We start from the raw sequence: 80867 nt of genomic DNA, 5'->3' as shown, positions 1-80867 counted from the left end.
TCCTGGAGGGCGACCTTGACTTCGCCGTGTGCCTCTTCGACCATGCGGGCCGCGGCTTCGGGGTCGTCGGTGAGCTTCTCCTTCGCCAGGCCCAGGCCCATGGCGAGGGCGACGAGCCGTGCCTGTGCGCCGTCGTGGAGGTCGCGTTCGATGCGGCGCAGGTCGGCGGCGGCGGTGTCCACGACGACCCCCCGGTCCGACTCCAGCTCGGCGATCCTGCGTTCCAGCTCGTCGGAGGGGGAGAGCAGCGCCCGTGCCATCGCCCGGTCCGCGTTCGTCAGCCCGCGCGCGAGGTAAGGGAGCACGGGCCAGAGGACGAACAGGCTCACCAGCGTCACGGCGAACGTCGCCACGCCCCACGGCAGCCGGATGAACGAATACAGCAACGTCCGCCAGCCCACCGGATCCTTCAGTCCCGACCACAGCCAGGTGAAGAAGCCCTGGCCCCGACGGCTCAGCGCCATCGGGCTCGGCTCGTCGATCCGCAGCCCGAGCATCCGCCGGGCCCGGCCGCGCTCGGCCCGTCCGAGCCCGCGGGCGCCCTGAAGCCCCAGAGCGAGCAGCGGCAGTCCGATCACGGTGACGGAGAGCCCGGCGCCCACACCGATCAGGAAGACGGTGTAGACGAAGCCGCCGATCGCCATCGGCAGATTGGCCAGGAGATACGCGATCTCCTTCCACGTCCACCGGCCGAGGGCGAAGCGCGCGGGCGGCGGACGGTCGTTGTCCGGCGGGGAGGGGCTCATGGTCATACGACCAGCGTGCCGGGCCGGAGGCGCCCACGCCATGGGGTCCGTGGGTGATGCCGGGTAGGGATAACCCCACCTCGTGTCCTGTCTCCTGCCCCACCTTTTGTGCGACGGGGCTGCTTACCGTCCCTTTAACAGGGCCTAGACTCCCGTGCGTACAGACCGTCGAACAGGTTGAGGGAACGAGGGGCGGACGTGGCGGACGTGCCGGTACCGACCGTGCTCGCGTCGGACTACTTCCAGAGCTACTCAGTGGTCGGACTGCTCGCCCTGGTGGGCGTGCTGTTCGTGGCCGTCGCCTTCGGGGCCGGCCGACTGCTCAGGCCAGTGGTCCCGACGCCGGAGAAACTGCTCACGTACGAGTGCGGCGTGGACCCGGTGGGGGAGGGCTGGGCCCACACCCAGGTTCGCTATTACGTGTACGCCTTCCTGTACGTGATCTTCGCCGTCGACTCGATCTTCCTGTTCCCGTGGGCGACGGTGTTCGCGGCCCCCGGATACGGGGCGACGACGCTGGTGGAGATGTTCATCTTCCTCGGTTTCCTGGCCGTGGGACTGCTCTACGCATGGAAGAAGGGCGTCCTCGAATGGGCGTGACGAGCCGGCCGAACCCCGAACCCCCCGTGTCGCTTCCCGATCCGACGCCGCTGCCCGGGCCGAAGAAGCTGGGTGTGCTGTCCCGGCTCGCGCCCGAACCGATGAAGGTGGTCCTCAACTGGGGCCGCCGCTACAGCCTCTGGGTCTTCAACTTCGGACTCGCCTGCTGCGCCATCGAATTCATCGCCGCCTCCATGGCCCGTCACGACTTCATCCGGCTCGGCGTCATCCCGTTCGCCCCCGGCCCCCGGCAGGCCGACCTGATGGTCGTCTCCGGCACCGTCACGGACAAGATGGCCCCGGCCGTGAAGCGGCTCTACGAGCAGATGCCCGAGCCGAAGTACGTCATCTCCTTCGGTGCCTGCTCCAACTGCGGCGGGCCCTACTGGGATTCGTACTCCGTGACGAAGGGCGTCGACCAGATCATCCCCGTCGACGTGTACGTACCCGGCTGTCCGCCCCGGCCCGAGGCGCTCCTCCAGGGCATCCTCAAGCTCCAGGAGAAGATCGCCCGCGAATCGCTCGCCGAGCGGTACGCCACCGAGGACACGGCCCGTCCCTCGGCCGCCGCCCTGCGCAGCGGTCTCGTCGCGGCCCCGAAGGCGCCGGGGGAGGAGCGGCAGTGACGACCGCCTCGGACACCTACGACCGGCTGCCCGACGCCGTCACCGACGTCTTCGGCGCGGACGCCGCCGCCGCGTACGCCTACGACCTGCTGACCGTCGACGTCCCCGCCGCCTCCTGGACCGCCGCTCTCGAAACGGCTCGCGACGAGCTCGGCTGCACCTACTTCGACTGGCTGAGCGCCGTCGACGAACCGGGCACGGGTTTCCGGGTCTGCGCCCATGTCGCGGCCCTCGGCGGCGGCACGGTCCGCCGCCTGCTGATCCGCACGACCGTCCCGCACGAGGCCGCCACCCTGCCCACCGCCATCGGCGTCTACGCGGGTGCGGCCTGGCACGAGCGCGAGACGCACGAGATGTTCGGCGTCGCCTTCGAGGACCATCCGCACCTGGTCCCCCTGCTGCTGCCCGAGAGCTTCGAGGGGCACCCGTTGCGCAAGGACTTCGTCCTCGCGGCCCGGGTGGCCAAGGCATGGCCGGGCGCGAAGGAGCCGGGCGAGTCCGAACACGGCGGGCCCAAGCGGCGCACGATGCTGCCGCCGGGCGTGCCTGATCCCAATGAATGGGGCCCGCTCAAGGGGCAGCTCCCGGCCGCACCGGCCCGGCCGGCCCGAGGAGCGCGCGCGGCGGGTGACCGCCCGGTGCGCCGGTCCCGCAGCGCGAGCGAGGGTTCGGCGGCACAGCGGCCGGACGCGGCGGAGGCGAAGGGCGCCGACACCTCCCCGCAGGCCGCGCCGCCGCGTCGTTCCCGCAGCGCCTCCCAGGGCTCGGCGAGCCAGGCCACGGGCCCTGCGCCCACGTCTCCGAAGGGCACGCCGACGGCGGGCAGCGCGGACGCGCCCTGGCACGACGCGCGGCCGGCCTTCGACTACACCCCGGAGCAACGACCGGCGCCGGAACGCCCCGCGCCGTCGGACGCTCCCGCGTCTGAGCCGGAGCCTGCGGCCGAGCCCGCGCCTGCGGCTGAGCCAGCGCCTGAGCCGGAGCGCGCGCCGCGTGACGCCGACCGTGACCCCGACAGCGCTCCGGACCCGCACCGGACCCCGGGCCCCGACTCCTCGTCCCGAACCGAGCGTTCCGCCGGTCCCGACCGTCCCGCCGGAGGCGATACCGCGTGAACGACGTACTCGACGTCGCCCTCCGCCTCATCATCGTCTTTGCCGTGTTCATGGTCGTCCCGCTCGTCGTGGGGCAGGCCGAACACAAGGTGATGGCCCACATGCAGGGCCGCCTCGGCCCCATGTACGCGGGCGGGTTCCACGGCTGGGCCCAGCTCGTCGCGGACGGGGTGAAGTTCGCGCAGAAGGAAGACGTCGTCCCGGCCGAAGCGGACCGCCGCATCTTCCAACTGGCCCCAGCCGTCGCCCTGCTCCCGTACCTCCTGGTGCTCCTCGCCATTCCGATCGGCCCCGGCGAGGGAGCGGTCGGACAGGTCGTCGACGCCGGCATCTTCTTCGTACTGGCCGTCATGGGCGTCGGTGTGCTCGGCTCGCTGATGGCGGGCTGGGCCTCGGCCAACAAGTTCTCCCTGCTCGGCGGTCTCCGCACCGCAGCGCAGCTCCTCGCCTACGAACTGCCGATGCTGCTCGCCGCCGCGTCCGTGGCCATGGCGGCCGGTACCGTCTCGCTCCCCGGCATCCTGAACGCCTTCGAGTGGTGGTGGCTGCCCTGGCAGATCGTCGGTGCCCTGGTCTTCTTCGTGGCAGGGCTCGCCGAACTCCAGCGCCCGCCCTTCGACATGCCGGTCGCCGACTCGGAGATCATCTTCGGCGCGTACACCGAGTACACGGGTCTCCGCTTCGCGCTGTTCCTGCTCGCCGAGTACGCCGGCATCGTCGTCCTGTGCGGTCTGACGACCGTCCTCTTCCTCGGCGGATGGCACGGACCGCTCGGCGCCGACGGGCTCGGCTGGGTCTGGACCCTGCTCAAGACCGGCGTACTCGCGTTCGTCGTCATCTGGCTGCGGGTCACCTACCCCCGGCTGCGCGAGGACCAGCTGCAGAAACTCGCCTGGACCACACTCATCCCCCTCGCCCTCGCGCAGATCGCGCTCACCGGCATCGTGAAGGTGGCGATCAACTAGTGCCCCCGATCCCCGGCTCAGGTCTGGCCAAGGGCCTCGCCGTCACCCTGCGGACCATGACGAAGCGCACGGTCACCGCGCAGTACCCGGACGTCCAGCCCGAACTGCCGCCCCGTACCCGGGGCGTCATCGGGCTGTTCGAGGAGAACTGCACGGTCTGCATGCTCTGTGCCCGCGAATGCCCCGACTGGTGCATCTACATCGACTCCCACAAGGAGACGGTGCCCGCGTCCGCCCCCGGTGGCCGCGAGCGCAGCCGCAACGTCCTGGACCGCTTCGCCATCGACTTCGCCCTGTGCATGTACTGCGGCATCTGCATCGAGGTCTGTCCTTTCGACGCGCTGTTCTGGTCGCCGGAGTTCGAGTACGCGGAGACGGATATCCACGAGCTCACCCATGAGCGCGACAAGCTCCGCGAGTGGATGTGGACCGTTCCCGAGCCGCCCGCGCTCGACCCGGGAGCCGAGGAGCCCAAGGAGATCGCCGCCGCCCGTAAGACCGCCGACAAGCTCCGGGCCCAGGTGGCGAAGGACGCCCAGGCTGCGAAGGAGGCCCAGGCGGCGGACGACGCGGAGGCCGCCCGGCCGGCGCAGGCAGCGGAACAGGAGGGGCAGGAGTGACCCTCGCGGCCACCGCCGGCCACCCCGGCTTCCTCTCACCGACCGGCGTCGAGATCGCTTTCGTCCTGGTCGGACTCGCCACTCTCGGCGCAGCACTCATCACCGTCACGACCAAGCAGCTCGTGCACGCGGCCCTCTGGCTCGTCGTGGCGCTCGGCGGCATCGCGGTGGAGTACCTCCTGCTCACCGCCGAGTTCATCGCCTGGGTGCAGGTCCTCATCTACGTCGGTTCCGTCGTGGTCCTCCTCCTCTTCGGACTGATGCTCACCAGAGCCCCCATCGGCCGTTCCCCGGACGCCGACTCGGACAACCGGTGGATCGCCCTCGGCGTCGCCGTCGCCTCCGCAGCGGCTCTCGTCTGGGTCGTCGTGGACGCCTTCCGTACGACCTGGATCAATCTGGACGGTCCGGCCCAGGGCTCCACCAAGGCCTCCGGAGAATTCCTCTTCCGGCACTGGGTCCTCCCCTTCGAGGCCCTCTCCGTCCTGCTGCTCGCCGCCCTCGTCGGCGCGATCGTCCTGTCCCGCAAGGACCGCATGGATCGCAAGGACCGCAAGGACCGCAAGGACCGTAAAGCCGGGCAGACCGACCGCAAGGCCGGGCCGAGCGGCCGAGTGGACGGCCCCGCCGCGAACCGGGAGGACAAGCGCTGATGCACCTCGCCTATCCCGCCGTCCTGGCCGTCCTCCTCTTCTGCATCGGGCTGTACGGCGTGCTCGCCCGCCGCAACGTGATCCTCGTCCTCATGTCGGTCGAGCTCATGCTCAACGCCGTCAACCTCAACCTGGTCGCCTTCGACGTCTGGCTACGCGACGCACTCCACGCCGGCCAGGCGCTCACCCTCTTCACGATCGCCATCGCCGCAGCCGAGATCGGCATCGGCCTGGCGATCGTCCTGGCCGTCTACCGCAACCGTGGCAGCTCGGACGTCGACCGTCTGCGCGACACCGCGGAGACCGCCGAAGCCGAGACACTCCCCGGTGATCCCGACGCCGACGCCGACGCAGCCCAGGACACCACCGCAGACCAGGCCACTGCTCCGGCAGGGAAGGCAAAGAAGGCAGAGGCCACCGCGTGACCACCACGACCCTCGCCGTCCTCGTCCCCCTCCTCCTCTTCCTGGGCGCCGCCGCAGGACTGCTCCTGGGCCGGACCGCGCCCGGCTTCGTCCGTCCCCTCGCCGTCCTCCCGGCCCTCCTCGCCACCGTCCTCGCCGTCGTCGTCGCCGTACGCCAGGGCGGTGGCCGTCCCATCGACGCCGCGACCCAGCTGACGCCCACCGGCTCGGTCCCGATCGACCTGGCCCTGCACCTGGACGGCTTCGCCGTCCTCACAGCCGTCCTCGTCGGTCTCGTCGCCACGTGCGTCCAGATCTACTCGACGGCGTATCTCAAGGACGACGCCCGCTACCCCTCGTACGCGGCCCTCGTCTCCCTCTTCACCTCCGCGATGCTGCTCGTCGTCTACTCAGGCGACCTGATGGTGCTCCTGGTCGGCTGGGAGATCATGGGCATCTGCTCGTACTTCCTCGTCGGTCACTACTGGGAGACCCCCGAGGCGCGGGCGGCCTCCCTCAAGGCGTTCCTCGTCACCAAGCTCGGCGACGTGCCCTTCCTGATCGGGCTGTTCGCGCTCGCCGCGGACACCGGTACCTTCCGCATCACCGGCATCCTGGCCGCCGTGAACAACGGCGGTCTCGATCACCCCACACTCATCGCCCTGCTGCTCCTCGCCGGCGTCGCCGGCAAGTCCGCGCAGTTCCCCCTCCACACCTGGCTGCCCGACGCGATGGCCGGCCCCACCCCCGTCTCCGCGCTGATCCACGCCGCGACGATGGTCGCCGCCGGTATCTACTTCGTGGCCCGGCTCATCCCCGTCTTCGCCGCCTCGGGCGCCGCCCTCGTCGTCCTCGCGGTGATGGCGGCCGTCACGATGATCGGCTCCGGGCTCGCCGCACTCGCGCAGGACGACATCAAGCGCGTCCTCGCCTACTCGACGATCGGCCAGCTCGGCTACATGTCCGGAGCCCTGGCTGTAGGTGACCGCGGGGCAGCCGTCTTCCACCTCCTGTCACACGGTGCGTTCAAGGCCGTCCTCTTCCTCGCCGCGGGTGTCGTCATCCACGCGGCGGGAACCAACTCACTGGCCGCCATGTCCCGCATGGGCGGGCTGACCAGGCGCATCCCCGACGCCTACTGGACGATGACCGTCGCCCTCCTCGCGCTCGCCGCCATTCCTCCGTTCGCCGGCTTCTTCTCCAAGGAAGCCGTCCTCGTCGCCGCCGAGCACACCGCCCTCGGGGACCGCGGCGTCGCCCCGGCGGCTGCAGGCTGGACCGTCCTCGTCGCCGGACTCGCCGCAGCGGTCCTCACCGCCGCCTACGCCACCAGGCTGTGGCTCCTCGCCTTCCGCGGGCGTGGCCCCGAGGCCCCCGACCACGGCCGGCAGCCCGTCGCGATGACTTCCGTCCTCTGGGTCCTCGCCGTCCCCACGATCGCCTTCGGTCTCACCGCCGGGGTACTCACCGACTGGTTCGACGGACACAGCCTCGCCCCCTCCCTCACGACCGCCGTCCTCTCCACCGGCGTCGGCCTCGTCGGCGGACTCGTCACCTACGGCGCGTGGCGCCACACCACGGCGCTCGCCGGCCGCCCCCCGATCGGCGCGGTCGCCGCCCACCCCGGCGCCGAACCCGGACGCGTGGAGGCCGAGGCCACCGCCTCGCACACCGCGGCGTACGGCACCATCGCAGGCGCCCCCGACCCCTCGGACCCCGGCCGGCTCCTGCTGGGGCCGCTGCACCGTCACGCCGTCACGGGCTTCCACCTCGACGCCCTGTACACGGCGCTGTTCGTGCGCCCCGTCGTCGCTGCCGCACGGCTCGTCCGCTTCCTGGACCGTGAGGTCGTCGACACCTACGTGCGCGGCTCGGGCAGCATCGCCCGCGGACTCGGCACCGTGATCCGCCGCGCCCAGACCGGCAACGTGCAGACCTACCTCGGCGCGCTGCTCGCCGGAACCCTTGTCCTGGCGATCGCCGCCGTCGTCTTTGCCAACGTCTACGCCGGGGCGTGAACCGTGTTCGATATCAGCGCATCCGTGATGCAGCTCCTTCTGGCGTTCGTCGTCGTCGCCCCGCTCCTCGGCGCCGCCACCGCGCTCCTGCCCGCCCCGCCCGGACTCAAGGGCAGGAACCCCGACCAGGCCGTGCTCCGCCACGGTGTGACCGTCACCGGCGCCGTGCTCATCGCCACGCTCGTCCTGACCGCGGGCTTCGACCACGACCACCCGTCGAAGATGCAGGCCACCACGGACATCAGCTGGATCCCGGCACTGGACGTCCGGATCCATCTCGGTACCGACGGCATCTCGCTCCCCCTTCTCGTGCTGACCGCGCTGCTGACCTTCCTCTGCGCGCTCCACAGCTACTTCAAGCCCCCCGCAGGCCCCTCCCCGAAGGCCTTCGTCGCCCTGGTCCTCGTCCTCGAGTCCGGCACCCTGGCGACCTTCGCCGTCCTTGACCTGCTGCTGTTCTTCCTGGCCTTCGAGATGGTCCTCATCCCGATGTACTTCCTCATCGCCCGCTGGGGCGGTGACCGGAAGCAGCCCGCCGCCTGGAAGTTCATCCTCTACACGCTGCTCGGCTCCGTGATCATGCTGTTGGGGCTGCTCCTCATCGGACTGAAGAGCGGCACCTTCGACATGGTGGCACTCGCCACTGACAACGGCCGGGGCCTCACCACATCCGTGCAGGTCATCGCCGTACTGGCCGTCGGGATCGGCCTGGCGGTGAAGACCCCGATGTGGCCCCTGCACAGCTGGCTGCCGGACGCCCACACCGCGGCACCCACCGTCGGCTCCGTGCTCCTCGCCGGCGTACTGCTCAAGATGGGTACGTACGGATTCGTCCGCATCCTGCTCCCCGTCGCACCCGACGGGATGCAGACCTTCGCGCCGTACCTGGCGGCGTTCGCCGTCGTGGGGATCATCTACGGCTCCCTCGCCTGCCTCGCCCTCGCCCGCCCCGGAGCCAAGGGCGACCTCAAGCGTCTGATCGCCTACTCCTCCGTGGGGCACATGGGCTTCGTGCTCCTCGGCATCGCGACCATGACCCCCACCGGTGTGAACGGTGCGCTCTTCGCCAACATCGCCCACGGCCTCATCACCGGCCTGCTGTTCTTCCTGGTCGGTGCCGTCAAGGACCGCTACGGCACGGCCGACCTCGACACCCTCGCCGGCGCCACCGGCGCAGCCCTCTACGGCCGTGCGCCCCGGCTCGGCGGTCTCCTCGCCTTCGCCGCAGTCGCCTCGCTCGGGCTCCCCGGACTCGCCGGATTCTGGGGCGAGATGCTCACCCTGTTCGGTGCGTTCGACCCCGCCGAAGGGCTCAGCCGCCCCGCGTTCCTCACGTTCATGTCCATCGGAGCCCTCGGCACCCTGCTCACCGCCGCGTACATGCTGATCGTCGTACGCCGCGTCTGCATGGGCGAGCACCGTGAGCAGCCGCACCCGGTCGCCGACATCCAGCGCTACGAGTTCGCCGCCTGGACCCCGCTCGCCGCCCTGACCGTCCTCGCCGGACTCTGGCCCGCCGTCCTCCTCGGCCTCACCGACCCGGCCGTGCAGAAGCTCCTCGCAGGAGGCAAGTCGTGACCGTGGCAGCCGACAGCGCAACCGGGGCGGCAAGCCTCGTCCAGTCCGTCGACTGGCTCGCGATCGCACCGCCCGTCATCGCGGCGGCCGTCGCCCTGCTCGTCCTCGTCGCCGACCTCTTCGTCAGCGAACGGCGCAAGCCGTTCCTCGGCTACGGAGCCGTCGCCGGGCTCGTCGCCGCACTCGCCATGCTCGTCCCGCTGCGCGCCGGGGACCGTTCCACCTTCTGCCTCACCGGCGGGACCCAGGCATGCAGCTACACCGCGGACCACTTCGCTCTCGCCATCCAGGCCCTCGTGCTCGGCGGCGCCCTGCTCACCGCACTGCTGTCGATCGGCGACACCCGAAAGCTCCCCGCAGGCGAGTTCTGGTTCCTGCTGCTGTCCTCCGCCGCGGGCGCCGCACTGCTGCCCGCGGCCCGGGACCTGGCCACCCTCGTCGTCGCCCTCGAAGTCGCCTCGCTCCCCGCGTTCGCCCTCGTCGGCATCAAACGCGGCGACCGCCGCTCCTCCGAAGCCGCCCTGAAGTTCTTCCTCTCCTCCGTCGTCGCCACCGCCGTCACGCTCCTGGGCGTCAGCTTCGTCTACGCGACCACCGGCACCATGCACCTCACGGAGATCGCCGCCCGCCTCGACGACGTACCGGACAGGTTCTCGACCCTCGCCGAGACCGGCGTCGTCCTCACCCTCGTCGGCTTCGCCTTCAAGACGGCCGCCGCGCCGTTCCACTTCTGGGTCCCCGACACCTACGTAGGAGCCCCGCTCCCCGTCGCCGCCTACCTCTCGGTCGTCGGCAAGGCGGTCGGTTTCTCCGGCATCGTCCTCGTCACGGTGATCGGCTTCCCCTCCTACGCCGACGTCTGGGGGCCGGCCCTGGCCGTGCTCGCCGCGCTGACCATGACCATCGGCAACCTCGCCGCGCTCCGGCAGAACGCCACCCGCGCCCGGAGCGCCGTGCGCCTCCTCGCCTGGTCGTCCGTCGGCCAGGCGGGCTACCTCCTCGTCCCGATCGCCGCCGCCGCGTACTCCAGCGACGACCAGATCGGTTCCACGGTCGCCTACGCCCTGATGTACGCCGTGGTGAACCTCGGGGCCTTCGCGGTGGCCGCGCTCGTGGCCCGCAGCCACCCCGGCAACCGGATCAGCGACTACCGAGGCCTCTACGCCACCCGCCCCCTGGCCGCACTCGCCATGGGCTTCTTCCTGCTCTGCCTGGCAGGCCTGCCACCCGGCATCATCGGCCTCTTCGCCAAGGTCACGGTTTTCTCCTCGGCCGTCGACGCCGGTCTCGGCTGGCTCGCCGTCGTCATGGCCGTCAACGTGGTGATCGCGCTGTACTACTACCTTCAGTGGACGGCTGCCCTCTTCCGGGCCCCGGCGACGTCCCCGGGTTCCGAGGCAGCGCCCACCGCACCCGGACACCGGGTCCCTGCGTCGCTCACCTGGGCGATCACCCTCACCGCAGTAGCCGGAATCACACTGTCCGGTGCTCCCCAGCTCATCCTCAGGTTCGCAGCTGTCAACCTCTTCTGACCGCTCCGACCGGCTTGCCCCCGCAGCCGCGCACAGGGCATGGTCATGCGTGCACACGTCACGTAAAACACGCAAGAAGAGCAAAGAGGAGCCAGAGCGGTGCTGAACGGGTTCAAAGACTTCATCCTGCGCGGAAACGTCATCTCCATGGCCATCGGCCTCGCAGTGGGAGCAGCCTTCACCGCCGTCGTCACCGGCTTCAGCAACGCCTTCATCGTGCCGCTGATCGGTCTCTTCACACGCGGGACCGGTGACTTCAGCAAGGCCACCTTCACCGTCGACGGCGCGATCTTCCCCTACGGCCTCTTCATCAGCGCCGCCATCGCCTTCATCATCACCGCCGCCGTTCTCTACTTCCTGGTCGTCGTCCCCATGGCCAAGGTCCAGAACCGCTTCACGACGAAGGAGGAGGAGCAGCAGGCCGACATCAAGGCCGCCCTCCGCGACTGCCCGCGCTGCTACACCGAGATCCCCTCCATCGCCACCCGCTGCGCCCACTGCACCAGCGATGTCGAGCCGGACGCCGAAGCCCGCGAGCTCGCAGGGCTCCCCGCTCAGCGCTGACCGCGGCCACACCCGCGGAACACCCACCCGTACGGCCCAGGGGCGGATCCACCCGGATCCGCCCCTGCTGCCTGTGCGCCCGGTGCCCTCGCACAAGGGAACTAGCTCTCTTCGCCTCGCGTTGACCATTACGGGAAGTTCCACTGGGGAGTGGAGCACCACGAGCAAGGGTTCCCCTGCTGCACCATTTGGAGGGCGTACCGTGCACCGCCGGCACAACGGGCTGAAAACCGCTGTACTCCTCGGGGGTCTCTCGGCCCTCATCATCGTCATCGGCAGCTTCTTCGGACGGACCGGCCTGATCGTGGCCCTTCTCGTCGCGCTCGCCACCAACGCCTACGCGTACTGGAACAGCGACAAGCTCGCCCTGCGCGCCATGAGGGCACGCCCGGTCAGCGAATTCGAGGCGCCACAGCTCTACCGCATCGTGCGCGAGCTGTCCACGGCGGCACGCCAGCCCATGCCCCGGCTGTACATCTCCCCGACGCAGGCACCCAACGCCTTCGCCACCGGCCGCAACCCCCGCAACGCCGCCGTGTGCTGCACCGAAGGCATCCTCCAGATACTCGACGAGCACGAGCTGCGTGGTGTTCTCGGCCACGAGCTGAGTCATGTCTACAACCGCGACATCCTCATCTCGTCCGTCGCGGGCGCTCTCGCCTCGGTCGTCATGTTCCTGGTGAACTTCGCGTGGCTCATCCCCGTGGGCCGGTCCGACGACGACGACGGCCCCGGGCTCCTCGGGATGCTCCTGATCATGATCCTCGGCCCACTCGCCGCCTCCGTGATCCAGCTCGCCGTGAGCCGCTCCCGTGAGTACCAGGCAGACGCGTCCGGGGCTCAGCTCACCGGCGACCCGCTCGCCCTGGCGTCCGCCCTGCGCAAGCTCGACGCCGGGACCAAACAGCTTCCGCTCCCGCCCGAACCACGGATCGAGACCGCGAGCCACATGATGATCGCGAACCCGTTCCGGCCCGGCCAGGGCATGTCCAAGATGTTCTCCACCCACCCGCCCATGGCTGAACGCATCGCCCGACTCGAGCAGATGGCAGGGTATCGACCGTGAAGACAATCCTGAACGTCATATGGCTGGTCCTGTCCGGATTCTGGCTGTTCCTGGGCTACATGGCCGCAGGTCTCCTGCTCTGCGTCACGATCATCGGTATCCCCTTCGGCCTGGCCGCCTTCCGCATCGGCGTGTACGCCCTCTGGCCCTTCGGCCACACCGTCGTCGACCGTCGCGATGCCGGAGGCGCCTCCCTCATAGGCAACGTCCTCTGGGTGATCCTGGCCGGCTGGTGGCTCGCGCTCGGCCACGTCTTCACCGGCATCGCCCTGTGCGTCACGATCATCGGTATTCCGCTGGGCCTCGCGAACTTCAAGCTCATACCGGTCTCGCTGATGCCCTTCGGCAAGGAGATCGTCCGCACGGACCAGCCGTTCGCGGCCCGCTGAGGGTGTCAGGCAGGCAACCGCACCCGTCCCCGCAGACGTCCTGGCTTGCAGGAACGAGTGACGGGTAGGAACGCGAACATGAGCATCATCAGTTGGATCATCCTCGGGCTGCTGGCCGGAGCCATAGCCAAGTTTCTCCTGCCGGGCCGCGACCCCGGCGGGATCATCGGCACCACCCTCATCGGCATCGTGGGCGCCTTCCTCGGCGGCTGGCTGTCGTCCCGCTTCCTCGACCGCCCGATCAGCACGGACTTCTACGACACGGCCACCTGGATCGCGGCCATCGCCGGATCCCTCGTCCTGCTGATCGCCTACAGGCTGCTCTTCGGTAACTCCCGCGAACGCCGCTGACCCCGCCCGCACACGCCCCTTCCGCATAGCCCCCTTGCGAGCGGGCCCCTTGCGGGCAGGCCCCGGAAACGGCAACGGGGCGGGCCATGCCGACCGGCACGCCCCGCCCGCGACCCGCTGCACCCGGCAGCGAACCGCCTACCGGTAGTTCGCGAACTGCACCGCGAAGTCGAGGTCCTTGCCCTTGATCAGCGCCTGCACGGTCTGCAGGTCGTCCCGGCTCTTGGAGCTGACCCGCAGCTCGTCGCCCTGGACCAGCGCCTTGACGCCCTTAGGGCCCTCATCGCGGATGATCTTCGCCACCTTCTTGGCGTTCTCCTGGGAGATGCCCTCCTCGATCGTGGCGAAGATCTTGTACTCCTTGCCGGAAAGCTGCGGCTCGCCCGCGTCCAGCGACTTCAGGGAGATCCCCCGCTTGATCAGCTTGGACTGGAAGATGTCGAGGATCGCCTTGACCCGCTCCTCGCCGTTCGCCTCCATCAGGATCTTCTCGCCGGACCAGGAGATCGACGCGCCCGTCCCCTTGAAGTCGTAGCGCTGGGAGATCTCCTTGGCGGCCTGGTTGAGGGCGTTGTCGACCTCCTGCCGCTCGACCTTCGAGACGATGTCGAAACTGGAGTCGGCCATGACGTGTGGCTCCTTGCGTCGTATGCGTTGGGGTACGGGCCAAAGCCTAGCCACACCCGCGCGTGCCCGGTGCTGATCAAACAGGTGGCGGAGCACCCCTGAGCATCAGGTATCGTTTACGTCGTCGCCAAGGAGCCCCCACAGGGATCCGACGCGTCGTTCCAGGCGGTGTGCCCGAGTGGCCAAAGGGAGCAGACTGTAAATCTGCCGGCTCAGCCTACCCAGGTTCGAACCCTGGCGCCGCCACAGGACGGGAAACCCCGTCCGACCTGCTTAACACCAGGTCGGGCGGGGTTTCTGCGTGTGTGCAAGTGTCGCTGCGGAGCGCGCCTGACGGCCCCGAATCCCATGGTGGCTCCCCGGCCCTGGTCTCCGGGACCAGCTTGCGGTGTTCGTGCACCTACGAGGGCTGGGGCCACGGCACGTACAACAGCAGCCCGTGCGTGCAGGAGTCGGTCGATGCCTATCTGATCTCGCTGAAGGTCCCCCCGCGCCACGCCAGTTGCCCCGCCGTCGAGCCGACCGGGTGAGGGAGGGCCGAGACAGGGCCTCTCGGCCGTACGACGACCCTTCGACCGTACGACGACCTCTTGGCCTGTCTGCCGTGGTCAGGACCTCTCCCCGGCAGGACGCCGCCGGGCCAGGTGCACGCCGGCGTACGTCACCAGGGCGGCCATGCAGGCGATGAAGACCAGGCCCGCGTCCTGGAGGCCGATGTGATCCGTGAGGACGCCCACTCCGATCACCGGCAGTGAGATGCCCGCGTACGCGACCACGAACAGCGTCGAGATCACCGCCGCCCGCCGGTCCTCGGGGGATGCCCCGGCCACTTGGGACAGGGCTGCCCGGAAGGCGAGCCCCTGGCCCCCGCCGCCGAGGAGCGCGCTCAGCACGACCAGGGGCAGCAGGTGCCACCACAGGGCGCCGGCGAGCAGGGCCAGTCCGCCGAGGAGGCATGCGCAGCCCAGCGGCAGCGACCACTGCTCGCCGATCCTGCCCACCACCGACTGCCCGGCGATCGAGGCGAAGAAGGCCAACGCGACGACCAGCCCGCTCACGGCGTGGTTCTCCACGTCCAGGAACTGGGAGAGGAAAGCAGGGCTGACCGAGGTGAACACCCCGAACAGCGCGAACCCCACGAAGGAGGCGAGTGCCGCCGGCCGGAACACCGCCCGGACCTCGGGTGGCAGACCGGGCCGCCGCGGGCGGACGGTGTTCAGCGGTCGCCGCTCGGTCACGGTGTCCCTCAGGCCGAGCAGCAGAACCGCAGAGGCGGCCAGCAGCACCAGGTGTACGACGAACGGCAGATGCAGTGGCCAGGGCGCGTACTGCGCGAGGACCCCGGCGAGCAGTGGACCGCAGCCCAGGCCGCCCATGTTGGCCGCCGTCGCCACGAACGAGGCCCGGGGGGAGTGCCTACCGGGCGCGAGCTCCATGACGTACGCGGTGGCCGCCCCGGTGAACAGCCCCGCCGAGAGGCCTGAGAGCAGCCGCCCCGCGTACAGCCAGCCCAGTGCCGTGGCGCACAGGAAGCAGGCGGCGCTCGCCGCCGCGCAGCCCAGCCCCCACAGCAGCACGGGGCGCCGGCCCACCGCGTCGGAGGCGTTGCCCGCGAGCAGGAGCACCCCGATGACGCCGAAGGCGTACACGGCGTACACCACGGTGACCGTCAGCTCGGAGAACCCGAGCTCGTCCTGGTAGAGGCTGTAGAGCGGGGTGGGCAGGGTGGTTCCCGCCATGCACACGGCGAAGATCGCCCCGCCGAGGTAGCAGGGGATCCAGCCCCGGCGATCAGGGACACCGTCCATGCGGCTGACGCTATCCCCCGGAGGCCCTCGCATGCCTGAACGCCTCGCGTCCGCGGCGGAGGACGGAAGGCGGGCCTCAGTTCCCCGCGATGTCCTTCACCGCGACCGTCACCGGCTTGGAGCCGCTGATCAGCTCCAGGGTCAGGCCCGCCGTGGCCGGGGTGTCCAGCAGCTCCAGCAGCACTGCCGCCACGTCGTCGCGGGGCACCGGGCCGCGGCCCGTCGAGGCGGCGAGCAGGACCTGACCGGTACCGGCGTCGTTCGTCAGCATCCCGGGGCGCAGGATCGTCCAGTCCAGGCCGCTCCTCGCGCGTACGTTCGCGTCAGCCTCGCCCTTGGCCCTCTGGTACACGTCGAAGACCTCGTCGCCCCGGTGGTCGGGGTCGGCGCCCATCGAGGAGACCACGACGTAGCGCCGCACGCCCGCCTGTTCCGCCGCGTCCGCGAAGAGCACGGCCGCCCCGCGGTCCACCGTGTCCTTGCGCGCCGAACCGCTGTTCGGCCCGGCGCCCGCTGCGAAGACCGCCGCGTCAGCCCCTCGCAGAACCGCCGCCGCCTCCTCGACTGACGCCGATTCGAGGTCGAGCACGACGGCCTCGGCCCCTGCCGCCCTCAGGTCCTCACCCTGCTGCGGGTTGCGGATGACGCCCACCGCTTCGTCACCGCGCGCGGCGAGCAGCCGCTCGAGCCGCAGCGCGATCTGACCATGTCCACCTGCAATGACAATGCGCATGCCTCCGACCGTACGCCGTGGGCCGCCCTCGCGCTCAAGGCCCGCCGCCGGACCCGGAATCGGCGCGTCCCTGCTGAGGCAGGCCGAGGGCGGCCGCTGCCGCCCCGGAGTCGCGGTACTCGCGTACGGCACTGGTCCGCGCCACCACGCGCCCTCGGTGCACCACGATCCTGCTGTACGCGAGGGAGAGGGCCCCGGCCAGTCCGTCCCCGCGCACGGCGAGCAGCTCGGCCGGGAAGCCGGCCTCGACGCGTACCCGGGGCAGGCCCAGCGCGGCTCTGGCGGCCCCTGCGACGGTGTCGTAGGCGTGTTCCGGGCTGAGGCCCTGCTGAGAGGCCAGCAGGTACGCCGCCTCCAGGGGGTCGCCGCGGCCGACGGGGTTGGAGCTGTCGCGCAGGGCGCCGCTGCCGGCCGCGACCCGCACCCCGGCGGCTCGCAGCAGTCGTACGGGAGGTGTCCCGCGGAGCCGCGCGCCGGAGCAGCCGCCCTGGGGAAGGCAGACCACGGTGACAGCGGCTGCGGCGAGCCGGTCAGCGGTGCGGGTCACCTGGTCGCCGGGGAGCCGCGAGAGGCCCGCGCAGGGGCTGAGACAGAGGCCTGGGCGGAGCCCGTCGGCCATGGTGGCCAGCCGTGCGAGCTGGGCGGGGTCGTCACCGTCCGTGTGCAGGTCGACGGGTCTGTCGTGGGTGGCGGCCAGGTCCAGGGCGGCTTCGGTCCAGCCGGCCGGATCGGGGTCGAGGCCCGGGGAGCCGCCGATCACGCCCGCGCCCATCTCCAGGGCGTCCCGGAGCACGGCGAGGCCGTCGGCCCCGGCGGCGCCGGTGAGCAGCCGGGGTACGGCGACGGCGGTCAGGTCGGTGAGGCCGCGCAGGGAGCGGCGGGCCGCGAGGACGCCTTCCAGGGCGCCGAGGCCGTGTGCGCCGCCGACGCTCACGTGGGCGCGCAGCGCTGTCGCCCCGTGGCCGAGCTGGAGCAGCGCGGCCTCCGTGGCGCGGCGCCGTACGTCCCCGGGCCGATGGGACCGGGGGCCTCCCACGGTGGCGGTGAGAGCCGTGTCGGCATGGGCGTGGGGTTCGGCGGGGGCGGGCAACAGGAGGTAGCCGCGCAGATCCAGACGCGTCCCCCGGGTGGTGAGGCTGCCCGCCGTCCCGACCGCCTCGATGTCCTGGCCGCCGATCCGCACGTCGACGGCGCGCCCGTCCGCGAGCCGTGCCCCGCTGAGGAGCAGCGTGGGCGCGGCGCTGGGGCTTTCGGGCATCGTGCCGCTCCTGGATGACATGCAGGATCACGCCGAGTGCGCCGAGCTTAGGCGGGGGTCCGGCCCGCTCCGCGGAGGGCAGATTAGTCGTACGAATGTGGCCCTGTGGGACGGGCGTGGAGAGGGGGGCGGCCGGGGCCGGTGAGGCGGGCCGCCGTGAGGGCGTGCGAGTTGATCAAAGGCCTGATCAAGGGCCTGATCAGGGGGGCGGTGGCGGGGACGGGTGGGGGTGCGGGGAGGGGGTCGGACGGGGTGCGGGAAACGGATTTGGGCGATCGGCGACAGACCGTGTAATGTCTTCCTCGCTCGCCCCAATAGCTCAGTCGGTAGAGCGTCTCCATGGTAAGGAGAAGGTCTGCGGTTCGATTCCGCATTGGGGCTCTGGTGATCGGGTAACCCCGCTTCGGCGGGGAAACTCGGCATCAAAGCGGTGTAGCTCAGTCGGTAGAGCAAGCGGCTCATAATCGCTGTGTCACCGGTTCAAGTCCGGTCACCGCTACTAACGGTAGCCGATTGTGGGGTCGGTCCTTCGATCGGCTACTCTTTTTTGCGTTCATCCGTCCATCGTCCGTCCAAGGAGCACTCACGTGGCTGCCACCGACGTCCGCCCGAAGATCACGCTGGCCTGCGTGGAGTGCAAGGAGCGGAACTACATCACCAAGAAGAACCGGCGTAACAACCCGGACCGTCTTGAGATGAAGAAGCATTGCCCGCGCTGCAACTCGCACACTGCGCACCGCGAAACGCGCTGAATCAGGCTCGTACACGAGGCCGTCCCCACTGGGGGCGGCCTCGTGTCGTTGTATGGGTCGTTCCTCGCCCTTTTCGATATTTCACCAGGAGGTACCGGGCTCATGGCGCTCGACCAGTCCTTCGTGGGGCGGACCTATCCGCCCACCCCGGCGTACGAGGTCGGCCGGGAGAAGATCCGGGAGTTCGCGGAGGCGGTGGGTGACACCAACCCCGCATACGTGGATCCGGAGGCCGCCAAGGCTCTGGGGCACTCGGACGTGATCGCCCCGCCCACGTTCGTGTTCTCGATCACTTTCAAGGCCGCCGGGCAGGTGGTGCAGGACCCGCAGCTGGGCCTGGACTACAGCCGTGTGGTGCACGGCGACCAGAAGTTCGCGTACGTGCGTCCCGTGCGGGCGGGGGACCGGCTGACGGTCACCTCGACCATCGAGGCGGTCAAGTCGATGGCGGGCAACGACATCGTGGACATCCGCGGTGAGGTGCGCGACGAGTCCGGTGAGCACGTGGTGACCGCGTGGACCAAGCTGGTGGCGCGGGCCGCCGAGGAGGCGTGATGACGTCGGGCATTGCTTACGAGGCCGTCGAGGTCGGGACGGAGCTGCCGGCGCAGTCGTTCCCGGTGACGCGGGCGACGCTGGTGCAGTACGCGGGCGCCTCCGGCGACTTCAACCCGATCCACTGGAACGAGAAGTTCGCACGCGAGGTCGGCCTGCCGGATGTGATCGCGCACGGCATGTTCACCATGGCCGAGGCGGTCCGGGTGGTCACCGACTGGGCCGGCGACCCGGGAGCGGTCGTCGAGTACGGCGTGCGGTTCACCAAGCCGGTCGTCGTGCCGAACGATGACACCGGCGCGCTGATCGAGGTCAGCGGCAAGGTGGCCGCCAAGCTGGACGACAACCTGGTGCGGGTCGACCTGACGGCGACGAGCGACGGCAAGAAGGTGCTGGGCATGTCCCGCGCCGTAGTCCGCCTCGCCTGATCCACCTCACCCCGCGCGCCGTCCGTGGCCGCCCCGCCCAGGGCGGCGGGGCCACGGACGGACCGTACTCTTGTCCCCGTGCAGGAACTCCACGACGCTCCCCTCGCCCCCCTGACCACCTTCCGGCTCGGCGGTCCGGCCGACCGCCTCCTGACGGCCACGACCGACGCGGAGGTGATCGCCGCCGTACGCGAAGCCGACGACAGCGGCACCCCGCTCCTGGTCATCGGTGGCGGCTCCAACCTGGTCATCGGCGACAAGGGCTTCGGCGGAACGGCCCTGCGCATCGCGACCAAGGGTTTCGAGCTCTCCGGTACGACGCTCGAACTGGCCGCCGGCGAGGTCTGGACCGACGCCGTGGCTCGTACGGTCGAGGCGGGACTGGCAGGGATCGAGTGCCTCGCGGGGATCCCCGGGTCCGCCGGAGCGACGCCGATCCAGAACGTCGGGGCGTACGGGCAGGAGGTGTCCTCGGTCATCACCGAGGTCGTCGCCTACGACCGGGATACCCGGGAGACCGTCACCCTCCCGAACGAGGCCTGCGCGTTCTCCTACCGTCACAGCCGCTTCAAGGCCGAACCCGACCGCTTCGTCGTCCTGCGCGTCCGGTTCGCCCTGGAGGACGCGGGCGGGCAGTCGGCCCCCCTCCGCTACCCCGAGACGGCCAGGGCCATGGGCGTCGAACAGGGTGAACGCGTTCCCGCCGCCTCCGCCCGGGAAACCGTCCTCCGGCTCCGGGCGGGCAAGGGCATGGTGCTCGACCCGGAGGACCACGACACCTGGTCGGCCGGGTCCTTCTTCACCAACCCGATCCTCGACGCGGCCGGGCACGCGGCCTTCCTGGCCCGCGCGGAGGAACGCCTGGGCGCGGACGTCAGGCCCCCTTCCTTCCCCGCAGGTGACGGCAGGGTCAAGACCTCGGCCGCCTGGCTCATCGACAAGGCGGGCTTCACCAAGGGGTACGGCACGGGGCCCGCGCGCATCTCCGGCAAGCACACGCTCGCCCTCACCAACCGGGGCGACGCGACCACCGAGGACCTGCTGGCCCTGGCCCGCGAGGTCGTCGCGGGGGTCCACGAGGCCTTCGGGGTCACGCTCGTCAACGAACCGGTGACGGTCGGCGTCAGCCTGTAGCGGGCGCCCTGCCGGCCCGCTTCAGCCGGCGAGCCACGCGTCGATCCCGCTCAGCAGCTTCGCCCGCACCTCGGCGGGCGCCACCGATCCCCGCACGGACTGCCGGGCCAGCTCGGCCAGTTCCTCGTCGGTGAAGCCGTGGTGGCGGCGCACGAGGTCGTACTGTGCGGCCAGCCGTGACCCGAACAGCAGCGGGTCGTCCGCACCGAGCGCCATCGGTACCCCCGCGTCGAACAGGGTGCGCAGGGGGACGTCGGCGGGCTTCTCGTAGACGCCGAGGGCCACGTTGGAGGCCGGGCAGACCTCGCAGGTCACCCCGCGCTCCGCGAGCTTGCGCAGCAGCCTCGGGTCCTCGGCCGCCCGTACGCCGTGCCCGATCCGGGACGCGTCGAGGTCGTCCAGGCAGTCCCGGACGCTGGAGGGGCCGGCCAGCTCGCCGCCGTGCGGGGCCGCGAGCAGACCGCCCTCGCGGGCGATGGCGAAGGCACGGTCGAAGTCACGGGCCATTCCGCGGCGTTCGTCGTTGGAGAGTCCGAAGCCGACGACACCCCGGTCCGCGTACCGCACGGCGAGCCGGGCCAGTGTGCGGGCGTCCAGCGGATGCTTCATCCGGTTCGCCGCGATCACCACCCGGATCCCCAGCCCGGTCTCGCGGGCCGCACGGTCCACGGCGTCCAGGATGATCTCGATCGCCGGGATGAGCCCGCCGAGCAGGGGGGCGTACGAGGTCGGGTCAACCTGGATCTCCAGCCACCCGGAGCCGTCCGCGACGTCCTCCATCGCGGTCTCCCGCACGAGCCGCTGGATGTCCTCCGGCGAGCGGAGGCAGGACCGGGCGATGTCGTAGAGACGCTGGAAACGGAACCAGCCGCGTTCGTCGGTGGCCCGTAGCTTGGGTGGCTCACCGCCGGTCAGTGCATCGGGCAGGTGTACCCCGTACTTGTCCGCCAGTTCGAGCAGGGTCGTGGGCCGCATGGACCCGGTGAAGTGCAGGTGCAGGTGGGCCTTGGGCAACAGCCGTACGTCACGCTCCATCCATGGATCTTGCCGCATCCCGGGGGTGTCGCGTCACCCGGTTCCCCTCCCGGATTACCGCTCGAACAAAAAAAGTGGCTCCCGGCCGGAGCCGGGAGCCACCTAGCGGAATGCGTGTCCGGTCAGTCGCGGGCCTCGCCCAGCAGCTTCTGGAGCCGCGAGACGCCCTCGACCAGGTCGTCGTCGCCCAGCGCGTAGGACAGCCGCAGGTAACCCGGCGTACCGAAGGCCTCGCCCGGCACCACGGCCACCTCGGCCTCGTCCAGGATGAGGGCCGCGAGCTCGGCGGAGTCCGCGGGGCGCTTGCCTCGGATCTCCTTGCCGAGCAGTCCCTTCACCGACGGGTAGGCGTAGAACGCGCCCTCGGGCTCGGGGCAGAGCACGCCCTCGATCTCGTTGAGCATGCGCACGATCGTCCTGCGGCGGCGGTCGAAGGCCGTCCGCATCTCGGAGACCGCGTCCAGCGACCCGGAGACCGCTGCCAGCGCGGCCGCCTGCGCGACGTTGCTGACGTTGGAGGTGGCGTGCGACTGCAGGTTGGTCGCGGCCTTCACGATGTCCTTCGGGCCGATGATCCAGCCCACCCGCCAGCCCGTCATGGCGTAGGTCTTGGCGACGCCGTTGACCACGATGCACTTGTCACGCAGCTCGGGCACGACCGCGGGGAGCGAGGCGGCGGCCGCGTCACCGTAGACCAGGTGCTCGTAGATCTCGTCGGTCATCACCCACAGGCCGTGCTCGACGGCCCAGCGGCCGATGGCCTCGGTCTCGGCCTCGCTGTAGACCGCACCCGTCGGGTTGGACGGGGACACGAAGAGGACGACCTTCGTGCGCTCGGTCCTGGCCGCTTCGAGCTGCTCGACCGAGACCCGGTAGCCGGTGGTCTCGTCGGCGACGACCTCGACCGGGACACCGCCGGCGAGGCGGATCGACTCGGGGTAGGTCGTCCAGTACGGGGCGGGCACGATGACCTCGTCGCCCGGGTCGAGGACCGCGGCGAAGGCCTCGTAGATGGCCTGCTTGCCGCCGTTGGTCACCAGGACCTGGGAGGCGTCGACCTCGTAGCCGGAGTCGCGCAGCGTCTTCGCCACGATGGCGGCCTTGAGCTCGGGGAGCCCGCCCGCCGGGGTGTAGCGGTGGTACTTCGGGTTGCGGCACGCCTCGATGGCGGCGTCCACGATGTAACCGGGGGTCGGGAAGTCGGGTTCGCCGGCGCCGAAGCCGATCACCGGACGCCCCGCGGCCTTGAGGGCCTTGGCCTTGGCGTCGACGGCGAGGGTGGCGGACTCGGAGATCGCACCGACGCGGGCCGAAACCCGGCGCTCGGTGGGGGAAGTTGCAGCGCTCATGCCCCCCATGCTCGCAGACCGGAAAAGGCCTCGGCACAGGGGTTTCAGGGACCGGACAGGACTCGCACGGCATCCGGACAGGACCGGTCGGTAGTTGTCTGTTCGACGCGGCGCCGCTGAGCACGTACACTCACCTGTCGTTGGCCTTCATCAGCCGCACCGTTTTCCCATCCAGCTCACCGGGGAAGATGCGGTAGGTTGGTGAAAACCACAAAGGGTCGTAGCTCAATTGGTAGAGCACTGGTCTCCAAAACCAGCGGTTGGGGGTTCAAGTCCCTCCGGCCCTGCTACACACTCCTTCGCCAGGATGTGTGCGCATGTACGTACTTCAATGCACCGCCGTGCGGCTCCACCGGGCGCGGCACGGCCACGACCCGGAATCAGGTGAGTAGCGTGACGGACGCCGTGGGCTCCATCGACATGCCTGATGCCGAGGACGAAGCCCCCGAGTCGAAGAAGAAGGCCCGGAAGGGCGGCAAGCGCGGCAAGAAGGGCCCTCTGGGCCGTCTCGCGCTGTTCTACCGCCAGATCGTCGCCGAGCTCCGCAAGGTCGTATGGCCCACGCGCAGCCAGCTGTCGACGTACACGGCCGTGGTGATCGTGTTCGTGGTCGTGATGATCGGTCTCGTCACCGTGATTGACTTCGGATTCGCGCGGGTCATCAAGTACGTCTTCGGCTGATCCCGCGGAGGGCGCCTCATCGGCGCCCCTTTCGCATGTTCCACCCATTTGTATCCAGGAAGAAGCAGCCATCGTGTCTGACCCGAACCTGAACGACGACGCCGAGCCCACGGCGAGCGCCGTCGAGTCCGCCGAGGACGAGCTCGACATCGTCGAGGCGTCGGACGCCGTGGCCCCGGACCAGGTCGACGCTGCTGACGCCGCCGCGGGCGAGCCCGCCGAGCAGGATGCCGTGCGTGTCGAGTCCGACGAGGACGAAGACTCCGACGACGAGACCGAGGACGACGAGGCCGGAGTCGACTCCGACGCCGATGAGGCCGACGACGAGTCCGCCGAGGAGGCCGAGCCGGCCGCCCCCGTCGACGCCGTCGCGGCCCTGCGCGAAGAGCTTCGCGGACTTCCCGGCGAGTGGTACGTCATCCACACGTACGCCGGTTACGAGAAGCGCGTGAAGGCCAACCTGGAGCAGCGCGCCGTCTCGCTCAACGTCGAGGACTTCATCTACCAGGCCGAGGTGCCCGAGGAAGAGATCGTCCAGATCAAGAACGGTGAGCGGAAGAACGTCCGTCAGAACAAGCTCCCGGGATACGTCCTGGTGCGCATGGACCTGACGAACGAGTCCTGGGGTGTCGTCCGCAACACGCCGGGCGTCACCGGCTTCGTGGGCAACGCCTACGACCCGTACCCGCTGACCCTGGACGAGATCGTCAAGATGCTCGCCCCCGAGGCCGAGGAGAAGGCCGCCCGCGAGGCGGCCGAGGCCGAGGGCAAGCCGGCCCCGGCCCGCAAGGTCGAGGTCCAGGTCCTGGACTTCGAGGTGGGCGACTCGGTCACCGTCACCGACGGCCCCTTCGCGACCCTGCAGGCGACGATCAACGAGATCAACGCCGACTCGAAGAAGGTCAAGGGCCTCGTCGAGATCTTCGGTCGCGAGACCCCGGTCGAGCTCAGCTTCGACCAGATCCAGAAGAACTGACGGGTTTCCCGCCAGTTCCTGGACACATGCCTACCGAGCAGGTCAGACGGGCTTCGCAGCCGGTCTGACCTGCTCGGTTTTTGGTCGCGCAGCTATACCCGTTATCGTTGTGCGGTATGCCTCCATCCGGATGACCGGAATGGCGGCGAAACACTCTCACTAGGACCCGGAGAGAGCAATGCCTCCCAAGAAGAAGAAGGTCACGGGGCTTATCAAGCTCCAGATCAACGCCGGTGCGGCCAACCCGGCGCCGCCGGTCGGTCCCGCACTGGGCCAGCACGGCGTCAACATCATGGAGTTCTGCAAGGCCTACAACGCCGCGACCGAGTCGCAGCGTGGCATGGTCGTGCCGGTGGAGATCACGGTCTACGACGACCGCTCCTTCACCTTCATCACGAAGACTCCGCCGGCCGCCAAGCTGATCCTCAAGGCCGCGGGTGTGGACAAGGGCTCCGGCGAGCCGCACAAGACGAAGGTCGCCAAGCTCACGGCCGACCAGGTCCGCGAGATCGCCACGACCAAGCTCCCCGACCTGAACGCCAACGACCTCGACGCCGCGTCGAAGATCATCGCTGGCACCGCCCGTTCCATGGGCATCACGGTCGAAGGCTGAGTCAGCCCCGTAGCCCCACAGTGGTAGGACCAAGCGCTGGTCCGCACCACGACTCCACACTCTGAAAACCACAGGAGTAGATGTGAAGCGCAGCAAGAACCTCCGCGCTGCGGACGCGAAGATCGACCGGGAGCGTCAGTACGCCCCGCTCGAGGCCGTCCGTATCGCCAAGGACACCGCCTCCACGAAGTTCGACAGCACCGTCGAGGTCGCGTTTGCCCTGGGTGTTGACCCGCGCAAGGCCGACCAGATGGTCCGTGGCACCGTGAACCTCCCGCACGGCACCGGCAAGACCGCCCGGGTCCTGGTCTTCGCGACCGGTGACCGTGCTGCGGCCGCGGAAGCCGCGGGCGCCGACATCGTCGGCGCCGACGAGCTCATCGACGAGGTGGCGAAGGGCCGTCTGGACTTCGACGCCGTCGTCGCCACGCCGGACCTCATGGGCAAGGTCGGCCGCCTGGGCCGCGTGCTCGGTCCGCGTGGTCTGATGCCGAACCCGAAGACCGGCACCGTCACCCCCGATGTCGTCAAGGCCGTCAACGACATCAAGGGCGGAAAGATCGAGTTCCGCGTCGACAAGCACTCGAACCTGCACTTCATCATCGGAAAGACCTCTTTCGATGACACGAAGCTGGTCGAGAACTACGGCGCGGCCCTGGAGGAGATCCTCCGTCTGAAGCCGTCCGCCGCGAAGGGTCGCTTCATCAAGAAGGCGACCATGAGCACGACGATGGGCCCCGGCATCCCGCTGGACTCCAACCGCGTGCGCAACCTCCTCGTCGAGGAGGACCCGGCCGCCGTCTGAGCCCTCGCGCTCACCCGGTAGCCGCGTCACAGCAGGGACGGGCCCCGCGGCCTCTTCGGAGGCCGCGGGGCCCGTCCTCGTACGCGGGGCTCCGAGCGCTCCGAGGCGGCCTCAAACCTCTCGCACCGGTCGAACCGGGACGGATTTGCTCCGGACGACTCCGGTCGCGTAGTCTCACCAAGAAGCCAAAGACCGCTGGTCGTCGCCGTGGACTCGTCAGAGGAAACGGTGACCGAAGGATCCGTCGAGAACGGACGACCTGCGCAGGTGACTGTGGAAAGCTCCCGGATTCGTTCGGTCGAGCTACGCCCTGGCGCCTGCGCCGGGGCGTTTTGTTTTGTTCGGCCCTTCTGAGCGGTCCTCATCACCCGGAAGGAGGCCGACGCTCATGGCAAGGCCCGACAAGGCTGCCGCGGTAGCCGAGCTGACGGACCAGTTCCGCAGCTCGAACGCCGCCGTGCTGACCGAGTACCGGGGTCTCACCGTGGCACAGCTCAAGGAGCTGCGCCGTTCGCTCGGTGAGAACGCCCAGTACGCCGTGGTGAAGAACACGCTGACCAAGATTGCGGCCAACGAGGCCGGGATCGACACGCTGGACGACCTGTTCTCGGGTCCGACGGCGGTTGCCTTCGTCACCGGTGACCCGGTGGAGTCGGCGAAGGGTCTTCGTGACTTCGCCAAGGACAACCCCAACCTCATCATCAAGGGCGGTGTCCTTGACGGTAAGGCGCTGTCCGCCGATGAGTTCAAGAAGCTCGCGGACCTCGAGTCCCGCGAGGTGCTGCTCGCCAAGCTGGCCGGCGCCATGAAGGGCAAGCAGACTCAGGCTGCGCAGCTCTTCCAGGCTCTGCCGTCGAAGTTCGTCCGCACCGCGGAAGCGCTTCGCGCCAAGAAGGCCGAGGAGGGCGGTGCCGGTACCCCGGCTCCCGCCGACGCCGAGGTGGCGGAGTAACACTCCGCTTCACCGGCTCGCAGCGGGCCCGTACGCCCGCCGACATATACATCCGGCACCTGCCGAATTAGTGGAAGGACGCCATCATGGCGAAGCTCAGCCAGGAAGACCTGCTCGCCCAGTTCGAGGAGCTCACCCTCATCGAGCTCTCCGAGTTCGTTAAGGCGTTCGAGGCGAAGTTCGACGTCACCGCCGCTGCCGCGGTTGCCGTCGCCGGTCCCGCCGCCGGTGGCCCCGCCGCCGAGGCCGAGGCCGAGCAGGACGAGTTCGACGTCATCCTCACGGGTGCCGGCGAGAAGAAGATCCAGGTCATCAAGGTCGTGCGTGAGCTGACCTCGCTGGGTCTCAAGGAGGCCAAGGACCTCGTCGACGGCGCCCCGAAGCCCGTCCTCGAGAAGGTCGCCAAGGAGGCCGCCGAGAAGGCTGCCGAGTCCCTCAAGGGCGCCGGCGCCTCCGTCGAGGTCAAGTGACCCTGCGGGTCATCTGACTCCGTGAGGCAGCCCCTGCCGTGAGGCGGGGATGTCACATCGCAAAGGGCGATCACCCATCCGGGTGGTCGCCCTTTGGCGTGCCCCAGGACGCTGCCTTGATCTTCCCGCCCCGACGAGTAGGGTGATCTTCGCCGTGCCTTCCTCCTGGGCGTACGGAGGGCCGTCAACAGGCGTCCTCCGGGCGCAGGTGAAGATCGACGGACGTCCGTCAGAGCCTCGGGCCCTTGACGAACCGCACGCGGCGCGCAATTCTCAGGACGCGTCGTCATCTCGATCCGCATCCGAGGCATGGATCGAGAGCGAAGAGGGCAGTAAAGAAGAGCGCACACCGCGCGAGGGCTATTCATAGGTGTTGAGAACAGCTGTTGAGAACAACGTGGGTCTCTGAGAACCGCGACTGGACATCAGTGTGGCGTTTGGCTACACTGACCCTTTGCGCTGCCTGTTAGCTGCCTCCTGCCCGTCACCAGGGGCATGCCCACGCCTAGCACCGATGGCCGGATATTCCCTGACCTTGGGTTTTCTGTCTCTGTGTGCGGCTTGGGGCCGGTACGCGCGTAGTGAGTCCGAGCCCTCGGAAGGACCCCCTCTTGGCCGCCTCGCGCAACGCCTCGACCTCGAATACGAACAACGGTGCCAGCACCGCCCCGCTGCGCATCTCTTTTGCAAAGATCAAGGAGCCCCTCGAGGTTCCGAACCTCCTCGCGCTGCAGACCGAGAGCTTTGACTGGCTCCTGGGCAACGCCGCCTGGAAGGCTCGCGTCGAGGCTGCTCTGGACAGCGGACAAGACGTCCCCACCAAGTCCGGCCTGGAAGAGATCTTCGAGGAGATTTCGCCGATCGAGGACTTCTCCGGGTCGATGTCGCTCACCTTCCGCGACCACCGCTTCGAACCTCCCAAGAACTCGATCGACGAGTGCAAGGAGCGCGACTTCACGTTCGCCGCACCGCTCTTCGTCACGGCCGAGTTCACCAACAACGAGACCGGCGAGATCAAGTCCCAGACGGTCTTCATGGGCGACTTCCCGCTCATGACCAACAAGGGCACCTTCGTCATCAACGGCACCGAGCGTGTCGTCGTGTCGCAGCTCGTGCGCTCGCCGGGTGTCTACTTCGACTCCTCCATCGACAAGACGTCCGACAAGGACATCTTCTCCGCCAAGATCATCCCGTCCCGGGGTGCCTGGCTGGAGATGGAGATCGACAAGCGCGACATGGTCGGTGTCCGCATCGACCGCAAGCGCAAGCAGTCCGTCACCGTCCTCCTGAAGGCTCTCGGCTGGACCACCGAGCAGATCCTCGAGGAGTTCGGCGAGTACGAGTCGATGCGCGCCACCCTGGAGAAGGACCACACCCAGGGCCAGGACGACGCGCTGCTCGACATCTACCGCAAGCTGCGTCCGGGCGAGCCGCCGACGCGCGAGGCCGCTCAGACGCTGCTCGAGAACCTCTACTTCAACCCGAAGCGCTACGACCTCGCGAAGGTCGGCCGCTACAAGGTGAACAAGAAGCTCGGCGCCGACGAGCCGCTCGACGCCGGTGTCCTCACCAGCGACGACATCATCGCCACCATCAAGTACCTGGTGAAGCTGCACGCCGGTGAGACCGAGACGGTGGGTGAGTCCGGTCGTTCGATCATGGTCGAGACCGACGACATCGACCACTTCGGCAACCGTCGTATCCGTAACGTCGGTGAGCTGATCCAGAACCAGGTCCGTACGGGTCTCGCCCGTATGGAGCGCGTCGTGCGTGAGCGCATGACCACCCAGGACGTCGAGGCGATCACGCCGCAGACCCTGATCAACATCCGGCCAGTCGTCGCCTCCATCAAGGAGTTCTTCGGCACCAGCCAGCTGTCCCAGTTCATGGACCAGAACAACCCGCTGTCGGGCCTGACGCACAAGCGTCGTCTCAACGCCCTCGGCCCGGGTGGTCTGTCCCGTGAGCGCGCCGGCTTCGAGGTCCGTGACGTTCACCCGTCGCACTACGGCCGCATGTGCCCGATCGAGACGCCTGAAGGCCCGAACATCGGTCTGATCGGCTCGCTGGCCTCCTACGGGCGCATCAACCCGTTCGGCTTCATCGAGACGCCGTACCGCAAGGTCGTCGAGGGCGTCGTCACCGACGACGTCGACTACCTGACGGCCGACGAAGAGGACCGCTTCGTGATCGCCCAGGCGAACGCGACGCTCTCCGAGGACATGCGCTTCACCGAGGCCCGCGTCCTGGTCCGCCGTCGTGGCGGAGAGATCGACTACATCCCCGGCGACGACGTCGACTACATGGACGTCTCGCCGCGCCAGATGGTGTCGGTCGCCACCGCGATGATCCCGTTCCTCGAGCACGACGACGCCAACCGTGCCCTCATGGGCGCGAACATGATGCGTCAGGCCGTCCCGCTCATCAAGAGCGAGGCGCCGCTGGTCGGCACGGGCATGGAGTACCGCTGTGCCACCGACGCCGGTGACGTGCTCAAGGCGGAGAAGTCGGGTGTGGTCCAGGAGGTCTCCGCGGACTACATCACCGTGACGAACGACGACGGCACGTACACCACGTACCGCATCTCCAAGTTCTCGCGCTCCAACCAGGGCACCTCGGTGAACCAGAAGGTCGTCGTCTCCGAGGGCGACCGGGTCATCGAGAGCCAGGTCCTCGCCGACGGGCCGGCCACCGAGAACGGTGAGATGGCGCTCGGCAAGAACCTGCTCGTGGCGTTCATGCCGTGGGAGGGTCACAACTACGAGGACGCGATCATCCTGTCGCAGCGCCTCGTGCAGGACGACGTCCTCTCCTCGATCCACATCGAGGAGCACGAGGTCGACGCCCGTGACACCAAGCTCGGCCCGGAGGAGATCACCCGGGACATCCCGAACGTCTCCGAAGAGGTCCTCGCCGACCTCGACGAGCGCGGCATCATCCGTATCGGTGCCGAGGTCGTCGCCGGCGACATCCTCGTCGGCAAGGTCACGCCCAAGGGTGAGACCGAGCTGACCCCGGAGGAGCGTCTGCTCCGTGCGATCTTCGGTGAGAAGGCGCGCGAGGTGCGCGACACCTCGCTGAAGGTCCCGCACGGCGAGATCGGCAAGGTCATCGGCGTCCGCGTCTTCGACCGCGAAGAGGGCGACGAGCTGCCGCCGGGCGTGAACCAGCTGGTCCGCGTCTACGTCGCGCAGAAGCGCAAGATCACCGATGGTGACAAGCTCGCCGGCCGTCACGGCAACAAGGGCGTCATCTCCAAGATCCTGCCGATCGAGGACATGCCGTTCCTGGAGGACGGCACCCCGGTCGACATCATCCTCAACCCGCTGGGTGTCCCGTCCCGAATGAACCCGGGACAGGTCCTGGAGATCCACCTCGGCTGGCTCGCCAGCCGCGGCTGGGACGTCTCGGGCCTCGGTGACGAGTGGGCCCAGCGCCTGCAGGCCATCGGCGCCGACCAGGTCGCCCCCGGCACCAACGTCGCCACGCCCGTCTTCGACGGTGCGCGCGAGGACGAGATCACCGGCCTCTTCCAGGCCACGATCCCGAACCGTGACGGTGACCGGCTGGTCCAGCCCTCGGGCAAGGCCAACCTGTACGACGGCCGCTCCGGCGAGCCGTTCCCCGAGCCGGTCTCGATCGGCTACATGTACATCCTCAAGCTGCACCACCTGGTCGACGACAAGCTCCACGCGCGTTCGACCGGCCCGTACTCCATGATCACGCAGCAGCCGCTGGGTGGTAAGGCTCAGTTCGGTGGTCAGCGATTCGGCGAGATGGAGGTGTGGGCCCTTGAGGCTTACGGCGCCGCATACGCCCTCCAGGAACTCCTGACGATCAAGTCCGACGACGTCACCGGCCGCGTGAAGGTCTACGAGGCGATCGTCAAGGGCGAGAACATCCCCGAGCCCGGCATTCCCGAGTCCTTCAAGGTGCTCATCAAGGAGATGCAGTCGCTCTGCCTCAACGTGGAGGTGCTGTCCTCGGACGGCATGTCCATCGAGATGCGCGACACGGACGAGGACGTCTTCCGCGCGGCGGAGGAGCTCGGTATCGACCTGTCCCGGCGCGAGCCGAGCAGCGTCGAAGAGGTCTGACGGGTTGTCCGGCCGGATCCTCGTGATCCGGCCGGCTCTCCCCGGACCCGTTCAGACCATTGCTGAAGTGCCCCGATTTCTCGCGTGAAGCGAGGGGGCTCGAACCCCCGAAAGAGGGATTGACGACAAGTGCTCGACGTCAACTTCTTCGACGAGCTGCGGATCGGCCTTGCCACCGCGGACGACATCCGGACCTGGTCCCACGGCGAAGTGAAGAAGCCGGAGACCATCAACTACCGCACGCTCAAGCCCGAGAAGGACGGACTCTTCTGCGAGAAGATCTTCGGTCCGACCCGGGACTGGGAGTGCTACTGCGGCAAGTACAAGCGTGTCCGCTTCAAGGGCATCATCTGTGAGCGCTGCGGCGTCGAGGTCACTCGCGCCAAGGTCCGCCGTGAGCGCATGGGTCACATCGAGCTTGCCGCTCCCGTCACCCACATCTGGTACTTCAAGGGTGTCCCGTCGCGCCTGGGCTACCTGCTGGACCTCGCGCCGAAGGACCTCGAGAAGGTCATCTACTTCGCCGCGTACATGATCACGTTCGTCGACGAGGAGCGCCGTACGCGTGACCTCCCGTCGCTGGAGGCACACGTCTCCGTCGAGCGTCAGCAGGTCGAGAACCGTCGCGACTCGGACCTCGAGAACCGCGCCAAGAAGCTCGAGACCGACCTGGCCGAGCTCGAGGCCGAGGGTGCCAAGGCCGACGTGCGCCGCAAGGTGCGCGAAGGTGCCGAGCGCGAGATGAAGCAGCTGCGCGACCGTGCGCAGCGCGAGATCGACCGTCTCGACGAGGTGTGGAGCCGCTTCAAGAACCTCAAGGTCCAGGACCTCGAGGGCGACGAGCTGCTCTACCGCGAGCTGCGTGACCGCTTCGGCACGTACTTCGACGGCTGCATGGGTGCTGCCGCCCTGCAGAAGCGCCTGGAGTCCTTCGACCTCGACGAGGAGGCCGAGCGCCTCCGCGAGATCATCCGTTCCGGCAAGGGCCAGAAGAAGACCCGTGCGCTCAAGCGCCTCAAGGTCGTCTCCGCGTTCCTGCAGACCAGCAACAAGCCCAAGGGCATGGTGCTCGACTGCGTGCCGGTCATCCCGCCGGACCTGCGTCCGATGGTGCAGCTGGACGGTGGCCGCTTCGCGACCTCCGACCTGAACGACCTGTACCGCCGTGTGATCAACCGCAACAACCGCCTCAAGCGTCTCCTTGACCTCGGTGCCCCCGAGATCATCGTGAACAACGAGAAGCGGATGCTGCAGGAGGCCGTCGACGCGCTGTTCGACAACGGCCGCCGCGGTCGCCCGGTCACCGGTCCCGGTAACCGCCCGCTCAAGTCCCTCAGCGACATGCTGAAGGGCAAGCAGGGTCGTTTCCGTCAGAACCTCCTCGGCAAGCGTGTGGACTACTCCGCGCGTTCCGTGATCGTCGTCGGTCCGCAGCTCAAGCTGCACCAGTGCGGTCTGCCGAAGGCGATGGCGCTGGAGCTCTTCAAGCCGTTCGTGATGAAGCGCCTGGTGGACCTGAACCACGCGCAGAACATCAAGTCGGCCAAGCGCATGGTCGAGCGTGGCCGCACCGTCGTGTACGACGTCCTCGAAGAGGTCATCGCCGAACACCCGGTGCTGCTGAACCGTGCGCCCACCCTGCACCGCCTCGGCATCCAGGCCTTCGAGCCGCAGCTCGTCGAGGGCAAGGCCATCCAGATCCACCCGCTCGTCTGCACCGCGTTCAACGCGGACTTCGACGGTGACCAGATGGCCGTGCACCTGCCGCTCTCCGCGGAGGCGCAGGCCGAGGCCCGCATCCTGATGCTGTCCTCGAACAACATCCTGAAGCCGGCCGACGGTCGTCCCGTCACCATGCCGACCCAGGACATGGTGCTGGGTCTCTTCTTCCTCACCACGGACGAAGAGGGCCGCAACGTCAAGGGCACGGACCGCGCGTTCGGCTCCACGGCCGAGGCCACCATGGCCTTCGACGCCCGCGAGCTGTCGCTGCAGGCGAAGGTCGACATCCGCTTCCCGGTGGGCACCATCCCGCCGCGTGGCTGGGTGCCGCCGGTCGCCGAGGAGGGCGAGCCCGAGTACCAGCCGGGTGACACCTTCCGGCTGCGTACGAGCCTGGGCCGCGCGCTCTTCAACGAGCTGCTGCCCGAGGACTACCCGTTCGTCGACTACTCGGTGGGCAAGAAGCAGCTCTCCGAGATCGTCAACGACCTGGCCGAGCGCTACCCCAAGGTCATCGTGGCGGCGACGCTCGACAACCTGAAGGCGGCCGGTTTCCACTGGGCGACCCGTTCCGGTGTGACCGTGGCCATCTCCGACGTCGTCGTGCCCGAGGCCAAGAAGGCCATCGTCAAGGGCTACGAGGAGCAGGACGAGAAGGTCCAGAAGCAGTACGAGCGCGGTCTGATCACCAAGGACGAGCGCACGCAGGAGCTCATCGCGATCTGGACCAAGGCGACCAACGAGGTTGCCGAGGCGATGAACGCGAACTTCCCGAAGACGAACCCCATCTTCATGATGGTCGACTCGGGTGCCCGAGGAAACATGATGCAGATGCGTCAGATCGCGGGTATGCGTGGTCTGGTGTCGAACGCCAAGAACGAGACGATCCCGCGTCCCATCAAGGCGTCGTTCCGTGAGGGCCTCACCGTTCTGGAGTACTTCATCTCCACGCACGGTGCCCGTAAGGGTCTGGCGGACACCGCCCTGCGTACCGCCGACTCGGGTTACCTGACCCGTCGTCTGGTGGACGTCTCGCAGGACGTGATCATCCGCGAGGAGGACTGTGGCACCGACCGCGGCCTCAAGCTGAAGATCGCCGTCAAGGGTGCCGACGGCGTGCTCCGCAAGACGGAGGACGTCGAGACCTCGGTCTACGCCCGCATGCTCGCCGAGGACGTCGTCGTCGACGGCAAGGTCATCGCGCCTGCCAACGTCGACCTCGGTGACGTCCTGATCGACGCCCTGGTGGGCGCCGGCGTCGAGGAGGTCAAGACCCGCTCGGTCCTGACCTGTGAGTCCGCGGTCGGCACCTGTGCCTTCTGCTACGGACGCTCGCTCGCCACCGGCAAGCTGGTCGACATCGGTGAGGCGGTCGGCATCATCGCCGCCCAGTCCATCGGTGAGCCCGGTACCCAGCTGACGATGCGTACCTTCCACACCGGTGGTGTGGCCGGTGACGACATCACCCAGGGTCTGCCGCGTGTCGTCGAGCTCTTCGAGGCGCGTACGCCCAAGGGTGTCGCCCCGATCTCGGAGGCGGCCGGCCGCGTCCGTATCGAGGAGACCGAGAAGACCAAGAAGCTCGTCGTCACCCCGGACGACGGCAGCGAGGAGACGGCGTTCCCGATCTCCAAGCGTGCCCGTCTCCTGGTCGGCGAGGGCGACCCGGTCGCGGTGGGCCAGAAGCTCACCGTCGGTGCCACCAACCCGCACGACGTGCTGCGGATCCTCGGTCAGCGCGCGGTCCAGGTCCACCTGGTCGGCGAAGTCCAGAAGGTCTACAACTCGCAGGGCGTGTCGATCCACGACAAGCACATCGAGATCATCATCCGGCAGATGCTCCGCCGGGTGACGATCATCGAGTCCGGCGACGCGGAGCTGCTGCCGGGCGAGCTCGTCGAGCGTTCGAAGTTCGAGGTCGAGAACCGTCGTGTGGTCACCGAGGGCGGACACCCCGCCTCCGGCCGTCCGCAGCTGATGGGTATCACCAAGGCCTCGCTCGCCACCGAGTCGTGGCTGTCGGCGGCGTCCTTCCAGGAGACGACCAGGGTCCTGACCGACGCGGCGATCAACGCCAAGTCGGACTCCCTGATCGGCCTCAAGGAGAACGTCATCATCGGTAAGCTCATCCCGGCCGGTACGGGTCTGTCCCGCTACCGCAACATCCGGGTCGAGCCGACCGAGGAAGCCAAGGCCGCGATGTACTCGGCCGTCGGCTACGACGACATCGACTACTCGCCGTTCGGCACGGGCTCCGGCCAGGCCGTTCCGCTGGAGGACTACGACTACGGTCCGTACAACCAGTAGCAGTGAGTGAGGAGGGCGGTCATCCCGTTACGACGGGGTGGCCGCCCTTCTGCGTGCCCGGAGCGTGCTCGCGTGAGCTCGGTCACCCGGGGTGACCGTCGCCGGTCGGTGTCTCTCGGCCATCTGCCGCGGTGGGGCTCCACGATCGGGTCGTTTACGCTGGTCGGGGCGGCTGTGCCGGCCGAATGGCCGTTGCCGGGGATGGCCGCTGTGTCCGGTTGCGCCGCGCGACGGGGGCCGGGCCCCCGGGCAGGTCCGCATTTGTTTTGACCCAGCTCCGTGAGGTAGGTACGCTCAAGCCTTGTGCCTGGGGTGTGCCTGGGCTCGGGTGCGTGTCCATCAACCGCATGGCGAGTCCGTAAGTGGCCACCGCAATCTGTGTTCTTTCTGCCTTCCAGCAGGGGCGCGCAGTATTCGACACACCCGACCGCGTGGGTCGGTGACTGTTCCAGGTTAGTTTCACCGAACGGCACACAGAAACCGGAGAAGTAGTGCCTACGATCCAGCAGCTGGTCCGGAAGGGCCGGCAGGACAAGGTCGAGAAGAACAAGACGCCCGCGCTCGAGGGTTCGCCCCAGCGTCGTGGCGTCTGCACGCGTGTGTTCACGACCACCCCGAAGAAGCCGAACTCGGCGCTCCGTAAGGTCGCGCGTGTGCGTCTGACCTCCGGCATCGAGGTCACGGCCTACATCCCGGGTGAGGGGCACAACCTGCAGGAGCACTCCATCGTGCTCGTGCGTGGTGGCCGTGTGAAGGACCTGCCGGGTGTTCGTTACAAGATCATCCGCGGTTCGCTCGACACCCAGGGTGTCAAGAACCGCAAGCAGGCCCGCAGCCGCTACGGCGCCAAGAAGGAGAAGTAAGAATGCCTCGTAAGGGCCCCGCCCCGAAGCGCCCGGTCATCATCGACCCGGTCTACAGCTCTCCTCTTGTCACCTCGCTGATCAACAAGATCCTCCTCGACGGCAAGCGTTCCACCGCCGAGCGGATCGTGTACGGCGCCATGGAAGGCCTCCGCGAGAAGACCGGCGCTGACCCGGTCATCACGCTGAAGCGCGCGCTTGAGAACGTCAAGCCCTCGCTCGAGGTCAAGTCCCGCCGTGTCGGTGGCGCCACCTACCAGGTGCCGATCGAGGTCAAGCCCGGTCGCGCCGCCACCCTCGCCCTGCGCTGGGTCGTCGGTTACTCCCGCGCCCGTCGCGAGAAGACCATGACCGAGCGCCTCATGAACGAGCTGCTCGACGCCTCCAACGGTCTTGGCGCTGCCGTCAAGAAGCGCGAGGACACCCACAAGATGGCCGAGTCCAACAAGGCCTTCGCGCACTACCGCTGGTAGTCGCTCACCCCATCGAGACCGAGAGAAGATTGAGCCTTATGGCCACCACTTCGCTTGACCTGGCCAAGGTCCGCAACATCGGGATCATGGCCCACATCGACGCGGGCAAGACGACCACCACTGAGCGGATCCTCTTCTACACCGGCGTTTCGTACAAGATCGGTGAAGTCCACGACGGCGCAGCCACGATGGACTGGATGGAGCAGGAGCAGGAGCGCGGCATCACGATCACGTCCGCCGCGACGACCTGTCACTGGCCGCTCAATGATGTTGACCACACCATCAACATCATCGACACCCCCGGTCACGTCGACTTCACCGTCGAGGTGGAGCGTTCGCTCCGCGTCCTCGACGGTGCCGTCACCGTGTTCGACGGTGTGGCCGGCGTCGAGCCGCAGTCCGAGACCGTCTGGCGTCAGGCGGACCGCTACGGCGTCCCGCGTATCTGCTTCGTCAACAAGCTCGACCGCACAGGCGCCGACTTCCTCCGTTGCGTCGACATGATCGTCCAGCGCCTCGGCGCGGTCCCGATCGTCATGCAGCTCCCCATCGGTGCGGAGGCAGACTTCCGCGGCGTCGTCGACCTCGTGACGATGAAGGCCTTCGTGTATCCCGAAGAGGCCGTCAAGGGCGAGATGTACGACACCGTCGAGATCCCGGACAACCTCAAGGAGGCCGCCGAGGAATGGCGCGGCAAGCTCCTCGAGGCCGTCTCGGAGAACGACGACGACATGATGGAGCTGTACCTCGAGGGCGTCGAGCCCACCGAGGAGCAGCTCTACGAGGCGATCCGTCGGATCACCCTCGCGTCGAAGGGCAGCGCCGACTCCGTCACCGTCACCCCGGTGTTCTGTGGCACGGCGTTCAAGAACAAGGGCGTCCAGCCCCTGCTCGACGCGGTCGTCCGCTACCTGCCTTCCCCCCTGGACGTCGACGCCATCGAAGGCCACGACGTCAAGGACCCGGAGAAGGTCATCACGCGGCAGCCCTCGGACGACGAGCCGTTCTCCGGCCTGGCGTTCAAGATCGCCAGCGACCCGCACCTGGGCAAGCTCACCTTCGTCCGGATCTACTCCGGTCGCCTCGAGGCCGGCACCGCGGTGCTGAACTCGGTCAAGGGCAAGAAGGAGCGCATCGGGAAGATCTACCGCATGCACGCGAACAAGCGTGAGGAGATCCCCTCGGTGGGCGCCGGTGACATCGTCGCCGTCATGGGCCTGAAGCAGACCACCACGGGTGAGACGCTGTCCGACGACAAGCACCCGGTGATCCTGGAGTCCATGGACTTCCCGGCGCCGGTCATCCAGGTCGCCATCGAGCCCAAGTCCAAGGGTGACCAGGAGAAGCTGGGTGTCGCCATCCAGCGGCTCTCGGAGGAGGACCCCTCCTTCCAGGTGCACTCCGACGAGGAGACCGGCCAGACCATCATCGGTGGTATGGGCGAGCTTCACCTCGAGGTGCTCGTCGACCGCATGAAGCGCGAGTTCCGCGTCGAGGCGAACGTCGGCAAGCCCCAGGTCGCGTACCGCGAGACGATCCGCAAGACCGTCGAGCGCATCGACTACACGCACAAGAAGCAGACTGGTGGTACCGGCCAGTTCGCGAAGGTGCAGATCGCCCTCGAGCCCATCGAGGGTGGCGACGCCTCCTACGAGTTCGTCAACAAGGTCACCGGTGGCCGCATCCCCCGTGAGTACATTCCCTCGGTGGACGCGGGTGCCCAGGAAGCCATGCAGTTCGGCATCCTGGCCGGTTACGAGATGGTCGGCGTCCGCGTCACCCTTCTCGACGGTGGTTACCACGAGGTCGACTCCTCGGAGCTCGCCTTCAAGATCGCCGGTTCGCAGGCGTTCAAGGAGGGTGCCCGCAAGGCGTCCCCCGTGCTCCTCGAGCCGATGATGGCCGTCGAGGTCACCACGCCCGAGGACTACATGGGCGATGTCATCGGCGACCTCAACTCCCGCCGTGGCCAGATCCAGGCCATGGAGGAGCGCAGCGGCGCTCGCGTCGTGAAGGGCCTCGTGCCCCTCTCGGAGATGTTCGGCTACGTCGGAGACCTCCGCAGCAAGACCTCGGGTCGCGCAAGCTACTCGATGCAGTTCGACTCCTACGCCGAGGTTCCGCGGAACGTCGCCGAGGAGATCATCGCGAAGGCCAAGGGCGAGTAACTCTTCCGAGCACACGCTTTAGGCTTGTCACCGGAGCCCGGTCGGGCATTCGCCGCAGCGCGTAAACAGCGTGGCGGATGCCCCCGGCACCGGCATTCCAGCAAAGATCACCTGGCGCCGATGAAGCAAGGCGTACAGAACCACTCAGGAGGACCCCAGTGGCGAAGGCAAAGTTCGAGCGGACTAAGCCGCACGTCAACATCGGCACCATCGGTCACATCGACCACGGTAAGACGACCCTCACGGCCGCCATTACCAAGGTGCTGCACGACGCGTACCCGGACCTGAACGAGGCCTCGGCCTTCGACCAGATCGACAAGGCTCCTGAGGAGCGTCAGCGCGGTATCACGATCTCGATCGCGCACGTCGAGTACCAGACGGAGTCGCGTCACTACGCGCACGTCGACTGCCCGGGTCACGCCGACTACATCAAGAACATGATCACGGGTGCGGCGCAGATGGACGGCGCCATCCTCGTGGTCGCGGCCACCGACGGCCCGATGCCGCAGACCAAGGAGCACGTGCTCCTGGCCCGCCAGGTAGGCGTGCCGTACATCGTCGTCGCGCTGAACAAGGCCGACATGGTGGACGACGAGGAGATCCTGGAGCTCGTCGAGCTCGAGGTTCGTGAGCTCCTCTCCGAGTACGAGTTCCCGGGCGACGACCTTCCGGTCGTCAAGGTGTCGGCGCTCAAGGCCCTCGAGGGCGACGCCGAGTGGGGCAAGACCGTTCTCGACCTGATGAAGGCCGTCGACGAGTCCATCCCGCAGCCCGAGCGTGACGTCGAGAAGCCGTTCCTCATGCCGATCGAGGACGTCTTCACGATCACCGGTCGCGGTACGGTCGTCACCGGCCGCATCGAGCGTGGTGTCCTGAAGGTCAACGAGACCGTTGACATCGTGGGCATCAAGCAGGAGAAGACCACCACCACGGTCACCGGCATCGAGATGTTCCGCAAGCTGCTCGACGAGGGCCAGGCCGGTGAGAACGTCGGTCTGCTGCTTCGTGGCATCAAGCGCGAGGACGTCGAGCGCGGCCAGGTCATCATCAAGCCGGGTTCGGTCACGCCGCACACCGAGTTCCAGGCCCAGGCCTACATCCTGTCGAAGGACGAGGGTGGCCGTCACACCCCCTTCTTCAACAACTACCGCCCGCAGTTCTACTTCCGTACCACGGACGTGACGGGCGTTGTGACCCTTCCCGAGGGCACCGAGATGGTCATGCCGGGTGACAACACCCTCATGGACGTCGCGCTGATCCAGCCGGTCGCCATGGAAGAGGGCCTGAAGTTCGCCATCCGTGAGGGTGGCCGGACCGTGGGCGCCGGCCAGGTCACCAAGATCGTCAAGTAATCACCTGACTGTCTGACCTGGTTGCTCCGCACAGAGCACCTGGAGGGGCCCCGTCCCACCGCGAGAGCGGTGGGACGGGGCCCCTTCTCTCGTTACGGGCGCCATGTCCAGGGCAGCGCGTCCGGCCCCAGCCCCACCACCGCCGGGCGTCCGTCGGCGCCGAGGTGCAGTGCGGGCCCGTCCAGGGCGACAGGCCCCTGCGCACGTACGGAGTGCCGGGTGCCGGAGCGGAGCTGGATCAGGCCCGCACCGGTGCGGCCGAGCAGCGCGGTACCGGCGGCGGTCAGCTCTCCGTACCCGTCGAAGCCGGTGAGCTCCGCGGCCGTTCCGCCCCGTACGGCCGTCGTCACGGCCCGTGCCTCCGCCCGGTAGAACAGGTCCACGGATCCGTCGGCCGCAGGCTGCGCGGCGGGGGCGCCGCCGGGCACGGGTCCGGTGTCGATCTGCGTACGCGCGGTGAGTGCGGCGCCCGGGGTGTCCTGGGTCCAGTGGTGGATCGCGTGATGGCCCGCCGCGTGGACGTGGACCCGGCCCGCGCCGTCCACCACGGCGTCGACGCCGTCCTGGATCTCCCCGCCGCCCATGTCCTGCCACCGGCCCCAGCTCCTGTCCGGCTCCCGCACCCGGGTACTGAGTCCCTTCTCGGCGTTGCGCACGAAGAGGTGGACCCGGCCGTCCGGCGCCGTGACGGCCACCGGTACGCCGATGCGCCGCCCTTCGTCCCGCCCGGGGGAGGGGTTTCCCAGACCGCGCCAGGCGAGGAAGCCGCCGCCGGGGGCGCCCTGCTCCAGCAGCACGATCTCGCGCTCGTTGTCGGCGCCGTGCCCGGCGAGCGCGGTGAACCTCAGGGCGAGGAGGAGCAGCCGGCCGTCACCGTCGGTGGCCGTCCCCAGCGCGGGGGCCAGCGGCCCGCCCCCGAGGTCGTGGGGTGGGCCCCAGACACCGCTGCCCGCCTCGGTCTCCTGCCATCGCACCACCCGGAGTCCCACGACCGCGTACGCGGTGAGCCGCGTGCCGGGTCCCGTGGCGACGACCGTACGGGGGCCCGGGTAGCGGTGGTGGGTGGAGCGGACCCAGCCCTTCCGGTTGGTCAGCGGCCGGTCGCCGCCCACGTTGTAGTCCCCGCAGCCCGACGGATCGCCGCACTCCCAGTCGGGTGAGCCGCCGTAGGGGACGAGCGCGGCGGCCTTCTCGCACAGCACGGCGGGCGGCAGGTTCTTGGGCCAGTGCCGGTTGTAGTACCCGCGGAACGCCGTGGTCACGAAGGCGGGCACCTCCCCGCCGTCCGCTGTGACACCGGCCACCCACCGGATCATCGCCGCCCACCCGAAGCAGGCCGCGGCGGTGTGGTCGGCGTGATCGGAGTACCCGGGCTGCTCGCTGTCGGCGCGCCGGACCGCCTCGGTGCTGTGCTGGATGTCCGGGTCGGGGTCCAGGGTGTGCACGACGGTGGGCCGGTAGCGCTCCAGCAGCCCGGCGAGGACGTCGATCAGTCCGTCGTACGTGTAGGAGCCGGCGTGCCGCAGCGGTGAGCCGTCGGCGACGACCGTACGCAGGGACAGTCGGCGGTCCTGCCAGAGGCTGGGCAGTCCGGGCCGGTGCCGTCCGGTGTGCATGGCGGTGTCGATGAAGACCAGCTCGACCCTGCGCGTACCGGCGGTCAGGGTGTTGACCTCGGCCCGGTGGCCGTCGCCGAGCTCGGCGACGGATATCTCCCAGGGCGCGAACATCTCCAGCCCGAGCAGGGTCGCGTACGCCTGCCGCAGCCCCTGGTGGCGGGCGGCGGAGTAGGCGGCCTTGTCCGGCGCGGGGCGGGGCGCGCCGGGGATCTTGTTGACGCCGTCGGCCTCGCCGGCCGTGAGGTACACGCAGACCAGCGGTGTTCCGGCGTCGAGGGCCGGCCTGGTGTCTGGGTTCATGAAGTACAGATCGTCGTCGGGGTGGGCGAGTATCTGCATCAGCAGGGCCCGCCGGGTGGTGCTGATGGGCCGGCCGGGGGCGGGATCGGGCACGGGGTCCGTGCGCCGGGGCGGCGGGACCGCGCATGCGCCGAGGAGCGCGGTGCCGGCGGCCGTGGCCAGGGCGGAGACGACCGCACGGCGCACCGGACCGGTCGGGGTGGAGGCCGGTCGGGTCGCGCCGCCGGTGGCCGCCGGGTCCGGGGTGTGAGGGCGCGCGTGGGACCGATCCGTCATGCTGTGTGCTCCATCCGCTTCCCCCGCAGCGGGTGGCCGGATGCCTCGTGCTGCGTACCCGTCGCTCGACGGGGGACGGCAGGTCGGGCCGTCCCGCACGGACAGACGGAGACAGGGGAGGACGGGTTGCCCGGGACCGGGTGCCGGATGGCGTACGGTCCCGGGCTGCCGCCCCCGTGGGCGCGGATCAGATGGCGCCGTCCTCCTCCCGGTGGCCGGGAGGACCGGGCGGCCAGGGGACGTCGGCCAGCAGGGGCAGGATCGACTCCTCCTCGTGGTCGAGGTGCGCGTTCAGCTCCCGCGACATCGCGTCCAGTTCGGTGCGGAAGAGTGCCGGGTCGGCGACGGCGATGCCGGCCAGCAGGGTCACCAGCTCACCCTGGACGCGCGCGACGGTGCGGTGTTCGTCGCGCAGCTGGTCGAAGGTGTCGGTCAGATGGAGGTCCGTCACCTGTCAACCAGGAGGGGACGCCGGGGCCTGCCACCACGGGACGATCACATCAATGTCACAGAACGCGTCGGCTTCTTGTCCGCCGGAGCGCCAGGCAATGTACTGGCGGGTACAGCATCGCGGGGGAGTGGACAGCGCAGTGAGCAGGAACGGCACGCCGCCGGAAGACCGTCCGGATCGGCCTGGGGACTCGGGCTCCCCCACCGAGGAGCAGTGGGCCGAGTTCGCCCGGCAGTCGGAGACCGGGGCCGCCGGAGCCCCGAAGGAACCTTCGGCCCGTGCCCGGATGGTCACCGGCCGGCTGCGCGCACTGGACGAGGAAGCCGCCCGTGCCCAGGGCGGCAGACGGCGCTGGGGCAGGAAGAGCAAGCCGGCTGAACCGTGGCAGCCGGAGGGCTGGCGTACCGGGCCGGCCTGGCAGGAGCGTGACGGGCGCGCGCGGAAGCGGCGCCGCCTCGCCGGGATCCTGTGGATGGCCGTGGTCGTGGCGGCCCTCGTGGTCGCCATGCGGCCGAGCCTGGTGACCGACTACCTCCCGGGAGGCTACGGGGCCGTGGACGCCGCGCCCCTGCCCGCGGAGACGGCGCCGCCGACCGGCGCGCCCGCCGCCGGACCCGATCCGGACGAGCCCACCCGCGAGGAGCCGTTCCGGGGCTCGCCCGCGCTCCGCTGGGCGGACGGGGCGGAGGGGATCGAAATCCCCGAGGCCAAGGCGGTCGGAGGGATGAGCAGGGCCCAGGTCGGCCAGGCTCTGGAGGCGACCCGGCAGCTGCTCGCCGCAGCCAATCTCGACCCGGCCACCCTGCGGGGGGAGAAGCCCGTCGGGGCTCTGGAGCTGATTGATCCGCTGCAGAAGGGCGAGCGGGAGCGACTTGAGCGGTCACTGGCGGAGCCAGACGGGGACCTGGATCCCCTGATGTTGTTCAGCCGGTTCGATCCGGCCGAGACACGGCTGGTGGGGGACGTCGTCAAGACCCGTGGCCGGATGACGTTCGAGGCGGGCGACGCCGGTTCCGTGCAGGTGTACGCCGACTACACCTTCGTCTACCCGCTGGTGAAGCCGGGCGGGGACGAGGTGGCGCGTACGGTCGTGCGGCGAAAACTGACGACGGCGCTGCACGACCCGGAGCGGTTCGTGGTGACGCGTGGGAAGCTGTCCGTCGTCAGCTCCGAGCAGAACTTCGGTAACACCTCCTGCGAGACGAACGACGGCTTCCTGCACCCGGCTTTCCCGAGCGACATGCCGGAGCCGAGTCCCACCGGGCCTGCCGTGGACCCGTACGACCGCAGTGAGTGGCAGCCGGAGGGGTCCTGCGGCACGGTCACGCGCACCTGAGCCGGGTCTCGGCTGCGGGGCCCTGGTCACTCGTCGGCGAAGATTTCCTCGGTGGAGGTGGCGACGACGGCACGGCTGGACCACTGGTCCGGGAGCAGCGGCACCGCAGCGCCGTGCTTGTCCGGTGACCAGCGCCGCGAGGATGGCGAGCGTCGTTGTCCGCTACAGGCTGTTCCAGAAATCCGACAGCATGCGGGCTGTCCGCGTCGGGTCCTGGAGCATCCACCAGTGACCGAGCCCGTCGAGGTCGACGGCGCGAGCGCCGGCACGCCGGGCGGCGCGGTGACGGAGGGCGACGCTGCCGGCCGTGTGGTCCTCGGTGGCGACGGGAACCAGACCCGGCCTGGAAGCGGCCGCGGGCAGATCGAGGCCACGTTCGATCAGCACAGCCCGGGGCACGGACCGGTTGTACGGGTTCCTGACCGGCAACATCTTCCATGTGCTGTGGTGGGATCCCTTCCACGAGGTGTATCCGTCGAAGCTCAAGCACACCTGACGCGGCGTACCCGGACCCACCCGGACATCTCGGACGGCAGCGGCATAGCAGACCCCGCCACCGTCCGGGTCCGGCCGGTCAGTGATCCTCGGCGACGGCTTCTTCGGCGGTGGTGGCGGTGGTGGCGCGGTGGAGCCATCGGTGAAGGAGCTGGGGGTCGGTGCAGGTGCTGACCTTCTGTCGGAGCTCGTCGGTTACGGCGATGCCGCGTGCTTCGAGGATCAGCAGGAGGCCTTCGGCTCGGCCTTGGGCTCGGCCTTCGTCCCGGATCTCTTCGGACATGAAGGACTTGTAGAAAGTCGTGTCCACGGCCACCAGGTTCCTCCACTGTTGTGCGGCCGGGCGGTCGCCCAGGCCCTGTGCGATCAGTTCAGCGATGGGTTCGGCGATGCTTTCCGGTGTGTCGCGGAGTGCGGCGGAGAGCGTTTTCAGTATGGCATCGACGTCCGGATCGTCAGCGTGTGTGATGGCCGCGAGAGTGGCGAGTGCGAGGTCCTTGCGGGCCTCGGCGACGTTCTTGATGACGGGCATGTTGTGCGGGCCGGCGACGAGTGGGTTGAGGGTGAGTGTCCGCCATTGGCGGAGGCCGATGGTGATGGGGCGGGCGGCCCACCGGGCGGTGGCGTGGTCCTGGCAGACGACCAGGAGCAGGATGGGCAGGGCGCCGTATCTGTTGTGGAGATAGCTGACGTAGTAGGGCCAGCTCGCGGTCTTGCGTGGGTCCTTCTTGCCCTGGGCCTCGATGGCGAGGAGGAAGGGGCCGTCGTCCTGCGTTTCGATACGCAGGAGGGTGTCGACACGGCGTTCGACGGGGCTGTTCTCGGTGAGGTCGGTGGCAAGGACGGTGGCTGAGGTGGGCGTCGGGATGTTGACGCCGAGGACTTCGGACACGCGGGAGAAGAGGTCGGGGTACTCCTGGAAGATGCGGTGCATCGCCTCGTGGGGTGAGCTGACCATGTGGGTCCGTTCGGGGTGAGGGCGGCCGTGGCTGTCAGGCTGCGGCTGTGTGCAGGTCTTGGTGCGCGTCGATTCGGCAGTCGCGGCAGTGTCCTGGCTCGGTGGCGCGGAAGGCGCGGTCGCAGGTGTCGCAGTTCTGGAGCGGGATGACGATCACCCTGCGGCGGGGCGGGGTGAGGTCTGCGGTTCCGGGGAGCGGGGGCGGCAGGAGCGTGGTGATGCGGCTGCGGACGAACTTCGCCGGGTGTTTGACGGGGGTCGGGAGGTCGCTGGTGAGGGCGCGGCGGATGGTGTCGGGGTGGGCGTCGCGTTCGAGCCAGGCGGCGACGCCGGGGGCAAGTGCCTCGATGTCCGCCTCGGGGAGGGTGAGTTGCGGCGAGCTGCGGCGGAGGTCGGCGAGGAGCGCCGTGGCGGCCCGGTGGAGCTCCTCGGTGGGTGCGTGCGGCTGGGGGAGCGGCGCGGGCTGTTTCCTCGGGGCCGTGGGAGCCGGTACGTGGACGGGGGCGGCCGGCGGCAAGGGCACCGGGGCTGCGGGTGGGGCGGCAGGCGGTGGGGGTGGCACCTCGGCGGGGGCCGGGGGCGGAGCCGCTGCCTCGCGGGGCGGTGCGGGCGGTGGCGGGACGGCGAGGGCGGCTGGTGTCTCGCTGCGGCGGGGCTGGAAGCGGGGCCCGGGTCGTGGCGCGGGGGCGGTGACGCCGGGCTGGTTGTACGAGACCGTGCGCGTGACCATGCGGCCGTCGGGGAGGCGTACGCGGCTGCGGTGGAGGTAGCCGGTGGCTTCCAGCTCGTGCAGGGCTGCGGCGATGCGGGCTTCGCTCTCCGGGAAGCGGGCGGCGAGCACCTTGATGCCGACCTTGGCCCCGGCGGGCAGCGACTGGATGTGTGCGGCGAGCCCGATCGCAGTGAGGGAGAGGCCGCGGTGCCGGGCGAGGTGGTTGCCGATGACCGTGAAGCCGGTGATGTGGCGGACGTTGACGTGGAGGACGCCGGATGTCGGCGTGACGTCGGGTTGAGCGCCGGGGGAGCCGGGCTGGGCGCATGAGGGCGCGATAACCTGGGGGGTAGCCATCGGGAAGCTTCTTCTTCCTCGTGGTCAGGCCCTGGCCGGGATTCGCAGTCCCGGCCAGGGCCGTCTCGTGTCTGTGGTTGTCGCGGCGAGCATATGCCAGCCAACCCGGCCCAAATCCAGCCCTGTTGCGATATGTCACCCGTGCGAGTGATGCAGGTCAGGACGGGGGTGGGGTGGGGTTTGGTCGGGTTTCTTTCCCGAGTTCTTTGAAAGCCTTTAGACGTCGTGGGTGGCCGCGTCGCGGGTTGCCGGGGTGCGGTCGACCGGGTCGCGGGTGCCCGCGACCCGGTGGAGCCGGTCACGGTGCGAGGCCGAGCTCCGCCCAGACCGTTTTGCGCGGGACCGGGCCCGGAATGACGCCCCAGCGGTCGAGAAGTCCCGGCCGGTCACCCGTCCGTGGACCGTGGCGTCGGCGGCGAGCTCCGCGACGATGTGCGCGGCCGAGTCGGAGGACAGCCCCCAGAGGTCGAGATGGGCCACGGCGAGCAGACGGGCGAGCCGGGCGCCTAGGCGGGTGGGCGAGAGCAGCACGGTGAACGTGTGTTCGGTCGCGTGGGGTCGGGGGGTGGCTGTTTGTTGGTTCACGTCACTCAGCGTGGCCGCGTCTGGGTACCGTGCCCAGTGACGAAGGCCTTGCGTACGGTGATTGTCCCGGGCTTGTCCAGTGCTGTCCCGGCTGTCCGGAGTGACGTGTGGGGAACGGACGCGGTTGAGGAAGAACGGCACGCGCGTCGGAAGTGGGGCACGGATGAGTGTGGACGGGGTCAGTACGGAGCGGGATGGCGACGGCTCTCACGCCTCGGGAGTCGCTGGCCTTCATCGAGCAGGTGCGGGGAGAGACATGATCAACGAGACCTCTGCCGGACGCTTCCCGGCTGAAGTGGTTCAAGAGCAGCTACAGCGACAGCAGCAACAGCAACGAATGCGTCGAGGTTGCAGCTGAGCCTGGCACGGTCCACGTGCGCGACTCCAAGAACGTGCAGGGGGCGAGGCTCGCCTTCGCGCCAGGGGCATGGGCGGGCTTCGTCCCGTACGCCGCCGGACGCTGATCCTGCACGCAACCCCCCGCTCCTCGCGGTCGCGGTTTTCTGACCATCGGCTCGAGGGGTTGACGGACATGCCGCGGCCGGGCCGGCGCGAGGCAGAACTGGTACTCAGCGAGGACGAGCGGCATCAGTTGATGCGTTGGGCGAAGCGGGCGAAGGCCGCCCAGTTCCTGACCAGCTGATCAACACCTCCCGAAAAACGGGGGAATTTCACCGCGTGGATCAGCGGAAATTCGGGTCGGCAGCCGGATGCGCCGAGTCGGTTCCTTGTGATGTATTCCAGGTTGGCGTTCGACGCGCCGTTCACACGGCTGGGAATGAGCCGCCGTCGATACGGAAGTCCGAGCCGGTGATCCACGCGGCTTGGTCGGAAACCAGGAAAGTGACCAGGTCGGCGACCTCGGCAGGTTGCCCTGGACGTCCCAGGGGTATGCCGCCGACCCATTCTTCAAGCATCTGCGCAGTGGGGTCGTCGGGGGCGCCGAGGGCGGATTGTGCGAGCAGTGCGGAAATCGCTTCATTGGCAATCAGGCCAGGGGAAATCCTGTTGACCCGGACACCGCGCCCGGCGAATTCGTTGGCCAGCGCTTTGCTGTAGGTCGACAGCGCCGCCTTCGCTGCCTGGTAGGGGGCGTCGGGGCCGATCGGGAGGTAGGCGCCCACCGAGGTGACGTGGATGATCGCGCCGCTGCCTCGTGCGATCATCTCGGGGAGCACCGCGCGGTCCAGGCGGACCGAAGCCAGCAGGTTGAGCTGGAGTGCCTGTTCCCAGATGTCGTCAGATGCCGACAGTAGTCCGTCGGGTGGTGCGGTACCGGCACCGGCGTTGTTGATCAGTACGTCGATACCGCCGAGCAGATCGGTCGCGGCTGTGACCAACTCGGCGCAGCCGTCTGCTGTGCTGAGGTCGGCTGAGACGAAATGCACTGCGGGCGGCAGGTTCCCGGGATCTTTTCTGGCTGCCGCGACGACCGTCGCGCCGACTGCTGTGAGCCGGGAGGCGACGGCGCGCCCGATTCCTTTGCTGCCACCGGTGACGAGAACGCGGCGCTCGCGCAGACCGCCCAGCTCATGGGCTGTCGTCATGATCGGTTCGGGCATGTTGTTCCTCTTTCGCGAAGGAGATAGGCAGCGGTCGCGTGTCAGTCATGGAGAATTGTGGATTCGATCATTCGTTTCCCGACACGGGAGGCGATTCCGGCCGGTAACAGCCTGCTGAAGATGAAGATCTGCAGAACGTTGCCACCACCGTCGACAACGGCGGGCCGCCGCCGGCTCAGGGCGGCCAGAGCGGTGTGGGCCACGTCTACGGACTGACGTTTGCGCAGTGGCGACGCCGCCGCGTTCATCGGAGTGGCGGTGGGGCCCGGGGCGACGGCCACGACCCGCACGCCGGTGCCGGCGACCTCGGCCCATACGGCCTCTGCGGTGCGGTGGTCATGCTCGGAACGCTAAACTCTGACATCAGTGTCAAGGTCAACAGCGGAGATGTTCGGAGAAGCGCGGTGCGGATCGGTGAACTCAGCGCGGCCACGGGCGTGAGCAGTCGCTCCCTGCGCTACTACGAGCAACAGGGCCTGCTGCGAAGCCGCCGTACAGCCAACACCTACCGGGAGTACGAGCCGGACGCAGTGGAGCGAGTCGCCTTCATCCAAGACCTGTTCAGCGCGGGCCTGTCCTCGCAGGTCATCCGCGACAGCCTTCCGACGGCCGGACACACACGCACGGAAGCGGAATGCTCAGCACTCCTCACTCGTGTCCGCGAGGTTCGTGACGAACTTGCCCGGCAGGAGCTGCGCCTGGCACAACGACGGAAGGCCCTCGACAGTTACCTCGCCGGTGAAGTGACACCCCGCGGCATGCCGGCCGCGTGTCCCCGGCAAGCCGCGGACGTCATGACGGGCGGGCTCTGACCCCGGATTCTGGGCACCGGAGAGACTTGGATCTTGATGGTCCAGGAGAACGGCCGGGAGCAACGATCAAGTCGGTTGCCGCTGACCTCGGCGTGAACGCCGAGACGCTACGGAAAGCGAGCGGGCGCTGCTGAAGCGCGCCCGCGTTTGAGTCATCCCCCGCAGGGGGTAAGATCCCCGGCCGATTGGCCAGGCCCATGAGCCGTGTGGCACACTAGCCAGGTTGCTCGGTTGAGTGTCAATGCTGCGCGCCTCCCGCCGGGAGGACCGGAAGCGAGTCCCACAGTACTCGTCGACCTCCAGGGTCGGACGTACGGGAATCTTTCGGGAAGCGTCAGTGGGGCGCCGACCAGGCACCCGGTGGGGTTTCGCCCCCGGTAGCGCGGTTTCGGCCCGCACCCCCTTGGTTGGGAAATCCTTCGGGAGATCTTCGTAGAGGGGATGCGACACGCCCGACCGCGTGGGTCGGAGGCGGAGTTACGAGAACTCCCGGGTTCCAGAGCGTTATTGAGAGACAGGACTACTAGTAGCCATGGCGGGACAGAAGATCCGCATCCGGCTCAAGGCCTACGACCACGAGGTCATCGACTCCTCGGCGAAGAAGATCGTCGAGACGGTGACGCGCACTGGTGCGTCGGTCGCGGGCCCGGTGCCGCTGCCCACTGAGAAGAACGTGTACTGCGTCATCAAGTCGCCGCACAAGTACAAGGACTCTCGCGAGCACTTCGAGATGCGCACGCACAAGCGCCTCATCGACATCCTCGACCCCACGCCGAAGACGGTTGACTCGCTGATGCGCCTCGACCTCCCGGCGGGCGTCGACATCGAGATCAAGCTCTGAGGGGACGGGCCGAGATGAGCAAGAACATCAAGGGCGTCCTGGGCGAGAAGCTCGGCATGACCCAGGTCTGGGACGAGAACAACCGGGTTGTCCCGGTGACCGTCGTCAAGGCCGGGCCGTGCGTCGTGACGCAGGTGCGTACGAACGACAGCGACGGCTACGAGTCGGTCCAGATCGCCTTCGGCGAGATCGACCCGCGCAAGGTGAACAAGCCCCTCAAGGGCCACTTCGCCAAGGCCGACGTGACCCCGCGCCGCCACCTGGTGGAGCTCCGCACCCCTGACGCCAGCGAGTACACGCTGGGCCAGGAGGTCACTGCCGAGGTGTTCGAGTCCGGCGTCAAGGTTGACGTCACGGGCAAGAGCAAGGGCAAGGGCTTCGCCGGTGTCATGAAGCGTCACAACTTCAAGGGCCTCGGCGCCGGCCACGGCGTCCAGCGCAAGCACCGTTCCCCCGGTTCGATCGGTGGCTGTGCCACCCCTGGGCGTGTCTTCAAGGGCATGCGCATGGCCGGCCGTATGGGCAACGAGCGTGTCACCACCCAGAACCTGACCATCCACGCGGTTGACGCGGAGAAGGGTCTGCTGCTCATCAAGGGCGCGGTCCCCGGTCCGAACGGCGGCCTCGTCCTGGTCCGTACCGCGGCCAAGGGGGCTTGAGGTAATGAGCACCATTGACATCCTTTCGCCGGCAGGCGACAAGGCCGGTACCGTCGAGCTCCCCGCGGAGATCTTCGACGCGAAGACCAGCGTTCCGCTGATCCACCAGGTCGTCGTCGCCCAGCTGGCAGCTGCCCGTCAGGGCACGCACTCGACCAAGCGCCGCGGTGAAGTCCGCGGTGGTGGCCGCAAGCCGTACCGCCAGAAGGGCACCGGCCGCGCCCGTCAGGGTTCGACCCGTGCGCCGCAGTTCGTCGGCGGTGGCGTCGTGCACGGCCCCAAGCCGCGTGACTACTCGCAGCGCACCCCGAAGAAGATGAAGGCCGCCGCCCTGCGCGGTGCCCTCTCGGACCGGGCGCGTCACTCCCGCATCCACGTCGTCACCGGCGTGGTCGAGAGCGGGATCTCCACCAAGGCCGTCAAGACGCTGCTCGGCAAGATCTCGGAGCGCAGCAACCTGCTCCTGGTCGTCGAGCGTGCCGACGAGGCCGCGTGGCTGTCCGCGCGCAACCTGCCCCAGGTGCACATCCTGGAGCCGGGCCAGCTGAACACGTACGACGTGATCGTCTCTGACGACGTGGTCTTCACCCAGGCCGCTTTCGAGTCCTTCGTGTCTGGCCCCCAGACCGCTGAGACCGAAGGGAGCGCCGCCTGATGAGTGAGGCGACCGTCACCAGCTCGACCATCACGAGCAAGACCTACTCGGACCCGCGCGACGTTCTCGTCAAGCCGGTCGTGTCCGAGAAGAGCTACGCGCTGCTCGACGAGAACAAGTACACGTTCATCGTCGCGCCCGGCTCCAACAAGACCCAGATCAAGCAGGCCGTGGAAGCGGTCTTCTCGGTCAAGGTCACCGGGGTCAACACGATCAACCGGCAGGGTAAGCGCAAGCGCACCAAGACCGGTTTCGGCAAGCGCGCCGACACGAAGCGCGCCATCGTGACCCTCGCCGAGGGCGACCGTATCGACATCTTCGGCGGCCCGACCTCCTGACGGAGGTCGAGTCGTCCGGAATCGGACGAGGACTGAGAAATGGGTATCCGCAAGTACAAGCCGACGACCCCGGGCCGTCGTGGCTCCAGCGTCGCCGACTTTGTCGAGATCACGCGGTCCACGCCGGAGAAGTCGCTGGTCCGCCCCCTGCACAGCAAGGGCGGCCGTAACAACGCCGGTCGTGTGACCGTTCGCCACCAGGGTGGTGGCCACAAGCGCGCCTACCGCGTGATCGACTTCCGTCGTCACGACAAGGACGGCGTGCCGGCCAAGGTCGCGCACATCGAGTACGACCCGAACCGCACCGCGCGCATCGCGCTGCTGCACTACGCGGACGGCGAGAAGCGTTACATCGTCGCCCCCCGTGGTCTGTCGCAGGGTGACCGCGTCGAGAACGGTCCGGGCGCCGACATCAAGCCGGGCAACAACCTGGCGCTGCGCAACATCCCGGTCGGTACGACCATCCACGCCATCGAGCTGCGGCCCGGCGGCGGCGCGAAGTTCGCCCGTTCCGCGGGTGCCTCCGTGCAGCTGCTGGCGAAGGAGGGCACGATGGCCCACCTTCGTATGCCGTCCGGAGAGATCCGGCTGGTCGACGCCCGCTGCCGCGCCACGATCGGTGAGGTCGGCAACGCCGAGCAGTCGAACATCAACTGGGGCAAGGCCGGCCGCATGCGCTGGAAGGGCGTCCGCCCGACCGTCCGCGGTGTCGCGATGAACCCGGTTGACCACCCGCACGGTGGTGGTGAAGGCAAGACCTCCGGTGGACGTCACCCGGTCTCGCCGTGGGGTCAGAAGGAGGGTCGTACTCGCTCGCCGAAGAAGGCATCGAGCAAGTACATCGTCCGCCGCCGCAAGACGAACAAGAAGCGCTAGGAGCGGGTTTAGATGCCGCGCAGTCTCAAGAAGGGGCCCTTCGTCGACGGCCACCTCGTCAAGAAGGTGGACGTCCAGAACGAAGCTGGCACCAAGAACGTCATCAAGACCTGGTCCCGTCGCTCGATGATCATCCCGGCCATGCTGGGTCACACCATCGCGGTGCACAACGGCAAGATCCACGTCCCGGTGTTCGTCACCGAGTCGATGGTCGGCCACAAGCTCGGCGAGTTCTCGCCGACTCGCACCTTCCGCGGCCACGTCAAGGACGACCGGAAGTCGAAGCGCCGCTAGCGCGGGGTGGAAACGACTATGACTCACACCGAAGGGACAACCATGGAAGCCAGGGCCCAGGCGCGGTACATCCGCGTCACGCCCATGAAGGCCCGCCGAGTGGTGGACCTCATCCGTGGCATGGATGCCACGGAGGCTCAGGCGGTCCTGCGTTTCGCCCCGCAGGCCGCGAGCGTGCCGGTTGGCAAGGTGCTTGACAGCGCCATCGCCAACGCTGCACACAACTACGACCACCCTGACGCCTCTTCGCTGGTCATCAGCGAGGCGTACGTGGACGAGGGCCCGACCCTGAAGCGGTTCCGTCCGCGTGCTCAGGGCCGTGCCTACCGGATCCGTAAGCGGACCAGCCACATCACCGTGGTCGTCAGCAGCAAGGAAGGAACCCGGTAATGGGCCAGAAGGTAAACCCGCACGGGTTCCGGCTCGGCATTACCACGGACTTCAAGTCCCGTTGGTACGCCGACAAGCTGTACAAGGACTACGTCAAGGAAGACGTCGCCATTCGTCGCATGATGACGAAGGGCATGGAGCGGGCCGGCATCTCGAAGGTAGAGATCGAGCGCACCCGCGACCGCGTCCGCGTTGACATCCACACCGCCCGCCCGGGCATCGTCATCGGTCGCCGTGGCGCCGAGGCCGACCGCATCCGTGGCGAGCTGGAGAAGCTGACCGGCAAGCAGGTCCAGCTGAACATCCTCGAGGTCAAGAACCCCGAGGTGGACGCTCAGCTGGTGGCTCAGGCCGTCGCCGAGCAGCTCTCCTCCCGTGTCTCCTTCCGTCGTGCCATGCGTAAGAGCATGCAGAGCACGATGAAGGCGGGCGCAAAGGGCATCAAGATCCAGTGCGGTGGCCGCCTCGGCGGCGCCGAGATGTCCCGCTCGGAGTTCTACCGCGAGGGCCGCGTGCCCCTGCACACGCTCCGTGCGAACGTCGACTACGGCTTCTTCGAGGCCAAGACGACCTTCGGCCGCATCGGCGTGAAGGTCTGGATCTACAAGGGCGACGTCAAGAACATCGCCGAGGTCCGCGCCGAGAACGCAGCGGCTCGCGCCGGCAACCGACCGGCTCGTGGCGGCGCTGACCGCCCGGCCGGCCGTGGTGGCCGTGGTGGCGAGCGCGGCGGTCGCGGCCGCAAGCCGCAGCAGTCCGCGCCGGCAGCGGAGGCCCCCAAGGCCGACGCTCCCGCCGCCGCTGCTCCGGCTGAGAGCACCGGAACGGAGGCCTGACCGAAATGCTGATCCCCCGTAGGGTCAAGCACCGCAAGCAGCACCACCCGAAGCGCAGCGGTATGTCCAAGGGTGGCACGCAGGTTGCGTTCGGCGAGTACGGCATCCAGGCGCTGTCCCCGGCGTACGTGACGAACCGCCAGATCGAGGCAGCTCGTATCGCGATGACCCGCCACATCAAGCGTGGCGGCAAGGTCTGGATCAACATCTACCCGGACCGCCCCCTGACGAAGAAGCCTGCCGAGACCCGCATGGGTTCCGGTAAGGGTTCTCCCGAGTGGTGGATCGCGAACGTCAAGCCCGGTCGGGTGATGTTCGAGCTGTCCTACCCGAACGAGAAGATTGCTCGTGAGGCGCTCACCCGCGCTGCTCACAAGCTTCCGATGAAGTGCCGGATCGTTCGGCGCGAGGCAGGTGAGTCGTGATGTCGGCCGGTACCAAGGCGTCCGAGCTGCGCGAGCTGGGCGGCGAGGAGCTTCTCGACAAGCTCCGCGAGGCCAAGGAAGAGCTGTTCAACCTCCGCTTCCAGGCGGCGACCGGACAGCTCGAGAACCACGGTCGGCTCAAGTCCGTCCGTAAGGACATCGCCCGGATCTACACCCTGATGCGCGAGCGCGAGCTGGGCATCGAGACGGTGGAGAGCGTCTGATGAGCGAGAAGACTGTGACTGAGACGAACACTGACCGCGGTTTCCGCAAGACCCGTGAGGGTCTGGTCGTCAGCGACAAGATGGACAAGACCGTCGTCGTCGCTGTCGAGGACCGCGTCAAGCACGCGCTGTACGGCAAGGTCATCCGCCGTACGAACAAGCTCAAGGCCCACGACGAGCAGAACGCCGCAGGCGTCGGCGACCGCGTCATCATCATGGAGACGCGTCCGCTGTCCGCGACGAAGCGCTGGCGCATCGTCGAGATCCTCGAGAAGGCCAAGTAATTCCTGAGGGGCATTCCCCGCAGGCAAGTTCCGCCAGGCTCGGCGGGGGCACCTTCATCGGCGCCCCCGCCGGGAACCGGCAGACGATCAGGAGATAGACGTGATCCAGCAGGAGTCGCGACTGCGCGTCGCCGACAACACGGGTGCGAAGGAAATTCTCACCATCCGTGTTCTCGGTGGCTCGGGTCGCCGCTACGCGGGCATCGGTGACGTCATCGTCGCCACCGTCAAGGACGCGATCCCCGGTGGCAACGTGAAGAAGGGTGACGTCGTCAAGGCCGTCATCGTTCGCACCGTCAAGGAGCGCCGTCGCCCGGATGGCTCGTACATCCGCTTCGACGAGAACGCCGCTGTCATTCTCAAGAACGACGGCGACCCCCGCGGCACCCGTATCTTCGGCCCGGTGGGCCGTGAGCTGCGCGAGAAGAAGTTCATGAAGATCATCTCGCTCGCGCCGGAGGTGCTGTAAGCATGAAGATCAAGAAGGGCGACCTGGTTCAGGTCATCACCGGTAAGGACAAGGGCAAGCAGGGCAAGGTCATCGTTGCCTTCCCCGCTCAGGACCGCGTCCTCGTCGAGGGTGTCAACCGGGTCAAGAAGCACACCAAGGCCGGTCAGACGGCTCGCGGTTCGCAGACGGGTGGCATTGTCACCACCGAGGCCCCGATCCACGTCAGCAACGTACAGCTGGTGGTGGAGAAGGACGGCAACAAGGTCGTCACCCGCGTCGGCTACCGCTTTGACGACGAGGGCAAGAAGATCCGCGTTGCCAAGCGGACCGGTGAGGACATCTGATGACGACCACCACTGCGCCGCGTCTCAAGACGCGCTACCGCGAGGAAATCGCCGGCAAGCTGCGTGAGGAGTTCTCTTACGAGAACGTCATGCAGGTTCCCGGTCTGGTCAAGATCGTGGTCAACATGGGTGTGGGCGACGCCGCCCGCGACTCCAAGCTGATCGACGGGGCCGTCAAGGACCTCACCACGATCACGGGCCAGAAGCCGGCCGTCACGAAGGCCCGCAAGTCGATCGCGCAGTTCAAGCTGCGCGAGGGGCAGCCGATCGGCTGCCACGTCACCCTCCGTGGTGACCGCATGTGGGAGTTCCTGGACCGTACGCTGTCGCTCGCGCTTCCGCGTATCCGTGACTTCCGTGGCCTGTCGCCGAAGCAGTTCGACGGCCGTGGCAACTACACCTTCGGTCTCACGGAGCAGGTCATGTTCCACGAGATCGACCAGGACAAGATCGACCGGGTCCGGGGCATGGACATCACCGTGGTCACCACGGCGACCAACGACGACGAGGGTCGTGCCCTGCTTCGTCACCTCGGCTTCCCGTTCAAGGAGAACTGACCGTGGCGAAGAAGGCTCTGATCGCTAAGGCCGCCCGTAAGCCGAAGTTCGGCGTGCGCGGGTACACCCGCTGCCAGCGCTGCGGCCGGCCCCACTCCGTCTACCGCAAGTTCGGCCTGTGCCGCGTGTGCCTTCGTGAGATGGCCCACCGTGGCGAGCTGCCGGGCGTGACCAAGAGCTCCTGGTAACTCTTCTTCGCCCTCAGGGGCGTCGGAGAACCAGAAAGCTCTCGGTAAGTATCCGGTCGGCAGGAGCCCCGCTCTTCATGCCGTAGGCTTGAAGGGTTGGGCGCCTGCCGCCCTGACCGACTTACTACGCCGTAGGTCCCCGCACCGCACCCGTCCCGCCACTGAGTGGGGAGAGGGATGGCGCATACAGGAAACCCCGGCGAGAGAGGCCGAAGGCCAACTCATGACCATGACTGATCCCATCGCAGACATGCTCACGCGTCTGCGCAACGCGAACTCGGCGTATCACGACGATGTCGCAATGCCGCACAGCAAGATCAAGTCGCACATCGCGGAGATCCTCCAGCAGGAGGGCTTCATCACCGGCTGGAAGGTCGAGGACGCCGAGGTCGGCAAGAGCCTCGTTCTCGAGCTGAAGTTCGGGCCGAACCGCGAGCGTTCGATTGCCGGCATCAAGCGCATTTCGAAGCCGGGTCTGCGTGTATACGCAAAGTCCACCAATCTGCCGAAGGTTCTCGGCGGCCTGGGCGTGGCGATCATCTCCACGTCCCACGGTCTCCTGACCGGCCAGCAGGCCAGCAAGAAGGGCGTAGGTGGGGAAGTCCTCGCCTACGTCTGGTAGTCGGGAACGGAGGAAAAGCTCATGTCGCGAATCGGCAAGCTCCCCATCCAGGTTCCCGCCGGTGTGGACGTCACCATCGATGGCCGCACGGTCGCGGTGAAGGGCCCCAAGGGTTCCCTCTCGCACACCGTCGCAGCGCCGATCGAGGTCACCAAGGACGCTGACGGCGTGCTCAACGTCGTCCGTCCGAACGACGAGCGTCAGAACAAGGCCCTCCACGGCCTGTCCCGCACGCTGGTGGCGAACATGATCACCGGCGTGACCGCGGGATACAGCAAGGCGCTCGAGATCAGCGGTGTCGGTTACCGCGTCCAGGCGAAGGGCTCCAACCTGGAGTTCGCCCTGGGCTACAGCCACCCGATCCTCATCGAGGCCCCCGAGGGCATCACCTTCAAGGTCGAGTCGCCCACGAAGTTCAGTGTCGAGGGCATCGACAAGCAGAAGGTCGGCGAGGTCTCGGCGAAGATCCGCAAGCTGCGGAAGCCTGACCCGTACAAGGCCAAGGGCGTCAAGTACGCCGGCGAGGTTATCCGCCGCAAGGTCGGAAAGGCGGGTAAGTAAGCCATGGCATACGGTGTAAAGATCGCCAAGGGCGACGCGTACAAGCGTGCCGCCCTCAAGCGCCGCCACATCCGCGTGCGCAAGCACATCTCCGGTTCGCCGGAGCGGCCGCGCCTGGTTGTGACGCGTTCCAACCGTCACATCGTCGCCCAGGTCATCGACGACATCGCGGGCCACACGCTCGCGTCGGCGTCGACCCTGGACACGTCGATCCGTGGTGCGGAGGGTGACAAGAGCGCCCAGGCCAAGCAGGTCGGCGCCCTGGTCGCCGAGCGTGCCAAGGCCGCAGGCGTCGAGGCCGTCGTGTTTGACCGCGGTGGTAACCAGTACGCCGGGCGGATTGCCGCTCTGGCTGACGCCGCCCGTGAAGCCGGGCTGAAGTTCTAAGCCCCGGTTCCAACGCACAGCGGACGTAACAGAGAGAGGTAAATCCAATGGCTGGACCCCAGCGCCGCGGAAGCGGTGCCGGTGGCGGCGAGCGGCGGGACCGGAAGGGCCGTGACGGTGGCGCAGCCGCCGAGAAGACCGCGTACGTCGAGCGCGTCGTCGCGATCAACCGCGTCGCCAAGGTAGTGAAGGGTGGTCGTCGCTTCAGCTTCACCGCGCTGGTCGTGGTGGGCGATGGTGACGGCACCGTCGGTGTCGGATACGGCAAGGCCAAGGAAGTTCCCGCGGCCATCGCCAAGGGCGTCGAGGAAGCCAAGAAGAGCTTCTTCAAGGTCCCGCGTATCCAGGGCACCATCCCTCACCCGATCCAGGGCGAGAAGGCTGCGGGCGTCGTTCTGCTCAAGCCTGCTTCCCCCGGTACCGGTGTGATCGCGGGTGGCCCGGTGCGCGCCGTTCTGGAGTGCGCCGGCGTTCACGACATCCTGTCGAAGTCGCTCGGTTCTTCGAACCCGATCAACATCGTGCACGCGACCGTGGCGGCCCTCCAGGGCCTGCAGCGTCCCGAGGAGATCGCGGCTCGCCGTGGTCTGCCCCTCGAGGACGTCGCCCCCGCGGCTCTGCTCCGTGCTCGTGCGGGAGCGGGTGCGTAATGGCTCGCCTCAAGATCACGCAGACGAAGTCGTTCATCGGCAGCAAGCAGAACCACCGTGACACCCTGCGTTCGCTCGGGCTCAAGCGCCTGAACGACTCGGTTGTCAAGGAGGACCGCCCCGAGTTCCGCGGAATGGTTCAGACCGTCCGCCACCTCGTGACGGTTGAGGAGGTTGACTGATATGGCGGAGAACAACCCGCTGAAGGCCCACAACCTCCGGCCTGCCCCGGGCGCCAAGACCGCCAAGACCCGTGTGGGTCGTGGTGAGGCGTCCAAGGGTAAGACCGCAGGCCGTGGTACCAAGGGTACGAAGGCTCGTTACCAGGTTCCGGAGCGCTTCGAGGGCGGGCAGATGCCCCTCCACATGCGTCTCCCGAAGCTCAAGGGCTTCAAGAACCCGTTCCGCACGGAGTACCAGGTCGTGAACCTGGACAAGCTCGCGACGCTCTACCCCGAGGGTGGAGAGGTCACGGTGGCCGATCTGGTCGCCAAGGGCGCTGTGCGCAACAACCACCTCGTCAAGGTCCTCGGACAGGGCGAGATCTCCGTGGCGCTGCAGGTTTCGGTTGACGCCGTCTCCGGCTCCGCCAAGGAGAAGATCGCCGCCGCGGGCGGCACCGTCACCGAACTCGTCTGAGACAATTCGGACAAGGCTGTGGCCTGAACACCCGACCGGGGATGCCTCTCATTTGGGGCATCCCCGGTTGGTCGTTCCTAGGGGAGCATGTACGCCGGTAAGGTGGCGTGCACTGTTGCTGTGGTAAGTCCTGGGCAAGAGCCCGGGGTCCTTTGGCTGTTACGTAATCGTCGATCCTCAAGACCGTCACCTCACGCTTTTGCGCGGGGGTCGCAGGAGGCACCGTGCTCACCGCGTTCGCCCGGGCGTTCAAGACGCCCGACCTGCGCAAGAAGCTGCTCTTCACGCTCGGCATCATCGTGCTCTACCGTCTCGGTGCGCACATTCCCGTACCGGGGGTGAGCTACGAGAACGTCCAGATTTGTGTTGATCAGGCAAGCAAGGGCAACAACAGCCTCTTCGGTCTGGTGAACATGTTCAGCGGTGGTGCACTGCTGCAGATCACGATCTTCGCGCTCGGAATCATGCCGTACATCACGGCCAGCATCATTCTTCAGCTGCTGACCGTCGTCATCCCCCGACTCGAGGCCCTGAAGAAGGAGGGGCAGTCGGGCACGGCCAAGATCACGCAGTACACGCGTTATCTGACCGTGGCGCTGGCCATCCTCCAGGGCACCGGCCTGGTGGCAACCGCCCGTAGCGGGGCGCTGTTCAGCGGCTGCCCGGTCGCCGACCAGATCGTCCCGAACCAGTCGATCTTCACGACCGTCGTCATGGTGATCACCATGACGGCCGGCACCGCCGCCGTCATGTGGCTCGGTGAGCTCGTCACCGACCGCGGCATCGGCAACGGCATGTCGATCCTGATGTTCATCTCGATCGCCGCGAGCTTCCCCGGCGCGCTGTGGGCCATCAAGGAGAGCGGCAAGCTGGCCGACGGCTGGATCGAGTTCATCACGGTCATCCTCATCGGCTTCGTGATGGTCGCCCTCGTCGTCTTCGTCGAGCAGGCCCAGCGACGGGTGCCGGTGCAGTACGCGAAGCGGATGATCGGACGCCGGTCGTACGGCGGTACGTCCACTTACATCCCGCTGAAGGTGAACCAAGCCGGTGTGATTCCGGTCATCTTCGCTTCTTCGCTGCTCTACATTCCTGCTCTAATCGTTCAGTTCTCCAACTCCACCGCGGGCTGGGCGACCTGGATTCAGGACCACTTCGTCAAGGGCGACCACCCGTACTACATCGCGACGTACTTCCTGTTGATCGTGTTCTTCGCCTTCTTCTACGTGGCGATCTCGTTCAACCCCGAGGAAGTCGCGGACAACATGAAGAAGTATGGTGGCTTCATCCCGGGTATCCGGGCAGGTCGGCCTACTGCCGAGTACCTGAGCTACGTGCTCAACCGGATCACTTGGCCGGGCTCGCTGTACCTGGGTCTGATCGCTCTGGTGCCGACGATGGCGTTGGCAGGCTTCGGCGGTGCTAACCAGAACTTCCCGTTCGGCGGGACGAGCATCCTGATCATCGTGGGTGTGGGTCTGGAGACCGTGAAGCAGATCGAGAGTCAGCTCCAGCAGCGCAATTACGAAGGGTTCCTCCGCTGATGCGAATCGTCCTCGTCGGGCCGCCCGGTGCCGGCAAGGGAACGCAGGCCGCGTTCCTTGCCAAGAATCTTTCGATTCCGCACATCTCCACGGGCGACCTCTTCCGCGCCAACATCAGCCAGGGCACGGACCTTGGCAAGCAGGCCCGCGCCTACATGGACGCGGGACAGCTGGTGCCGGACGAAGTCACCATCGCGATGGCCAAGGACCGCATGGCGCAGTCGGATGCCGAGAACGGTTTCCTTCTGGACGGCTTCCCCCGCAACGTGGGGCAGGCCGCTGCGCTCGACGAGATGCTCGTCGGTGAGGGCGTCAAGCTCGACGCGGTTCTTGACCTCGAGGTCCCCGAGGACGAGGTGGTCAAGCGGATCGCGGGCCGCCGCATCTGCCGTAACGACAGCGCGCACGTCTTCCACGTGACGTACAACCCGCCGAAGGCCGAGGGCGTCTGCGACGTCTGCGGTGGTGAGCTGTACCAGCGGGACGACGACACCGAGGAGACGGTCCGTACCCGTCTCGAGGTCTACCACACGCAGACGGAGCCGATCATCGACTACTACCGGTCCCAGGGCCTGGTCGTGACGATCTCCGCGCTCGGCAAGGTCACCGACGTGACCGACCGGGCCATGGAGGCCCTCAAGCCCGACGCGGGCTGAGTCTCCTCCGTCCTGTCACCGCAGCCGGCCGCGGCGCCTTCGGGCGTCGCGGCCGACTGTTTTCTCGCCGTATCGTGGAGTACGGCCCGCGTTCCCCCTCCGCATGCAGAAAGGCGCCCAGCGATGGTGCAGATCAAGACCCCCGAGCAGATCGCGAAGATGCGCGAGGCGGGCCTGGTGGTCGCTGCCATTCACGCCGCGACGCGCGAGGCGGCCGTCCCCGGCTCCACCACGAAGGACCTCGACGAGGTCGCACGCAAGGTCATCGCCGATCACGGCGCGAAGTCGAACTTCCTGGGCTACGGCGGGTTCCCCGCGACGATCTGCACCTCGGTCAACGACGTCGTGGTGCATGGCATCCCGGACGAGAAGACCGTCCTCAAGGACGGCGACATCATCTCGATCGACGCCGGCGCGATCATCGACGGCTGGCACGGCGACGCGGCGTACACCGCCTTCGTGGGCACCGGTCACGCTCCGGAGCTCGTCGAACTCTCCCGGGTGACCGAGGAGTCCATGTGGGCCGGTATCGCCGCGATGAAGGTGAACAACCGGCTCGTCGACATCTCGAAGGCCATCGAGTCCTACATCCGCCGCCAGCCCCGTCCGGCGACCGGTAAGTACGGGATCATCGAGGACTACGGCGGCCACGGCATCGGCACCGAGATGCACATGGACCCGCACCTGCTGAACTACGTCTCCCGCAAGCGCGGCAAGGGCATCAAGCTGGTCCCGGGCGTCTGCCTGGCGATCGAGCCGATGGTCTCACTGGGCACGGCGCGGACGAAGGTCCTCTCCGACGAGTGGACCGTCCTCACGACCGACGGCACCTGGTCCTCGCACTGGGAGCACTCGATCGCCCTCACGGAGCAGGGGCCGCTGGTCCTGACCGCCCCGGACTGCGGTCGGGAGAGGCTCGCCCCGTACGGCGTCGAGCCGGCGCCGGACCCGCTCGCCTGAGGGCGGGGGGCAACTCGATGCCTGACGCTCACCAGGACTGTCCGGCTGATCCGCGTCTAAGGATCAGTTGAAGTGGGCAAACTTGACGGATTCGTCTTTTGGAGTCCGCTGACGTAGACTGACTCGTCGGCTCTCGTGCATCCGTGTGTCTTCATGCGGCGGTGCGGTAGTCGATCAAGGTAGCCGATTCGAAAGGCGAAGCGTGGCCAAGAAGCAAGGTGCCATCGAAATTGAGGGCACCGTGATCGAGTCCCTCCCGAACGCGATGTTCAGGGTGGAGCTCCAGAACGGTCACAAGGTCCTCGCGCACATCAGCGGCAAGATGCGGATGCACTACATCCGTATCCTCCCGGATGACCGGGTCGTGGTGGAGCTGTCTCCGTACGACCTGACGCGTGGCCGGATCGTCTACCGGTACAAGTAGATCTTGCCGCCATCCCGTTTCGGCGTGGTGTGGGCACTGACCCGGAGAACCTGACATCCCATGAAGGTCAAGCCGAGCGTCAAGAAGATCTGCGACAAGTGCAAGGTGATCCGCCGTCACGGCCGGGTCATGGTCATCTGCGACAACCTGCGCCACAAGCAGCGCCAGGGCTGACGCACGACCACCTGCATCTCGCAGCTCTTCGCGCGACGCACGTAAACGTACATACGCAGTACCCGTCCAAGCTTCGGCTGACGACACCTCCGGCGGGGGCCGGGGACCCGGACGTACCACTCCGGCCCATGCGGGCGGGGTCGGCGTTCGGGAGTGGTGCTGCGGAAGACCCCCGAAATAACAACTGGAGCCATTGAATGGCACGCGTTTCAGGTGTTGACATCCCGCGCGAAAAGCGCGTGGAGGTTGCCCTCACCTACGTCTTCGGCATCGGGCGTACCCGGTCCAAGGAGATCCTCGCCACCACCGGCGTGAACCCCAACACCCGCGTTCGTGACCTGGCCGAAGAGGACCTGGTCAAGATCCGCGAGTACGTGGACGCCAACCTCCGCACCGAGGGTGACCTTCGCCGCGAGATCCAGGGCGACATTCGCCGCAAGATCGAGATCGGCTGCTACCAGGGCATCCGGCACCGTCGCGGTCTGCCGGTCCACGGTCAGCGCACCAGCACGAACGCGCGTACCCGCAAGGGCCCGCGTCGCGCCATCGCCGGTAAGAAGAAGCCGGGCAAGAAGTAGTCCTCAGCGGACGTACTGCGGATGTCCGGGCCACCGGATCTTCGCGGAAACCAGCGGTCTTCGCTGTAGGACCGATCACCTCCCCTCTCCATCTGGAGTCAAGACATGCCCCCCAAGGGTCGTCAGGGCGCAGCCAAGAAGGTGCGTCGCAAGGAAAAGAAGAACGTCGCTCACGGGCACGCCCACATCAAGAGCACGTTCAACAACACCATCGTCTCGATCACGGACCCCTCGGGCAACGTGATCTCCTGGGCCTCCGCCGGCCACGTCGGCTTCAAGGGCTCGCGCAAGTCCACCCCCTTCGCCGCGCAGATGGCCGCCGAGTCGGCCGCCCGCCGCGCGCAGGAGCACGGCATGCGCAAGGTTGACGTCTTCGTGAAGGGTCCGGGCTCCGGCCGCGAGACCGCGATCCGCTCCCTCCAGGCCACGGGCCTCGAGGTCGGTTCGATCCAGGACGTCACCCCGACGCCGCACAACGGCTGCCGTCCGCCGAAGCGTCGCCGCGTCTGATCCGCTACGGCCGGTGACGGTCGTGCGTCAGTAGCGCTGGATGCGGGCGGTATGTCCCTTCGGGGGCGTGCCGCCCGTATCCTTGTCTCATCTGTCGGGCATCAAATAGTGGGTGCCCACGACTGAAGGATCGCAACATGCTTATCGCTCAGCGTCCGTCGCTGACCGAAGAGGTCGTCGACGAGTTCCGCTCCCGGTTCGTGATCGAGCCGCTGGAGCCGGGCTTCGGTTACACCCTCGGTAACTCCCTGCGTCGTACCCTCCTCTCCTCGATCCCCGGTGCCGCTGTCACCAGCATCCGGATCGACGGTGTCCTGCACGAGTTCACCACCGTGCCGGGCGTCAAGGAGGACGTGACCGACCTCATCCTCAACATCAAGCAGCTGGTCGTCTCCTCGGAGCACGACGAGCCGGTCGTGATGTACCTGCGCAAGCAGGGCCCCGGCCTGGTCACCGCTGCTGACATCGCCCCGCCGGCCGGTGTCGAGGTCCACAACCCGGACCTGGTCCTGGCCACGCTGAACGGCAAGGGCAAGCTGGAGATGGAGCTGACCGTCGAGCGCGGTCGCGGCTACGTCTCCGCCGTCCAGAACAAGCAGGTGGGCCAGGAGATCGGCCGGATCCCGGTCGACTCCATCTACTCGCCGGTGCTCAAGGTCACGTACAAGGTCGAGGCGACCCGTGTCGAGCAGCGCACCGACTTCGACAAGCTGATCGTCGACGTCGAGACCAAGCAGGCCATGCGTCCCCGTGACGCCATGGCGTCGGCCGGTAAGACCCTGGTCGAGCTGTTCGGTCTGGCGCGCGAGCTCAACATCGACGCCGAGGGCATCGACATGGGCCCGTCCCCGACGGACGCCGCGCTCGCCGCCGATCTGGCGCTGCCGATCGAGGAGCTCGAGCTCACGGTCCGTTCGTACAACTGCCTCAAGCGCGAGGGCATCCACTCGGTGGGCGAGCTCGTGGCCCGGTCCGAGGCGGACCTGCTCGACATCCGCAACTTCGGCGCCAAGTCGATCGACGAGGTCAAGGCGAAGCTGGCCGGCATGGGCCTGGCGCTCAAGGACAGCCCGCCCGGATTCGACCCGACGGCCGCCGCCGACGCGTTCGGCGCGGACGACGACGCGGACGCCGGTTTCGTGGAGACCGAGCAGTACTGACAGAGACTTCCGCGGGGCGACCGCCTCGTGGGAACTGACACCGGTACCTGATACGGCCGGTGCAGCACACAAGGAGAAAAACCATGCCTCAGCCCGCCAAGGGTGCCCGTCTGGGCGGCAGCGCTGCGCACGAGAAGCTTCTTCTCATCAACCTCGCGAAGTCGCTGTTCGAGCACGGCCGCATCACCACGACCGAGGCCAAGGCCCGCCGCCTGCGTCCGGTCGCCGAGCGCTTCATCACCAAGGCGAAGAAGGGCGACATCCACAACCGTCGCCTGGTGCTGCAGTCGATCACGGACAAGAGCATCGTGCACACGCTCTTCACCGAGATCGCCCCGCGGTACGAGAACCGCCCCGGTGGTTACACCCGCATCACCAAGATCGGCAACCGTCGTGGCGACAACGCCCCGATGGCCGTCATCGAGCTCGTCGAGGCCCTGACCGTGGCGCAGGCCGCCACCGGTGAGGCCGAGGCAGCGACGAAGCGCGCCGTCAAGGAAGACGCCCTCAAGAAGGACGAGGCTCCGGCCGAGACCGTCGAGGACGCCAAGCCGGCTGACGCCGCCGCCGAGGAGTCCAAGGACGCCTGAGCGTTCTGAGACCCAGGTACGGGCCCGCATCACCCTTCGGGGCGGTGCGGGCCCGTTCGGTTCTGAGAGGATCTTCGGGTGAGTGACGAGGCAGAGCCCGGCTTTGTACGGGTACGGCTGGACCTTTCCTATGACGGCAAGGATTTCTCCGGCTGGGCGAAGCAGACCAGCAGGCGCACCGTGCAGGGCGAGATCGAGGACGCCCTGCGCACCGTGACGCGGTCGTCGGTGACGTACGACCTGACGGTCGCCGGGCGTACCGACGCGGGGGTGCACGCGCGTGGGCAGGTGGCGCACGTGGACCTGCCGGCCGAGGTGTGGGCCGAGCACGAGGAGAAGCTGCTGCGGCGGATGGCGGGGCGCCTGCCGCTGGACATCCGCGTCTGGCGGGCGGCCGAGGCCCCGGCCGGGTTCAACGCGCGGTTCTCCGCCCTGTGGCGGCGGTACACGTACCGGGTGGGTGACCGGCCGGGCGGTGTGGACCCGCTGACCCGGGGGCATGTGCTGTGGCACGACCGGCCGTTGGACCTGGACGCGATGAACGCGGCGGCAGCCCTGATGACGGGGGAGCACGACTTCGCCGCGTACTGCAAGAAGCGTGAGGGCGCCACGACCATCCGGACGCTGCAGAAGTTCCACTGGGTGCGGGACCCGGAGTCCGGTGTGCTGGCGGCGACCGTGCAGGCGGACGCGTTCTGCCACAACATGGTGCGGGCGCTGATCGGCGCGGCGCTGTTCGTCGGGGACGGGCGCCGGCCGGCCGGGTGGCCGGCGGAGGTGCTGGCGGCGAAGGTGCGTGATCCCGGGGTGCACGTGGTGCGGCCGCACGGGCTGACGCTGGAGGAAGTGGCCTATCCGGCGGACGCGTTGCTGGGGGCCAGGGCCGTGGAGGCCCGGAACGTCAGGACGCTGCCGGGGGCGGGCTGCTGCTGACCGGCCTGCGGCGCAGGGCGCGGACGTATCTGTGCGCGCAGTACAGGGCGATGGCGCTCGACACGGTGGAGCGGAACCAGCCGATGTCCGGGGTCCACCAGGCGTAGACGGCCGCCGCGGTGAAGACCAGCAGGGCCAGTGTGCTCAGGACCCACCAGCCGGCGGGGTGGGGCTCGGCCGGGGGAGGGGTCTCGGGGTGGACTCCGTCCTTCGTCGTCATGGTGTCCCTCATGCCCGCGAGGAACCCCCGGCGGGCCAGGACCCGCGCACCGGGGAGCCCCGCGAGGATCTCCTGCTCGCCGCCGTATCCCGCGGGCAGCGGCGGGAGGCCCAGAGCGGCGACGAGCTCGCCCTGGTGGCGGGCGGGGTCGCCGGCGGCCCGCAGGATGTGGGCCACGGGACGCGGGTCTGTCAGTCCGTAGACGCGGGCGAGCGCGGCGGCCGTCGCGGTCGCCTCGGCGTGGTCGGCCGCCGGGGCGGCGGTCTCCCAGGTGTGGTCCGCCACCTGCTTGCCCCGGTGCAGGAGGGTGAAGCTGCTGCGCTCCGGTGTGCGGTGCAGGACCAGGGCGGGCCACTCCTCGGCCGTGGTGAAGTTGTCGGCCGCCGAGGTGAGGGGGTCCTCGGTGAGCAGGGCAGCGCGGGTGCCGCGTACCGGGTCCGGGATGATCTCGACGTACGTGTGGTGGCTGCCGGCCGGGGCTGTCCGCAGGCTGTGACCGCAGATGAGGGCGGCGTGGGCGACCTCGGTGGGGCCGGTGGAGGCGATGGCGACGGACCGGGGTGCCAGCTCGCGCTCCCAGCCGGCCGCGCCGTCGGCCGGGGGCTCGGGGGGCCGGTGGAAGAAGGGGACCCTCATCGCCAGCTCGACACGGGTGTCGGAGCGGGCCTCCAGGAACTCCGCGCGGGCGTCGCCGAAGTAGGTCCACGGGAAGGTGGTGGCGTGCACCCCGATGCTGCGGAAGGCCGTGAGGGCCTCCTCGTAGCGGTTCATGGACCAGAGGACCAGGGCGAGGTGGTTGCGGAAGCCGGCGGCCTCCCGGTCGCCCGGGGCGTAGCTCTCCGACAGGGCCTGCGCGCGGGTCACCGCCGCTTCGACGCGTGGGGTGTACGGGTCGGGGTCGGGCCCCTCCTCGTCAGTGATCAGGTACTCCACGACCGCCTGGAGCGGCAGTGCGTGGAGGCGTGAGCCGGGGGGCGCCTGGTCCGCCGCGCGCTCGGCGAAGGCGAACATCTCCTCGTGCGAGCCGTACCACTTGGCACAGAGGTACTGGAGGGCCTGGACGTGGCAGCCCTCGTGGTGCGGGTCGCGGGCGTTCGCCTCGGCCAGGTACGTGTCGAACACGTCGCGCGGTGCCTGGATGCCCCGGGCCTGGGTCAGCGCGATGCGCCAGGGGACCGGGTCGTCAGGGTTGAGCTCGGCGGCGGCGGACACCACCGGCACGGCGTCGCGCAGCACCGCGTGGAACGCCCGGAACTGGTCGGCCTCGACGTGCTTGGCCCGGGCCGCGGTCCGTATCTGCCAGGCCTCGTAGATGTACTGGTCGGCCTTGACCAGCACGGCGTCGGGGTTCTCCGGGGACTCCTCCAGCCAGCTGTCCAGCCAGCCGGGGTGGTGCAGCGAGGCGCGTGCGAGGCGGGAGACGCAGGTGTCCCTGCGCTCCCACTGGGCGTGCTCACGGGTGGCGGCGAGCAGTTCGGCGGCCGGGCCGTGGTCACCCGCCGCCGCGGCGGCGAGGGCCACCCGCAACGACGGGTCGGGGGCGTCGAGGACCACGGCCTCGTCCGGCGGGAGGTCGGCGCCTATCGCCTCGCTGTGGCGCAGGACGCGCGGGAGTGTGAAGAGGGTGGTCAGACGCACGGCGACGGGTCCTCGGTCGAGGGGAGGGACGGGGCTGGTGCGTGGGGGGACGTACGGACGGTCAGACGGCGGGGGCTCCTGCTGCGGCCGAGGCCTGGAGCTCACCGCGGTGACGGATCTGGCGGAAGGTGAAGTCGGTCAGGTCGTCACCGACCGCGTACACGTCCTTGGCCGTGGTGGTGACGTTCTTCCCGCTGGTGTAGCCGCCGACCGTGAAGTAGGCGAACCGGCCGTAGGAGTTGGCGGTGCGCCGGCAGACGGATCCGCCGCGGCAGAAGGTGGGGACTCCCGAACCGCTGAGGGACGCCATCCCGCCCGATGCCTCCTCGGCCGCCTTCTTGGCCTCCGCCTCGGTGCCGAAGACGGCGAGCCCGATGGTGACCGCGATGCCGTCCTTGCTGTACGTCGCGCGGATGACCTGGTCGCAGCCGTTGCTGTCGAGGATCGGGCCGAGGGCGCCCTGGGTCGTCGCGGCGCAGCTCGCCGTACGGGCGGTGGCGCCCTTGGCGTAGACACGGTCGCCCATGGTCAGTTTCCTGCCGGGGAAGAAGGCGTCGACGGTGACCGGGGCCTTGTCCTTCTTCTCGTCGGCGATGTAGTCCTTCGGGTCCGGCGGGGGCGGTGGTGCCACCGAGGAGAAGGAGGGGTCCGGCGCCGAGCTCTCCGAGGGCAGGTCGGTGGGGGCCGGCAGCTCGCTCGCGTTCTTGTCCGACCCGGAGGCGCCGCCGCCGTCGGTCGTGATGACGGCGGTGGCCACGATCGCGGCCACGACCGCGGTGGCCAGCGCCCCACCGCCGAACATCAGCCACTTCCTGCGCCTGCCGCGTGCGGCGGACGCCTCCGCCAGCGCCGCCCAGTCCGGAGTCCCGCTGTCTCCCGGCCCCCAGGAGGGCCCCCCTTGCCCAAAGCTCATGCGGCGAATCCTAGAGCCTGGAGAAACCGGTTGGGCCAGGGGTCGACGGGCCGTGACAATGCTGTCATGGGACATCTTGAAGCAGGCCACCTGGAGTACTACCTACCGGACGGGCGGGTGCTGCTCGGCGACGCCTCGTTCCGGGTGGCCGACGGTGCGGTCGTCGCCCTCGTCGGCGCGAACGGGGCGGGCAAGACGACCCTCCTGAGGCTGCTCGCCGGGGAGCTCCAGCCGCACGGCGGTTCGGTCTCGGTGAGCGGCGGGCTCGGCGTGATGGCCCAGTTCGTGGGCTCCGTGCGGGACGAGCGCACCGTTCGTGACCTGCTGGTCTCCGTGGCCCAGCCCCGGATCAGGGAGGCGGCGGCGGCCGTCGACGCGGCGGAGGAGCGCATCCTCACCGTGGACGACGAGGCCGCGCAGATGGCGTACGCGCAGGCGCTGAGCGACTGGGCCGAGGCGCGCGGCTACGAGGCGGAGACGCTGTGGGACATGTGCACGACGGCCGCGCTCGGCGTCCCGTACGAGAAGGCGCAGTGGCGTGAGGTGCGGACGCTCAGCGGGGGCGAGCAGAAGCGGCTGGTCCTGGAGGCGCTGCTGAGGGGCCCGGACGAGGTGCTGCTGCTCGACGAGCCGGACAACTATCTGGACGTTCCCGGAAAGCGGTGGCTTGAGGAGAGGCTCAAGGAGACCCGTAAGACGGTGCTCTTCGTCTCCCACGACCGGGAGCTGCTCTCGCGGGCCGCCGAGAAGATCGTGAGTGTGGAGCCCAGCCCGGCGGGTTCCGACGTGTGGGTGCACGGTGGCGGCTTCGGTACCTTCCACGCGGCCCGCAAGGAGCGGTTCGCGCGCTTCGAGGAGCTCCTGCGGCGCTGGGAGGAGGAGCACGCCCGGCTGAAGGCGCTGGTCCTGCGGATGCGGCAGCAGGCGGCGAACAGCCCCGACATGGCGAACCGCTACCACGCGATGCAGACCCGCTTCAAGAAGTTCGAGGATGCCGGACCGCCGCCCGAGCCGCCCCGCGAGCAGGACATCAGGATGCGGCTGCGAGGCGGGCGGACCGGGGTGCGGGCGGTGACCTGCGTCAACCTGGAGCTGACGGGTCTGATGAAGCCGTTCGACCTGGAGATCTACTACGGGGAGCGGGTCGCCGTGCTCGGCTCCAACGGGTCGGGGAAGTCGCACTTCCTGCGGCTGCTGGCGGGGGAGCCGGTGGCGCACACCGGCGAGTGGAAGCTCGGGGCACGGGTGGTGCCCGGCCACTTCGCGCAGACGCACGCTCATCCCGAGCTGCTCGGCAAGACCCTCGTCGAGATCCTGTGGACGGAGCACGCCAAGGACCGTGGCGGAGCGATGTCGGTGCTGCGCCGCTACGAGCTGGAGCGCCAGGGTGACCAGGCCTTCGAGAGGCTGTCCGGCGGGCAGCAGGCCCGCTTCCAGATCCTGCTCCTGGAGCTGGCCGGCACGACCGCGCTGCTGCTGGACGAGCCGACGGACAACCTGGACCTGGAGTCGGCGGAGGCCCTGCAGGACGGGCTGGAGGTGTACGACGGGACGGTCATGGCCGTCACGCACGACCGCTGGTTCGCGAAGTCCTTCGACCGTTACCTGGTCTTCGGCTCGGACGGGGTGGTGCGGGAGTCCACGGAGCCGGTCTGGGACGAGCGAAGGGTCGAGCGGGCGCGGTAGGGACGGCGCGTTTTGACCCGTCCGGGGCGGGGCGGGTAGTGTCGGTCGTTGTTATACGTATGGGCTTCGTCGTTCACACACGAAGAGCCCTTGCGTAGGTTCTCTGGAGCAGTTACCAGTGGCTCGCATACGGGCAGTGTTCCCGGCACTGTGAGCCCCAGCTGCATGATCGCTTCAGGGGTGCCATGTGTCTGGACCTCATCCACTGAAGAAGCGAAGGCTACGAAGTGCGTACGTACAGCCCCAAGCCCGGCGATGTCACTCGCCAGTGGCACATCATCGACGCTGAGGACATCGTCCTCGGCCGTCTGGCCACCACGGCTGCGAACCTCCTCCGCGGCAAGCACAAGGCGATCTACGCCCCCCACATGGACATGGGCGACTTCGTCATCATCATCAACGCCGAGAAGGTCCACCTCTCCGGCAACAAGAAGACCCAGAAGATGGCGTACCGCCACTCCGGCTTCCCGGGCGGTCTCCGCTCCGTGCGTTACGACGAGCTCCTCTCGAAGAACCCCGAGAAGGCCGTCGAGAAGGCCATCAAGGGCATGATCCCCAAGAACACCCTGGGGCGCCAGATGATCTCGAAGCTCAAGGTCTACGCGGGCGACCAGCACCCGCACGCTGCGCAGCAGCCGGTCCCGTACGAGATCACCCAGGTCGCGCAGTAGTTCCGGCCTCCCCCCTAAGACGTACAGAAAGATCTGAGGAGAATCGTGGCCGAGACCACTGTTGAGACGCCCGTCGAGGGCACCGAGGGCGAAGAGACCTTCGCCGAGGTGACCACCTTCGAGTCGGAGGTCCCCGTCGAGGGTGAGTACACCTCCGAGTCGCTCGCCGGCCGCTTCGGCGACCCGCAGCCCGCGGCCGGCCTTGGCCGTCGCAAGAACGCCATCGCCCGCGTCCGGATCGTTCCGGGCACCGGCAAGTGGAAGATCAACGGTCGCACCCTTGAGGACTACTTCCCCAACAAGGTGCACCAGCAGGAAGTCAACGAGCCCTTCAAGGTGCTCGAGCTCGACGGCCGCTACGACGTCATCGCCCGCATCTCGGGTGGCGGCGTCTCCGGTCAGGCCGGCGCCCTGCGCCTCGGCGTGGCCCGCGCGCTGAACGAGGCGGACGTGGACAACAACCGCGCCACGCTGAAGAAGGCCGGCTTCCTCTCCCGCGACGACCGTGCGGTCGAGCGCAAGAAGGCCGGTCTCAAGAAGGCCCGTAAGGCCCCGCAGTACAGCAAGCGCTAAATCGCCTGCTCGTCCGCTCCACACGTTCGCCCCGGCGGCACACCTGTGCTGCTGGGGCGTTCGTCTATCGGTACTCGCGGGCGTATAACGGCTTAAGACGTTTGCATGTTTATAGGGCTGGCGGCCCGGGGCGCACCCTCTTCATCGTGTCTTGCCTTGCTTTGCCCTGTTTTGCTTGCTTTGGTTTGTGGTTTCGGAGCACTTCGGAGGACACCAGTGGGACGACTCTTCGGCACGGACGGCGTGCGCGGTGTCGCCAACGCGGATCTGACAGCCGAGCTCGCGCTCGGACTCTCGGTCGCGGCGGCGCACGTACTCGCCGAGGCGGGCACCTTCGAAGGGCATCGGGCGACCGCCCTGGTGGGCCGCGATCCGCGTGCGTCCGGAGAGTTCCTGGAGGCCGCCGTCGTGGCCGGCCTGGCCAGCGCCGGTGTGGACGTCCTGCGCGTCGGCGTGCTGCCCACGCCCGCCGTGGCGTACCTCACCGGAGCGCTCGGCGCGGACATCGGTGTCATGCTCTCGGCCAGCCACAACGCCATGCCGGACAACGGCATCAAGTTCTTCGCCCGTGGCGGTCACAAGCTCGCCGACGAGCTGGAGGACCGCATCGAGACGGTCTACGAACAGCACCGCACCGGTGAGCCGTGGGCCCGTCCGACCGGCGCGGGCGTGGGCCGCGTCACCGACTACGCGGAGGGCTTCGACCGCTACGTCGCACACCTCATCGGTGTCCTCCCGAACCGGCTCGACGGTCTGAAGGTCGTCCTCGACGAGGCGCACGGCGCCGCCGCCCGGGTCTCTCCCGAGGCGTTCGCCCGCGCCGGTGCCGAGGTCATCACGATCGGCGCCGAGCCGGACGGCCTCAACATCAACGACGGCTGCGGCTCCACCCACCTGGGCCTGCTGCGGGCCGCCGTCGTCGAGCACGGGGCCGACCTCGGCATCGCGCACGACGGCGACGCCGACCGCTGCCTGGCCGTGGACGGGAACGGCGAGGAGGTCGACGGCGACCAGATCCTGGCCGTGCTCGCCCTCGCCATGCGCGAGGCCGGCCAGCTCCGCAAGGACACCGTCGTCGGCACGGTCATGTCGAACCTCGGCTTCAAGATGGCGATGGAGCGCGAGGGCATCCAGCTCGTCCAGACCGGGGTCGGCGACCGTTACGTCCTGGAGTCGATGAAGGCCGAGGGCTTCGCGCTGGGCGGCGAGCAGTCCGGCCACGTCATCGTCCTGGACCACGCCACGACGGGCGACGGCACCCTGACCGGCCTGATGCTGGCGGCCCGGGTCGCGGCCACCGGACGTACGCTCGCCGACCTGGCGGGTGTGATGCAGCGCCTCCCGCAGGTCCTCATCAACGTGCCGGACGTCGACAAGTCCCGCGTGGACACCTCGCCCGAGGTCGCCGCCGCGGTGTCCCAGGCCGAGCGTGAGCTGGGCGACACCGGGCGCGTACTCCTGCGCAAGTCGGGCACCGAGCCGCTCGTACGGGTCATGGTCGAGGCCGCCGACCTGGAGCAGGCCCGCGCCGTGGCCGGGCAGCTCGCCGACGTGGTGAAGTCCGCGCTCGGCTGACACGCCGTCGATCGGACGAACGGCCCCGGCTTCACGGCCGGGGCCGTTCCGCGTCCGGAGACGGCGCGCGGTGTGCGTGCTCCAGTGCCCGGATGATGCGGGTCAGGTCGGCCGGGGCGGCGGTGAGGCGGACCGGCTCGCCCGCGTCGTCGAGTTCGGCGATGTGCCAGCTCCGGTGGACGGTCTCGCCGTCGCCGCCCCTGGCACGCCGTATCCGCGTGACGGTGAGCCGCTCCACCGGGATCCGCCTCGCCGCGAACCGGCCCGGGCCGGCGTGGGGTGTCACCGCGGGCGGACCGCCGCCGCCCAGGACGATGTGGGTGCCGAAGTCGTGCGGGTTGTAGTCGGTGTGCTCCAGGAAGCGGGCGGCCAGGAACCTCTCCGTCTCCTCCTCGAAGGGTCCGGCGTCTCCGGCTTCTCCGGCGTCCTCAGGTGTGCGGATGCGGGTGGCGTGCCAGGCCCAGGCGAACATGCCCAGGGTGGCCACCGTGCCCGAGGCCGCCCACGCGAGGGGCACGGCGGAGCCGAGCGGGTCCGTGGGGTGGAGGTAGCAGAGGGGCAGCAGCCACACGGCCGTACCGAAGAGCGCACCCGCGAACGGCAGGGCCGAGGGCAGGACCTCGTCGTCCGGCAGCCCGCGCCCGCGACGGCGCAGCAGCACCCGGGCACCGGGGTACCCCGCGGCGAGGGCACACCCGGCCGCGATGACGGCCACGTCTCCGGCGCCGGCGAAGTGCTCGCGCCAGGCGTGGTGTTCGGCGGTGACCACCCTCACCTCGCCGCGCCAGACGGTCAGTTCGACCTCGTCACCGGGGTGGAATCCGCGGGCACCCTCCCGCGAGACGGTGAGCCGGTTCAGCGGCCGGTCATCGGCGAAGTACAGCCAACTGCTCTGCTTCCCCTGGCCGACCTCCGTCCGCTCGATCACCGCGCCCTGGGTGCTCAGGCACTCACCACGCTCCGCGGCGGGCGTGCCGGCGGTGCAGGGGACCGCCGACATCCAGGCCTGTTTCTGCGACGCGGTGACCGGCACGAACCACGCGGCCAGGCCCGCGCCCGCCAACAGCAGCACGCAGAGGAGCTTCGCCACGGCCGAGCCGCGCCCGGCGGTGCGCTGCGAGAGGACGGGCACGTGGTCGGAGTCCGGAGCCCCGTGGCGGCGGTGCAGAGCACGGAGCGCGTCCAACTGCGCGTCGAACTCCGGCCGGTCGGCGGAGGATCCGCTGAGCGGCAGGGGCAGCCGGGGGGTACGCCCGTCGCGCAGCAGCACGCCGACGCGGTGGATGTCCTGGTTACGCCCGGACTGGAGGTGGACGCGCAGGTCGGCGATGTCGCTCCACGGCATGTTCCGGCGGCGCAGCAGCGTGCGGGAGCGCAGGCCGTCGGTGTCCGCGATCACCTGGACGGTGGCCGCGTACAGGAAGACGAGGCCCAGCAGCGCGAGCAGCAGGCCCCCGGCCACCCATACGTCGAGGAGGGTGCCCCGGTACACCGCGCGTACGGCTGTTGCCACGGCCGCGGCTGCCCCGAGCACGACGAGGCACCAGAGGGCGCGTCGTCTGAGGGGGCGGCAGATCACGTAGGGGGCGTCGTCCATGGTCGGCATCGTGTCATCGGCGGGGCCGGCGCCGCCTGTGCGGTGTCCGGCAGTCTCCGGGCCCGCGACACTGCCGGTCCCTCACCCCCGGGCGGGGGCCGTGCCGCGCTTCCTGCTCCACAGCGCCTTCTGGACCAGCAGCGTCACCGTGCCGGCGAGGACGATGCCCGCCAGGTTGGCCAGCAGCTGCCCCGAGGACCCCCAGGTCTGCTGGAGGTCCTGGTAGCTGAAGGCGACGGCGGCGTTGGCGGCCGCGGGCACCGTGGTCACCGAGATGGCCACGCCGATCAGCGCCCCGGACTTCGCCGACGTCAGCGAGAGCGTCCCCGCGACGCCCGCGAGGAGCGCGACCACGAAGGACATCCAGTCCGGGTGCCAGATGAACCCGGTGTTGGGCCTGTCCGCCTTGACCATGTCCTCGGAGAACAGCCCGAAGGCGTCCATCAGCCAGGCGAAGCCGGCGGTGAGCACCATCGCCACCACGAAGCCGCCGACCAGCGCCCACAGCGACCGGGCCACCAGCCGGGGCGCGCGCTGCACCACAGCCGTGGAGATCCCGGCCAGCGGGCCGAACTCCGGGCCCACCGCCATCGCGCCCACGATCAGGACCGCGTTGTCCAGCATCACACCGCACGCGGCCAGCATCGTCGCGAGGGCGAGGAACGCCACATAGGTGACGCTGAACGTCGACTCCTCGTGGGTCACCTCGCTCAGCTCTTCCCAGAGCACCGCGTCCGAGCCCTCGCCCGGCGCCGCACGCTCGGCCTCGTCGGCGCTCCTGGACAGGGTGAGGTCCATGTTCTCGACGGTGATGGAGCCGCAGTCGTCGATCTCCAGCTTCCGCAGCCCGCCGATGAGCTCGTCACCGGCCTCCCGCGCGACGTCGCACAGCACCACATCGCCCGCCGGATTCCGAGCGGCACCGGAGAGCACCGCGACATGGGCGGTGCCCACGGTCCGGTCGATCAGCCCGAGCACCTCGTCGGTGCGGTCGGCGGGCACGAGGAGGCGCAGATGCAGCACGGTGCACCCTTTCAGGACGAGTCAGAGCTTGCGCAGCGAAAGGCGCTGGACCTTGTGGTCCGGCCCTTTGCGCAGCACCAGAGTGGCACGGCCGCGCGTCGGCGCCACGTTCTCCAGGAGATTGGGCTTGTTGATGGTCCGCCACATGGTGCGGGCGTAGTCCAGCGCCTCCTCCTCGGAGACCTGGGTGTACTTGCGGAAGTACGAGGACGGGTTCTGGAACGCGGTCTCGCGCAGCCTGCGGAAACGGTTCAGGTACCAGGTCTCGATGTCCTCGGCGCGCGCGTCGACGTACACGCTGAAGTCGAAGTAGTCCGCGAGACCGACCCTGGTCCGGCCGTCCTTGCCGGGCAGCGCGGGCTGCAGCACGTTCAGCCCCTCGACGATCAGGATGTCGGGGCGGCGCACGGTCAGCCGCTCGCCCGGCACGATGTCGTAGATCAGGTGCGAGTAGACGGGGGCCGTCACCTCGTCCTTGCCGGCCTTGATGTCGGCGACGAACCGGGTCAGCGCCCGCCGGTCGTACGACTCGGGGAACCCCTTGCGCGACATCAGGCCCCGCGACTCCAGCTCCTTCATCGGCAGCAGGAAGCCGTCGGTCGTCACCAGCTCCACCCGGGGGTGCTCCGGCCAGCGCGCCAGCAGCGCCTGCAGGATGCGGGCACTGGTGGACTTGCCGACGGCGACGCTTCCGGCGACCCCTATGACGAACGGGGTACCGCGCTGCTCGCCGTGCCCGTTGCCCGCGTCCCCCAGGAAGGTGTTCAGGGCGCCGCGCAGGCCGGAGGTGGCCTGGACGTAGAGGTTGAGCAGCCGGGAGAGCGGCAGGTAGACGTCCCGGACCTCGTCGAGGTCGATGACGTCACCGAGGCCGCGCAGCTTCTCGACCTCCTCGGCGGTCAGCGGCAGCGGGGTCTTGTCACGCAGGGCGCTCCACTCGGCCCGGGTCAGGTCGACGTAGGGCGTCGGCGCGTGCTCGGTGCGGCGGGGGGGCCGTGCGGGTGAGGTGATCACGTATTCATTGTTGCGGGAGTTTTAACGGAGTGGGGGGTGGGGTCGGTCACGTGGGGCTTCGCGGGCAGCGGCCGGAATGTGGGTAGCCTAGATTTCTTTGTACATGACCAACATTGTGTGAAGGGGGCGCCGGATGTCCGTCACCCAGATCGACATAGACGATGACGCGCTGGAACGCACCATGGCGCTGTCCAAGGTCAGGACCAAGAAGGAAGCCGTCAATCTGGCGCTCCGGTACTACACGGACCAGCAGGACCGTGCGGCGCGCATCAGCCGGCATTTCGAGCGGGCCCAGCGCTGGGGTGCTGTGGAGGATGCCGAGCACCGCCACCGTGCGGAGAAGGACCATCGGTGATCTACCTGCTCGACACGTCCGGGCTTGTCCGGATGCTCAGTGACACCACGCTGCAGACCGCCTGGTACGACACCATCTGTGCCGGCGCGATCGGTTCCTGTTACGCCCAGCGCGCCGAGTTTCTCTTCGGCGCCCGGACCGGGGCCGAGTACGACGAGATCGTGGAGATGTTCACAGACCTGTATCCCGACGTCTCCGTGCCGAAGAACGCGGGACGCTGGATCGGGGCGGTGCAACAGCGGATGGCCCGTGCCGGACAGCACCGGAGCGCCACGGCGGTGCATCTGATCATCGCTGCCACCGCAGCCCATCACGGGCTGGCCGTCCTCCATGACGACGCCGACTACCGCACTGTCGCCCAGCACGCTCCTGACCTGCGGGAGCACCGCATTCACGACGTCGGCTGACAACGGCCGCGGTGCGCTCACGCCGCCGGATGGCGGGCGTACGTACGCCGCTGTGATCGTCCGGCCCCGGAGATCCGGGAATGCCCCATCCGGTACGCGACGAGCCGGGGGCCCAGGGTGCGCTCGTAGCGCGGCCCCGGGCCCCCGGCTCGGTCGGTCCGAGGTGTCAGCCGAAGGACCTGATGTCGCCCCAGCCCTCGGAGATCACGGTCTTGGCGGGTCCGTTGGTGTTGGTCTTGGACGGGTGGTAGACCTTCATCGATCCGTCGACGGTGAAGCGCGCCCATATGTCGGGGATGCGGTCGTTGTTGACGTCCGGGATGCCGATGGCGTGGTCGATGGCGGCGGCGGTCCACGAGTTCCCGTACGGGGTGTCGACGCCCTCCCGTGAGGCCGCCGCCGTCCTCAGTGAGGCCAGGTCCACGCTGCCGGAGACCGTGCCGGGCTTGCCGTGCCTGATGTACATGTTGCCGTTGGAGGTGTTCCTCCAGAGGAGGTCGGGGGTGCCGTCGAGGTCGATGTCGGCGACGTTGACGATGTCGCGTATCGCCCACGCGTCGGGGTTCATCCGGATCGCCTCCTGGAAGGTGCCGCCGGTGTAGCCGACCAGCGCCCAGTAGGCGTCGCCGGCGCGCACGAACACCTCGGGCCGCTGGTCGCCGGTGACGTCACCGACGGCCTTGACCTGGACCCAGCTCGCCGGGTCCGGGGCGCCCGCGGGCAGGCGGATCTCCAGGCGCTTGCCGACGTCGAAGCTGCCGTAGCCGTCGCCCGGGTACAGCCAGAACCCGCCGTCGGGGGTGCGGGCGAAGAGGTCCGTGACACCGTCACCGGGGTAGCTGTCGGCATGGTGGGTGATCAACGCGGCCTTGCCGGTGGTCGGGTCGTACCAGTGGCCGGTGGGGTTCAGCTTCCCGTCGGAGGTGTATCCGGCGGTGAGGGAGACGTAGAGCTCGCCGTCGGGCAGGCCGGAGTAGGAGCGGAGGTTGCCGCTCGCGTTGATGGTGAGCAGGTCGGCGCGTCCGTCGCCGCCGAGGTCTCCTGGAGCGTCCGCGGTGTCGCGCGGCGGCACGTAGAAGAGGTAGTCGGTGTACTCCTTCGACTTGTTGCCGACCGAGTCGTAGGCGTAGACCCGCATGCTGTTGGGCCCGGCGCTGGGAGGGGCCAGGGTGAGGGAGAGTACGCCGACGGCGTTGCCCGACTCGTCCGTGGTGAGGGTGGCGGCCTTCTCGGTGTAACCGGCGCCGACGAGCGTGTAGGCGAACTTGGTGGCGCCGGGGGAGCTGAAGGTGAAGGCGCCGGTCGCGCCGAACTTCTTCTCGGACCAGGTCAGCCCGTCCGAGGTGGCCTCCGGGAAGTCCACGCTGGTCACGTCGGGGCGCGGAGGTGCGGAGGCGTCGACGGTGAACTGGCAGGGCTCGTCACCGGGTGGGAAGTAGTAGGAGACCGCTTCCTCGCTGTCCTCCGCGCGGACGTCCCACCGGTAGGTGGTCTTGTCGGCGAGGCTGCTGGAGGGAATGGTCAGCGTGGCCTTGCCGCCGCTGTTGGGGGTGACCAGCGTGCCCGCGGGTGTGGCGGAGCCCGACTTCCACCAGCG

At 68.6% G+C, this 80867-nt stretch carries 89 protein-coding genes, 4 tRNA genes and 2 pseudogenes (1 of these 95 only partly in view); 75 read left to right on the top strand and 20 right to left on the bottom strand.

The window, feature by feature from the left end; translation table 11 throughout:
* The coding region (locus tag ABT001_RS16805; RefSeq protein ID WP_351277581.1) for a sensor histidine kinase at positions 1-752 on the bottom strand (752 nt) is incomplete at its 3' end.
* Between the two features lie 192 nt (positions 753-944).
* On the opposite strand from ABT001_RS16805, the gene ABT001_RS16800 reads away from it, so the two are divergent.
* The 14 genes from ABT001_RS16800 to ABT001_RS16735 all read left to right on the top strand — a co-directional run bounded on the left by ABT001_RS16800 (position 945) and on the right by ABT001_RS16735 (position 13227).
* Positions 945-1346, top strand: coding sequence for an NADH-quinone oxidoreductase subunit A (locus ABT001_RS16800; RefSeq protein WP_351277579.1), 402 nt, complete (start codon positions 945-947; stop codon positions 1344-1346).
* Positions 1337-1972, top strand: a complete 636-nt coding sequence (locus tag ABT001_RS16795) for an NADH-quinone oxidoreductase subunit B (protein WP_351277576.1) — start codon at positions 1337-1339, stop codon at positions 1970-1972. The genes ABT001_RS16800 and ABT001_RS16795 overlap by 10 nt, the downstream gene beginning before the upstream one ends.
* Complete coding sequence (locus ABT001_RS16790; RefSeq protein ID WP_351277573.1) at positions 1969-3087, top strand: NADH-quinone oxidoreductase subunit C; 1119 nt, start codon at positions 1969-1971, stop codon at positions 3085-3087. The genes ABT001_RS16795 and ABT001_RS16790 overlap by 4 nt, the downstream gene beginning before the upstream one ends.
* The gene (locus tag ABT001_RS16785) at positions 3084-4052 is read left to right on the top strand and encodes a complex I subunit 1/NuoH family protein (RefSeq protein ID WP_351277571.1); all 969 of its coding nucleotides are present in this window, start codon (positions 3084-3086) and stop codon (positions 4050-4052) included. Before ABT001_RS16790 ends, ABT001_RS16785 begins: the two co-directional genes overlap by 4 nt.
* Complete coding sequence (locus ABT001_RS16780; protein ID WP_351277569.1) at positions 4052-4672, top strand: NuoI/complex I 23 kDa subunit family protein; 621 nt, start codon at positions 4052-4054, stop codon at positions 4670-4672. The genes ABT001_RS16785 and ABT001_RS16780 overlap by 1 nt, the downstream gene beginning before the upstream one ends.
* The gene (locus ABT001_RS16775) at positions 4669-5325 is read left to right on the top strand and encodes an NADH-quinone oxidoreductase subunit J family protein (RefSeq protein ID WP_351277566.1); all 657 of its coding nucleotides are present in this window, start codon (positions 4669-4671) and stop codon (positions 5323-5325) included. The genes ABT001_RS16780 and ABT001_RS16775 overlap by 4 nt, the downstream gene beginning before the upstream one ends.
* Positions 5325-5750: an NADH-quinone oxidoreductase subunit NuoK gene (gene nuoK / locus ABT001_RS16770; RefSeq protein ID WP_351277563.1), complete on the top strand. Its 426-nt coding sequence runs from the start codon at positions 5325-5327 to the stop codon at positions 5748-5750. Before ABT001_RS16775 ends, nuoK begins: the two co-directional genes overlap by 1 nt.
* The gene (locus tag ABT001_RS16765) at positions 5747-7747 is read left to right on the top strand and encodes an NADH-quinone oxidoreductase subunit 5 family protein (RefSeq protein WP_351277560.1); all 2001 of its coding nucleotides are present in this window, start codon (positions 5747-5749) and stop codon (positions 7745-7747) included. Before nuoK ends, ABT001_RS16765 begins: the two co-directional genes overlap by 4 nt.
* A 27-nt stretch (positions 7748-7774) precedes the next feature.
* Entirely contained in the window at positions 7775-9325 is a 1551-nt protein-coding gene (locus ABT001_RS16760) for a complex I subunit 4 family protein (protein ID WP_351277600.1), read from the top strand.
* Positions 9322-10857 (top strand): NADH-quinone oxidoreductase subunit N, encoded by a 1536-nt coding sequence (locus tag ABT001_RS16755; RefSeq protein WP_351277557.1) that lies wholly within the window; start codon positions 9322-9324, stop codon positions 10855-10857. Before ABT001_RS16760 ends, ABT001_RS16755 begins: the two co-directional genes overlap by 4 nt.
* Positions 10858-10956: 99 nt before the next feature.
* Positions 10957-11421, top strand: a complete 465-nt coding sequence (mscL, locus tag ABT001_RS16750; protein ID WP_351277554.1) for a large conductance mechanosensitive channel protein MscL — start codon at positions 10957-10959, stop codon at positions 11419-11421.
* A gap of 202 nt (positions 11422-11623) precedes the next feature.
* Positions 11624-12487 carry a zinc metalloprotease HtpX gene (gene htpX, locus ABT001_RS16745; RefSeq protein WP_351277551.1) on the top strand — a complete coding sequence of 288 codons (864 nt, stop codon included), beginning with the start codon at positions 11624-11626 and terminating at the stop codon, positions 12485-12487.
* Complete coding sequence (locus ABT001_RS16740; protein WP_351277549.1) at positions 12484-12876, top strand: YccF domain-containing protein; 393 nt, start codon at positions 12484-12486, stop codon at positions 12874-12876. The genes htpX and ABT001_RS16740 overlap by 4 nt, the downstream gene beginning before the upstream one ends.
* A 78-nt stretch (positions 12877-12954) precedes the next feature.
* On the top strand, positions 12955-13227 hold the full coding sequence (locus ABT001_RS16735) for a GlsB/YeaQ/YmgE family stress response membrane protein (protein WP_351277546.1): 273 nt from the start codon (positions 12955-12957) through the stop codon (positions 13225-13227).
* A 138-nt stretch (positions 13228-13365) separates the two neighbouring features.
* Here the strand turns inward: ABT001_RS16735 and ABT001_RS16730 are convergent, their stop codons facing one another.
* Complete coding sequence (locus tag ABT001_RS16730) at positions 13366-13854, bottom strand: YajQ family cyclic di-GMP-binding protein (RefSeq protein ID WP_056796691.1); 489 nt, start codon at positions 13852-13854, stop codon at positions 13366-13368.
* A 164-nt stretch (positions 13855-14018) separates the two neighbouring features.
* On the opposite strand from ABT001_RS16730, the gene ABT001_RS16725 reads away from it, so the two are divergent.
* A tRNA-Tyr gene (locus ABT001_RS16725) sits at positions 14019-14100 on the top strand.
* Positions 14101-14159: 59 nt separating this feature from the next.
* Positions 14160-14384 carry an alpha/beta hydrolase gene (locus ABT001_RS16720; protein ID WP_351277543.1) on the top strand — a complete coding sequence of 75 codons (225 nt, stop codon included), beginning with the start codon at positions 14160-14162 and terminating at the stop codon, positions 14382-14384.
* Between the two features lie 78 nt (positions 14385-14462).
* On the opposite strand, the gene ABT001_RS16715 is transcribed toward ABT001_RS16720, so the two are convergent.
* From ABT001_RS16715 to ABT001_RS16705, 3 genes are all read right to left on the bottom strand, one after another.
* On the bottom strand, positions 14463-15662 hold the full coding sequence (locus ABT001_RS16715; RefSeq protein ID WP_351277540.1) for an MFS transporter: 1200 nt from the start codon (positions 15660-15662) through the stop codon (positions 14463-14465).
* Between the two features lie 76 nt (positions 15663-15738).
* Positions 15739-16395, bottom strand: coding sequence for an SDR family oxidoreductase (locus tag ABT001_RS16710; RefSeq protein ID WP_351277538.1), 657 nt, complete (start codon positions 16393-16395; stop codon positions 15739-15741).
* 34 nt (positions 16396-16429) lie between these two features.
* The gene (locus tag ABT001_RS16705; protein WP_351277535.1) at positions 16430-17653 is read right to left on the bottom strand and encodes an amidohydrolase family protein; all 1224 of its coding nucleotides are present in this window, start codon (positions 17651-17653) and stop codon (positions 16430-16432) included.
* Positions 17654-17961: 308 nt separating this feature from the next.
* Here ABT001_RS16705 and ABT001_RS16700 point away from each other — a divergent pair.
* From ABT001_RS16700 to ABT001_RS16675, 6 genes are all read left to right on the top strand, one after another.
* Positions 17962-18034: transfer RNA gene (locus ABT001_RS16700), tRNA-Thr, on the top strand.
* A 45-nt stretch (positions 18035-18079) separates the two neighbouring features.
* Positions 18080-18152: transfer RNA gene (locus ABT001_RS16695), tRNA-Met, on the top strand.
* Between the two features lie 88 nt (positions 18153-18240).
* A complete protein-coding gene (gene rpmG, locus ABT001_RS16690) occupies positions 18241-18405 on the top strand; it encodes a 50S ribosomal protein L33 (protein WP_003956487.1) in 165 nt (54 codons plus the stop codon).
* Between the two features lie 102 nt (positions 18406-18507).
* On the top strand, positions 18508-18960 hold the full coding sequence (locus tag ABT001_RS16685) for an FAS1-like dehydratase domain-containing protein (RefSeq protein WP_351277533.1): 453 nt from the start codon (positions 18508-18510) through the stop codon (positions 18958-18960).
* A complete protein-coding gene (locus ABT001_RS16680; RefSeq protein ID WP_351277530.1) occupies positions 18960-19388 on the top strand; it encodes a MaoC family dehydratase in 429 nt (142 codons plus the stop codon). The genes ABT001_RS16685 and ABT001_RS16680 overlap by 1 nt, the downstream gene beginning before the upstream one ends.
* 78 nt (positions 19389-19466) lie before the next feature.
* A complete protein-coding gene (locus ABT001_RS16675) occupies positions 19467-20522 on the top strand; it encodes a UDP-N-acetylmuramate dehydrogenase (RefSeq protein WP_351277527.1) in 1056 nt (351 codons plus the stop codon).
* Positions 20523-20543: 21 nt separating this feature from the next.
* Here ABT001_RS16675 and ABT001_RS16670 read toward each other — a convergent pair whose 3' ends face one another.
* Positions 20544-21557 carry an adenosine deaminase gene (locus ABT001_RS16670; RefSeq protein WP_351277525.1) on the bottom strand — a complete coding sequence of 338 codons (1014 nt, stop codon included), beginning with the start codon at positions 21555-21557 and terminating at the stop codon, positions 20544-20546.
* A gap of 122 nt (positions 21558-21679) precedes the next feature.
* Entirely contained in the window at positions 21680-22906 is a 1227-nt protein-coding gene (locus ABT001_RS16665; RefSeq protein ID WP_351277522.1) for a pyridoxal phosphate-dependent aminotransferase, read from the bottom strand.
* A 214-nt stretch (positions 22907-23120) separates the two neighbouring features.
* Between ABT001_RS16665 and ABT001_RS16660 the strand changes: the two genes are divergently transcribed.
* The 13 genes from ABT001_RS16660 (at position 23121) to tuf (ending at position 40385) form a co-directional block, all read left to right on the top strand.
* Positions 23121-23193, top strand: a tRNA-Trp gene (locus tag ABT001_RS16660).
* Positions 23194-23299: 106 nt separating this feature from the next.
* Positions 23300-23587, top strand: coding sequence for a preprotein translocase subunit SecE (secE, locus tag ABT001_RS16655; protein ID WP_015578365.1), 288 nt, complete (start codon positions 23300-23302; stop codon positions 23585-23587).
* Between the two features lie 73 nt (positions 23588-23660).
* Positions 23661-24563, top strand: a complete 903-nt coding sequence (nusG, locus tag ABT001_RS16650) for a transcription termination/antitermination protein NusG (RefSeq protein WP_351277520.1) — start codon at positions 23661-23663, stop codon at positions 24561-24563.
* A gap of 178 nt (positions 24564-24741) precedes the next feature.
* Entirely contained in the window at positions 24742-25176 is a 435-nt protein-coding gene (gene rplK / locus ABT001_RS16645) for a 50S ribosomal protein L11 (protein WP_351277518.1), read from the top strand.
* 82 nt (positions 25177-25258) lie between these two features.
* The gene (gene rplA / locus ABT001_RS16640; protein WP_053930267.1) at positions 25259-25981 is read left to right on the top strand and encodes a 50S ribosomal protein L1; all 723 of its coding nucleotides are present in this window, start codon (positions 25259-25261) and stop codon (positions 25979-25981) included.
* A 388-nt stretch (positions 25982-26369) separates the two neighbouring features.
* Positions 26370-26933, top strand: coding sequence for a 50S ribosomal protein L10 (gene rplJ / locus ABT001_RS16635; RefSeq protein ID WP_351277516.1), 564 nt, complete (start codon positions 26370-26372; stop codon positions 26931-26933).
* A gap of 86 nt (positions 26934-27019) precedes the next feature.
* Positions 27020-27403, top strand: coding sequence for a 50S ribosomal protein L7/L12 (gene rplL / locus ABT001_RS16630; RefSeq protein ID WP_351277514.1), 384 nt, complete (start codon positions 27020-27022; stop codon positions 27401-27403).
* 611 nt (positions 27404-28014) lie between these two features.
* Entirely contained in the window at positions 28015-31500 is a 3486-nt protein-coding gene (gene rpoB / locus ABT001_RS16625) for a DNA-directed RNA polymerase subunit beta (RefSeq protein WP_351277511.1), read from the top strand.
* Positions 31501-31629: 129 nt separating this feature from the next.
* Complete coding sequence (locus ABT001_RS16620) at positions 31630-35529, top strand: DNA-directed RNA polymerase subunit beta' (protein ID WP_351277508.1); 3900 nt, start codon at positions 31630-31632, stop codon at positions 35527-35529.
* 491 nt (positions 35530-36020) lie between these two features.
* Complete coding sequence (gene rpsL, locus ABT001_RS16615; RefSeq protein ID WP_003948652.1) at positions 36021-36392, top strand: 30S ribosomal protein S12; 372 nt, start codon at positions 36021-36023, stop codon at positions 36390-36392.
* A 2-nt stretch (positions 36393-36394) separates the two neighbouring features.
* A complete protein-coding gene (rpsG, locus tag ABT001_RS16610) occupies positions 36395-36865 on the top strand; it encodes a 30S ribosomal protein S7 (protein ID WP_018101248.1) in 471 nt (156 codons plus the stop codon).
* A gap of 38 nt (positions 36866-36903) precedes the next feature.
* Positions 36904-39033, top strand: a complete 2130-nt coding sequence (gene fusA / locus ABT001_RS16605; protein WP_351277505.1) for an elongation factor G — start codon at positions 36904-36906, stop codon at positions 39031-39033.
* 158 nt (positions 39034-39191) lie between these two features.
* Positions 39192-40385 carry an elongation factor Tu gene (tuf, locus tag ABT001_RS16600; protein ID WP_329231830.1) on the top strand — a complete coding sequence of 398 codons (1194 nt, stop codon included), beginning with the start codon at positions 39192-39194 and terminating at the stop codon, positions 40383-40385.
* Between the two features lie 92 nt (positions 40386-40477).
* On the opposite strand, the gene ABT001_RS16595 is transcribed toward tuf, so the two are convergent.
* Entirely contained in the window at positions 40478-42580 is a 2103-nt protein-coding gene (locus ABT001_RS16595; RefSeq protein WP_351277502.1) for a PIG-L family deacetylase, read from the bottom strand.
* A gap of 187 nt (positions 42581-42767) precedes the next feature.
* Positions 42768-43019, bottom strand: a pseudogene (locus ABT001_RS16590) (hemerythrin domain-containing protein); the annotation flags it as partial.
* 151 nt (positions 43020-43170) lie between these two features.
* Here ABT001_RS16590 and ABT001_RS16585 point away from each other — a divergent pair.
* On the top strand, positions 43171-44367 hold the full coding sequence (locus ABT001_RS16585; protein ID WP_351277500.1) for a hypothetical protein: 1197 nt from the start codon (positions 43171-43173) through the stop codon (positions 44365-44367).
* Positions 44368-44529: 162 nt separating this feature from the next.
* Here ABT001_RS16585 and ABT001_RS16580 read toward each other — a convergent pair whose 3' ends face one another.
* From ABT001_RS16580 to ABT001_RS16565, 4 genes are all read right to left on the bottom strand, one after another.
* A complete protein-coding gene (locus ABT001_RS16580) occupies positions 44530-44766 on the bottom strand; it encodes a hypothetical protein (protein ID WP_351277498.1) in 237 nt (78 codons plus the stop codon).
* A 175-nt stretch (positions 44767-44941) separates the two neighbouring features.
* Positions 44942-45820, bottom strand: coding sequence for a hypothetical protein (locus tag ABT001_RS16575; protein ID WP_351277496.1), 879 nt, complete (start codon positions 45818-45820; stop codon positions 44942-44944).
* A gap of 34 nt (positions 45821-45854) precedes the next feature.
* Positions 45855-46889 carry a helix-turn-helix domain-containing protein gene (locus tag ABT001_RS16570; RefSeq protein ID WP_351277493.1) on the bottom strand — a complete coding sequence of 345 codons (1035 nt, stop codon included), beginning with the start codon at positions 46887-46889 and terminating at the stop codon, positions 45855-45857.
* A 216-nt stretch (positions 46890-47105) separates the two neighbouring features.
* The gene (locus ABT001_RS16565; protein ID WP_502967475.1) at positions 47106-47474 is read right to left on the bottom strand and encodes a hypothetical protein; all 369 of its coding nucleotides are present in this window, start codon (positions 47472-47474) and stop codon (positions 47106-47108) included.
* A gap of 256 nt (positions 47475-47730) precedes the next feature.
* On the opposite strand from ABT001_RS16565, the pseudogene ABT001_RS16560 reads away from it, so the two are divergent.
* Positions 47731-47938: pseudogene (locus tag ABT001_RS16560) on the top strand (DUF397 domain-containing protein).
* A gap of 300 nt (positions 47939-48238) precedes the next feature.
* Here ABT001_RS16560 and ABT001_RS16555 read toward each other — a convergent pair.
* Complete coding sequence (locus ABT001_RS16555; RefSeq protein WP_351277491.1) at positions 48239-49036, bottom strand: SDR family oxidoreductase; 798 nt, start codon at positions 49034-49036, stop codon at positions 48239-48241.
* 194 nt (positions 49037-49230) lie between these two features.
* Here ABT001_RS16555 and ABT001_RS16550 point away from each other — a divergent pair, with 194 nt between their 5' ends.
* From ABT001_RS16550 to truA, 32 genes are all read left to right on the top strand, one after another.
* Positions 49231-49848 carry a MerR family transcriptional regulator gene (locus ABT001_RS16550; protein ID WP_351277488.1) on the top strand — a complete coding sequence of 206 codons (618 nt, stop codon included), beginning with the start codon at positions 49231-49233 and terminating at the stop codon, positions 49846-49848.
* 532 nt (positions 49849-50380) lie between these two features.
* Complete coding sequence (gene rpsJ / locus ABT001_RS16545; RefSeq protein ID WP_003948644.1) at positions 50381-50689, top strand: 30S ribosomal protein S10; 309 nt, start codon at positions 50381-50383, stop codon at positions 50687-50689.
* Between the two features lie 14 nt (positions 50690-50703).
* Complete coding sequence (gene rplC / locus ABT001_RS16540; protein ID WP_014154591.1) at positions 50704-51348, top strand: 50S ribosomal protein L3; 645 nt, start codon at positions 50704-50706, stop codon at positions 51346-51348.
* A gap of 4 nt (positions 51349-51352) precedes the next feature.
* Positions 51353-52003, top strand: coding sequence for a 50S ribosomal protein L4 (rplD, locus tag ABT001_RS16535; protein WP_351277486.1), 651 nt, complete (start codon positions 51353-51355; stop codon positions 52001-52003).
* Positions 52003-52341, top strand: coding sequence for a 50S ribosomal protein L23 (rplW, locus tag ABT001_RS16530; protein ID WP_031096361.1), 339 nt, complete (start codon positions 52003-52005; stop codon positions 52339-52341). The genes rplD and rplW overlap by 1 nt, the downstream gene beginning before the upstream one ends.
* Before the next feature lie 39 nt (positions 52342-52380).
* On the top strand, positions 52381-53217 hold the full coding sequence (gene rplB, locus ABT001_RS16525; protein WP_099173848.1) for a 50S ribosomal protein L2: 837 nt from the start codon (positions 52381-52383) through the stop codon (positions 53215-53217).
* A 12-nt stretch (positions 53218-53229) separates the two neighbouring features.
* Positions 53230-53511, top strand: coding sequence for a 30S ribosomal protein S19 (gene rpsS / locus ABT001_RS16520; protein ID WP_015610726.1), 282 nt, complete (start codon positions 53230-53232; stop codon positions 53509-53511).
* A gap of 42 nt (positions 53512-53553) precedes the next feature.
* Entirely contained in the window at positions 53554-53901 is a 348-nt protein-coding gene (gene rplV / locus ABT001_RS16515; RefSeq protein ID WP_026290933.1) for a 50S ribosomal protein L22, read from the top strand.
* Positions 53901-54737 (top strand): 30S ribosomal protein S3, encoded by an 837-nt coding sequence (rpsC, locus tag ABT001_RS16510; protein WP_014047784.1) that lies wholly within the window; start codon positions 53901-53903, stop codon positions 54735-54737. Before rplV ends, rpsC begins: the two co-directional genes overlap by 1 nt.
* A 5-nt stretch (positions 54738-54742) precedes the next feature.
* Positions 54743-55162 carry a 50S ribosomal protein L16 gene (gene rplP / locus ABT001_RS16505; protein ID WP_014154587.1) on the top strand — a complete coding sequence of 140 codons (420 nt, stop codon included), beginning with the start codon at positions 54743-54745 and terminating at the stop codon, positions 55160-55162.
* Entirely contained in the window at positions 55162-55386 is a 225-nt protein-coding gene (rpmC, locus tag ABT001_RS16500) for a 50S ribosomal protein L29 (RefSeq protein ID WP_073718386.1), read from the top strand. Before rplP ends, rpmC begins: the two co-directional genes overlap by 1 nt.
* Positions 55386-55670, top strand: coding sequence for a 30S ribosomal protein S17 (rpsQ, locus tag ABT001_RS16495; protein WP_031096375.1), 285 nt, complete (start codon positions 55386-55388; stop codon positions 55668-55670). The genes rpmC and rpsQ overlap by 1 nt, the downstream gene beginning before the upstream one ends.
* Positions 55671-55770: 100 nt before the next feature.
* Positions 55771-56139 (top strand): 50S ribosomal protein L14, encoded by a 369-nt coding sequence (rplN, locus tag ABT001_RS16490; RefSeq protein WP_003974257.1) that lies wholly within the window; start codon positions 55771-55773, stop codon positions 56137-56139.
* 2 nt (positions 56140-56141) lie between these two features.
* Positions 56142-56465, top strand: coding sequence for a 50S ribosomal protein L24 (gene rplX, locus ABT001_RS16485; protein WP_014047788.1), 324 nt, complete (start codon positions 56142-56144; stop codon positions 56463-56465).
* Positions 56465-57022, top strand: coding sequence for a 50S ribosomal protein L5 (rplE, locus tag ABT001_RS16480; RefSeq protein WP_073718383.1), 558 nt, complete (start codon positions 56465-56467; stop codon positions 57020-57022). Before rplX ends, rplE begins: the two co-directional genes overlap by 1 nt.
* Positions 57023-57024: 2 nt before the next feature.
* Positions 57025-57210 (top strand): type Z 30S ribosomal protein S14, encoded by a 186-nt coding sequence (locus tag ABT001_RS16475; protein WP_003948630.1) that lies wholly within the window; start codon positions 57025-57027, stop codon positions 57208-57210.
* Between the two features lie 223 nt (positions 57211-57433).
* Positions 57434-57832 (top strand): 30S ribosomal protein S8, encoded by a 399-nt coding sequence (gene rpsH / locus ABT001_RS16470; RefSeq protein ID WP_014154584.1) that lies wholly within the window; start codon positions 57434-57436, stop codon positions 57830-57832.
* A gap of 21 nt (positions 57833-57853) precedes the next feature.
* Positions 57854-58393 carry a 50S ribosomal protein L6 gene (rplF, locus tag ABT001_RS16465; RefSeq protein WP_351277479.1) on the top strand — a complete coding sequence of 180 codons (540 nt, stop codon included), beginning with the start codon at positions 57854-57856 and terminating at the stop codon, positions 58391-58393.
* Between the two features lie 3 nt (positions 58394-58396).
* Entirely contained in the window at positions 58397-58780 is a 384-nt protein-coding gene (rplR, locus tag ABT001_RS16460) for a 50S ribosomal protein L18 (RefSeq protein WP_033297607.1), read from the top strand.
* 47 nt (positions 58781-58827) lie between these two features.
* Positions 58828-59430, top strand: a complete 603-nt coding sequence (gene rpsE, locus ABT001_RS16455) for a 30S ribosomal protein S5 (RefSeq protein WP_014047793.1) — start codon at positions 58828-58830, stop codon at positions 59428-59430.
* A complete protein-coding gene (gene rpmD / locus ABT001_RS16450; protein WP_351277476.1) occupies positions 59430-59612 on the top strand; it encodes a 50S ribosomal protein L30 in 183 nt (60 codons plus the stop codon). Before rpsE ends, rpmD begins: the two co-directional genes overlap by 1 nt.
* Before the next feature lies 1 nt (position 59613).
* Positions 59614-60069 (top strand): 50S ribosomal protein L15, encoded by a 456-nt coding sequence (gene rplO, locus ABT001_RS16445; RefSeq protein ID WP_351277474.1) that lies wholly within the window; start codon positions 59614-59616, stop codon positions 60067-60069.
* Positions 60070-60293: 224 nt separating this feature from the next.
* Positions 60294-61613 (top strand): preprotein translocase subunit SecY, encoded by a 1320-nt coding sequence (gene secY / locus ABT001_RS16440; RefSeq protein ID WP_351277472.1) that lies wholly within the window; start codon positions 60294-60296, stop codon positions 61611-61613.
* Positions 61613-62269 carry an adenylate kinase gene (locus tag ABT001_RS16435; protein ID WP_351277470.1) on the top strand — a complete coding sequence of 219 codons (657 nt, stop codon included), beginning with the start codon at positions 61613-61615 and terminating at the stop codon, positions 62267-62269. Before secY ends, ABT001_RS16435 begins: the two co-directional genes overlap by 1 nt.
* A gap of 123 nt (positions 62270-62392) precedes the next feature.
* On the top strand, positions 62393-63229 hold the full coding sequence (gene map, locus ABT001_RS16430; protein ID WP_351277468.1) for a type I methionyl aminopeptidase: 837 nt from the start codon (positions 62393-62395) through the stop codon (positions 63227-63229).
* Positions 63230-63431: 202 nt separating this feature from the next.
* Complete coding sequence (infA, locus tag ABT001_RS16425) at positions 63432-63653, top strand: translation initiation factor IF-1 (RefSeq protein WP_014047798.1); 222 nt, start codon at positions 63432-63434, stop codon at positions 63651-63653.
* Positions 63654-63713: 60 nt separating this feature from the next.
* Positions 63714-63827: a 50S ribosomal protein L36 gene (gene rpmJ, locus ABT001_RS16420; protein ID WP_003956441.1), complete on the top strand. Its 114-nt coding sequence runs from the start codon at positions 63714-63716 to the stop codon at positions 63825-63827.
* A gap of 197 nt (positions 63828-64024) precedes the next feature.
* Entirely contained in the window at positions 64025-64405 is a 381-nt protein-coding gene (gene rpsM / locus ABT001_RS16415) for a 30S ribosomal protein S13 (RefSeq protein ID WP_014047799.1), read from the top strand.
* Between the two features lie 105 nt (positions 64406-64510).
* A complete protein-coding gene (gene rpsK, locus ABT001_RS16410) occupies positions 64511-64915 on the top strand; it encodes a 30S ribosomal protein S11 (protein WP_003956432.1) in 405 nt (134 codons plus the stop codon).
* A gap of 137 nt (positions 64916-65052) precedes the next feature.
* The gene (locus ABT001_RS16405; RefSeq protein WP_003966937.1) at positions 65053-66075 is read left to right on the top strand and encodes a DNA-directed RNA polymerase subunit alpha; all 1023 of its coding nucleotides are present in this window, start codon (positions 65053-65055) and stop codon (positions 66073-66075) included.
* Positions 66076-66158: 83 nt separating this feature from the next.
* Complete coding sequence (gene rplQ / locus ABT001_RS16400; protein ID WP_205018356.1) at positions 66159-66665, top strand: 50S ribosomal protein L17; 507 nt, start codon at positions 66159-66161, stop codon at positions 66663-66665.
* Between the two features lie 78 nt (positions 66666-66743).
* Positions 66744-67598: a tRNA pseudouridine(38-40) synthase TruA gene (truA, locus tag ABT001_RS16395; RefSeq protein WP_351277465.1), complete on the top strand. Its 855-nt coding sequence runs from the start codon at positions 66744-66746 to the stop codon at positions 67596-67598.
* Here truA and ABT001_RS16390 read toward each other — a convergent pair.
* Both ABT001_RS16390 and ABT001_RS16385 read right to left on the bottom strand, forming a co-directional pair.
* Complete coding sequence (locus ABT001_RS16390) at positions 67567-69456, bottom strand: hypothetical protein (protein WP_351277463.1); 1890 nt, start codon at positions 69454-69456, stop codon at positions 67567-67569. The genes truA and ABT001_RS16390 overlap by 32 nt on opposite strands.
* Before the next feature lie 61 nt (positions 69457-69517).
* Complete coding sequence (locus ABT001_RS16385; protein ID WP_351277460.1) at positions 69518-70369, bottom strand: hypothetical protein; 852 nt, start codon at positions 70367-70369, stop codon at positions 69518-69520.
* 66 nt (positions 70370-70435) lie between these two features.
* Between ABT001_RS16385 and ABT001_RS16380 the strand changes: the two genes are divergently transcribed.
* The 4 genes from ABT001_RS16380 to glmM all read left to right on the top strand — a co-directional run bounded on the left by ABT001_RS16380 (position 70436) and on the right by glmM (position 74874).
* Entirely contained in the window at positions 70436-72055 is a 1620-nt protein-coding gene (locus tag ABT001_RS16380) for an ABC-F family ATP-binding cassette domain-containing protein (RefSeq protein ID WP_351277458.1), read from the top strand.
* Between the two features lie 227 nt (positions 72056-72282).
* A complete protein-coding gene (gene rplM, locus ABT001_RS16375) occupies positions 72283-72726 on the top strand; it encodes a 50S ribosomal protein L13 (protein ID WP_014154573.1) in 444 nt (147 codons plus the stop codon).
* Between the two features lie 45 nt (positions 72727-72771).
* A complete protein-coding gene (gene rpsI, locus ABT001_RS16370) occupies positions 72772-73299 on the top strand; it encodes a 30S ribosomal protein S9 (protein ID WP_014154572.1) in 528 nt (175 codons plus the stop codon).
* Between the two features lie 216 nt (positions 73300-73515).
* Positions 73516-74874 (top strand): phosphoglucosamine mutase, encoded by a 1359-nt coding sequence (gene glmM, locus ABT001_RS16365; RefSeq protein ID WP_351277454.1) that lies wholly within the window; start codon positions 73516-73518, stop codon positions 74872-74874.
* A gap of 31 nt (positions 74875-74905) precedes the next feature.
* Here glmM and ABT001_RS16360 read toward each other — a convergent pair whose 3' ends face one another.
* The 3 genes from ABT001_RS16360 to coaA form a co-directional block, all read right to left on the bottom strand.
* Positions 74906-76471 carry a PH domain-containing protein gene (locus tag ABT001_RS16360; RefSeq protein WP_351277451.1) on the bottom strand — a complete coding sequence of 522 codons (1566 nt, stop codon included), beginning with the start codon at positions 76469-76471 and terminating at the stop codon, positions 74906-74908.
* Between the two features lie 81 nt (positions 76472-76552).
* Positions 76553-77494, bottom strand: coding sequence for a DUF389 domain-containing protein (locus ABT001_RS16355; protein WP_351277449.1), 942 nt, complete (start codon positions 77492-77494; stop codon positions 76553-76555).
* A gap of 21 nt (positions 77495-77515) precedes the next feature.
* Positions 77516-78508 (bottom strand): type I pantothenate kinase, encoded by a 993-nt coding sequence (gene coaA, locus ABT001_RS16350; protein WP_351277446.1) that lies wholly within the window; start codon positions 78506-78508, stop codon positions 77516-77518.
* A gap of 133 nt (positions 78509-78641) precedes the next feature.
* Here coaA and ABT001_RS16345 point away from each other — a divergent pair, with 133 nt between their 5' ends.
* On the top strand, positions 78642-78863 hold the full coding sequence (locus ABT001_RS16345) for a type II toxin-antitoxin system VapB family antitoxin (protein WP_351277443.1): 222 nt from the start codon (positions 78642-78644) through the stop codon (positions 78861-78863).
* Complete coding sequence (locus ABT001_RS16340; RefSeq protein WP_351277441.1) at positions 78860-79270, top strand: PIN domain-containing protein; 411 nt, start codon at positions 78860-78862, stop codon at positions 79268-79270. Before ABT001_RS16345 ends, ABT001_RS16340 begins: the two co-directional genes overlap by 4 nt.
* Positions 79271-79436: 166 nt before the next feature.
* Here ABT001_RS16340 and ABT001_RS16335 read toward each other — a convergent pair whose 3' ends face one another.
* A protein-coding gene (locus ABT001_RS16335) for an FG-GAP-like repeat-containing protein (RefSeq protein ID WP_351277438.1) crosses the window boundary here: on the bottom strand, positions 79437-80867 show its 3' end. 1737 nt of this gene lie beyond the right edge of the window; the window shows 1431 of its 3168 coding nt (coding positions 1738-3168); the start codon falls outside the window, past its right edge; the stop codon is at positions 79437-79439.

Origin of the sequence: Streptomyces sp. NPDC002793 (assembly GCF_040295485.1) — a bacterium.
In the GTDB taxonomy this organism is placed as follows: Bacteria; Actinomycetota; Actinomycetes; order Streptomycetales; family Streptomycetaceae; genus Streptomyces.
Note: the sequence above shows the minus strand (reverse complement) of the source record. Positions and strands in the feature narration are given on the sequence as shown.

What these genes read in the sequence shown, in the direction of transcription:
- ABT001_RS16730 (WP_056796691.1), bottom strand. Translation starts at nt 13,854, where the DNA reads ATGGCCGACTCCAGTTTCGACATCGTCTCGAAGGTCGAGCGGCAGGAG.
- rplQ (WP_205018356.1), top strand. Translation starts at nt 66,159, where the DNA reads ATGCCTCAGCCCGCCAAGGGTGCCCGTCTGGGCGGCAGCGCTGCGCAC.
- ABT001_RS16685 (WP_351277533.1), top strand. Translation starts at nt 18,508, where the DNA reads ATGGCGCTCGACCAGTCCTTCGTGGGGCGGACCTATCCGCCCACCCCG.
- ABT001_RS16385 (WP_351277460.1), bottom strand. Translation starts at nt 70,369, where the DNA reads ATGAGCTTTGGGCAAGGGGGGCCCTCCTGGGGGCCGGGAGACAGCGGG.
- rpsH (WP_014154584.1), top strand. Translation starts at nt 57,434, where the DNA reads ATGACCATGACTGATCCCATCGCAGACATGCTCACGCGTCTGCGCAAC.
- rpmD (WP_351277476.1), top strand. Translation starts at nt 59,430, where the DNA reads ATGGCTCGCCTCAAGATCACGCAGACGAAGTCGTTCATCGGCAGCAAG.
- ABT001_RS16735 (WP_351277546.1), top strand. Translation starts at nt 12,955, where the DNA reads ATGAGCATCATCAGTTGGATCATCCTCGGGCTGCTGGCCGGAGCCATA.
- rpsS (WP_015610726.1), top strand. Translation starts at nt 53,230, where the DNA reads ATGCCGCGCAGTCTCAAGAAGGGGCCCTTCGTCGACGGCCACCTCGTC.
- rplP (WP_014154587.1), top strand. Translation starts at nt 54,743, where the DNA reads ATGCTGATCCCCCGTAGGGTCAAGCACCGCAAGCAGCACCACCCGAAG.
- rpsM (WP_014047799.1), top strand. Translation starts at nt 64,025, where the DNA reads ATGGCACGCGTTTCAGGTGTTGACATCCCGCGCGAAAAGCGCGTGGAG.
- rpsK (WP_003956432.1), top strand. Translation starts at nt 64,511, where the DNA reads ATGCCCCCCAAGGGTCGTCAGGGCGCAGCCAAGAAGGTGCGTCGCAAG.
- ABT001_RS16710 (WP_351277538.1), bottom strand. Translation starts at nt 16,395, where the DNA reads ATGCGCATTGTCATTGCAGGTGGACATGGTCAGATCGCGCTGCGGCTC.
- rplW (WP_031096361.1), top strand. Translation starts at nt 52,003, where the DNA reads ATGAGTGAGGCGACCGTCACCAGCTCGACCATCACGAGCAAGACCTAC.
- ABT001_RS16680 (WP_351277530.1), top strand. Translation starts at nt 18,960, where the DNA reads ATGACGTCGGGCATTGCTTACGAGGCCGTCGAGGTCGGGACGGAGCTG.
- ABT001_RS16345 (WP_351277443.1), top strand. Translation starts at nt 78,642, where the DNA reads ATGTCCGTCACCCAGATCGACATAGACGATGACGCGCTGGAACGCACC.
- ABT001_RS16405 (WP_003966937.1), top strand. Translation starts at nt 65,053, where the DNA reads ATGCTTATCGCTCAGCGTCCGTCGCTGACCGAAGAGGTCGTCGACGAG.
- rplC (WP_014154591.1), top strand. Translation starts at nt 50,704, where the DNA reads ATGAGCAAGAACATCAAGGGCGTCCTGGGCGAGAAGCTCGGCATGACC.
- fusA (WP_351277505.1), top strand. Translation starts at nt 36,904, where the DNA reads ATGGCCACCACTTCGCTTGACCTGGCCAAGGTCCGCAACATCGGGATC.
- rpsQ (WP_031096375.1), top strand. Translation starts at nt 55,386, where the DNA reads ATGAGCGAGAAGACTGTGACTGAGACGAACACTGACCGCGGTTTCCGC.
- ABT001_RS16670 (WP_351277525.1), bottom strand. Translation starts at nt 21,557, where the DNA reads ATGGAGCGTGACGTACGGCTGTTGCCCAAGGCCCACCTGCACCTGCAC.
- rpsG (WP_018101248.1), top strand. Translation starts at nt 36,395, where the DNA reads ATGCCTCGTAAGGGCCCCGCCCCGAAGCGCCCGGTCATCATCGACCCG.
- ABT001_RS16555 (WP_351277491.1), bottom strand. Translation starts at nt 49,036, where the DNA reads ATGCCCGAACCGATCATGACGACAGCCCATGAGCTGGGCGGTCTGCGC.
- rplJ (WP_351277516.1), top strand. Translation starts at nt 26,370, where the DNA reads ATGGCAAGGCCCGACAAGGCTGCCGCGGTAGCCGAGCTGACGGACCAG.
- rpsE (WP_014047793.1), top strand. Translation starts at nt 58,828, where the DNA reads ATGGCTGGACCCCAGCGCCGCGGAAGCGGTGCCGGTGGCGGCGAGCGG.
- map (WP_351277468.1), top strand. Translation starts at nt 62,393, where the DNA reads ATGGTGCAGATCAAGACCCCCGAGCAGATCGCGAAGATGCGCGAGGCG.
- ABT001_RS16595 (WP_351277502.1), bottom strand. Translation starts at nt 42,580, where the DNA reads ATGACGGATCGGTCCCACGCGCGCCCTCACACCCCGGACCCGGCGGCC.
- rplR (WP_033297607.1), top strand. Translation starts at nt 58,397, where the DNA reads ATGGCATACGGTGTAAAGATCGCCAAGGGCGACGCGTACAAGCGTGCC.
- rplO (WP_351277474.1), top strand. Translation starts at nt 59,614, where the DNA reads ATGGCGGAGAACAACCCGCTGAAGGCCCACAACCTCCGGCCTGCCCCG.
- rplE (WP_073718383.1), top strand. Translation starts at nt 56,465, where the DNA reads ATGACGACCACCACTGCGCCGCGTCTCAAGACGCGCTACCGCGAGGAA.
- rplL (WP_351277514.1), top strand. Translation starts at nt 27,020, where the DNA reads ATGGCGAAGCTCAGCCAGGAAGACCTGCTCGCCCAGTTCGAGGAGCTC.
- ABT001_RS16795 (WP_351277576.1), top strand. Translation starts at nt 1,337, where the DNA reads ATGGGCGTGACGAGCCGGCCGAACCCCGAACCCCCCGTGTCGCTTCCC.
- rplF (WP_351277479.1), top strand. Translation starts at nt 57,854, where the DNA reads ATGTCGCGAATCGGCAAGCTCCCCATCCAGGTTCCCGCCGGTGTGGAC.
- ABT001_RS16380 (WP_351277458.1), top strand. Translation starts at nt 70,436, where the DNA reads ATGGGACATCTTGAAGCAGGCCACCTGGAGTACTACCTACCGGACGGG.
- ABT001_RS16435 (WP_351277470.1), top strand. Translation starts at nt 61,613, where the DNA reads ATGCGAATCGTCCTCGTCGGGCCGCCCGGTGCCGGCAAGGGAACGCAG.
- rpsC (WP_014047784.1), top strand. Translation starts at nt 53,901, where the DNA reads ATGGGCCAGAAGGTAAACCCGCACGGGTTCCGGCTCGGCATTACCACG.
- rpmJ (WP_003956441.1), top strand. Translation starts at nt 63,714, where the DNA reads ATGAAGGTCAAGCCGAGCGTCAAGAAGATCTGCGACAAGTGCAAGGTG.
- rplK (WP_351277518.1), top strand. Translation starts at nt 24,742, where the DNA reads ATGCCTCCCAAGAAGAAGAAGGTCACGGGGCTTATCAAGCTCCAGATC.
- ABT001_RS16575 (WP_351277496.1), bottom strand. Translation starts at nt 45,820, where the DNA reads ATGGTCAGCTCACCCCACGAGGCGATGCACCGCATCTTCCAGGAGTAC.
- ABT001_RS16570 (WP_351277493.1), bottom strand. Translation starts at nt 46,889, where the DNA reads ATGGCTACCCCCCAGGTTATCGCGCCCTCATGCGCCCAGCCCGGCTCC.
- nuoK (WP_351277563.1), top strand. Translation starts at nt 5,325, where the DNA reads ATGCACCTCGCCTATCCCGCCGTCCTGGCCGTCCTCCTCTTCTGCATC.
- ABT001_RS16705 (WP_351277535.1), bottom strand. Translation starts at nt 17,653, where the DNA reads ATGCCCGAAAGCCCCAGCGCCGCGCCCACGCTGCTCCTCAGCGGGGCA.
- rpsJ (WP_003948644.1), top strand. Translation starts at nt 50,381, where the DNA reads ATGGCGGGACAGAAGATCCGCATCCGGCTCAAGGCCTACGACCACGAG.
- ABT001_RS16360 (WP_351277451.1), bottom strand. Translation starts at nt 76,471, where the DNA reads ATGGACGACGCCCCCTACGTGATCTGCCGCCCCCTCAGACGACGCGCC.
- ABT001_RS16665 (WP_351277522.1), bottom strand. Translation starts at nt 22,906, where the DNA reads ATGAGCGCTGCAACTTCCCCCACCGAGCGCCGGGTTTCGGCCCGCGTC.
- rplB (WP_099173848.1), top strand. Translation starts at nt 52,381, where the DNA reads ATGGGTATCCGCAAGTACAAGCCGACGACCCCGGGCCGTCGTGGCTCC.
- rplX (WP_014047788.1), top strand. Translation starts at nt 56,142, where the DNA reads ATGAAGATCAAGAAGGGCGACCTGGTTCAGGTCATCACCGGTAAGGAC.
- ABT001_RS16760 (WP_351277600.1), top strand. Translation starts at nt 7,775, where the DNA reads ATGCAGCTCCTTCTGGCGTTCGTCGTCGTCGCCCCGCTCCTCGGCGCC.
- rplV (WP_026290933.1), top strand. Translation starts at nt 53,554, where the DNA reads ATGGAAGCCAGGGCCCAGGCGCGGTACATCCGCGTCACGCCCATGAAG.
- rpmC (WP_073718386.1), top strand. Translation starts at nt 55,162, where the DNA reads ATGTCGGCCGGTACCAAGGCGTCCGAGCTGCGCGAGCTGGGCGGCGAG.
- rplD (WP_351277486.1), top strand. Translation starts at nt 51,353, where the DNA reads ATGAGCACCATTGACATCCTTTCGCCGGCAGGCGACAAGGCCGGTACC.
- ABT001_RS16715 (WP_351277540.1), bottom strand. Translation starts at nt 15,662, where the DNA reads ATGGACGGTGTCCCTGATCGCCGGGGCTGGATCCCCTGCTACCTCGGC.